Genomic DNA, 115,343 nt, shown 5'->3' with positions numbered 1-115,343 from the left:
CGGTTAACTATGCCCTTGCCAACGATGATGGTTCAAATGTTAAAGATTATCATGAGGCTGATATTATCTTGTGTGGGGTTTCTCGCTCAGGCAAAACCCCAACTAGCCTTTATCTAGCATTACAATACGGCATAAAAGCAGCAAATTATCCCTTCACTGAAGAAGATATGGGCGACGTACTAAAAATTCCCCCTGCCCTTAAGCGTTTCAAAAAGAAACTGTTTGGCCTGACCATCATGCCAGAAAGGTTACATCAAATTCGTTCTGAGCGTCGCCCAAACAGCCGCTACGCATCTATGCAACAATGCCGAATGGAACTAAGAGAAGTTGAAAACCTTTACCGAAAGGAAAAAATCCCCTTTCTCAACAGTACCAAGTTTTCAATTGAAGAAATGTCCGCCAAAATTTTAGCCGAAACGGGTTTACAACGAAGAAAATATTAAAGGCGGGTTCCCCTTCAAACTTGGGTTAACTGAAATAAAACAGTTAATCCTTAAGCAGGTAGATAACTCAAAACTTCGTCGGCCCATGCAAGGGCTTTACGATAACATCGATTGTAGCTGCATATTTCTTGATTGGATAACGTCTCGAAAATATGACTGTCGAAGCGTTCAATGCCAATGCTATTTTTAAGCATAATACCCAGATCATTGTTTTGCGATAATAGCGCCAATTTAATCTCTTGGTTTAGTTTCAAATGTTCAAGAATGTTCTCTAAGCTTGCCTCTAACACCGCATCAATACCGGAAAGTATGCCCACTAAGAAGCACTCAGAGGCATCCAATTTATGTTGTTGATCTGACTTTGTTTGGCTATATAACTCTAGGGTTTTTGCCCTAGTTAATAAGGTTCGAAACAATTCAAGTGGGCGATTAGATTCTGCTACTAGAGTCAAAATCATCGCCCATTGTTTAACCACTCTTAGGCCAAGAATGATAACTGCGTCTCTGACAGAATTGACATCTCTGACCAGCTGATAGAGTGGGCAGTTGATTAATGACAATATCTTCAAGGTTAGGATCGGATCTTGAGAGATCAGTTCAGCCACCTCTGCCACTTCAATATCCTGACGACTTAGCTCTGAGACCAAACGTAGCGCAGTCTGCTGACTTGCACCGATCTTTTTGCCTTCCACCTGTGTTGGGCGCTCTAGATAATAGCCTTGAAAGAGATCAAACCCTAAGGCTTTACACTCTTCATAAACTTCTAAACTTTCAACTTTTTCGGCCAGCAACATGCAACCTGTGCTTTTTAGCTTGGTCATTACCTTTTTCAGGGCTGGCATATTGACGGCTAAAATATCTACTTTGATTATTTTAAGATATTTGAAAAACGGTATCTTTGACGACTCTAGGACATAATCATCCAAGGCAAACTCAAACCCCTGTCTTCTTAACATTCTAATTTTATTCAATATTTCCTCGGTGGTTGGCACCGTTTCTAAAATCTCAAAGATAAGGTTCTGGGGGGCCACAGGAAAAAACTGGTCGCTTAACAAGAATTCTTCATCGATATTTATCAACATCGGTAAACCTAAATTGATGTTGTCATTTAACACGCTGGTACAGGCGTTAACCAACACCTCTCGGGTAGCTTGAGAATTACGATTCTTTTCGGGTGATTCCAACAAGGTCCCGCGATACAGAATTTCACAGGCAAACATGCGATTGTTAACATCAAAAACCGGCTGTCTTGCAAGTAAGACGGTTTGCTCCATGCTGTAAAACTCCTGATGATTTGGTCGACTAATTGTAGTCATGGACAAAGCTATATTGTGGCTATTGTATCGCATTAGAAAAATTATTAATAATCTATATTAGTTGTACAAGGGCATATTAACTAACCCATTATTATTCTAGTCTATACTGTTGTAAACGTCATATTCCCTAAATTATAAGTAGATACATGAGTACACAGAATGTAATTGACCAAGCTCAGGGACAATCACTAATTGACCTGTTTAAACATCCCGTAATGGTGGTTGATGAAATCGGTAATTTAGTTTCATTAAACAAGGCCTTTTGCCAAGACACGCTGTTAATGAATGAAACCGACTCATTGCTTAAACAAGCAAAACCCTTGCTATTTGGTGATCAAGAGCTGGTTTATTGGCATTTAGGCAGTTCCGAAAAATTACTTACCGCCATGCCAATGGCCCATGGCAGGAGTTTAATAAAGATCGCTTCGTCCAAACCCTCTGCACTTGCAAAACGTTACCATAACCTTGTGAGTGCCATAGATCAGATGTCAGATGCTATTATCATCTGTGATCATGACGGGATGATTGATTTAACCAATGAGCAATTTCAAACTATCTTTCCGATTGTGCGTGATGCAGTTGAAGAGGATATGAATGTGCTGGGGATTATTACCAAAATAGTTCAATACATTTTTCCCCAAGAGCTAAGGTTGCAACAAAAAGTATTTCGTTTATTGCGCAAGAAGCATAATTGCAAAGAGTCATTTTCTGCCTCCTTTACCTTACCCAACGGTCAATTTTATCAATATAGAGACAGCATTACCTTAAGTAGCGAAAGGATTGGACTGTTTATCAATGAATCCAAATTTAAAGAACTCAATGAACAACTGGAAAGCGCTTTTCAAGAAGCCACTGAGTTGAGCAAGGCCAAAAGTAATTTTATGGCGGCGATGAGTCATGAAGTGCGCACACCATTAAATGCCATTATTGGATTGGTCGACTTGTGTATGCTTGATCAGATATTCAGTTCACATGAATATATTAAACGCATGCGCCAAAGTGCCGCTTCGTTACTGCGACTAGTCAATGATGTGCTAGATTTCACCAAATTCGATGCTCAAAAAGTCGAACTCCTTACCACTAGAACAAACTTGCGCAAACTATGCGAATCCATCATTGAAAATTTCAGCGGACAGGCTAAAACCAGAGACATTGACTTGATGCTATTTTTGGATCCCAAGTTACCTAAAGAGGTGCGAGTTGATGATGTAAGATTAGATCAAGTACTCTCCAACTTAATCAGCAATGGACTGAAATTTAATCAAAACCCTCAGCCAACGCTAATGTTACAAGTTACCCAGAATGAGCTGACAGGCTACTGTGAATTTAGTGTCAAAGATAACGGAATAGGCATAGCAAAATCCGAACAGACGGCTATCTTTGCGCGATTTTCCCAAGCCAATCAATCCATTCACCGTTTATATGGCGGAACAGGCATAGGGCTAAGCATTTGTCATAAAATATGCCAACTCATGAAAGGAGATATTTATGTCAACAGTAACCTAGGAGAAGGGTCAGAGTTTATCGTGCAGTTACCTTTGGAAGCTTGCGGTCCCTGTGAGTTGACAGATTTAGTTATACCTAAAGCTGGTGATCGCATAGTCAGTAGTAACGATAGAGGATTTCATCAGGTTTTAACTATGTATGCTGAAATCCTTCAGTTTTCAACCCAATACTATGAGGCCCTTCCCCACACCCTAAAAGAACATGAAATATTCTGTATCAACCCCCAGATTTTGCAACAAAATGATGATTATCAACACCTTAGTCAATCCCAAATGGCACTTATCAAAGACACTATAGATGAGCATGATCAGACTAAATATATTGAGGTTCACCGAACCCCACTTCGTTTAGAAGAGTTGATGTTGCTATTAAACGGACGTCAAAAAGCACAACAAATTGAAGATGCCATTTTCATTGCACCGATCCAGCCTAGCTCAACCATCAGAGCCTTGGTAGTTGAAGACAATGAAGATAATATGTATGTGCTTAAACGCCAATTTGAAACCCTCAAAATTGAAGCAAATTTTGCAATGTCAGCTGAAGATGGAATGATATTTTTTGAACAACAACATTTTGACTTGGTCATTAGTGACTTTCAGATGCCTGGGGTTTCAGGCGCCGAATTAATTAGTATTTTGCGAGAGTGCGAGCAGGCTGAAAATAGAAGCCCAGCCACAATGATCATTCTGACAGCGGACAAAACCCAGCGCTGTAGAGACGAATGTTTAGCCGCTGGTGCAGATAAAATACTCATGAAGCCGCTGATACTTAAAGAGCTCTCAAGTTTAATTAAGCATTACTGCGAATCCATTAAAAAGTCCGATACAATTCCGGCCTCTGCCTCAACGACCAAGGTTACATCTACAACTGCTAATGCAGTGATTATTGATAGCGATTTCTTTATCGATGAATCTGAGTTTGAGGAGGATTTAACCGAGTATGATAATGACGCTGTTATTGACTTAAATTGCTTGTATGAAATTGCAGGAAAGCTTGATAAAAACGAAGAAACTCAATATCTTCGACAATTTGCCATAAATTTAAACAAGGTATTCGCCGAAATGAATATGGCGGCTAATACCCAAAACTGGCTTGTATTGGGGAAGCTTGCCCATAGCTTAAAGAGTAGCTCTATGATTGTTGGAGCCCGCCAACTCAGCCTATATTGTGAAAAACTTGAAGCACAATGCAATGCAGAATTAACATCCGAGGATATTCTAAGCCTATGGATAACAACGCGATCTTTAATTGACGAACTGATTAATTATTTAACAGAGCAGTATAAATAGCATGATTAAAAACAGCGAAAACTCTATTGTATTGTTCGTTACCGATGTTGAAAGTGATGAATTGGTAATACAAGTGCTCAAAAAGCATTTTGCCCATGTTAGCGTCTGTAAATTATTGAAAGAAGTTTGTCGGCACCTAGTCGATAAGACCTCAAAAATATTTTTAATGACTGGAGATACCCTAGAAAAGAGCCTGCAAAGCTATTATCGCTCTTTAGATGCTGTGGCCGACTATGATATTTGTGAGCATAGAGTCGTTAGTCTTATCCCAAGACAATGCGAACAAAGTGCCTATGAAGCCTATAAAGCAAGGATCATTGATGATTTCATGGTGTCTCGGCCTGTATACGAAATGCATCGCATTCTATTAATTTGCGAACATTTATTTATTGAGTTAGGCGTAAAACTCAGCGATTCACAAGCATCTAGCGCAAAGTATAAAGAACAAATAGATGGATTTGATGACAAACTGAAGAAATCTGTTTTAAAAGGATTGCAGCGTAAGACTGCAATTAAAAGTGAATTTGAACATAGTGTGATAGAGATAGAAAATGCCTTAGCCTCAGCCGCATTCAAAATCCAACAAAATCAGCCGGTAAAACTGGATATCAACAAACTAAAAGAAACCCTTTCGGTGATCCGTTCTGACTCCATACGGCCAGAGTTACTGCGCTTGCAAGACAAAGCTATCCAATTGCTTGAACAATCACTCAACATTGAACAGCAAAACCCGTCGAGTAAAGAGGAGGTTACTAGCCCGAGTGCCGCTGTATCTACTTCCGTCAAAGCTGAAAAAACCAAACAGTCCTACGAATTTAACCGCTTGTATCAACAAGATGTTGATCCTGAAGAATTATTAAAAGAAAAAAGTAGCCGTCCCTCTATCTTGTTGGTGGAAGATGATGTTATCAGCATGCAACTGACGCAAAAGCTGTTATCTAATTTTGCCATCACCATAGAAACTGCGAATACGGGAAGGCTTGCTTTTGCATGTCTAACCAGCAAAAAATATGATCTGGTGCTGATGGATGTCAACCTACCGGATACCAATGGTATCTACATCGTTGACCAATCAACGTCTGGCGATAGCTTGAACCAGGATACACCAATTATTATGCTCTCGGGGAATAAGAACAAATCAACAGTGGCAAATGCATTAGAAAGGGGCGCTAAAGGTTACATCATAAAACCGCTAAATAAAGCCACCGTCAGTAAGCTCTTTGCCAAGTTCTTTACCCATTTAGAACATTAGATATTGCTCAATCGGGTTACCAACGTCATGCTGGTTTACGTTTATTTAGATAAAGCAGTGCCATGATCAAACCAATCACGAAACTTAACACATGGCCAGGCTTGGCATAGCCTACGCTGTTAACATCTAAATATAGCGCAGGGATAATGGCGATAAAAACTGCCAATTTGAGCCATCTAGATGGCTCAAAACTGCTATAACTAAGCACCACTGCATACCCAGCAAACCCTAGCACAGCTTGAGATGCTCCGGTTCCAAGATCCCATGGAGCTGGTGTGAATACACTTGAAAATATTGTGCCTGCCACACCGGCTACAAACCAGATGGCAAACGTCTGCACTGCACCGACTTTTCGTTCGATTAAACTCGCTAGCATCAGCATGGTCAAAACGTTCAGCAACATATGGCTTTGATGAACATGAATTAATTGGCAACTGAAAAGCTTCCACAACGCTAAGCTGTGCAATGCTCCTAGGTTAATTCCACCGTAGTCGGCTAAATAGATAATCCTGGCTTTTCCCCACAAGGAACCACTGATTTGATAGGCCACGTAGCAGGAAAATATGAAGGTAGCAAGGGCAATAAAAATAGAAAAATAGGGGAAGTAGAATTTTTTCATTCAGATCTAACGCCTTGGTGGCTAACGCTCCATTGGAGGTCGACTATCTTGCATCAGGATATCTAATGCCTTTTGTGCTTTGGGAACATTAACCAAGTCACCGTCCTCAAGCATTTCACATTCATCATCAACCATTTGCGCAATGGTGACTGGGTAATATTTGCAATCATCGGGTCGGTCAAAGTAGATATCACAGGTATACAGTTTGCTTTTTGCATCGATGCGAAGCCAAGGACAAAGTGTGATGGCTTCTCCGGATTTGGGTTGATGCCAAATTTTGCCATTTTTGACATAATCGACGATATCAGGACGAAAGAGCACCCACATATCGATTTCTTGTTCCGTGACCGATAAACCACCGTCACTGTATTTTACACAACACTTGCCACACTGATTGCAGGATTTCACTATCTTCTGCGCTTTTTACGATTTGAACTACTACGTGGTTTGTCTTCTTTTAAATCCCGCTTTGTTGGGGTCTCTGAGCCTTCTCTAAAACGCTGCTTACGTTGTTCTTTCTCTGCTTCTTTGGCGGCATGTGCGTCGGCCACCTCGCGTTTTTCTTGTTCGACCATGGCCGGTGTTTCTAAAGTAATACGGCCTAGTTTGCCGGAGCGTAATTCATTGATCAGCACTTCACATATTTTATGTAAATTAACTCTTCCGCCTGCACGTAAGGCACCACGTTTACCCGCTGCAGCTTCTAGAAACTCTATTTCCGTCTCGGGAATATAATCTAAACTGAATCGCTCTTTCATCAGCTCTGGATAGGCTTTGATTAGATAGTCTGCAGCGTAAAAGCCTACATCTTCGTAATCCATTGCCGTATCTTTAATCGCCCCTGACGCTGCCAGCCGATAACTACTATTAGGATTCTCGATTTTTGGCCACAAGATTCCTGGGGTATCAAATAACACGATACCACTGCCTATATTAATTCTTTGCTGAGATTTCGTAACCGCAGGCACATTGCCGGTTTGAGCAATGATCCGATCAGCCAAGGTGTTTATCAAAGTCGACTTGCCAACATTCGGAATACCGACAATCATGGTATTGATTGATTTAATGCTGGCATCTTTTTCAGGTAACATCTTGCGGCACAAGTCGACAATTTGTTTGATTTTAGCGGGCTGCTCAGTGGTAGTTGGAAAGGTTTTAACGCCTTTTTCTTGTTCTAAGTATGCTTGCCATTGGCTGGTTAACTCAGGATCAGCCAAATCGGTTTTGCTCAACACCTTGATACAAGGCTTATCCCCGCGCAATTGTGCAATAGCGGGGTTTTCACTGGAATACGGGATCCGAGCATCGAGTACTTCTATCAATAAATCCACACTAGGAAGTACTTCTTTTATTTCTTTCTGGGCTTTATGCATATGCCCGGGATACCATTGAATGGCCATCAATTAACCTTCTTTATTAAATCATTTATTTACCAGACCAGTACCACTGGGCCTTTAATATTTTCTAACGGCACAAAACCAAAATACCGACTATCGAGACTATTATCTCTATTATCACCCATAACGAATACATGACCAGCGGGTACTATCCATTGATTCAGTTCAGTGCCAGCTTGGGGGAAATAAGCAGATATTTTGTCAACCTTTTTGGGGATGAATATTATCTCATAAGTACTCTTATCTAAGGACTCTTCAGCCTGTTGAAAATTAAATGTGTTAAATTCAAAATCATCCCTAGCGTGCTGTGTGGACAGGCTTGTTGTTTTATCTGTTGAGTTTGCGCCCAAGACCACTAATTCTTTGCCTACTAACCAAACTTCATCACCTTCTAAGCCGACAATTCGTTTGACATAATCCAATGATGTATCATGTGGGTATTCAAATACAATAATCTGACCACGCTGTAGTTTTTGCGTTTTTTCAGATTCGAATAAGCTCACCCCATAACTACCGTACTTGCCATACCCCCACTTTTTAACCAAAAGATAATCACCTGGCTTCAAGGTAGGCAACATTGACCCAGACGGAGCGACAAAGGATTCATACAAGAATGAGCGAAATAAAAATATGGTTATATAAAAAAGTAATACACTACAAACTATCCCCCACCATTTAGAATACCAGGGGCGTTTTATTTGTTGATAGTTTTTAGCGAGAATATAGCCAATTATTCCGAATGAAATTGCTATCGCAAACGTAATATATCTAAAAGCGTTAGCGTCAAAATAGCTAATAGCTACAACTAAACTTACGCTTAAGCTAAACAGACATACAAGAAACCATTTCCCTTTACCAACATATAGTAAAGCGACAGGTTGTAAAAACACACCTAAGATCACAGCAATCCAACGAGTTGGCTTCCATGGTGTGTTTTTATGTAACTGGTCATACATAATTAAAGTTACTTAAATTACTTCTAAGGCAGAATTTAACAACAAGGTGAGTTGCAAAGGATTTCACGATTTCACTCGTCCACCGGTTACTTTGTCGGCCCGCCCCTCTTCTTTGGCTTTTTCGGCGCGTTTACGGCGCACTTCTTTAGGGTCAGCGATTAGCGGCCGGTAAATCTCAATTCGATCTCCGTGTTTGGGGAAATCAGTTAATTTACAGGTACGATTCCAAATACCCACTTTATTGCTGGTTAAATCTATTTCTGGGAAACGACGCATTACACCTGACGCTTGAATGGCTTGCTCTACAGTTGTGCCCTGTTCTACCACAACTTTAAGCAAAGCTTGTTTAGTAGGTAGGCCGTAGGCAACTTCAATGGTTATTTGGCTATCTGTCATTGATACACCTCTTTGGCTCGCGCAGTAAATGCATTCACCATGTTAGTTGCAATGGCATTAAATACCTTGCCAAACGCCATTTCAGCCAACTTGCTTGAAAAACTAAAATCCAACTTGAGTTCAATTTTACAAGCATCATCTGACAACGCAGTAAACATCCAGCCGCCTTGTAAATGGGAAAAAGGCCCTTCAACTAGACTCATATTAATAAATTGGCCGCGGGCTAATTCATTGTGAGTGGTGAACCACTGCTTTACACCGGCTTTAGATATCAATAATGCCGCCTTCATCGAATTTTCGTCCTGCTCTAATACTTTTGTTTGCGCACAGCCAGGCAAAAACGCCGGATAAGCCTCAACGTCATTAACCAAATCAAACATCGACTCGGCGCTAAAGGCCACCAGAGCACTTCGATGAATACTCGCCATTCAATCTCCTAGGGGAAAGTATTTAAAATTGCTAAAAGTTTATCATAAAATGCCATAAGGTTTTCAATTTCAACTATTTTTATCAACAGGTGCAGACAAATTTATTACGCCTGATATAATCCCCCGCTATGAACAAAAAGAAGTCAAAATCTAATCAAAGCAACACTATTGCTTTGAACAAAAAAGTCCGCCATGAATTTCACCTGCAAGATAAAATCGAAGCAGGTATAGAATTGCAAGGCTGGGAAGTAAAAGGGATCCGCGCAGGCAAGGTAAACTTGACGGATAGTTATGTCTTTATCCAAAATGGTGAAGCCTATTTGCATGGCTGTAAAATAACACCATTAAATCAAGCTTCATCACACGTTGTGTGCAATCCAGACAGAAATAAAAAGCTGTTATTGCATCGCCGTGAATTGGATCGACTCATTGGTGCAAGAGAGCGCCAAGGCTACTCAATTGTGGCCACAGCGATGTATTGGAGCCAATGCTGGGTCAAAGTAGAAATCTACTTGGCTAAAGGTAAAGATGCCCATGATAAGCGTGACACAGTAAAAGACCGAGATTGGGCACGACAAAAAGAACGGATGATGAAAGTTAAAGCCTAATTAAGACATTAGGCTTTTGCTCTTTACTAGTTCACTTCTCCTTTGAAGTGATTGCGATAGCGCTTGGTTAATTTGGCTGCTCTTACCTGGTCGAAAATCAATGAAAATAACGGGGAAGCATCAAACTTCACCGCTTTACCACTTCCCAATCTTCTCAGTTGGCGCTTTACCATCGCCATGTTTGCCAAGCCACTTAGGGTTTTGTCTTTCCAGCTCACTGATGGAATAGTACCAACAATCCCCGGAACGGCCTGCCAATGATTGGGTAAATCAGGGGTATAGGCCATTGCTGATGCCAGCCCAACTAATTGAGCACCAGAATCGAGTACTTGTTGTGCAACAGGTAGGCGCTTGATACCACCGGTGGTCATGATAGGCATACTGGTTTGAGCAGCTATTTTCGCGGTGAACTCGATAAAATAGGCTTCGCGAGCCAAGGTTCTATCATCCGCCGTTCGCCCTTGCATGGCAGGCGCTTCGTAACTGCCGCCAGATAACTCGACAAAATCAACGGCCAAGGGCTCGAGCAGTTTCACCACCACTAGCGCATCATCGACATCAAAGCCACCGCGCTGAAAATCAGCGGAATTAAGTTTGACCGCAACGGTAAAATCCGCGCCGCATGCTTTTCGCACAGACTTAACCACTTCAAGCAGCAAACGAGCCCGATTTTCGATACTACCGCCCCACTCGTCTTCACGCTTGTTGCTAAGAGGTGATAAAAATTGTGCTAACAAATAACCATGGGCAGCGTGAATTTCAACTCCATCAAAACCGGCCTCTTGCGCCTTCACAGCTGTGGCTGTAAAACGTGCCTGCACATCTCTTATTTCATCTATTGTCATAGCTTTGGGATGGCCAAACAACCCTGAGTGCTTACCCATATTGAGTGCAACGTCAGATGGTGACAGCACTTTACCACCCATTTTTTTAAATACTTGCCGACCAGGATGATTAATCTGCATTAACACTTTAGTGTTATTTTGCTTGGCTACTTCAGCCAATTTGCTAAAAGGCTCAAGAGGCGTATCACATTCAAGGGCAAGACCGCCAGGACCGGTCATTGCTAGGTGATCTATCATTACGTTACCGGTTATTATTAACCCGACTCCGCCTAGCGCCCAAGCCTGATATAAGTTAAACAATGCTTGGTCTGGCTGTTGCTGCTCATTGGCTAAGTTCTCTTCCATTGCCGCTTTTACTAATCGATTTTTAACGGTTAAGCCACTTGGCAATGTATAGCTATCAAATATTTTGCTTGTCATTTTGTACCATTATAAAAACTTTAATAATGTAAGATTAACCTTTAAGTGAACTTTTAGTCCAATATAAGGTCTTACTTTCAGCTAATCGATGAACATATCGGTGGCATTAACGCCAACAACAGCTTGTAAATTTATGTTTTGATTTAGTAAGTGAAATTGGCAGAACTGACGGTATTTAGCTCTAACTGTTCTGAGCAATCTAGTATCACGGTTAATTTATCGAGATATTGCTCAACAAATCAACAAAACTGTTGTTTTAAAAGAATTTTATACGACCCATTGTATTTGCTAGTAACAGTTGTGGTATACTGCCAGAATACTAAATAGAAGGTTTGCATCTATTTAGGTTACACATTGGGGCTGATTTTGGATTCGACAGGATTCGGGATGCCTTAGGTGCATGCAGAGGTGCGGTTTGCCTCTTTAAACAGCCGCAAAAAAATAGTCGCAAACGACGAAAACTACGCACTAGCAGCTTAATAACCTGTATAGGCCCTTCCACTTCAGCCGTATTCTATTCGTGAAGGTTTGGAAGGTCATACTAATAGAATAGCGAGGGAAACTTGTCCGAGGTTGAACCGCGAAATAGTATCGGGAAAGCTATGAGAAATCCTGTTTGTCGGAGTTCGAATTAGTTAAATAAATGACAAAATAAGCATGTAGTACCAACGGTTGAAGCTTTCTGGACGCGGGTTCAAGTCCCGCCAGCTCCACCAATTATAGATTCGAATAGAATCGAAAAAACCCGCAAAACCTAATCAATAACGGTTTTCGCGGGTTTTTTATTGGCTGTTGTTTTACTAACCTAAGGGACACAACAGGCCTATATACTCCAAGCACTCTGTGTCTCAACTTACCTAGTATTTGAAAACTGTTCCATTATTTGTATCCAAATACTAGGAGCGAAATGAAAATCACCCAACCCCTTGGACATAACAAAGCTAGAATAAAACCTATACTTTTTCAAATACAAATGAAATTACGGACTTGAAAATCTACTACTGCCCTGTCCCCTCGCTAACTGGAGCGGCAATGTGAGCGCTCCCGCTGGTGTAATCAAGGGTTAAGACAAAGTGTTGTAGAAGATCAAAACCCAGTAAACCTTCTACTTTTTTCCCCTTTATACGTGATTCTGAACTCTCGTAACGGCTGCCTACTTGAGACCTTTGCCCTTCTGCTGGCACATTAATCAACACATTTTCCAGAGTATAGGGGCCAAATTGCACTTTAGGTATACGAAATGACTCGTTGAACCCCATACTATTGGCACCAAAAGCCACACTAGCACTGGTTGCGTACTTACCAATCCATCGCTTAGCAGCGTTTCGTTCGAGCATAACACCGCCACTATTACCAGTGTCGAGTATCAACCATGTTGATTTCTCGTTATTGATGTCGATCTTAACAATTGGCATACCAGACCCTTTTTGCTTGGTCATAGTGACATTTTTTATCTCACTCAGATCTATCGCATCTCTCGACATGTACCTAAGCCTACTGTTGGGATAATCAATTTGAACAATAAAGGCTGAGAAGAAGGGCGCGCCGAGCAAAATCGCGTTTTTATAATGCCCAAGTGATAGCTCTGTGAATGAGTCGAAGGGTAGATTTTGGCCAAACATTGATACTTCAACGGATGAGAAATTTTGTCGTCTCTCAACACCATAAATACCTTTCACTTTTACTTTTCGGCCTTTGTTGAACTCGAGTTTATGCTTAAAAATAAAACTCTTATTGATACCGTTAAGCTGTGCCCCACTATCTAGAATGGCGTAGCCACTGTTGCCACCAATTTCTACAGGAACTTTCACATGCCCACCAGATAATTCGAAATCAACCCAATTTGAAACTCCGGCTTTTGCATTTGAGATGAAAATAAAACAGGCACTGATAATTATCAGGGATAACTTTTTTGTAGTCATGAAATTCAAATGTATATCCTTATATCGCGTTAATACTTGATGTATTAATAATTCAGCTAAAAAGGTTAACATTTTACCCGCTCAAGTTTCAAGTTCTAGACTTGCCACCCATCACACAAAAATAGGATATGCTATTTCTAAGTTATTCAGCTCATACTAATCAGAAGCGTCTGTGCTATTAGTTTTAATATAATTCCACATCTGCTCCAGCGGCTCGCTAAATCCAGAATTCAACAATGGAAAGCGGTGAAAGGTCTTAGGATCTAAGGAAATTTGCTCAATATGGAAGCCAGCTCTGGTGCCATAACGCTTCCAGGGGTTGCGACAAAACAGTTTAAACCAGCGCTCGACAAAGCAGCCCAATTGCTTAACATCATATTTTTTGCCATAACCAGTAATAAGTAATTCAATTAGAATACTTTTCGGCCACATTTGTTTAACTAGATAACATTCCATTATAAAGTCACACACCTCATAAGGCATTAAATCTTCTTCGTCGGTTTGAGCATCTGGCCTCAATTCTGCCGTGGGTTGTTGTAGATTGATCCATTTGAGCTCATTCAATCGAACTCGCTGAAATCCTGCATCCGATTGGATGGGCATACCAACTTTCTCCAGCCACAGATTCATTTTACGGATCGTGCTTTTTGAAATGCCTGAGATGGCGGCAATGACACCCGAAGTATCACCATCCATAGTGGCGTAGCCTAATGCAGATTCAGATAAATTTGATGTTGCAATCAAAAGTTTGTTTTCTCGATTGGCAATCATCCATATGCCCGGGCTGCGGGCACGTGCCTGAATATTTTGCAGCGTAATGTCATCTTTTTCCCAACTTAGCGGATTGTTGGAGTATAAGCCATTGACTAAATTCGTAAATTTCTGCACCAATGGCTGAATATCCCAATGATCAAATCGGGCCCCTATTTCCTTCGAAACCTGCTGCGCTGCGTTTAATGTTGTCTGCGAACTGTTTTCAGTGCTTTGGTACAAACACCATAGTAGTAGCGGCATAATGTCTTGTTTAAGCCATTTCAGCTTATCCTGTCCTGCATGTCGTTGCGGAATTGAGCTAGAAAGACATTGCGCTATTCTGGAGGAGTAGACCTTACTACCAAGCTGTTGCAAAGCAAGGCGTTGAGACAAATATACTAATGTAGATACTAAGCCAGAATCTGCGCCACCAGACAAACTCACGACAAAGCCCGATGTCCGAGTTCTGATCATCCAATCCCAAAGACCATTGCTAATAGCATAGCTAATCTCAGTGAAAGCTAAATCGTCGCCGTGTAAACCATGCCAAAAGTTTGGCAAATTATCATTGGCACTTTGCGCTTGTTTGTGTAGCTTTAGAATTTTTAACGCTTCACTTTGCTGGCTTAAATTTATCGCGATGGTGACTGAATTGGTTTCATCATTTTTAATTGATTCACTATTTACAATGCGGCTCACCCGATTCGCACTGATATTCACTAAAGTATGGTTAAGTAGCACGTCTTTAACATTGAGTCGGTCACCTTTAGAGATAATTTGCCCTTCAGAAGCAATTAAGCATCCCGCGTCGTATATGCTGGTACCATTTTCAGTTCCGCTAAGATTCGCATAGGCATAGACTACACCAAATGCTCGGGAACCCTCTCTGACAAATTGTTCTCTTGTGGTATACTTCCCCACCGCAAAATGCGATGCGCTTGGGTTTAAAATTACGTCTACATTACGTTGGTAAAGATCTCTGCCAGGCCGATTGCTGATCCAGGAGTCTTCACAAGTTTCAAAGCCAATACGCAAACCATCGGCATCTACCACAATATCCCCCATAGGCACCTTGAATTTGGGATGAAGCACCACTTTCCCCCTCTCCCACCTTTCAAACCATCGCGGCTCGTAATGTAATCCACTTCGAGCTAAAAATTGTTTACACGAAAAACCATGCAAACCAGCCTGAGAAAATATTGCTATTGCGTTAAAAATCTGTCCGCCGGGGTACATAAGAGGCATACCCAATGCGACCAGCATAGAATGTTTAAAAGAATGATTTATCGTTGTAAATCGCTCAATAACCTTGTACAAGGCGACTTCTGATGCTTGATTAAATTCTTGAAAGGTGAAATTGTCTTCACAACCATATCCGGTTAAAGCTAGCTCAGGTAAGAGCAAAAGATTAACTTCTGCGTCTTGAGCCTTTTTAATAGCGATTAAAACACGCTCAACATTCCCTTTGAAATCAAAGGGTATTTGTCTTAAAGACGCTGTGCCAATCCTTGTATAGTTTGCCATAGTCTACCTTTATCTTAATGCGGGTGCGTAAACGGAGTATGCTCACATGGTCGGGCTTTATACTAGTTTTTCTGAACCAATTAAAACAGTGTTTGTAATAGCAAACAGTTAAACGATTTATTTCATGTAGTTTAATCAGTAAAGATTTAAATTACCGGTGGTATATTATGAAATTGAGTAGTTATGCGGTTTATTCCAGTGCTTAGTGTAACTGATTTAGCACTTGTGACTTAGCTGAAGAGATTAACGCTTCTAGCTCTCCACTGTCTTTCATGTTGCGGATAACCGCATCGATTTTCGGTAACAGGTTCTTATGTTTGTTGTTTAGGTAATGATAAAGTTTTAGTGTTCTTAAGGGGGGCTCAATTTGTTTGATATTTTCGTAACCTAGGCGCTCAATCACATTTTGACCGTCCATTGCACTGGTTAATACCACATCGACCATCCCAGAAGATAAATACTTCATCATTTGCTCAGTATCACTCATATCAAATACTTGTGAGAGCCCCTGTGTAATATTGTTAGTGTGCTTTACTCCTCTAACCCTAGCCACGCGGTAGGTAGCCAAGTCAGATTTGTCTAAGATAATAATATTCGAATCACGCTCAATAAACGCGGATGTTTCTACAAAATAGTAAGGCGTTGGCACTCTAAGCATATCAGGATTTTCAACTCCATAACTCCAAATGCGCATGATTTCGCCATCTTTTACTCCACTAACAGCTTCCCTTTGCGCTCGCTCTGCTGGCAAAGGTGTGATCAAAATATCGATTCCGAGCTTTTGATAAAATACAGGCACGATTGACCTGCCGATGTCCTGTTCGATCAATTTTTCAATCGAGGCAAAATTTAAAGGTTGTGCAACGCTATACTGGCAAATCAGCATCAAGAAAAAAACTTTGTATTGTAATCGCAATTTTGTCATTGGAAACCTCCAACACGATTAAAACCACACTTCGATAATATCCGTATCACACCTTATACATTGTAGGTGCTTAGAAGCTACTTTGAGCCTATTCGGAAGTGTTTTTTGTTTCCCGATTGCTTATAAACTAAGGATATAGCAGGCTGGTATAAATATAAAGGCTAAAGTTGATTAGATACGCAATCAACAGAATTGAAGAACATTATATATAAAACAAAGACTTACGGATTTTTCAAGTCATAAATCAAGTCTTGAATTGGTCATCAAAAATGACAATATCATCGACTTCGTTAATTAGTCTTTCCGCGGCGCAGCCGTCGCGCCGGCAAGTATTCCACCATCAATATTTAACTCGATACCTGTCACGTACTTTGATTCATCCGAGGCTAAATAAAGTGCGGCATAAGCCACATCTTCTGGTTGGCCCATTTTTTTTAAGGGAATGTCAGAGGAAATTGCATCGATTGCGGTTGCTCGTGCGTCTCCTTCACCGAGCATTTGGTCCCACATAGGAGTAAGAATAGCTCCTGGATGAATAGAATTACACCGAATTGGGTAGCCCTGCTCTGCACAATATAGAGCAACTGACTTAGTATGGTTTCTAACGGCGGCTTTACTGGCGGCATATGCCGCTGCAGCCGGGATGCCGACAATACCCGAACGAGACGAAATATTAATAATACTAGCTGATTTTGACGTTTTCATCATACGAATGGCATATTTACAACCCAACGCCACGCCGTCTAAATTTGTACGATGAACTTGATGCCAAGAATCCATATGCAAGTTTTCCGGGTCATGAGGACCTGTGGTTTGACCAAAGCCAGTTATCCCTGCATTATTTATTACTATATCTAAGCCAGCAAATTTAGCCAAAATAACGTCACAAACATCTTGCCACTGTTTCTCATTACTGACGTCGAGGGCAAGATAACTCGCCCCTGCAGCTAATCTCTCAGCGGCTCGCTGGCCTTTATCATGGTCAATATCCGTCAGTACCACGGTTGCAGCAGACTCTAAAAATAATTTGGCGATGGCTAGGCCAATTCCTTGCGCAGCACCAGTAACCAATACTCTCTTACCGGCTAACCGCACCATTTTTTCACCTCAAATTCATGTCACTTAGTATGAAAATACGCAGTGACATTGCCTATGTCTAGTCTGACGTTAAAATAACATCTATCATTTTCATTTCTTGTTCAGTCAATGGCGCTTGATGTTGGGTCGCGACCAGCTCTTCAATTTGACTGACTTTACTTGCTCCAATAATACATGAGGTAATTGATGGTTTAGCATGGATCCAACTAATCGCCAATTGCGGCAAAGACTGCCCCCGTTGTTGAGCAAGCTCATTCAGCAAAGTGACCTTGTTGAGTACTTCTTGGGTTATCTGCTCAGATTGCAGAAAACTATCGGGATTGCTAGCTCTTGAGTGCTTTGGAATTCCATTCAAATACTTATTTGATAATAATCCTTGCGCCAGCGGCGAAAATGGCACAGTACCAATCCCTGCCGACTTGGCAGCATCAAGCACCCCTTGCTGTTCTATTGTTCGATCCAGCATACTAAATTTAGGTTGGTTAACAATACACGGTGTACCGCTCTTACTAAGAATACTATTGGCTTCCAATAAATCTGCGGCATTGTAATTGGACAAACCAACATAGAGGGCTTTTCCATTACGCACGATATCACTCAGAGTTTGCATGGTCTCTTCTAAAGGCGTATCGGTATCCCGCCTGTGGTGATAAAAAATATCCACATAATCGAGTTGCATGCGTTGTAAGCTTTGGTCAAGGCTGGCAACCAGATACTTACGGGAACCCCAATCACCATATGGGCCAGGCCACATGCCGTAACCGGCTTTGGTGGAAACGATGAGTTCGTCACGATAAGGTTTTAATGGACCGCTAATCACTTCGCCAAAAAAAGATTCCGCGCTACCAGCCGGAGGCCCATAGTTGTTAGCCAAGTCGAAATGAGTAATACCCAGATCAAACGCCCTTAACAACATATCTAATGCAGTTTTTTGGTTATCTTGACCACCGAAGTTGTGCCACAAACCCAATGAGACATACGGCAGTTTTAGGCCGCTGTTCCCGCATTTTGAATAGCGACTTTGTTCATAACGATTGTGACTGGCTTGATAATTTGACATGCCGAAACTGGCTCCCTTGTGACCCATAGCTTGATTAATGAAACCTATGGCTTTTACATCATTTTGAATTCGGGCCTATTAAAGCGACCCGACTGCTAAGCGCCAAATGCCCAGTCAATCACGGGCATTTGGCGCTTGTTGTTTGCTGTTCCCCAGACCAAACACCACCTAGGCTAAATCTAGGTTTACTTAACTGGTTGGAAGTTACTTTGCTGTGTTCAGCTCCCTCACCCACATATTGCGAAAGCTAACCAAATTTCCATGGTCCTGCAGTTGCAGCGGTTCACAGCCATGAGCCTGGTAACTGGGGGCGCCAATCCATTCAGTTTTCCCTTGAATTTTCACATGATTCTGCACCAACACGCCATTGTGTAACACGGTTACATATCCGGGTTGGGATAATTCACTGCCACTAAAACGCGGGGCGGTGAAAATAATGTCGTAGTATTGCCATTCTCCTGCAGGTCTCATCGCATTCACTAATGGAATAGTTTGCTTATAAATGCTTGCCGCCTGACCATTCGGATAGGTTTTATTGTTGTATGAATCTAATATTTGCACTTCGTATCGTTGCTGCAAAAATACGCCACTGTTATTGCGTTGCTGCCCTTCCATATCGGTTACGTCAGTCGGGGTTTGCCACTCTAAATGCAATTGGATATCACAGAACTTCTGTTTAGTTTTGATATCACCGGTTCCGGGTTTTACGGTTACAACATTGTTTTGCAGGGACCAAGGCGCTTCTCCGCCTTCTAAGCCCTGCCAAGCATTTAGACCATTGCTTCCAATCAAAACTATCGCATCGGAGGGCGCCTGACCTTCAGTGGTGGAAACTGCAACGGGAACAGGCTCCCATACTTCGGTTTTTTCTGCTTGCTGCCACGGCTCTAAGGTTTCCTGCGCGGACACAGCATGGCTATTAATTAAACCGACCAATCCGGCGAGTAATAACCCTTTACTATATTTTGTTTTGCAATCTTTCACTTCTTTTCCCTTTTCGCAATTATTCTGGTTGAATATTAAACAGTGGTTCAAAGACTAAGTTGCCCAAGCTCGGTCGCCCTTCTTGTAGGGAAACTCGCCGTCATAACGACTTGGGATCGCAACATAACGAAGCACCTTATTGGCACCAATTTCAGAGGTGAAGAAACTAAATAACACCAACTGTTTCATCAAAGAAAAATAATGAGGCACTCGTTCAACAGACGACTCAGCTTCAGTTTTTTGCTCAGCTAACTCGTGCATTTTTTGATTATAAAGTTTTGCCTCTTCATCAAGTTCAGTCAAAAGTGTTAATTTCTGTTCACTGGTTAAAAGCAAAAAATCTTTACCAAAGGCATTAGTGGCAGCTTGTTTAAGCGTCACCATGCCTTGCTTAAATGCATCTCGTGCTGGCTGGCTATAACAATCTGCTACCATTATGGCCATAGTTAGGCCTACATTGGCATCTTTCGCGCCGGGAGTGTCCGTGCGAGGAATGATTGTTTCGCCTATCTCGTTTAAATAAGCCACGTCATCTTTTGAAAAACCAGTATCGGCCAACTTCACCTTGGGAACCATGTCGTAGGCTAGTGCATTGCTACCAACAAATGCTGTGCCGGTTGCAGCGGCAATCATTTTAAGTATTTCACGTCTATTCATGGCTACAGGTTTCCTTTTTTCAGCTCTTCAACCGCAAAGCTCGCTGCTCTGGCGGTTAACGCCATATAGGTTAAAGAAGGATTAACGCAAGAGGCAGACGTCATACAGGCGCCATCGGTAACAAATACATTCAACGCATCCCACACCTGATTATGACCATTCAATACTGAGCTTTTAGGATCACGACCCATTCGGGCAGTTCCCATCTCATGAATACCCATGCCGGGTGTATAGGATGCATCGAAACCGTGCACATTTTTTAAATTGGCGGCTTCAAACATATCAATCGCATCTTGCTGCATATCTTTACGCATACGCAGTTCGTTTTCCTTCAACTCAACATCCATTTCAAGCACCGGTAATCCCCACTTGTCTTTGACGTTGCGATTAAGGTAAATGCGATTGCTATGATCCGGTAACATTTCGCCAAAGGCTGTCATACCAATTTGCCAATTCCCTGGTTCACTGATGGCATTTTTCAAGCTTGCGCCCAAGCCCATTTCGGCCACATCTCGACGCCAACCTTGACGACTTGCACCGCCTTGATAGCCAAAGCCGCGTAAGTAATCTCGTTTATCATCATGCCAGTTTCTGAACCTTGGTACGTAAAAACCACTGGGCCGACGACCAAAGGTATATTTGTCATCAAAACCTTCAACTTGCGCTGAGGCCCCAATACGGAAATGGTGATCCATTACATTGTGTCCAAGTTCACCACTGCTGCTACCTAAACCATCTTCCCACACATCAGTGGCCGAATTCATTAGTAACCAACTTGAATTAAATGAGGATGCATTTACAAACACAATCTTACTTTTGTATTCGTAGGTCTGATTGGTTTCAGCATCGATAATGGCAACGCCAGTAGCGCGCTTTTTGTCTTTGTCATACAAAATTTCGGTTACAATAGAAAATGGCCGCACGGTCAAGTTGCCGGTCTTCATAGCCGCAGGCAATGTCGAGGACTGAGTACTGAAATAGCCACCAAAAGGACAGCCCAACCAACATTTGTTGCGGTATTGGCAACTTGTCCGACCTTCTTCGGGTTTAGCTTGGGTCATATTGGCGGTGCGCCCGGAAATCATATGGCGAGTGCCTTTGTAGGCTTTTTGAATACGAGCAGACACATCCTTTTCAACACAGTTGAGTATCATGGCAGGTTGGTATTGCCCATCAGGCAACACATCTAAGCCATCTCGATTACCACTGATACCTGCAAAACGTTCTACGTAATCGTACCAAGGCGCTACGTCTTCATAACGTATAGGCCAATCAACCGCGATACCTTCTTTGGCATTCGCCATGAAATCTTCTGGGTTCAATCTGTAACTTTGGCGGCCCCACAATAATGAACGTCCTCCAACGTGATAGCCGCGATACCAATCAAATCGCTTCTTTTCAACGTAGGGGGCATCTTTCTCATTCGCCCACATGCCGAAAGTAGATTCGTTTAAGGGGTAATCTCGTTTCAACACTGGATAATCTTGTTTCATTTGCTCAGTGGCGGTATCTCTGTGAGGATAGTCCCACGCCTCTTTATGCGCATTTTTGTAATCTTTTATGTGTTCAATGTTTTTGCCCCGCTCGAGCATCAACACTTTTAAGCCTTTTTCGGTCAACTCTTTAGCTGCCCAACCGCCGCTGATCCCAGAGCCAACGACTATTGCGTCATATTCATTATTTGCCACATGTATCCCCTTAACGCTTGTTTCCAAGCGCTTTCAATTCGTTTTTAGACATCACAAATTTGAATCGCATTGCGCAATGATTCAATTTTGCCTGACCGATCTTTAGGTGTTGGAATAAATTCCTGTGCAAGTACGCCTGTAAACCCTGTTGCGACTATTGCACGAGCAATTGCCGGGTAATACAGTTCTTGAGTGTCATCAATTTCATGCCGCCCCGGTACACCTGCAGTGTGGTAATGGCCAAAATATTGATGATTATTTTGGATCGTGCGAATAATATCGCCTTCATTAATTTGCATATGGTAAATGTCGTACAGCAGTTTAAAACTTTCCGTTCCTAGGGCTTTACACAGTGAAATTCCCCATTCAGAGTTATCTGCCATATAATCAGGATGATCCACTCGGCTATTGAAAAGCTCCATTTGTATCGTCACGCCTTTACGCTCAGCATGATGCAAAATACGTGATAAGCCATTCACCGCATTTTTCAAACCCTCTTCACGGCTCATGCCTCGTGCATTGCCGCTAAAACAGATCAGGTTTTTGTAACCAGCTTCAGCAACTAAATCGATATGACGTAGATACCTGCGAGTTAACTCATCATGAAATTGCGGGTGTATCCAGCCATCGACAAGATTTAACTCTGCGCCATTACACATTGAAGAATCAATAGCGTACTTTTTAAGCATTGGCCAATCTTCTGGTCCCACCAAATCGATAGCTGAAAAGCCCAGTGCCTTTACTGTCTGACACAATTCTTCGATGCTAAGATCACCATAGGTCCAGCGACTTACGGAATGATTAATATTACCTTTGAGTTTGCTTGTTTTTTCTGCTTTAGCATTGGCAATCCCACTTACTGACACATTCGTGGCCAGGGCTGCGCTGCTAATGGCTAGGCCTTTGAGCAACGTTCTGCGTGGATTATTCATCAGTTGATACCTTTTCACTTTTAAAGGTGAACATAAACAATATGAAAACAACGAAAGCAAAAGCAGCAGGAAATAACCAGATGTTAGTCCAGTTGTGGCCGCTCTCAAGGGTATAGCTGTCGGTTATTTTTCCAGCTACCCAAAAACCCACCAACATACCGATACCATAGGTCGCCAGCGTGATTAGGCCTTGAGCAGCATTTTTGACTCTTTCGCCCGCTTTAGCGTCAGTATAGATTTGCCCTGATACGAAGAAGAAATCATAACAAATACCATGTAACGCAATACCTGTTAGGAGTAAAACCATACTACCATCGGCATTTCCGTAGGCAAATAACACATAACGTAACACCCACGCCAACATACCAATTAGCAAAGTGATCTTGATCCCGAAGCGATTTAAAAATACTGGCAACGCTAACATAAACAACACTTCAGAGATCTGCCCCAAGGTCATTTTCCCGGTCGCATTTTCAACCCCTATTTCGGTTAAAAACGGATTGGCATTTTGATAGTAAAACGCCAGAGGAATACAAATTAATACCGAGGATATAAAGAACATCAAAAAATTTCGGTCTTTTAGCAGGGCCAAAGCGTCAAGCCCTAACATGTCTTTCAAACCTACTCGTTCTGAATTGGCTTTAGGTGGGGTTTTGGGTAAGGTGAAACTAAATAATCCCAGAATTAGTGAAGCCCCAGCACATAACAAGAAAGTGTTACGTAACATACCCTCTGCAATGGCTTGTTTTGCATCCCACGAAAATGCGTAGCTGATAGCCAATCCGGCTACTATCCAACCTACTGTGCCCCATACTCGAATTTTTCCAAACTGTTTAGAAGGATTATTCATTTGGGCAAATGACACTGAATTGACTAGTGCCAACGTCGGCATGTAAGCAATCATATAAGCCAAAACAAACGGATAAAATGCATCAAAATCTGCAGCCTGATATAAACAATACATCAACCCTGCGCCTACCAAGTGGAGTACCCCAAGTATGCGTTCAGCATTGAAATAACGATCAGCAATTAAACCTATAATGAACGGCGCTATAATTGCCCCCCATGATTGGGTTGAAAAGGCCATGCCTATTTGACCGCCTGAAGCTGATAAGTTGTTGGCTAAAAAGGTACCCAAGGTAACAAACCAGCCACCCCAGATGAAAAATTGCAGGAACATCATGACACTAAGGCGCAGTGTTATATTATTCATTCTTGTACACACTCCATTTGATAAAGCTTACTTAGACACTTGTAGTGCCGATGACTTAGTCATCCAATCCTAAAATTCGACGGTTTCGAGTTTCACTACTTTTTGCGCCAGCAAAATCATCAAATGCGCGACCAGCAGGAGTGATAATATGACTAGCGATAAACGGTGCTCCTTCAGCCGCACCTTGGGCTGAATCTTTTATGCAGCATTCCCATTCAAGCACAGCCCAACCTTTAAAATCATACTGGGTTAATTTGCTAAAAATACCCTTAAAGTCGACTTGTCCATCTCCTAACGAACGGAAACGGCCGGGACGATTAGCCCAATCTTGGTAACCACCATATACACCTGAGCGGCCATTAGGGTTAAATTCTGCATCCTTAACATGAAACATTTTAATTCGTTCATGATACAGGTCGATAAACGCCAGATAATCCAATTGCTGTAATACAAAATGGCTAGGATCAAATAAAATATTTGCCCGAGGATGATTATCAACCGCCGTTAAAAAGCGCTCGAATGAAGCCCCGTCATGCAAGTCTTCACCAGGATGGATTTCATAACACACATCCACTCCGACCTCATCGAAGGCATCCAGAATAGGTAACCAACGTTTGGCTAATTCCGCAAAGCCTTGTTCAACTAGACCGGCTGGACGCTGGGGCCAGGGATAAACCAAATGCCATAAAAATGCGCCAGAAAATGTCGCATGAGCGTTTAATCCTAGCCGCTGACTGGCTTTCGCCGCCAACTTCATCTGTTCAACGGCCCATTCAGTGCGTTCTGCGGGTTTGCCGTGTAAATGAGCAGGAGCAAAGTTATCAAATAGTTCATCATATGCAGGATGTACGGCGACCAACTGACCTTGTAAATGAGTAGACAACTCAGTGATCTGTAATCCGGCTTCGGCACAAATTGACATAACTTTATCGCAATACTCTTGGCTGCTTGCTGCCAATTCCAAATCAAAAATTCGCTTATCATTGGTGGGCACCTGAATACCTTTATAGCCTAACGAACCAGCCCATTTGGTGATGCCTTCCAAGCTATTAAAAGGAGCTTCATCACCCATAAACTGCGCCAGAAAAATAGCCGGCCCTTTAATCGCACTCATCGTTTTTCTCCTGTGTAGCAGCTAAATATCAGCTACCTTTTAATCTTAATCATTGTGTGGCACAGGGTGCCATTTGGTGTCACTGCTGCTACTCGACAACATAGCTTCTATGAAAGCCATACCACGCAGACCGGAGTCTATCCCGGGTACGCCAGGTGCTTTGCCTGCGAGCTCTTTTCTGACTGCTGCGGCAAAATCCACGTACAAATTGGCCATTGCTTCCAAATATCCTTCTGGATGTCCGCCTGGTGTACGACAACGGTTGAGCGCCTCTGTACATAAACCTGGCTGACCAAGACCAGCTCTAAGAACTTGATAAGGTTGACCAACCGGACGATACACTAGAGAATTAGGTGACATTTGCTCCCATTCGATTCCGCCTTTATCGCCGTAAACTTTAATTTTTAAGCCATTTTCCACACCGGCACAGACTTGGCTGGCGATTAACACCCCACTTGCGCCCTTTTCGGTGCGCAGAAAGGCGGCTCCATCATCATCTAAACGGCGTCCATCAATATGGGTGTTTAAGTCTGCACAAAGGGAAGTGACATTTTGCTGTAAAACAAATTCAACAAGTCCGAAGGCATGGGTACCAATATCCCCCATACAACCACTGCCTCCAGCCTGACTTGGATCAGTGCGCCATGATGCTTGTTTGTTGTGGCTTTCTTCATTAGCAGAAAGCCAACCCTGAGGATATTCAACATACACTTTACGTATGTCGCCTAACAGTCCCTCCGCTACCATATTTTGCGCTTGCCAAACCATCGGATAACCAAGATAAGTATGGGCTAATCCATAGAGTTTATTACTTTTGTCGACTCGAGATTTAAGTTCGATCGCCTGTTCAAGTGATACTGCTGCTGGCTTTTCACAAAATACGTGGAAGCCAGCTTCTATCGCAGCGATTGAAATAGGTACATGAAGATGATTGGGTGTGACAATTATTAACACTTCCATACGGTCTTGAGGCGCTAAGGCGGCCTCAGCGACGAGTAACGCTTGCCATGATGAATAGACCCGCTGCGCATCCAAACCTAGACTGTCACCAGTGCGCTGATTATTATCAGGATCGCGGCTAAACGCTCCACAAACTAATTCAATTTGTCCGTCCAGAGCTAGAGCGTGACGGTGTACAGCACCAATGAAAGCCCCCTCTCCTCCTCCTACCATTCCCATACGAACTTTTTTGATTGCTGTCACATTAGCCTCCTAACTCACTATCATTTGCTAACAATTATGTTACACAGATGTAATCATTTTATAAAATGTAACGGATTACATTTAATTGTGTCAATGGATTTCAGCCTGAAAATCCTGTTATTCGGCTAACTTGTTAAAATTTAGTTTAAAAAAACCGCTATCATTTGCCATAAATTTAATTTATTGGTGGATTTTTATCTAAACGAAGGTATTATTTTTATAATAATGATAACGGTTACATTGCATTTTTGTACAGCAGACACAGGTTAGGAAAAAGCACATATGCCAAATATACGTCAAGTAGCTGATATGGCAGGTGTCTCAGTCGCTACGGTATCGAGAACGCTTCAACAACCTGAACGGGTGTCTCCTAAAACTCGTGAGAGGGTGATGGCGGCAGTGACCGAAGTCGGTTACAAACCTAACCTCATGGCGGTCAAGTTTCGCTCCGGTAAAACCCATAATATAGTGGTGTTGGTACCTACCGTTGCCAATGTATTCTTTGCTCGTGTCATCAATGGTATGCAACAAGTGGCGGCTGAACGGGGCTACTCCATTTTGCTAGGAAACACATTAGGTGATGAAGCCATAGAGGCAAACTTTGCAAAAATGGTACAAACCTCCCAGGCGGATGGCTTGATCCAATTGCGCGCCTACAATCCCTTTGACGCTTCTATGGATAAAAGAGATACCATGTTGCCCATGGTTAATGTGTGTGAAGTGTTGGACGATATCAATTGTCCTGTAGTGACATTAGATAATCGAGCTGCGGCAAAGGCGATGACCCAGCATTTAATAGAATTAGGCCACACCAGAATAGCCTTGATAAAAGGCCCTCAATCGAGTCCGTTAACCTGCCAAAGATTAGCCGGATATCGCGATGCTTTAGCCGAAGCCGATTTAGCCTTCGACAAAACACTACTCTATCCAGGAGATTTCACTCTGCAGTCAGGTCACGATGCGGCAAGTATAATACTGAGCAGTAAAGACCGTCCTACTGCAGTGTTTTGCGAAAATGATGAAACCGCTATTGGTGCAATGCAATGCTTCAAACAGGCTGGCTTGCGGATCCCAAACGATATCTCTATTGCAGGCTTTGACGATATCTCTTTCTCCGCTTTTTGTGATCCGCCATTAACCACAATCGCACAGCCTGCTGAAGAGTTTGGTCAGACAGCTGTGTCTCTGCTCATTGATCTTCTCACCGGAAAAATTACCAAGGCCCCGAAAGTGATTATGCCGTTCGAACTCATAGTAAGAACTAGTACAGGTCCTGCGCCAGTCAATTAACTGGCTTCAAATATACTCAGCATATAACAGCAAATGGAGAACGATAATGACCGCCACATTGCCACCTAGTATTAATTTCACGACGCCCACGACAAAGCAACCTATAGATCGCCGTCGCTTTCTGAAAGTCAGTGCGGCAACCCTAGGGATGGCAGCGCTTCCTGGCAGTTTGGCATTCGCCTCTAACGCACCGACTAAAGTTGGATTGCAGCTGTACACCTTGCGCGACATGATGGCGGTGAGTGTGCCTGCGACCTTAAAATTAGTCGCCGCGGTGGGGTATAAAGAATTGGAATTTGCCGGTTATTTTGAGCATAAACCCAGTGAAATAAGAAAACTGCTGCAAGGGGAAGGCCTCACCGCACCTTCTGCCCATATTAGTTTAGAAACCTTTGACAATGGCGTAAACGGGGTAATTGATCACGCATTGGAGGTAGGTCATAAATTTGTTGTTCTGCCTTATTTGAGCGAAGAACAACGGGGTAAAGATATAGATACTTATAAGCGCCTTGCCGAGCGGTTGAATATCATTGGAACAGCGTGCAGCAAGGCTGGATTAACCCTGGCTTACCACAACCATGCGTTTGAATTTGAAATGCGCAATGGTCAACTACCCTTCGATGTATTGCTGAATGAAACAGATGCTAATCTGTTGGCTATGGAAATGGACTTATACTGGATGGTAAAAGCACAGCAAGACCCCTTAGTGTATTTTAAACAGTACCCAGGACGCTTTAAGTTATGGCATGTGAAAGATATGGATAAAGCAGGTAATTTTGCGGATGTAGGTACGGGAACAATAGATTTCAAAGTAATCTTTGCTCAATCCAAATTAGCCGGTGTCGAGCACTTCTTTGTTGAGCGCGATAAAACGGACAACAAGTTACAAACTATCCAGCAAGGTTATAAAGCACTCGCCGCTTTACGTGCTGGTTAAACAGCGTTGCATTGAGAAAAATCCTACCCACGGTGTGAGGGGGGTAGCAATTTTTGCTACCCCCCGTATTCATATTGTTAATGATGCCAACAAACCTCGGGGTTAATAACCCTTATTCAACTCATCAAGCTGAGATTGCGCTGGAACCACCTAAAACCGATAGTTCAACGAGAGCAAGCCCATCGTTTTTTGACGATCATCAATGATAGGTGAGTATTCAATATCTTTATCCAATTGTGTGTACTTAGCCATTGCTGATACTGACCAGTTTTTATCAATTTTGTAAGTCACCACTAAACCAATATAAGCATTGACCGTTGTACTAAGAGCATACTGGTCGAATACATCAGACTCACCTGCGGCCACACCATAATAGTAGTTTGACACATCTGCACTGTTATAGGATACGCCTATAGTGGGCACCACCATCACATTCTCGCCTAAATGAATGGGATAAGAATAATCAGCATCTATTATATAACCATCTCCGTTGCCCAATAGGTCATGGGAGGCCGCAGCACTTATACTGCCTAACTTACTCGAGTGTGACATCTTAACACCGGCATAGTATGAAAGATCTCGATCTGACAACGCTCGGATTGCTTCGTTATCAGAGTCCGAGCTATCTAAAAATCCATCACCGGGCTTCAAGATGATTGAAAATGTCAAGTCTTGGTACTGCATCACCTTATAATCAAATGCAAAGCCTCTAAAGGTTAGGTTTTCGCTTTTGTAGGTAACGAAAGGCAGTGCCATAATTCGACTGTCTACACCGATATAGGGGTTATCCACTGCAATTACACCAGCGCCAACTGTCCACTGCCCGTCTGTTGCTTGTGCCTGGTGCGACAGGGAAACACAAGCCATCACTAACCCTAAACTTACATAATTAAGTGTTTTCATAATATTCCTTTGTATTTTTGATCTGTGTTTGGACCTTCCAAAACAGTCTAATCAAAACTTACTGGCTAGACTGTTACAGTGTGTAATGTTTTGGTAGCCAGTTGTAACATTCTGTTAGGGTTAGGGTTAGGTTCGGTTAAACGCCACATAGATCTTCAGCCCCTCTCTTTTAACCATGTTTCTTGGTAGATTCAGCAGTGTTTAAGATTCGCAGAGGTGTAGTTGGCTGATGATAACCATGTAATAAAACTAGTAAGGGGCAAGTACGTTAGAAAGTCTGCTGTTGGATCATACTTTTAGCACAATAGAGGGCTATCTCCTGTGACAACGAGATAGCCTAAGACAGTAAAACGATCGCAGCTAGCTTTGGCTGGATAACAAGATTAACGGCAGCCCTTCACCGCGTCAATGCCTCCTATTTGATCAAGCATTGAATTGGCCTGTAGGTTAATTTGTTCAATGGTTAAAGGCCACGGATAGCGCGCAGAGGAAAACGGAAAGATCACATACAATATGATGCCAGTCGGCGCTCCTTGCCCGGTACGGGGATTAGGTGAGGTCCCCCCCAAGGTTTCAGCTAAGCGGATAGACATTTCGCCCAATTCAGCTTTTGACGGTCCTACATCCCCCACAACGAAGGCCGATGACTGGCCATTTGCTAAATTATAAGCCACGCCCAAGTCGCCCATTTTTCCACTGCCTTTGAGCTTGTAGAACTTCCCCGGGTACACCAAGTAAGGGATAGTAGTGGCATCAACATAGCGATTTGGGTCGCTAACATCCCTGATGTTTGCGTTGATCAAAGCGGTTTTGGAGACCATAAATCCAGCAAACTGTCCCTCTTTCTGAGTATAAGCCTCCGTCGGATCAGTTGGACTTTTAACCAGTACGTCTGGCCACCAAGTAGACTTGGGGTAGCCCGCGTTGGCAGGACAATCCAACCCTTTAAAGGGGCCAGAGCCTCCACAGGGCAAGCCTATATCATCAGGGTGATAAGCATTAGGTGCCCCATCAGCGTCCAAATGGATAATATTGGATGTAAATGCAATGGCAGTATTAGTCTGGTCTCGATATAAGGTACTACTTTTATATTCTTGCCAATGCTGAAACTCGCACTTCTCCTCAGCCAAAGCATTGATCATAGGTGTAAATAGTAGAACTGATAAAAGTAAAGGTTTCATAAAGGTACCTGTTGGAATGTGTCACTCCATACTGTTTAATTTTCATACAAAAGTCAAAAGGGTAATATTAGCCTCATCAAGACAACAACCGCCGAATTTCATTGTCGACATACCAGCTTGGAACTATTTGGTTAACCCTCGCATAATGTCCTCATAATGGCACTTTAAGGGCTTTTACTCGAAATAAGTTCCATATTTTGAACATTAAGCGAAGAATCATAATGTGACATATATCGAATATTAAGCTACAATATTGACTTAATGTTTAATTTATAGGACTTAGTGGGTGCAGCGTGAACAGTACAGATTCAGTTGAAGCCTTAGGTGAGCGTCTCAAACAGGCAAGACTCAACCTCGATCTCACTCAACAAGATGTGGCAACCCAAGCGGGCATATCTCGTAAAGCGGTGATTAACGCCGAAAAAGGTAAAACCCAACTGGATACCTTTGTTGCTATCCTATATGCATTGGGTTTACAGGGACATTTGGACCTCTTTCTGCCACCCCAACCACCGTCTCCCATTCAACTAGAGAAACGTCAAGGTAATAAAAGACGCAGAGCATCGGGGACCAAAACAAACGAACACCAGGATGAACCATCATGGTAATGGAGGTAGTTAAGGTTAGTTACCAAGGAAAAGAAGTCGGTGTGGTCAGTTACAATGAACAAACCCGACTTGGGGCTTTTGAATATTATCCTAGTTTTATTAAAACCGGTATTCAACTCTCGCCACTTAAAATGCCCTTATCAAAAACTATCTATAGCTTCCCAGAAGCCGATTTTGAGGCATTTAAAGGCTTACCTGGTTTAATTGCAGATTCCTTACCTGATGACTTCGGTAATGCCGTGATTAACGCTTGGGTTGCCGCCCAAGGGAAATCACCACAAGATATTACCCCCCTTCAGAGACTTAAATATACCGGTCCCCGTGGCATGGGAGCGCTAACCTATGCCCCTGCAACACGGCTCAAAAACCTAAATTCATCTCAGCTAATCGCTGTGGACACCTTAGTTGAAATCGCTCAGGAGATTATTAACCAACGAGCTGATTTTGAAGTTTCCCTGTCTGACTCAGGTCAAGAAGACAAACAAGCGATGATGGCATTAATGTCAGTCGGCATGAGTGCCGGTGGAGCAAGACCCAAAGCAGTGCTGGCCTTTAATCAAGATTTCACTCAAGTCCGCTCTGGTCAAACAGATGCACCTGAGGGCTTTACTCACTATTTAATGAAATTTGATGGTGTCAGTGAACACCATCAAAATCAACAAACCTTTGGCGATCCTATGGGCTACGGCGCGATGGAGTACGTGTATTACTTAATGGCAAAAAACTGCGGAATAGACATGATGCCCTGCTCTTTGCTAAACGAAGGGAATAGACGCCATTTTGTGACTCAGCGATATGATAGAATAGGCAATCAAAAAGTGCACGTTCAAACGCTTAACGCTATGGCCCACGTTAGCTATAAACAGGTTGGCAGTTTCTCCTATGCAGAGCTATTTCACGTGGCTCGGCAATTAAAGTTATCCGCTCAGGATGCAGAGCAAATTTTTCGCCGCATGATTTTCAATGTAGTAGCACGAAATCATGATGACCATGCGAAAAACGTGTCTTTCCTATTTGATAGTGATCAGCAATGGCAGCTAGCTCCTGCCTATGATTTGGCATATAGCTACAAACCCGGTAGCAAATGGGTAAATAGTCATTGGATGTCAATTAATGGTAAGCGGGATAATTTTAATCGTCAGGACTTTTACACCTTTAAATCTATAAGTGCTTTATTTACTAAACAAAAAGTAGATCACCTTATTGATCACACCATAGAACAGGTGTCTCAATGGCGTAAACTGGCCCTGCAGCACCATGTGCCAAAAACATTGGTAGATGAAATAAGGTTCAATTTACGGCTGAGTATTTAACCTAGCTTGATTAAAATTTGTCAAAGGTAAATCTGAATTTTTTATGGATAACACTTGGTTTTATAGGCACAAACTTGTAGTTTATGCTGCATGTTAAAGGCTCCACTCATACTTGGAATTCAATATGCGCCATGTTTTCTACCTCTTTTGCTTAATTACTTGGCCAACAGTGATTTTTTTCAGTTTTATACAGATGCAAACACTATGGTTGCTAGTACTGCTAATGCCGATCACTATTGTGGGCTTTTATGATATTTTTCAAACCAAGCATGCATTGCTTAGAAATTATCCAGTAGTTGGCCATGGCCGCTGGTTAATGGAAGATATCCGCCCCTTTGTAAGACAATACCTTTTCGAATCAGAGACCGACGGAACACCAGTGAATCGCATGTTCCGCTCAGTCATTTATCAGCGTGCAAAAGGCGCATTAGATACCCTACCTTACGGTACAAAACTGAATACTCAAGAAGTGGGGTACGAATGGATAAGCCACTCCATTGGTGCCATACATTACGATTCTGATAAAGCTGAACCAAGGGTAAAAGTCGGTGGCCCCGCCTGTCTGCAACCCTACGAAGCGAGTGTTTTCAATATTTCAGCCATGAGTTTTGGCTCTTTAAGCTCCAATGCTATTCGTGCCCTCAATAAAGGCGCTAAATTAGGCAATTTTTATCATAACACTGGCGAAGGTAGTGTCAGTCCCTATCATTTAGAGCATGGCGGGGATTTGGTATGGCAAATCGGCACCGGCTACTTTGGTTGCCGCACCCAGCAAGGGGCGTTTTGCCCTAATAGCTTTGCAAAAACGGCCATAGAGCCATCGATAAAAATGATCGAGATTAAGCTTTCCCAAGGTGCTAAGCCCGGTCATGGTGGTATTTTACCTGCGGATAAAAATACCGCTGAAATTGCTCGTATCAGATTGGTCGAACCTGGCACGCGAGTGGATTCGCCGCCAGGGCACAGTGCCTTTTCCACCCCGTTACAAATGATGGACTTCATTGAGCAGTTGCGAACTTTATCAAATGGCAAACCTATTGGTTTTAAACTTTGTATCGGTCAAAGGAGTGAATTCGTAGCGATCTGTAAAGCCATGGTGGAAACGGGTATTAAACCAGATTTCATTACCGTAGATGGCGGTGAAGGGGGCACGGGTGCAGCGCCATTGGAGTATTCCAACTCAGTAGGTATGCCCCTTCGTGAAGCCCTCGTTTATGTCTGTGATATTTTAAAAGGATTTGACCTTAAGAAAGACATAAAAGTGATTGCCAGTGGCAAAACGTTCACCGGATTCCATCTAGTCAAAAATATCGCGGTTGGAGCCGACATGTGTAACAGCGCTCGCGGCATGATGATGGCGATAGGCTGTGTTCAATCTTTGGTGTGCAATACCAATGAATGTCCTACCGGTGTAGCCACTCAAAAGCGTGCTTTGGCCAAAGGCTTGGTGGTGGAAGATAAAGCACAACGGGTCGCGCGCTATCATGCTGAGACAGTCAACGCCACTTTAGATATAGTCTCTTCCGCGGGATTGCGTGATCACAGTCAACTCAACCGCGGACATATTTTTCGCCGAACAAGTGAAACAGAGATCAAGCGCTACGATGAGATTTATCCCAGTCTAGCAGTAGGCTGTTTATTAACTGATGATTACCCCCAACAATTCAAAAAAGAAATGCAAGAATCTTCATCTGCATGCTTTATGCCAAAAGTTTATGTGGTAGAAAGTACTAGCGGACTTAAAACTATCAATGAGAAAACTGGTTAAAAACTAACAATAGACCAACAGAAAATTAAATGAGGTGAATGTGACTACTAACAATCAAGCAAAAAATATTGCTTTTATCGGCTTAGGCGTAATGGGTTATCCCATGGCGGGCTACCTTGCTAAAGCAGGTCACAACGTCACCGTATACAATCGTACCGTTGAGAAGGCCGAAAAGTGGGTGGCGCAATATGGCGGTAAGCTTGCTGCAACCCCAGCCCTTGCAGCACAGGATCAACAGGTCGTGTTTGCCTGCGTGGGTAATGATGATGATCTTCGCTCGGTGACAACCGCTGAAAATGGGGCATTTCAAACCATGCCAAAGGGAAGCACTTTCGTAGATCATACCACCACCTCTGCGACCGTGGCCATTGAACTTGCTGAGATTGCTGCCAAAACTCACATTGCTTTCATAGATGCACCCGTATCAGGTGGTCAAGCTGGCGCAGAGAATGGCCAACTCACGGTAATGGTAGGTGGTGAGCCACAAGACTACACCAAGGTTGAATCATTAATTGACTGTTATGCTAAGATGCAAAAGCGCTTAGGGCCTGTTGGCTACGGTCAACTTAGTAAGATGGTTAACCAAATATGCATCGCAGGGATTGTGCAAGGATTATCAGAAGCTATGCACTTTGCCACACAAAGCGGATTAGATCCCAACGCCGTAGTAGAGGTAATTTCTAAAGGGGCTGCTCAATCATGGCAAATGGAAAACCGCGCGCACACCATGGTAGATAATAAATTCGACTTTGGTTTCGCCGTAGATTGGATGCGTAAAGATCTTGGCATAGTGCTGGACCAAGCACGTATTGTCGGAGCACATCTGCCAGTTACGGCCTTGGTCGATCAATTCTATAGCCAAGTACAGGCTAATGGTGGGGGGAGATTTGATACCTCTAGCCTAATTACCCTACTGGCTAAAAATAACAAATAATAGAGTATAAATTATAATTATTGTTATCTATTTAACTTAACCGTTATGCTTGGATCTCAGTGTAAAATCAACTCGAGATCCAAGTTTTGAATCTTTCTCAATATCTCCAAGAAAATGAATATTTTAATTACTCTCATCCATCAATACAGTCTCTAATCTCAAGTATTGAAGAGCCTGATCCCTATCAAAAAATTATTGCCGCTTATTATTTAATTCGTGACAACATTGCCTACAATCCCTACACTTTTAGCGATGGCGTCGAGGCACTAAAAGCCAGTTATGCCGCGACACATGATAGCGCCTACTGCATACCTAAGTCCGCTTTATTGGTTGCCGTTAGTCGTGCACTAGGAATTCCCGCTCGGATAGGATTGGGGGATGTACGCAACCACCTTTCTAGCCCCAAATTGATCGATTGGTTAAAAACTGATTTGTTTGTTATGCATGGCTACGCGGAAATTTATATGCATGATAAATGGGTGAAATGCACACCTGTTTTTAATCACACACTCTGTGAAAAGTTCAACATTCAGCCACTGAATTTTGATGGAAAGTCTGATTCCTTGTTTCACTCTTTCACTCAATCGGGTGACAAGCATATGGAGTATGTGACCGATCATGGCAGCTTTGCTGAGATGCCGGTAGAGAAGATATTCGATGCCGTCAGTCAGGCTTACCCACACATTTCGTTGTTTAATCAAAGCTATTCTGACGCAACTAACAGACCAGCTAGTTTGGAGGCTGAAATAACCAAGATCTGAAGTCTAAATACCTAAAAGTTCGTTGGATTGACTAATTCAACTTTGTCACTTTGCCATGTGTCAACAATTTATCTATTTATTTCAATATGTTAAGAGTTGGCCCGAGTCCTGCTAAAGTGAAAGTATCTAAATTAAATTCAACAACACTTATCACGATTTGGGAACACAATGTCAACTTCATTCTTAATAAAATCAATCAGCAAAGCCGCCATCATCAGTGCCGCAGTTCTTTCTGTTTCTGCTTGTATTATCCATGTTGGTAATGATAGCGATGACACCCACGGAAACGGCGTAAGTAGTATTTTTGGTGGTCTTGATGTATCCCAAGGCAAACACGTTTCAAACGTAAGCTCAGTTAATGGCAGCATCAATTTAGCTGATTCAGTCAATGCTAGGAATGTAGACACAGTCAATGGTGATATTGACATGGGTCAATACGTTACCGTTAAAAGTGCCAAAACAGTTAATGGAGATATAGAAGCCCAGCAAGACTTTCACAGTCAAGGTCCGGTTGAAACGGTTAATGGCAGTATTCGGCTAACGAGTCATTCTCGGGTGGACGGTGACGTGGAGAATGTCAACGGCGTCATCGAATTATCAGGCGTTATCGTTTCAGGCAACACCACTACGTACAATGGCGATATTATTCTCAAAGATGGTTCACAAATTCAAGGTGACATAATCTTTTATACCCGAAATCAACGCAAAGCCCCTCGCACCCTGCCCGTTTTAAAAATTGAAAATGGCGTGATTATTGATGGTCAGATCATTTTAAGACAAGAAGTAGAATTACAAATTGACGATGCTCAATTGCTTAAAAAAGTCAGCATTGAATACGGTGAATAAGACGTCCCACGCACTACATTCTTAACGATTGCTAAGCCAAATTAGTGGTCTGAGTTATATCCCTGCCATTAGGCTGTCTATTCAACATTTATTGTTGTCTAAAGGCAGCCATTTTTTATTCACCAAACTGCACACATAATTAATCCTGCCCAAAGGTTAATGCTCAACCAAGCTTTACCATGATTTAAATATAGAATTCCTTTAAAAATGAATATGTTGTTCTACATTGAGGATAGTATTAGAGTAGCTGAATATGATCCATAATAAAGCCGATGGGTTACTACTAACATAACCATTGGTTTTATCTCATTGAGTTACTCAGGTTAACCCTGAATCAAACTAGCTATTTTACTAGATTAAGGAAAATTATGACCACAATTCTAATCTGCCTGGCAATAGCGACAATCATGCCGATATTATTCAAAGCACCACTTGCCGTTGCAATGAATCAACAAGGGGGCTACGACAACCGCCATCCGCGGGCCCAACAGAGTCAACTCAGCGGATTTGGTGGACGAGCAAAAGCGGTGCATGAAAACAGTTTTGAAGCGCTGATCATGTTCACCCCTGGGGCACTTGCTGCTATTGTAACCCATCAAGTGGGCGACATTGCCCAATATCTAGCCATCACGTTTATTATTGCCCGTACCATCTATGCATTTTGTTATTGGTTCAATATTCATGTACTCAGAAGTGTTGTTTGGCTAGTGGGTTTCATCTGCTCTATTGGCTTACTGGTTATTTCAATCTAGCCTTTGTGTTCCCCTACAATCAAAAAAATCCCGTCTACGACAGTGACGGGATTTTTATGTCTGGGATAATCAGTAGATAACTAGTCAGCTTTACGTTTGCTATTCACTTTGTGTTTTTTTACGGAACGGCGCATACGACTGATCCTCACATGATCTAATTTATTACGCTTTTCGTTGACCAGACTTTCAGTTTCATAGGGCAACTGGACTGATTTACGCAAGGTATTGAGTTCTGGCAGCTCTAATTCCATCCACCCGCCCTGTGGTAAGCGCTTATGCAACTCTAGGCCACCGTAATTGACTCGAATTAGGCGGCTCACCTGTACGCCTTGTGATTCCCATAAACGGCGCACTTCTCGGTTACGTCCTTCAGATAAGGTCACGTTGAACCAAGTATTCAGACTTTCGTCATCTCCAGGGCGACGAGCGATAGTGGTAAACTTAGCCATGCCATCTTCAAGCTCAACGCCTTTTTTAAGCTTATTTACCATACTGTTGTCGACTTCGCCAAATACACGAACGGCGTATTCCCGCTGCACTTCATGCTTAGGATGCATCAATCGATTGGCAAGCTCACCATCATTGGTAAACAATAATAATCCACTGGTGTTGATATCCAAACGGCCTACCGCAATCCAGCGGCCATGTTGTATTTTGGGTAGACGATCAAAAACCGTCGAACGACCTTCAGGATCTTTACGGCTACATAATTCACCTTCTGGCTTGTTATACATCAGCACTCGGCAGACCGGTTTTTCTTGCTGAATTGACAACAAGTGTCCATCGATCCGAATCTGATCGGTAACTTCCACTCGATCGCCCAAAGTGGCGAGGGTACCGTTAACCGAAATACGCCCTTGCTCTATCCATTTCTCCATCTCGCGACGAGAACCTTTACCGGCATTAGCCAGCACTTTTTGTAATTTTTCACTCATTAGTGTAAATGCTCTTTGTTTATGTCTGTCTCTGCTATCACAGCAGGTTGACTGGGATCTAAGTCCTGTATGATTGTAGCTTGCTCTGCTGGTAAAGACTGTTTTTCTGACTCTGTTTCGAGAGAGTCTGACAGCATTTCGAAGTTTTGCATCGGCGGCAAATCAGCTAGACTTTGTAATGAAAAGTAATCTAAAAACTCTTTAGTTGTAGCATATAAAGTTGGCCTTCCGGGTACCTCTTTATGCCCGACAGCTTTAATCCAGCTACGTTCTGTCAGGGTCTTAATAGTGTGACTACTAACCGCTACGCCACGCACATCTTCTATCTCGCCACGGGTAATGGGTTGTCGATAGGCAATCAGCGACAAGGTTTCTAACAAAGCGCGGGAATACCGTGGCGCCTGCTCATTCCGAAGTTTACTCAACCAAGGGCTCAAGCTGTCCATGGATTGAAATCGATAACCTGAGGCAACTTCTACCAACTGCACACCCCGAGGCGCGTAATCCAGCACCAATTCAGCTAAGGCGTCCGCTAGACGCTTTTTTGATATTTTGAGACCTTCAAGCACACTCTCCTGCAGTTTTTCTTTGGTCAGTGGCTCATCGGCAACAAAAATCGCCGCTTCAACTAACTGTTTTAATTGCACATCGGTTAACTTTGCCATAGAGCTTCACCTGTATCGTCACTGTCACTCATGCTGCGCAGTTTAAGGTGTATTTGACTCAGAGGGTGGGCCTGCACCAATTCCACCAGCTGTTCTTTAACTAACTCGAGAATGGCTAAAAAGGACACCACCACACCCGCTTTTCCTTCATCCACCGTAAACAACAATTCAAAATCGCTAAATCCATCACTGCTCAATTGCTGCAGAATTTTACTCATCCGCTCACGGGTCGACAACGCTTCTCGAGCGATTTGATGATGCTCGAAGGCTTTGACCTTTTTAAGCACGGACTGAAAAGCCAACACCACATCTTGTAGATTAACCTGCGGTTGGATCTTGATAGGTTCAACACTGTCACTGGGCACCCCATGGGCAACAAACACATCTCTTTCCAACCGAGGTAAGCCGTCCATCTCCTGCGCGGCTAGTTTAATCGCCTCATATTCTTGTAAACGTCTTATCAACTCTGCCCGAGGATCATCTTCTTCATCCTCAGCATCAGGTCGTTTAGGTAACAATAATCGCGATTTCACTTCAGCTAAAATAGCCGCCATCAATAAATATTCAGCTGCCAATTCTAGCTTTAAGTCTTTCATCACTTCTACATATTGCATATATTGCTGGGTAATTTGCAAAATCGGTAGATTAACAATATCAAACTTGTGCTTACGGATAAGATACAACAATAAATCCAATGGCCCCTCGAACGCTTCGAGAATAACTTCCAGTGCATCCGGCGGAATATATAGATCCTCCGGCTTGACCAACATAGCTTCGCCGTTGACGAACGCCAAAGGCAAAGGTTGCTGGATAGGCGCTTTAGGTGCTTGTGTATCTTTCATTAATAATTAACCAAACACGCTGCTATCACCACTTCCTTCACGAATAATCACCACATCACCTTCGGACATATCAATTACCGTAGTAGGTTGCTCGCCCAGATAACCACCATTGATGATAAGCTCAACCTGACGCTCTAATTTATCTCTAATATCATCAGGGTCGAATTCAGCTTGAGTTTCGCCGGGTAAAATCAACGTAGTTGACATTAATGGCTCGCCAAGCTCCTCTAACAATTGCAAGGCAATGGCATTGTTGGGCACCCGGATACCGATAGTTTTACGCTTTGGATTCTGTAATCGCTTAGGGACTTCTTTGGTCGCCTTCAAAATAAAGGTGTAAGGCCCTGGGGTATTATTTTTAATCAGCCTGAATGCAGTGTTATCTACCCGTGCATATATAGAAAGCTCTGACATGTCACGGCACATCAGAGTAAAGTTATGATCTTTGCCAATTTGACGAATTCGACACAACTGCTCAAGGGCGTTTTTATCATCCATCTGGCAGCCAATGGCATAACCTGAATCGGTGGGATATACCACTACACCGCCACTGCGAATAATTTCACACGCTTGACGTAACAAACGCTGCTGAGGATTATCTGGATGAATATAAAAATACTGACTCATAAAAACTTATTTAACCGTATGTGTGGCTGATATTCAGCACTAAAAACTATTCTAAATGTGATTTTTCTTACGCTGCAATGCTAGCCCAATTGTGCCAAATCGGTGTGAGCTTATCAGGAACTGATAAATTTTTGCCCAACTCAGTCCAACGACTTGGAAAATGAAAATCTGAGCCAGTGGAAGCAAGCAGCTTATGCTCCAATGTTAACTCCACCAGCAATTGGCGCTTAGTAGCAGCCAAATGGGGGTGATTGGCTTCTATGCCGTCGCCATTTGCCGCAGCAAACTCACCTACCAAGCGACGTAACCATTTAGCCGTCATATCATAATGACCAGGATGGGCTAATACGGCTTGCCCACCGGCTTCTTGAATCCATTGAATCGCTTCTTCAAAAGAGATCCATTCAGGCTTAACATGGGCTTTCTTTCCTTTACCTAAATACTTTTTAAAGGCCGACTCCATGTCGCTCACTGCTTGCTGCTTGATCAACGCTCTAGCGAAGTGAGCGCGTGTGATCTGGCCTTTTCCGGCCAGCGACTTAGCAATTTCATAAATACCAGGCACGCCAGCTTTATCTAATTTGTGAGCTATTTTTAATGCTCGATCTTCCCTACGTTTGGATTGGCAAGCTAATCTTTCTAACAAAAGACTGTCTTGATGATCGACGTTTAATCCCACTATATGAATATCAAAACCATGCCAAGAGGTGGAAATTTCCACGCCAGGAATTATGGTCAAATCCCGTTTGTACTCTTGCTGATATTCGAGCAACTCTGCAATACCTTGAACAGTGTCATGATCTGTCAGGGCCAACACATCTACTTGCATATTATGCGCACGCATCAGCAGTTCTTCAGGCGACAAATGCCCGTCTGAATAATGACTATGACTATGTAGGTCGATTTTTTTAGGTTCTATCATATAACGCATTGGTCCATTATTTTAACTTTTTTATAGCCTGATCTATTGACACAACAGCCCATTTGTTTTCTTCTATAGGGGCTCTGGTGCATTATATGTTAAACACCAAAAAATAATCAGATTAATTAACCGTTAATCTTTCGACTTTACGATAATTGAGCCCAAGTTAATAAATATGAACACAAACATCCAAACAGCAGAAAACAAAAATTGGTGGTGGCACATCCCTAACTAGCGGGCTGTGAGTGTTTGTATTTGTACAAATAGTTTTAAAAGGCCCGTTTAACGGGCCTTTTTCGTATCTGCCCGAAACGATTTCATTTGCAGTATATTTTGACCTTGAGAAAGATAATATGAGTTTAACGCAATTAAGCGATCAACCAGGTATCGCCGAGACACTCGTCCGACAAGGACCCTATGTTAAAGATCCACTCAATGCGTTTCAGCAATTATGTGCCAACAAAGCCAATTGCTTGTTACTCGAATCAGCTGAAATCGACAGTAAAGACAATTTAAAAAGTTTAATCTTACTCGATTCGGCATTAAAATTAGTCTGCAACGGTCAAATTGTGCAGATAACGGCATTGAACGACAATGGCGCATCTTTACTTCCTCTATTTCTGTTACACCGCCCCCCATCAGTCACGACTCAATCAGCTGCTGATGGTTTGAGTTTAACCTTAGTTTTCCCCCCTGCCAATGATGACTTAGACGAAGATGCGCGTCTCAAAGCACCTGCTGTATTTGATGCATTGCGTTTAATGGTCAAGCGGATTCGTTGTTTGCGGGAACATCCGCAGAATTTATTTTTAGGCGGTGCCTTTGCCTATGATTTGTTAGCTAGCTTCGAAAAATTACCTGACGTAGCAGAGAGTGAAAATAGCTGCCCAGATTTCGTATTTTACCTTGCTCAATCACTTTTGGTTATCGACCATCAAAAGCAAACAACCGAAGTGATTAATAGCGTCTTTAGCGGTGCAAATGTAGCCAATAGTTATTTTGCTGTTAGCCAGCAAATGGAACAGACCTTAGGCCAACTTGAATCGCTCACTGAGCTGCCTGCCCAGCAAATTGAAGCCATAGAGTGTGACCTTAAAGTCGACAAAGACGATGAGCACTTTAAACAAGATGTGCTGGATCTCAAGGAACACATTCTGGCAGGTGATATCTTTCAAGTGGTGCCGTCCCGCAGTTTCAGTCTGCCCTGCCCCCATCCCTATCTTGCCTATGCCAAACTAAAGAAACAAAATCCCAGCCCCTACATGTTTTACTTGCAAGATGAAGACTTTAGTATGTTCGGAGCCTCTCCCGAGTCAGCTTTAAAATATGAACATCAAACCAATCAAGTAGAAATCTATCCTATCGCCGGCACTCGACCAAGAGGAAAACATGCAGACGGCAGCATCAACCTTGACCTGGATAGTCGTATAGAGCTGAACCTGCGTGAAGACCAAAAAGAGAAAGCGGAACATATCATGTTAGTTGATTTGGCCCGTAATGATGTGGCGAAAGTGTCCAAACCCAGCACCCGTTATGTAAAAGATTTGCTCAAAGTAGATCGTTATTCCCACGTTATGCATCTCGTCTCCCGCGTGGTAGGTCAGCTTCGTGATGACTTGGACGCGTTACATGCTTATGCCGCTTGTATGAATATGGGAACCTTAGTCGGTGCCCCTAAAGTCAGTGCCGCCAGCCTAATTCGTCAAGTTGAGAAAAAGCGCCGAGGCAGTTATGGCGGTGCAGTCGGTTATATTAACGGTCATGGCGACATGGATACCTGTATCGTGATCCGCTCGGCGTTTGTTAAAAATGACGTTGCGTATATTCAAGCAGGTGCAGGGGTTGTATATGATTCGGATCCGCAGGCCGAAGCGGATGAAACTCGCGCCAAAGCACAAGCTGTTATCAGCGCCATTCTGGCTTCAGTTACTCCAACTCTATCTCAGGAGAATCAAGCATGAACAAGCCGATCAGTGTCTTCCTGTTAGATAATTTTGACTCTTTCACTTATAACCTAGTGGATGAGCTTAGAGGCTTAGGCCATGAGCTCACCATATATCGCAACTCTGTCTCGGCAGACAAGATATTCAAACGCATGCAGCAGCAATCTGATTCAAGCCAAGTCGTCTTGTTATTGTCACCTGGCCCAGGTACACCAAAAGACGCAGGCTGTTTGTTAACTCTACTGAATCTAGTTAAAGGTCATTTCCCGGTTTTGGGCATTTGCCTTGGTCATCAGGCCATAGTGCAGTCTTATGGTGGCGACGTGGTGCGCAGTGACGAAGTGATGCACGGCAAAGCATCCTATATTAATCATTCTGCTCAAGGCGTTTTTGCTAACTTGCCTAGCCCATTGCCTGTTGCTCGATACCATTCACTCATGGCCAGCAATATGCCACCTGAATTACCGGTGATCGCCCAGTACAATGATATCCCCATGGCTGTTAGTCACACCAAGGACATGATGTTAGGCTTCCAATTTCATCCCGAATCCATTTTAACCTCTCAAGGTAGCCAGTTGCTTGACCAAAGCATCCATTACCTGACGCAAAAGGCATAAGTATGAATCAAGACCTTCTTCGAACCCATCTTGAATCAGTCTACCAAGGGCATAACTTGTCTCAGCAAGACTGTCAGTCACTGTTTTCCTTAATCGTAAAGGGCGAATTAAATGACATTGTCATTTCATCTTTGCTCACCGCTTTAAAAATAAAGGGTGAAACACCAGATGAAATTGCCGGCGCAGCTGGCGCATTAATTGAAAATGCCAGCTCTTTTGAGCGCCCAGACTATGATTTTGCCGACATAGTAGGCACAGGCGGTGATGGTCACAACACCATTAATATCTCTTCAGCAGCAGCTATAGTAGCGGCAAGCTGTGGATTGAAAGTGGCCAAACACGGTAATCGCAGTGTATCGAGCAAATCGGGCTCTGCTGACTTGTTCCGTACTTTCGGAATGGATCTTGGCATGAGTGCGGCGACTGCCCGTGAATGTTTGGATCAGGCTAATCTGAGTTTTTTATTTGCACCTAATTATCATGCAGGGATCAAATATGCGATGCCTGTGCGCACAACTCTAAAAACCCGCACTTTGTTCAATTTACTGGGACCTTTAGCCAATCCGGCTAAGCCGACTCATATGATGATAGGTGTATATGCGCCAAAATTTGTGCTTCCTTTCGCGAAAACGTTACGCTTACTGGGCTACAAACACGCCTTGGTGGTTCATGGCAGTGGCTTGGACGAATTAGCCTTACATGGTCCATCACAGGTTGCAGAGCTAGCGGAGGATGAAATTACTCAATACACCCTGACCCCAGCTGAGTTTGGTTTACAGCAACATTCACTAAAAAGTATTGAAGGCGGTGAACCAGAACAGAACAAAGCACATATAGAGAGGGTGCTCTCTGGTCAAGGACAAGAAGCCCATCAGGCTGCCATTGCAATTAATGCAGGCGCACTACTAAAATTGACCGGTAAAGTAGATAGTTACCAACGTGGCGCAGATATGGCCATTGATGCGATGCAATCGGGTAGAGCTTTAGAAACTATACTATCTGCTGCAATCATCAGTCAGCAAGGAGTTAACTAAGTGGCAAATGTGTTAGAAAAAATTGTGGCTGACAAACATCAGGAGTTGTCCCAACGTAAAGAACAACTGCCGCTGGAGTCGTTTATCAGCACACTGACACCCTCGGACAGAAGCTTTTACGATGCTTTGGCACACCCTAACGCTGGCTTTATTTTTGAATGTAAAAAAGCCTCACCTTCCAAAGGGCTGATCCGCGAAGATTTCAATTTAGATGAAATTATTCAAGCATATTTACCCTACGCAGCCTGTATTTCGGTACTTACCGATGAAAAGTATTTCCAAGGTAAGTTCGAGTATCTGGAATATGTGCGTGATAGGGTTCATCAGCCAGTGCTCAATAAGGATTTTTTTGTCGCCCCCTATCAGATTTATCTGGCCAGATATCACCATGCTGACGCGGTTTTATTGATGCTATCGGTGCTAGATGATGAAAGCTATCAACAACTTGCTGAATTAGCTGCTCAATATCAACTCGACGTATTAACTGAGGTGAGTAACGAAACTGAAGTACACAGAGCAATTGCCTTGGGTGCAAAGATCATTGGTATTAATAACCGAGATCTTCGTGACCTAAGCACGGACCTTGCGACAACCGAAAAATTGGTTCCCTTGATAAAAGCCTCGTCACATCAATGCTTAATTATTTCTGAGTCGGGTATCTATACCAATAAAGATGTTCGAAGATTGGCATCGCTGGTTGATGGCTTTTTGGTTGGCAGCTCTGTCATGGCCGAACAGAATATTAGCCGTGCAGTGAAAAAACTGCTTTATGGAACAGTGAAAGTTTGCGGTATCACCTGTATAGAAGACGCGCAACACGTTAAAGATAGTGGTGCACTCTATGCGGGCTTAATATTTGCCGATGGCTCCCCTCGCAAGATAGCACTCCCAAAAGCCAAGCAGATTGTAAACGCGGTTCCTTTTGCTTATGTCGGTGTATTTGTCAATGCCACAATCCCTTTGATTGTTGAATATGCCAACACCTTGAAGTTATCTGCTGTGCAGTTGCACGGTAATGAACAACAAACCTTTATAGACGAACTGCGTGATCAACTCCCCCAACATTGCCAGATATGGAAAGCGCTAGCGGTAACTTTTGGAGATACAGAATTGTTGTCACCGACTGTTTTTCGAAACCTAGACTGCATTGTCTACGACTGTAAGGTAGGTAATCAATCAGGTGGCACAGGAAAACAATTCGATTGGCAATTGTTATCCCAACTACCGGCAACTAATTCGGTCTTCGTTGCTGGAGGCATTACCCCAGAGAATATTAGCCTAGCCGCCAACACGCCTGCCCAAGGCATAGATATTAACTCTGGGGTGGAAGTTGCGCCGGGAATTAAAGATCACAACAAAATTACTCAAGCGTTTAGCGCGCTTAGAACCTTTAAATGAACTTAATAATAAATTTAATTAAAAAGAGAATCAGATGAATAACTTATCAAGTAAATTTGGTGACTACGGGGGTATGTACGTACCTGAGCTTTTGATCCCAGCCTTGGATCAATTAGAACAAGCCTTTATTGATGCTCAACAAGACCCAGATTTTCAAGCAGAATTCATGGGATTGTTGAAAGATTATGCTGGCCGTCCAACGGCTATGACCTTAAGTCGCAATCTAGTTAATAACCCGAAGGTTAAATTGTACCTTAAACGTGAAGATCTGCTCCACGGTGGTGCGCACAAAACCAATCAAGTACTTGGACAGGCATTGCTAACCAAACGCATGGGTAAGACAGAAGTCATCGCCGAAACCGGCGCGGGCCAACACGGTGTAGCCACAGCACTTGCCTGTGCTTTGATGGGGTTAAAAGCCAGAATTTACATGGGTGCGAAAGATGTCGAACGACAAGCGCCAAATGTATTTAGAATGCGTTTGATGGGAGCTGAAGTAATTCCTGTCACCGCAGGCTCTGGCACATTGAAAGATGCAGTAAATGAAGCCATGCGCGATTGGTCAGCCAATTATGACAAAGCACATTATTTGTTGGGTACCGCTGCCGGTCCTCACCCTTTCCCAACTATTGTACGCGAATTTCATCGCATGATCGGTGAAGAAACCCGTGCACAGATAATGGAAAAAGAAGGCCGTTTGCCTGATGCAGTAGTGGCCTGTGTGGGTGGCGGCTCTAATGCTATCGGTATGTTTGCCGATTTTATTGACGAGCCCAGTGTGCGCTTAATCGGCGTAGAGCCGGCGGGTAAAGGTCTGCATACCGCCGAACATGGTGCAGCTATTTGTACCGGTAGCAAAGGTATATTACACGGTGCCTATAGTTATATCATGCAAGATGCTGACGGACAGATCGAAGAGTCTTACTCTGTTTCAGCTGGACTTGACTACCCTGCTGTAGGTCCCCAACATGCATACTTGCATGATATTGGCCGCGCAGAGTATGTCGCCGTTACAGATACGGAAGCATTAAATGCGTTTCAGTTATTAGCTCGCAAGGAAGGTATTATCCCTGCCCTAGAGTCAGCACATGGTTTAGCCTATGCCATTGATATGGCAGAAGAAGCAGAAGATGGCACAATTATCGTGCTAAATTTATCCGGTCGTGGAGACAAAGATCTTGCCCACGTACATAGCATTCTAGGAGATCAGCAATGAGCCGTTATGCCAACATGTTTGAAAAATTAAAGGCTGACAACCAAGGAGCTTTCGTCCCCTTTGTAATGTTAGGTGATCCGGATAAACAAACTTCGTTCAACATTATCAAAACGTTAGTTGAAAATGGCGCAGATGCGTTAGAGCTGGGTATTCCGTATTCTGATCCTATTGCGGATGGCACTACTATCCAAAATGCCAGTATCCGTGCCTTAGCAAACAAAATCACTCCTGCGGATTGTTTTGACGTGATCAAGCAAATTCGCCAACAGTTCGAAGATATACCAATTGGCCTCTTGTTATATAGCAATTTAGTCGTCAGAAAAGGCCTACCGAATTTTTATCACTTGGCAGCCGAGTCAGGTGTTGATTCAATCTTGATTGCTGATGTGCCTTTACGTGAAGCCGATCCGTTCATTGCGGCGGCCAAAGCAAATGGTATTCAACAAATCTTGATTGCACCGCCTAATGCAAGTGATGAAACTCTTGCCGAGATTGGTCAAAAATCCCAAGGATATACCTATTTACTTGGCCGTGCGGGTGTAACCGGCGCAGAAACTGCCGCCACGATACCTGCTGATGAGTTAATCAGTAAGTTAACCCGCTATGAAGTGGCTCCCCCACTGCTGGGGTTTGGTATATCTCAACCAGCGCAAGTTGCAGAGGCGATTAAAGCTGGTGCCGCAGGTGCTATATCAGGCTCGGCAACGGTTAATATCATTGCAGAGAACCTAGACCAACCCAGCAAAATGTTAAAAGAATTAGGCGAGTTTGTTCAGCAGATGAAAGCCGCTACGCATAAATAAGGACAGTTAATGCTATACATTATTTATTCAGAAGATGTACAGAATAGCCTACCGCTTCGCAAACAATCCCGTCCGGCTCATTTACAGCGTGTGGAAGCACTTAAGACCGCAGGTCGATTGGTGTTAGCCGGCCCTTGCCCAGCTATCGATAACGAAGATCCCGGTGAAGCGGGTTTCACCGGCTCATTAATAGTGGCAGAGTTTGACAGCTTAGCCGAAGCACAATTGTGGGCCGACACAGATCCGTACATCACTGCAGGCGTTTATGCTAAAGTCACAGTTAAACCCTACAAGAAGGTGCTACCTTAACTATGGCTAATCTAAGCATCACGCCTTATGTGAGTATTGCTGAAGACGAATTTGATATGACAGCCATCCGCGCCCAAGGTGCGGGTGGTCAGAATGTTAATAAAGTATCTAGTGCGATCCATTTACGCTTCGATATACAAGCTTCATCATTACCCGAACACTATAAAGAGGCTTTACTTAGCAGCCGTGATAGTCGCTTAACCAATGATGGCGTGTTGATTATCAAAGCCCAGAGTTACCGCACTCAGGAACAGAATAAAGAGGACGCGATTGCGCGATTATTAGAAATCATCCAAAAGGCCGGTGAAAAGCCCAAACCTCGGCGTGCCACCAAACCGACAAAATCGTCACAAATACGTCGGGTCGAAGGTAAAAAGAAACAAGCCAAAATAAAAACTATGCGCAGAAAAGTTGATTTAGAGTAACAACCGTTACTCTATCTATCTCACGTCTTGCAACTTAAAAAATATCGATAAATAACGCCGTTAGCTCTCAAGTTTTTGTAAATTCAGCCGATGCGTACTTACACAGGATTTGAAAGGCTTGAAAACGTGACAGGCATTCGACATGGTATATTCCGTTGGCGCAAACAACTCACTCTGCTGTGTGCTGCATTATTAGTATTGTCAGCCTGTTCTCAGGTGCTTAACCTCGACATAGTTCGATTTGCCGATACAGATACCTATATTGTTCCTAAGACAACCTTATCAACAGTAGATCGCACGTTCTATACTGCATTTAGCGTGGGGAGTTGGCACTATAAAGGTGCGGATGCCAAATTCGGTGAAGTGAATGCCTATATTCAAATTCCGGAAAAACTCGACTTGGCCTCAGATGTCCAGCAACGGTATTTACAACAGGTTATTTGTCCCAAAGCAGATAATATCGATTTATGGCACCAACTTAAGAATGTCGATTTACAAGTCCATATATATACAAGCAACAAAAACAAATCTATTTCTGCCACTTGCATCAACCCACTGCAAAAAAACCATATGCTCGCAGCTAACGCTTAAACCACCTTTTGATTAACGAACAATTCAGCTAAAGTTCAGATTCTCTCACCTAAGATGGCATCTAGTCTTAACAAGGAGAGATGTCATGCACAAACTTAAACTGATTAGCTTTGCTGTTATTGCCCTAGGATTATCAACTGGCAGTGCGATTGCTCAAAGCTACTATGATTACGCTAAAGTGGTAAAGGCAAAACCAGTCTACCATTATGTTTATGTGTCTCAGCCTCAGCAGCAATGTTATCCCATTGAACGTAGAAGCCGACATGCTAATAGACACTCTGGCCACCGGACCGGCTCGACTCTTACGGGCGCGGTAATTGGTGGTGCAATCGGCAATATCATTGGAGATAACCGTGCCAGTACAGTTGCTGGTGCCCTTGTCGGTGGAATAATCGGCAGCAGCGGCTACCATGACCATCACAATAGCCAAATAGTCGAACGTTGCGAGACAGTTTACCAGTCAAATAAAAAAGTAAGAAAAATCAAAGGATATGACGTAAAATACCGCTATCACGGTGAGGCTTATGAAACCTTTATGCAGCATCATCCTGGTGACAAAATTAAGGTACGTGTTAGAGTTCCACCTCTTGGGTAGAAATCATCAGATTTGATTACAAACGCCAATTTAATTTTTGGGACAGAATTTTGATTATGCAGGCTAAATGGGCTTTACATGTTTTCTTATTACTGCTGACATTGCTATTTGCAGGCCAGGTGTCTGCTCAAAATAACGGTAATGCAGAAATCGACAAAGCACAAGCCGTGCAAAAGGCCCAACAACAAGCCAAAGGTAGAGTGTTGAGGGTGGATCAAAGTAAAACAAAATACAAAGTTAAAGTGTTACAAAAGTCCGGACGGGTGGTCACTGTTGATGTTGATAAGCGTTCAGGGCAAGTAACCAAACAACGTAGTAAGGATAAATAATGCGTATTTTGGTGGTAGAGGATGACAGTCGCTTACTCACCCAACTAGATCAACTATTGCAGCATAATGGCTACAGTGTTGATTTAGCAGATGACGGAAAAAAGGCTAGCTATTTCCTCAATGAATACCCTTATGACTTGGCAATAATTGATATTGGCCTGCCCATTATGGACGGTTTTGAGGTGATTCAGCAAGCGCGAAAAAACAAGGTAACCTGCCCAATACTCATTCTTACCGCCCGCGATCGCTGGCAAGAAAAAGTTGAAGGATTAGAGGCAGGCGCTGACGATTACCTCACTAAACCCTTCCATAATGAAGAATTGCTGGCGCGGGCTAAAGCCCTTATTCGTCGAGCAGCAGGACAAGCCAATCCGTTGATTGAAAAAGGACCCATAGTATTAGATACCACAGCTGAAGAGGTAACTGTGTCGGGTAATCCGCTAGATCTCACCGCATACGAATATAAAGTGTTGGAGTATTTGCTGCTCAATCCGCAAAAAATCGTGTCAAAAACTGAATTAACCGAGCACATTTACGATCAAGATTTTGATTTAGATAGCAATGTTATTGAAGTCTTTGTTGGACGCTTACGCAAGAAGCTTGATCCTGATGGGCATTTCAAGCCCATCGAAACATTAAGGGGCCGAGGCTACCGAATTAATCGAGAACTATGATCAAGTTATCGCTACGCTTACGCAGTTTTGCCGCCACCCTAGTGGCACTTTTGCTTTTCATTCCTTTAACTGTCATTACCCTAGAACAGGCTTATACCAATAGTCTTAGTCAATCTATGCTTGAGCAACTTAGAGTGCAGAGTCTAACCCTGATAGCAGAGTTCGAAATGATCGATGGGCAACCTGACATGCCTGAACAATTATTCAACGACAGATTAAATATACCCGGCTCAGGCTTATATGCATTTATTAAAATCGATGGGGAAACCGTCTGGCAATCCTTGTCTACGTTAAATTGGATCCAACAGCCTGAGCTGAAGGTAGCAGATATTGGCCAAGAGGTGTTTATTCAAAATTACCATTTGGTGTCGGACTATTTTTTGTTTTCATATACCGCAGAATTTGAAAAAAAACACGACTTTGTCCCCGTCAGTTTCTTTATCATTCAAGATAAGCGTATGTTTGATAAAGAACGTCAAACTTTCGCTAATACATTATGGTACTGGTTGGGCTTCATAGGCTTATTATTGTTGATACTGTTATTGATCAGTATGAATATGGCGCTAAGCCCAATCAATACCTTGATTGAGCAAATCAAACAAGCCGAACAAGGCCAAATCGAGCGGATTACTAATCCCTACCCTCCAGAACTAGAAAAACTAAAAAGCAGTATTAATCACCTACTTAATACCGAGCAACAGCAACGAAGTCGCTACAAAAACAGTTTGAGTGATTTAGCTCATAGCCTAAAAACGCCATTAGCAGTATTGCTAGGCAATGAACAACTGCCCAAATCCACCCTAGAGCCGCTGAAGCAGATTGACAACATTATTCAACGGCAACTGAAACGGGCTGTAGCGGGCACTGGCAGCGGCTGGGAACAGGCTATTGAGGTCGCACCTATTGTAGCTAAACTACACAATGCGATGCTCAAGGTCCATGCGGCTAAGGCGTTACATTTATCCGTGGGTGTCGCTGAGGGCTGTGCATTTCACGGCGACAAGACAGACCTTATGGAGATGCTTGGAAACTTACTAGATAACGCCTGCAAAGCAGCTACCCATAAGGTTTCAATTAACGCTAGCCAGACAAATTTGCTTCTGCGCATCGTGATTGATGATGACGGTCCGGGCATAGCCCCAGAGCATCGAGAAGCCTTGTTACAACGAGGCACTCGCTTGGACAGTTACATTGAAGGCCAAGGTATAGGCTTGGCATTGGTGACAGATTTGGTCAGCGCCTACAACGGCAGCTTGACTATTGCCAACTCCCCCCTTGGCGGCGCTTCAATAGCACTCACCTTCCCGGTTCACCAAGGCTAATACTGAGGCGCTTCCCCTGAACGAGGCAAACGCTTGCTATTGTATTGCCCTTAGGCATCTTGACGGGCTTCGACGTTGTCTTCACTATCAAGTAGTAATGCGATCCATTGAGTATCTTGATTCGACTCCAAGGCAATTTTGACGATCATGGTAAGTGGTACCGACAGCAACATTCCCACTGTCCCCAACAACCATCCCCAAAAAATCAATGATAAAAACACGACTAAGGTCGACAGACCTAAACCACGGCCCATAAATCTAGGCTCTATCACATTACCCATAACAGTATTACTGACCACATAGCCTAATGCTACTAACCCAGCAATTCCAGGACCTAATTGTACAAAAGCCAATAAAACCGCAGGCACGGCAGCGATAATAGAACCAATATTGGGAATAAAATTGAGTAAAAAAGCTAAAACTGCCCACAATAGGAAATGATCAACACCAAGGAAATACAACCACAGCCCTATAACTCCCCCAGTGGCTATACTCACAACGGTTTTGATGACTAAATAATTTTTAACTGAAAGTAAAAACTTATCCACTTGGCGGATTTTCATCGACGGATCATCCAGCGCAATATGGATTTTTTTAGGCACGGATTCAGCCTCAAATAACATAAATACTACGGTTAATAATATCAGTAGAAAATTGGTTAAAACTCCACCAAGACTGGTAAGAAGATTAGTCGCCATATTCATTGCAATAGCCGGATCTAAATAGGAAACTAACAATTCACTGTTTACTTCAATGTTAAAAGTGCTTTCTAATTTTGTGGTCACCCAAACCAATTCTCCGCTTAATTGTTGCTTATAATTGGGCAGATTTTGGCGAAATTCAGCCATAGAGTTACCCACAAGACCTGCTAACATGAATCCAAATATTACAATTAACAGTATTACTGATATAACAGATAGCCAACGAGGGATTTTATAACGGCTGGCCCAATTTATAATCGGGTTGCATGCCATAGCGATAAAGACTGATAACAAGAAGGGAACAACGATAGCGCTAGCAGCTTTAATGCCCGCAAGCACTATAACCAAACTGGCTAAGACCAGTAAGGCTTTCACCGCAGTTGGTGACTTAATTTCCATATAGTATATTCACAAATTTGAACAACAACAAAGTGACAAATTAACAGAAATGTAAGCCAATGAAAACTAACCAACAACACAGTTTACTTACTAAAATTAAGGGAATGCTATAAATGAAGTTGAATTCAGCCACCATACGTATCAAAAACCTGCGATTGCGCACTTATATCGGCATAAATGAAGATGAAATACTTAATAAGCAAGACGTAGTGGTCAATGTGAAAATCACCTACAACGCAAGTCATGCAACCGACTCAGATGATATGCAAGATGCTCTAAATTACAAAACAATCACTAAGCGGATCATTAAATTAGTAGAAGATAATCGCTTTTCGCTACTTGAAAAACTTACCTCCGATGTGCTGGCAATTGCCGCTGAACATCCTTGGGTAACCTATGCAGAAGCCGAAGTTGATAAACCCCACGCACTGCGCTTTTCTGATTCAGTGTCCTTGTGTCTTTCTTGCTCAAAAGAGTAAATTAAAACATGTTGAACATACTTATTACCGGAGGAACCGGTTTAATCGGCTCTACATTAATTCCAAGATTGTTAACTCACAATCATACTATCACCGTCCTCACACGTTCGTTGGAATCGGCTAAGGCCCAATTGCCTGAAGGCATCGCACTTATCAAAGACTTGAGCCAGCTTGAGAACCTTGATGAATATCAGGCAGTGATCAATCTTGCCGGTGAGCCCATTGTCAATAAACGCTGGAGTGATTCACAAAAGCGCAAACTAGAGCAAAGTCGTTGGAGTATTACCGAAGAATTAGTGACTTTGATAAACGCCAGTGAAAGTCCTCCCGAGGTATTTATAAGCGGCTCCGCCGTTGGTTTTTACGGTAGACAAGATCAAACCCCTATTGATGAGACATTCTCTGCGCCTTATGACGAGTTTAGCCATAGGCTATGTAAGACTTGGGAAGATATCGCCCTAAGAGCTCAAGCCTCTAGCCGGGTATGTATATTGCGAACAGGGATAGTACTCGCCAGCAATGGCGGCGCTTTAAATAAGATGGTATTACCGTTTAAATTTGGCTTGGGCGGGCCTATCGGATCAGGAGAGCATTATATGTCTTGGATCCACATTGACGATATGGTGGATGGCATACTGTTTCTACTGGAACACCAAAAATGTAAAGGGGTGTATAACTTTACGGCTCCAGTCCCTGTAACCAACAAGCAATTTTCCTATGCATTGGCCAGTGCGATCAACCGCCCCAGCGTGATTTCTACTCCGCCAATAATATTGAAACTACTGATGGGTGAAATGGCCGACTTGTTGATTTACGGGCAGAATGTGTTGCCTACTCGATTAACCGAGGATGGTTTTACATTTATTTATAACGATATTGACGATGCATTAAATAGCCTAGCGCTTTGAGCTAGGCTATTAAGTTTTACATTTCCAACTAGCGTGCTTATACCATTTTACGTAGTAATTGACTGGTATTGAGAGTTAACAAACGCCAACACCCTGCCGCACCCAGTATGCCCACCACAGTGGCACCCACTAGCGGCGCTAGCAGCCAATATTCTAAGTGAATTTTGGCCTCCATCTGGAAGACTTGAGTCTGCAACAAATATAAGGTTAGTTCGTTAGCAAAAGCGGCCATGGCACCGGCTACCCCCCCTATAATAACAAACTCGTATATCACACTAGCTCGGATCATACTGCCCTTGGCGCCCAGTGTGCGAAGGATGGCCAACTCCTGTTGCCGCTCATCCATACTAGCTTGCACTTGTGCAATCAGTACCAGAGCTCCAGCGATCAGCACCAACACTAAGATAAACTCAACAGCTAAGGACACTTGATCGACAATTTCTCGTAATTGATTAATTCGTGCATCCACATCAAACAAGGTCACGCTGGCGAAAGGTCGCATCAATTCGGCAATCTGCGCTTTTTGTTCTGTGGGTAAATGAAAACTAGTGATATAGGTGGGTAGATACGATGCCATCACCTCTGGCTGCAACACGAAAAAGAAATTAGGTTGCATGCTTTGCCAATTTACCTCGCGCATACTGGTCACTTTTACATCGACTACCTCACTACCAATATTGAAGGTTAAAGTATCACCAAGCGCTATGCCTAAACGTTCGGCTAATCGCTCTTCCACAGACACGCCGTAAGGCTCAGCGGGAGGTCCGTCTTTAAACCATTCACCCTGAACAATACGATTCTCATTTTGAAGGGTATCGCTCCATGTGAGATTCGCTTCCCGACCTAGACCATTGCGCCCCTGATCTTGCTGATCTTCGTCTTCTTTACTTACCGCGGTGCGGATCTTGTCACTGTTTATCGCCACAAAGCGTGCCCGCACGACTGGGAAGAATGTTCCGGTCTCTACCCCATCTTCTTGGAAGTGACTAATTAAATCTGGTTTTTGTTGTTCAGTGATATTGGTTAGAAAATAATTAGGCGTGCCTTGGGGCAGTTGATCTCGCCATTGAGACACCATGTCATTGCGCATCACTAACACCACTAATAACAACATGATAGTGATGGAAAAGCTGATGAGCTGAACACTGTTATCCATGGCGCGACGTTTTATCCGCGCCCAAGCAAGCTGCCAAGCTCCCATTTTACCCTGACCTAACTTGCGCCCGACCCCAATCAGAAGGTAAGTTATTAGCAATAACGCGGCCACCAAGATGATCCCTGACACAAACAGGATCAAGCTTATTTTGAGATTCTGACTATACGCCCACATAAGTAATAAAATGGCCGATCCGGTTGCGCCAAATTGCACCAGGCGAGAACTCATATTCGCGCCTAAATCTCGTCGTAGCACCCTCAGAGGCGGGACGGAGAACAGTTTTAGTAAGGGATATAAGGAGAACAGCACAGCGCACACTACTCCCGTAAAAATGGCGATTAACAGTGGACGCCAATGCCAAACATCCATCGATACGGTCACTTGATCTGCTATTGCAGTTACCACCAGTTGTTGAATTATCAAGCCCGCTATCGTGCCAAGCACGATACCCAATAGGGTGATAAATGAAATTTGATAGAGATAAACTCGTTGCACCATTTGTTTACTCGCGCCCAAGGTTTTCATTATGGCAACAGGATCATAATGACGTTGGCTGTAGCGCTGAGCTGCAACCGCTATAGAAACAGCGGCGAGCACAATGGCAAGTAAACTAGCGAGTAAAAAATATTGTTCTGCTTTTCCCACAGAGCGCCCTATGGGTGAATCATCATCCTCGACAGACATCCACTTATGTAATTCCCTATCAAGTTTTGGTTGTAGCCAGTCATAATACTGGTTTAGTACACTAGTATCCCCGACGAAAAAGTAGGTATAGGTGACGCGGCTGCCTGGACCAGTAATATTGGTGGCAGCTAGATCTGCAAAATTTATAAGGACCTTAGGATTACCGCCAAATACGCTAAAGCCTGAGTCGGGTACGGAAGTGATCACCTTGGTGAGTTTAAATGCCTGGTCACCCACTTCAATTTCATCACCAATCGACAGACCCAGAGTTTGAAATAGCCGAGACTCCGCCCATGCTTCACCCCTTGCAGGTAATTCTTTACTAGCTTGACCTAAATCAAAGAGTTGTAAGGATACCTTCAACTCACCTTTAAGTGGATAACCTTGATCTGCTGCTCTAAGACTGGTCAGTGTCATTTGTTGGTTAGCAAACACCATTGAGCGAGCATAAACTTGCTGAGTGGTTTGTAATCCCATTTGTTGGGCTTTTTCAATCCAACTAGGATCAACGGGCTTGTCAGCATCAAGTAATCTGTCGGCAGCTATAAATTCAGCAGTTTGGTCAGTCAGCGCCCCTTGTAATCGTTCACTAAATAGTGAAAGAGATAGCACAGATGCAACCGACAGTATGATGGCGAACAAAATGATAGTTAACTCACCTCGTTTAGCCTCGTGTTTGAATAATCGCCAAGCAAGATTAAATGCATTATTCATCTTTAGCCAACCTGTTGTTTTGCTGGAGTCGTTTCATCGGTAAGATCATCCGAGGCTGTAATTTCCTGTAAACTCCCGGCCTGCATCTGTAACTGTCGCTGACATTTTTTAGCTAGATTAGCATCGTGAGTGACTAGAACTAATGTAGTGTCTGAGTCACGATTCAAGTCGAACAGCAGTTCTTCAACCTTATGGCTATTTGCCGCGTCTAAATTACCGGTAGGTTCATCGGCAAACAAAATCTTTGGTTTAGTGATAAAGGCGCGAGCAATCGCTACTCGTTGCTGCTCCCCACCAGACAATTGGTTGGGATAATGACTGCCGCGATGGCCTAAGCCAACTTGCTCAAGGATTTGCTGACCTAAAGCTTTAGCGTTGTCTAATCCAGCAATTTCTGCCGGAAGCATAATATTTTCTAAGGCGGTTAAACTCTGCACCAACATGAAACTTTGGAAAATGAAACCCACTTTTTCACCTCTCAAGCGAGCACGTTGTTCCTCATTCATGCCGTGTAAATTGGCACCATCAAGGTAGATTTCACCGCCGCTGACTTGGTCTAAGCCGGCCAACAAACTTAACAAAGTTGATTTGCCGGAGCCGGACGCACCCACAATGGCAACCGACTCACCCGCCTTGACTTTAAAGCTAATTGGTTGAAGGATCTGAAGTTCACCTTCATTCGTATTCACTATTTTGGTGATCTGTTTGGTTTCTATCATTATTTCAGGAGTCGTTGTCATAGTGTACTTATGGTTTAAAGAAGACGTTAGCCGTCTGTTAAAAGTAATCATGCTGTTTATACCGCTGTTGGTCTTTTCAGATCACTTAGCTGCGGAACAATCTGAGCAATCTGAGCAATCTGAGCCGACCAAAATGCTAGTGCTGGGTGATAGCCTAAGCGCTGCATACGGGTTAAAACAAGAACAAGGTTGGGTTAGTTTGTTACAAAATGCGTGGCAAGACCAGCGTATAATCGTTGTAAACGCCGCAATTAGCGGTGAAACCACCGATGGGGGCTTAGCCAGACTGCCACGGCTATTGGCTCAACACAGTCCCACTCACTTATATATTGAATTAGGCGGAAATGACGGACTTCAAGGCCACCCGGTAAATAAGATGCGAGAAAACCTTCAGGCGATGATAGACCTTGCAAAGCAACAAAACGTAGCGGTAATTGTGCAGCAAATGCAAATACCGACAAACTATGGTCGCCGATACAACCAAATGTTTACTGGTATGTATCAAGCGCTAGCGAGTGATAATCAACTGCCGTTGATTCCGTTTTTCATGCAAGATATTGCCTTGGACAACGCCTTAATGCAAAGGGATGGTATACACCCGAATCTGGATGCTCAACCAATCATTGCGAACTTTATGCAACAACAGTTGAGTAAAATTTTAATCGAATAATCGCATAGCGTATTTTTCTGTACTATGCTTAACAAACACGATTATTTATCAATAACATTCAACCAGAGGTTCAGTGAAATGGAAATAGGTTCTTCAACCAGCAGCGCTGCTGCACAAGCCGCACCTCAGCAGCAAGCCCGTCAAGTTGAAACACAACAGCGACAGGCTGAATTAGAGTCACCTAGCCAACAACAACCGGCAGCTGAAAATAATCCATCCGCAGATAGCCGAGTGGGCTCGCAGATCAATACGCAAGCGTAACTGGTTTATTAAGCGCCAAGGTTAATATAAAAAACCGAGCTGAAGCTCGGTTTTTTTGTTAGCCGGAGAGGGATCTAAGGATGGCGATATTGCACACTCTTACGGGCCTTAGCGTCTTTGTTGTTAGGTAAGTAACGGTCCCTTAGTTTTGTTTGCCTTGACGTCATCTCAATCGCTTCACCAGCAATAAAGACGTGCTCAGCTACCTCGGTCACCTCGAGTGGATCCCCTGACCAGATGACGATATCAGCTTGCATACCAGGCTCAATTTTTCCTATACGGTCATCCACTGCATAGATTTTTGCAGGATTAACCGTTAAAGCAGCCAAACCAGCCTCCCAAGGCAAGCCGTGAGACACTGCGTTTCCAGCATGCTGCTTCGCTAATCGAATATTGTGGGTATTCATGCCAATCGCCACAGTTACACCCGCTTTGTGTAAACGACCCGCATTTTGCAGGGTCGCTGCCAATTGATCGAATTCGTAAGGTAAATTCGACTCTGGATTGAGGATCACTGCGATACCCGCCTCAGCCAATTGGGCTGCAACTTGCCAGCCCTCTGTGGCTTTGAGTAGAACTACCTTTAAGTTCGGATGACGCTTGTTAAATTCTATTACCTGTAAGATATCCGCAGCGCGATGCGCTTCAATCATTAGCGGGACTTTCCCGGAGATGACCCCTTGCAAGGCTTTCACATCGGCAATAGTGCTGACGCCATGCCAGTCGCTTTGCGGCGTAAAGGTTTTACCTTGCGCAAATTCAGCCTCAGCTAAACTTTGCTCCAATGTGACCCATAGAGCTGCTCGGCTTCCACCAGTATCATCGGCTCCATCATTTCCAACCGAAGTGGAAATAAACGCAGCGCGCTTGAGGACCGGATCGGCTTGCTCGGCAAGAGATATGATGGCACCTTGACCTTGAAATAGGGTGTTCGTTCTAGCCATACTAGTCGCTGCAGAGGTAATGCCGTCGAGCCGCGATACACCCACCGCTGAGCTATGAATATTTACGGCATAAGAGACATCCAGTGCAGCACCTGTACTGGAAATGGCGGATAGTTCATAGCTACTATCCACGGTTCCAGCAGATGAGCTAACTTCCACTAAGCCTAAAGAAGTATATGCACCAATCAAACCAGGCGTCACTACCTTCCCTGCTCCATCAATCACCTCGTAATCAATCAACGGGGGAGCTTGGGTTAATACGCTCTGAATTTTTCCGTCACGAATTAGCACAGTCGCGTTTTCCAATGAGCCTTTATCACCCATGGTGTGAACGGTTGTGTTTACTATCGCAATGTTTTTAGCTAATAAAGTATGAGGTAGCAGCACGGCAAATGACAGCGTCACAACTCCTATAAAATTTTTCATTTGCTGTCTCCTTCACCGGGTTGGCCTAACTCAAAATCACTTATGGGTATACTACTAGGATCTTCACGATCATAGGCCAAAGCACCATCTATGTAGACCTTGAGTGCTTTTGAATAAGTTGAGAATGGATCAGCACTCCACAATACCACATCTGCATTTTTGCCGACTTCTAGGGAGCCGGTATGCTCAAAAATACCCAGTGACTTAGCCGGATTAGCCGATAACCATTGCCACGCATCAGCCTGAGAAATATCCAATCCAACACGCCTTCCGTCAGCCCATGCTTTGGCGGCTTCTTGATTTAAACGTTGAATGCCTTGATCACTGTCGGAATGGACAATTGCGCAAGCACCAGCGGTATGCACCATTGGAATGTTTTCTTTGATACCGTCATAAGCTTCCATTTTGAAGCCCCACCAGTCAGCCCACATAGAGGAACACACGTTATTCTGTGCTAATTTATCCGCAATCTTGTACGACTCGACAGCATGATGAAATGAGCCAATTTGATAGTTAAACTCTTTCATCACATCCATCATCGTGCCCATATCGTCAGCGCGATAACAATGCATATGAACAATGATTTCTCCGTCTAAAACACCTGCCAAGGTATCGAGCTTTAGATCCCGTTGCGGTATTTTGGGATCTTTCCCCGCATCATATTCACGATAATAGCGATCCCACTTATGTTTGTAATCTTGCGCATCAGCCCATGCTTGGCGATAGCCGGCAACATTACCCATTCGGGTACCTGGACCGCCTTTTTCTCCGTACACTCTTTTAGGATTTTCACCGCAGGCCATTTTCAGACCATAGGGTGCCCCTGGGAATTTCATATCTTGGACTGTACGATTCGGAACATTTTTAACCGTCACTCCTCGACCACCGACTAAATTCGCGGAGCCTGGCAGTATTTGCATACTGGTCACGCCGCCAGCCAAAGCACGGCTAAAACCGGGATCTTGCGGCCAAATCGAATGTTCTGCCCAGACTTGTGCGGTGACAGGGTTGGTCATCTCATTGCCATCAGAATGAGATGCGGTGTCTGGCGTAGCGTAAACGCCCAAATGACTATGGACATCTATAATTCCAGGCGTCAACCATTGATCTTGTCCGTCTACGACTACTGCATTCTCTGGTACATCTAATGATTTACCAATGGCCTTTATTTTACCATCGCTTAGCAATACAGCTCCGCCTTGGATAAAACCACCGATACCATCTAAAATATTTACATTAGTGATGAATGTGGGCTGACTTGCCATTGGTTGATAAGTGCTTGGAAATGGATTTTTTCCGATTTTAACTAGAGGTGCTTTTTCTGGCTGCTCTTCGTTGCCACAGCCTACCAAAAACAGTGCTCCTATCGCGCTCAGTAAAAGCGTCGCGTTGGTTGTGTTGAATTTCATTGTTCCCTGCCGTATTTGTTATATTTTTTTAGACGCAAGCTTGTTAGCTTAGTCTAATAGTGCAAAATTCAGCAAATAGTTGAAAGGATTTTACGATTAATTACCTGCTCACTCGATAGAATTCAAAAAGACTGTCACAAAACAGATGTGCAACACCTTAAACTATTATTTTTTTAACACAGCGACAATTTCATCTGCACTTTTCAGTCTACAAATTTTATCGAACATCTGATCGGCTTCTACATAGTGACGACGTAAATAACCAAACCACTGTTTAATTCTATTCGGATAATAACGACCTTTATCGCCGAATATTTCATAACCTGAATAGTCAACCAACAACAATTTTAATTGAGCCCACGTCATGGGGGACGCTTGCTCTTTGATCACTTGCGCTAAATTAGGCAGGGCTAATGCGCCACGGCCAAGCATAATGTCGTCGCATTGCGACTGTTGCTGACACAAGATGGCATCTTCGGCACTCCAAATTTCGCCGTTAGCAATGATTGGTATTTGTGTCTGTTGTTTGATTTTGGCTATCCAATCCCAATAAGCAGGCGGTTTATAACCTTCTACTTTGGTGCGAGCATGGATGACTAAACTATCTGCTCCAGCAGATTCAATAGCCAATGCGTTTTCAATTGCCAAGGATTTATCTTCGAAACCCAGACGCATTTTCGCGGTGACTTGATGCTGTTTTGGAACCGATTTTCTAACCGCAGACACTATACTGAATAAGGCATCCGGCTCTTTGAGTAACACCGCTCCACCTTTACTTTTGTTGACTGTTTTAGCCGGACATCCAAAATTCAGATCAACACCATGAGAGCCTAATTCAACGGCTCTAACGGCATTTTCAGCTAAACAATCTGGCTCTTGTCCTAATAACTGCACTTTTACCGGCACGCCAGAGGGGGTTAGCCCATTATGATGAAGCTCTGGGCATAAACGATAATAAACCTTTTCCGGTAACAACTGATCAACCACTCGGATAAATTCCGTCACACACAGATCAAAACCTCCTACGCGAGTAAGCATATCGCGCATCAAGTGATCAACAACACCTTCCATTGGGGCGAGGACAATTTTCATACTGTAGCAATGACCAATTTATCAGCTAAAAATACGGGGGCGAATTGTAGCAAACCTTATTGCTGTTGAGAGGACTTATTGCGGGTATTTTTACGTAATTCTGCAGCTTTCATAATTTGCTGTTGTTGATTAAAAGAAGCATTACTCCAACGTAATATTTCATCAATGGAACGAAAACAGCCAACGCATATATCCTGCCGATCAAGACAGCAATTGCGAATACACGGAGATGGAATTGATTTATCTATAGGTAAAACGCTCACTACGTATCCTCTTGCAAAACATTGACGTGCTCAACAAACTGTTGAATTCGTTTTTTGAATATCCAGTATTGACCCTTTCCTGTGATAAAGGACGGTGCTGCAGGCCCACACCTTCACGCAATGCGACCAAAGGTCTCACTGGTCGAAGCTCAAATCCGCCACCACAATTGGGACATATATTTTTTAAAAAATATATCCACACACGCCTAGCAAAATGTGCACTCATAGCTACAAATCATTGCCTCACAGCTCTTCGCAGCTAAATCTTTATCACACAACTCATAATTTGATGTAAGTAATAACATCGCCTGTCCTACCCACTTAGTATAGCGGCTAAACATCGCTTTCCTCATCATGCCAGGCAAACTTAAAAGGATTAAACTCGCGCTCAAGAGACGGCTTTATGATCTGAAAGTAAGGTGAAATATCAAAATCTCTAGGCACAAACAAGGTATGGTGACGGACCTGAAAAAACACTTCTATTTTTCCCGGTGCCTCAAGATCTGCACACATGGCCTCAGGCAATATGGGATATTTAATACGATGAAAAGCCTGTGCAACCAATGATGAACAAATAGCTCGAGTTGGGTCGCCACTACCGAGCGATAGCATGTTACGCCTCCACCTGACAGGTACAGGTGGGGTTTGGATTAAATACCGCGCTAGATCAAATACGTTCTTAGTATCATATTGATGACCTAATTGACTTTTGGCATGTTCAACGACGACATCGATGTCATCAGATTGCAACCCTACTGGGCGACAAATGCGGGTGTCCTGATTTGCATATTCACTTAATGGAATAATCCTGACACCTTCGACCACATCAGCTTCCAATAACAAGACTTTAGCCATATCAGGGGTTTCGCAACCATATTGATCTGCTATACATAACGCCGCATGTGACCATGTAGATTGGGTCAGGTATTTGATAGCTTGACTTACCCGACTCACTCCATCGACTAGCAGTACATCACCTTTTTTAATGGTATGCAGCAACGCATCAGGACTACAAGTTGAACGACTGCGATATCCACCGCTTGGTTTTTGTAGATACAGCGCTATTCGCTCTCCCAGCCAACTAAGGGGATTCATTGTTCAATTCCATACTATTTTATAATTACTGTATTACGAAAAAGCCCGCAATCACAATCAGTATTGTCAATTAGACCATGATCTTACTAATTCCCAAAACGTAAAAATCCCGTTGGTGTTTTCGTAAGACGTACCTGTCCCTGTATGTCATGAATATAAAGTGACACTGACCCTGAGGGATCCCCACGAATATTCAATCATTAAAATTGTCTGCTATCATAGTTCTGATATTTAATACCGCAGTTTCAAATTGCTCGCTGAGCAATTTGAAATGCTTATCTACGAAGCCTCTCAATCCTAAATAGTGAAACGATAATACTCGTCTAACCTTAACTGTGTTCGCTTGATAGCGACGGTGTAAACCAGCCGTGAACATTGCTAGACCTATAATGTTGGCCAGAATACTGGCAAGTGTAGCGATAAGGATGAGTACTGCAATGCGGTGTATACATCGGCTTTTATGGTGTTCAAAACCCAATCCAAATAAACTGCTTTTGATATCTCTAAACTCTTCTTCAATTTGCATACGCAGTCGATAAATAGCGACTATTTTTTTACCTAAACTTTTGGTGCGAGGAAGTGATGTGGCAATTAACCAAGGGTCTGTAGCACCTCTTGCATGGACCTTGGAACACTTAGATTGGCGGGCAATGTTATGTTGCGTTAAGCTATGTCGGCCTTTGCTTTTTCCTTTAAATAACACCAAGGTACATGCTAAAGGTTGGCTGCGGCAAATATGGCTAGTAAACCCTATAGGTTGACTGGTAGCTCGCTTATATAACTCAGAGGTATGCTCCCAGTCTTCTTTTTGATTAACATACATCATAGGCTTGCGGACTCTTCCTGCAAAGTCCCACCCCAGAGCAATGACCTCTTTAAACCAAGGGGTTTTATAGCCAGCATCTGTCACAATTATCGGTTTAGCATCGTCATCGATAATCGTCTTTAATTTTGCTAAAAACGCCTTGTGCGTGCACCGTTTTTCTTTCGTGCTCATATCATGAACTTCTTGATAAATAGCCACTCCTCGGCCATTAAAAGCTACCGAAGCCCTTAGCAAAAAACAGCCTTTATGCGTATCTAAGTCAGACCAGTCAATCAGAATAATAGGGCGTGATGAAGCATTCGTATATTGCGTATAGATGGCTTGATAGATAGGTAATTGTTCATTAATAATGTGTTTATTAGACAACAAGCGGTCCGCTTGTTTAATGCGATGTTTTTCATATGCTGAAGATGAAATACCGCGTCCCATGCTGGTAACACTGGCTTTAGCTCCATTTAGCAAACTGCTCACACAACTCGTTAATGACGCTCGTCTAACTTTATGCATTTTGGGCGTGACAGCTCTAAGGAACTTCTTCAAAATAACAACTTCATTCATGGTATTGGTCTTTAGTGATGTTTGGCGATTGATCTGATCACCAAGTACCGTGAATGTTCCAAATTATTTTAAATTACTTCTCTGTTTATTTCGTGGGGATACCTCAGACACTGACCCTTTCTATTTCTGTCTATTTTAAAATCCAATATATTGAAAAAACAGAGTTTCAAGCTAGTTATATTAGACACAATGCAATAATGCCTATAATTACATATACTCTATGTGAAGAAAATTGGGCAGGTTATTTCATGAGACTAATGACATCTATTCTAATTGTATTTTTTTTAGTTCTGCACTTAAAGCGCAAGAAATCACTACCGATAGCATGATAAAAATGCTGCAACAGGGCGGTTATATCCTATATGTTCGTCACGGTGCGACAGACCATAGCCAAGCCGATAGTGACTTATCTGATTTAAGAGATTGTAGCAAACAACGTAACTTATCAGCCCAAGGGATAGTGGAGTCGCGAAAACTAGGTGAAGCTATTAGGAAATATAATATTAAGGTTGCCAAGGTATTATCAAGCCCATATTGCAGATGTGTTGATACGGCAACGTATGCATTCGAAAAGGTGGAGATTGATAGTCAACTCAGAGCAACATTTAATGAAAATGCAAAACAAACAAGTCAATTAGTCGAGTACTTGTCGGCAAAATTAAAGGAACGTCCACCCACAGGCTCAAATATTGTATTAGTCGCACACACAGCGAATCTTCGTGAGGTAACTAAAGTATGGCCAAAACCTGAAGGAGTTGTTCACATTTTTAAGCCAACCGGCGACGCTTACCGACATATTGGTAGAATAACACCCAACCAATGGCAGCAATATTTAGAGCAAGATAAAAAATAAGGATATTGCATGTCTCTTAAGTGGAAGTTTATGATCGCGCCGCTCATAGCGCTACTTACCATCGCAATTCTCATTGGAATTTTTTATCGTATCAATGATAAACAAAACGAAATTCTTGAATTCTTACAAATAGAACAAAAACAAACTTCCTATAAATACACGTCTATTGCGAATCAGTTGGCCATTAACCATACGCAAATATTTTCACTCCTGCGGGACGCTCCCACTATTAATGACGAAGGCATATTCTATGATTTGGGAAGAGGCTATTTACTTAAAATTCATGCTATTGAATCGCAATTTGCTGATCCTAAGTTAACAACTCTTATTCCTCCGGGGATTAAAGAAAAACTAGTCGGGTACCGAGTAACAACAACCAATGTGATCCTGACCGCTTCGGTCGATTTAGAACTGGCGTTTGGTATCATGAACGATTCGACTTTCCTATTTAACGAGCTGAATAATCAACTACTCAGTTTAAACGAAACCACTCAAAAATCGATTCAATCCACTATTATACAAAAACGGAAAGAACTAAAAAAAGCAGCGAATATCTCCATTTTAATAGCCCTAATACTCATTGTTGTCTCAACCAGTATAACTATTTTATTTTCTTCGCGACTGTCGAAGAAGCTGCGATATCTTATCGGTTATCTGCGCGAGATAGTAATCAAAGGTAAGCCAAACGACGATAAACTTAGCATTGAAGCTGATGAAATAAAAACCTTAAATTTAGTCGCCGTACAAGTCACAGAAGCCATTAAACAGCTAGAGTCAGAAGTCAGCAGCCGTATAAAAGCTGAAGAAACGGCACGAAATCTAAATCGCGAATTAGAGGACCGAGTAGCAATTAGAACCCAAGACTTACAAAAGAGTAACGATGAACTTATTAGCACCTTGGAAAAGTTGCAGCAAACTCAGAAAAAACTCATTGAGAACGACAAAATGGCCGCGTTAGGTGGCTTGGTTGCCGGTATTGCACATGAACTCAATACCCCCATAGGCACGGCATTAACTGGCATCACTCTGATTCAAGACAAAATTAGGGATATAATTGACCATTTTGATCAGAACGTCTTGACCAAACGTGAGCTTAAAGAGGGTTTGAACACTATCGATAAAAGGTTTGGGATTTCACTCATTAGTGTTCAACGAGCTGCCCAACAGATCAAAAGTTTTAAATTGGTTGCGGTTGATACCACGGCTGATGAAATCAGAAATATTAATCTAAAATCCTATTTAGAAGACATTCTCATGTCTCTCAAGCCACGGATAAAAAAAGGTCACAGAATCAAGGTAGCTTGTCCAGAGAAAACCACTATCAACAGCTATCCCGGCGCGCTTGTTCAAATTTTCACTAATTTAATAATGAATAGTTTGATCCACGGCTTTAATCATGACCGCGACGGAACTATAAGTATTGCAGTAACGGAGTTAGCCGATCAGGTCAAGCTTCTATACTGTGACAACGGCAAAGGTATATCCAGTGAGGTTGAAAAAGTATTCTTCAATCCATTCTTCACTACCAATCGAGGGGCTGGAGGCACTGGCCTTGGAACTCATATCATCTATAATTTGGTGACCCAACAATTGAAAGGCGATATCACTATAGTCCAAAACCATGGGCCCGGTCTGTGCTTTTGCATTACCATTCCAAAACTAAATCAGCAAATGACTATCTAACAGAAATAGCCATCACACTAGCATCGAATACAAACTATTAACCTGCCTATCTTGCATATCCGAATTTATAGGGCTTAACCGGACATACTGGATAAGCGACTGCGGGTAATGCTGTTGCAACAATCAATTGTTCTATTAAGATGCCTGTCCATGTAATATTACAATTAATGTTCTATTACGATGGCTGTCCATGTAAAAATGGCTGACCTGTTGCGATGGCTGTCCACGTAAATGCAGTCCACATAAATATTATTCAAGAATTCACGTGAAGGTTACAGTGGAGAATCCCAACAATGCTATTACAGGCATAAAAAAACCGCACTAAAGTGCGGTTTTTTTATTTGGCGTCCCCTAGGGGATTCGAACCCCTGTTACCGCCGTGAAAGGGCGGTGTCCTAGGCCTCTAGACGAAGGGGACTAAACCTTCTCTGACTGGTATTCACAACTTAGTAGCTAAGTTGCTTGGTTTCATTGATAACTAGGCTTATCAACAACACCAATATGACTTGAAAAAAACCGCCCAATTAAGTGCGGTTATTTTAAATGGCGTCCCCTAGGGGATTCGAACCCCTGTTACCGCCGTGAAAGGGCGGTGTCCTAGGCCTCTAGACGAAGGGGACTTTAACCTTCGCAACTTACGTTGCTTGTGACACTAGGCCACAAATCTAATTATATCTTTGGATAACTAGGCTTACTCAAAGATAGTGTCAATTTTATATTCTGACACAAAATATGGCGTCCCCTAGGGGATTCGAACCCCTGTTACCGCCGTGAAAGGGCGGTGTCCTAGGCCTCTAGACGAAGGGGACTTTAACCTTCTGTGACTTTCGTCACAAATAATATGTAATCACTACACACTATTATCTATTTTGTTCTCTATTGGTTTACTAGCTAGGCCTAATAAAACATCCTTGAAATATGGTGGAGCTAGGCGGGATCGAACCGCCGACCTCTTGCATGCCATGCAAGCGCTCTCCCAGCTGAGCTATAGCCCCGTGCTTACGTCAACTGGTCTATGCTTTTCGCTAGATACCATTCCCTGACAGCGGGGCGCATTCTAGGCATCCAGCCTTTTCATGTCAACGATTTTTTTAGGAATTTTCTCTGTTTGCTATATAAATAAGCGCCTTGTCTATTCGTTGCGCAACTTGCTCTGGTTTTAACAGATTCAAAGTCACATCTAACGATGGTGAATTTCCAGAACCTGTCGCAGCCACTCGTAAAGGCATTCCGACTTTACCCATGCCTACGTCTAATTCAGTTGCCGTATCATTGATGGCTTGCTGAATTGTCTCAGGCCCCCACTGTTGAATAGCTTGTAACTTGTCTTTAACCAACAATAGGGCATCTTTAGCCACTGGGCGTAAGTGTTTTTTAGCCGCGTTAGCATCAAACTCTTGATACTCTTCGTAAAAGTAACGGCTAATTTCCGCCATCTCTTTAAGTGTTTTCACTCTATCAGCCTGAATAGCAATAACATCTTCTAGCGCAGGGCCAGCACTTAAGTCTATTGCCTGCTGGTCGAAGTGCCATTTAGCATGCTCAGCGACTTCCTGTGCTGGCATTGTTTTAATATAGTGCTGGTTCAACCAAATGAGTTTGTCAGTATTAAATGCGGATGCGGATTGGCCAATAGCATCGAGGTCAAACAGTTCAATCATTTCATCCACAGAGAAGATTTCCTGATCACCGTGGGACCACCCTAGCCTAACCAAATAATTTAATAATGCTTGTGGTAGGTAACCGTCATCTCGATACTGCATGACGCTAACAGCTCCATGGCGTTTAGACAACTTTTTACCGTCATCACCCAATATCATAGAAACATGAGCGTACTCTGGGATTGGAGCTCCCAGCGCTTGCAATATATTAATCTGTCGTGGAGTGTTGTTTATGTGATCTTCGCCGCGCACAACATGGGTAATACCCATATCCCAATCATCCACAACAACACAGAAGTTATAAGTGGGTGTGCCATCGCTGCGCTGAATAACTAAATCGTCGAGCTCAGTATTACTGATCTCAATTTTGCCGCGAATGTGATCATTAACGACTACTGTCCCGTTCAATGGATTTTTAAAACGAATAGCAAATGGCTGATTTTCAGGATGATCGGTGCGTTCACGCCAAGTGCCTGGATAACGCGGTTTTTCGCCATTTGCCATTTGTTTTTCACGAATACCGTCTAATTCTGCAGAAGACATAAAGCATTTGTATGCTTTACCTTCTTTTAGTAATTGTTGGATGAGTTCTTTGTAACGGTCAAAACGCTTAGTCTGATAATAAGGACCGTCATCGTGATGCAGGCCTAACCACTGCATACCTTCTAATATGGCATTTATCGCCGCTTGCGTAGAGCGTTCAATGTCGGTGTCCTCGATCCGCAAGATAAACTTGCCTCCTTTACTTTTTGCATACAGCCATGAATAAAGGGCAGTTCTTGCGCCGCCAACATGCAAGTATCCGGTTGGGCTTGGTGCAAATCGAGTAGTAATAGACATTAAATAATTCCTAAGCTAATAAAGCATGCAAGTTTAACAGCCATCCTCCAATATAAAAAATGTTTAAACGGCTAATTTGGTATTTTTTATGCGGTTTATCGCAGGTATGATGAATTCAATATATAGTCGAATGGTAGGCGCGTAAACCCGATACAACCGAATGGAGAAAGACGGGTAACAATCTTATGGTTAATAAACCTGCTTAGTTGTATTCTTATTAAGCAAAACGTGTAGTAAAACGCCATTAGCACAATAAATTTCATCTTTTGGGTTGACAGCTAAAGACGCATATCTATAATAGCGCTCCACTTGCCAAGCACGGCAAGAAAGTAAACAAGTTGGACGCTTAGCTCAGTTGGGAGAGCATCGCCCTTACAAGGCGAGGGTCACTGGTTCAAGCCCAGTAGCGTCCACCACTTCTTTACATTGTACAGCTTTATAAAAGATGGACGCTTAGCTCAGTTGGGAGAGCATCGCCCTTACAAGGCGAGGGTCACTGGTTCAAGCCCAGTAGCGTCCACCACTTCTTTATACTGTACAGCTTCAAAATAGATGGACGCTTAGCTCAGTTGGGAGAGCATCGCCCTTACAAGGCGAGGGTCACTGGTTCAAGCCCAGTAGCGTCCACCACTTCCCCCATGTTATATTTTTTCAGGCGAGGCTCACCGGCCAAGTCTTTCAGACCGAACCACAGTAGCGTCCACCACTTCCCCCATGTTATATATTTTCAGGCGAGGCTCACCGGCCAAGTCTTTCAGACCGAACCACAGCAGCGTCCACCACTTCCCCCATGTTATATTTTTTCAGGCGAGGGTCACCGGTCAAGTCTTTCAGACCGAACCACAGTAGCGTCCACCACTTCCCCCATGTTATATTTTTTCAGGCGAGGCTCACCGGCCAAGTCTTTCAGACCGAACCACAGTAGCGTCCACCACTTCCCCCATGTTATATATTTTCAGGCGAGGCTCACCGGCCAAGTCTTTCAGACCGAACCACAGCAGCGTCCACCACTTCCCCCATGTTATATTTTTTCAGTCGAGGCTCACCGGTCAAGTCTTTCAGACCGAACCGCAGTAGCGTCCACCACTTCCCCCATGTTATATTTTTTCAGGCGAGGGTCACCGGTCAAGTCTTTCAGACCGAACCACAGTAGCGTCCACCACTTCCCCCATGTTATATTTTTTCAGGCGAGGCTCACCGGCCAAGTCTTTCAGACCGAACCACAGTAGCGTCCACCACTTCCCCCAAATTTATCAATTAATTCAATTATCTAAAATATTTTAATTGTCGGTAAACTTTACACACACTTTCATCCTTACCTGAAAACTCTATATATTTCAGATGCTTAAATTAAGGTCTAATATTTGCTTTAAAAACTCGATTTTTGAAACGAGTTGTTTCAAAGCTGTTTATCAAAAAATGGAGTTGTACATGTGCAAATTAGTTCTCTCGTTATCCCTGTTACTTTTCTTATTAAATTCTCATGCAGGTGTAATAGATATCACTTATGAATACGATTTGAATAATGGTTCTATTCATCAATGTATTAGTGGATCCGACACCTCGACTGGCACAGCATCAAATTGCTGGACCAATAGTTTTAGTGCACCTATTCCAAACACTGTAATAACCGAAGACGATACCCTTAAAATAGATATCTCCTTTCTAGCCGGTCAAAGGCTTAGATGGTCAGATGATGGAAATACATTTTATGACGACAACAGTGAATGGTTACAAGTGACTGCATCTGGTAGCGAACGCTTTGATATTTTCCCTGCCCGCTATTCTTTTGCGTTTAAGGATGTAAGTGGCAACGCACTTGTTGAATCCCTCGAATGGTTCCCACTAGGCAGCGCAGGCGATGCGACCCTATTCTCTGGTTTTTCAGGAGAAACTAATTTTACTGATAGTTACTTTGAATTTTCTGGACTTGTAGTTGAGATGGATTTCAATAGTCTACTGACTGATTCATCAACCAACTTCACTACACTAAACCAACTATCTTTAAGCTTTGTGTCAGGTAATTTTAAAGTGTTCGAAAATGTTGAATCGACACCTGTACCTGCTCCTTCTTCTCTATATTTGATACTAATCGCTCTTTTTGGTTTAGTCATTAAAAACAGAGGGGCCCTTGCCCGATAAAGTATAAGCAGCAATCAGTATGTAAGGCTGTTTGTAGTGGTCAAATCGATTAGGCCTTACATATATTTGCTCGACTTAGTTTTTCTAAACAGACAGAAAGACTAGATGATGTGTTACAAGACTCGTGCTGTTTAGTCAAATTTTCGTACCAGTCATTAAGATATTTTCGAACATAGCTCAACTCCAATTTAAACTTTATAGCGTTTGCGGAAAATCAAGTAATACACATTTACCCTATTTAGTGGGAAATATTATAAAACTACTTATTAAATTTCCGTCAAGTACGATAACCTAACTACCTGTTTGCAAATTAATTGGCTTATGAATCCACAAATATCGAAAGATACCAAAGTATTGATTGTTGATGATCAAGTTCTGGCTAAAGGATATATGAAGTATTCGCTAGAAGAACTCGGCTTCAGTAATATTACCTATGTGGATAAAGCCCAACACGCTATCAATAAAATTCGGCATGAACATTTTGATTTGATCATTTGCTCTTATAACTTGAAAAAAGACCATGATGGCTATCATCTCTACGACCAGCTCAAACATAACGGTGAATTAGACCCTAGCACCGCATTTATCTTTATCAGTGCCGATACCACCTCAGATTTAGTCCACAGTATCGTTGAATTACAACCCGATGATTTTTTAGCAAAACCCTTTACTGTCAATGAGTTGGATAAACGCCTAAGCAAAGTATTATTGCGTAAAAGAGCCTTAAAGAAAGTTTATCGTTACTTAGGCAAAGGACAGCTTTCTAAAGCATTGGCCGAAGTCGAGCTGTTTTTAGCAGATCCTAAAAACTCTGAGTTTTTCCCGCTAGCATTAAAAACCAAAGGCGAACTTTTGTTGGCCTGCGGCCATCATCAACAAGCCAAAGAATTTTATCAGGCAATCATCAATGTTCAGCCATTTACCTGGGCACAGTTAGGTTTGGTCAACGCTCATATTTATTTGAATGAAGATGAAGATGCAGAAAAACTGGTGCTGGAATTAGCCTTTCAATCAGACTCACAATTAGCCGCTTACGATCTGCTCACCGCACTGCAAATAAAACAAAAAGATTTCGAGAACGCATTAGAATGCGTGGTTATGGCCACTGAAATTTCACCTCGGAATATCCGAAGACATAAAACAGCCCTAGATTTATCCCGGATCACCCATGATTATGAAACCCAATTTGACGCAGCTAAGAAAATTGTCAAATTCGCCAAAGATTCTATTCACGACAAACCTGAAAATTATCTGAATGTCGCGCGAGCAGGAATCGATTTTGCGATGACATCCGATGAGAGTGAAACATTCAAACTTCTTAAGCAGGCCAATGAATATGTAAAACAATTCAAAGCGGCATTTCCCAAAGCTGAATTGCATGATCAAATAAAGGTAATTGATGCTCGATTATTATACTTGCAGGACGAGAAAGAGAATGCAAAAGCATTATTAGAACAACTGGCAGAAGAGAATTGGGAAATGGAAAGTATGGATGCCCTGCTTGATAAGGCCAAAGCCTTCCACGAACTAGGCCTATACGAAAAATCTAGTAAGATCCTCGATGCTATCGAGCGACGATGCAAAAAAGACCAACAACAAGGTAGTTTGTTTTTGCATTACGTTCAGCAAGAGAAGCAAGAAAGAATAGCCATTAAACAAACCCCTAAAGAACTAAATAACTCAGCCGTGACGTATTATAAACGGGGTGATTTGGATGATGCACTACGGGTCTTTAGACAAGCATTTACCGTCATGCCCAAAAATGTATCTATTGCATTGAACTTATTGCAAGCAATAGCCATGAACGAGAACGCCGATAATTCGTCCAGCGCCAATTTAAAACTAATCGATAATTGCATTCGCGTGGTCGAAAACAGCCAACTCAATGACGAACAACTAGAGCGCTATCATAAGGTCAGAGAACTACTCCAACAAACCGGAGATGCCTAAGAATTATGGCAGATCAACCCGCTTTTTCCTGATAAACTAGCCCGACACTCATTTCCCCAGCAAGTAGTATGCGTTCAAGTCGAATCCCAGTAGATCCAAATAGACCATTAAATTGGAGCGTATTTAGACAGCTTCTTCCATTTTTAATGGAGTTTAAGCAACGTGTATTTTTTGCCTTGTTGTGCCTAGTAGCAGCTAAAGTAGCCAGTGTATGGTTACCCTTTGTGCTCAAACACACCGTCGATACGTTAAATATCTCCTCACCGGGTAGTCAATTGTTAGTCGTACCTATAGCGTTGATTATTGCTTACGGAGTGCTGCGTTTAATTAATGTATTGATGGGAGAAATTAGAGACACCTTGTTTGGCAGAGTAACCGAACGTGCGATGCGCAGAGTGGGACTGAGGGTGTTTGAGCATCTGCATCAATTGGACCTCAACTTTCATCTCAATCGTCAAACCGGCGGATTATCCAGAGATATTGAACGCGGTACCAGCGGCATCAGCTTTTTGATGCGTTTTATGGTGTTCAACATCGGCCCTACCCTGATTGAAATTGTTATGGTCGTGGGTCTACTATTTTATAACTACGGCCTTAGTTTTGCCCTTATTATTTTAACTGCGGTGATTGTTTATATCACCTTCTCAGTCAAAGCAACTGATTGGCGAACCAAGTATGTTCGTGAAGTTAATTTGGCTGATTCCAGCACCAATTCCCGGGCGATTGATAGCCTATTGAATTATGAAACCGTGAAATACTTCAATAATGAAAAATACGAAGCGAGTCGCTATGATACAGACTTAGCTGGGTGGGAAAGCGCTAGACGTAAAAATCGTCTGTCATTATTTGCCTTAAACGGCGGACAAGCCTTCATCATCGCAGCAGCCATGACTTCCATGATGGCCATGGCGGCATTTGGCGTAGTTGAAGGCAAAATGACCATAGGTGACTTTGTCTTGATCAATGCCTTCACCATGCAAATATTTATGCCCCTGAACTTTCTTGGTTTTGTATATCGCGAAATTCGTGGCTCCTTGGCCAACATTGAAAACCTATTCACTCTACTTGATCAGCAGCCCCAGATTTCCGATGTAAAAGATGCCAAGCCGTTAATTGTAAGCAGCGGAAAAATCATCTTTTCACAAGTGGCATTTCACTATCGACCTGACCGACCTATTTTAAAAAACATATCCTTTGAGATAGCCCCTGGAGAAAAAGTGGCTGTCGTGGGTGAAAGCGGTGCGGGTAAGTCTACCCTTATGAAATTGCTATTTCGCTTTTACGATGTCAGCGCAGGCAAAATCTGTATAGATGGGCAGGATATCAGCCAAGTTCCCCAGCAATCCTTGCGTGAAGCCATAGGTATAGTGCCTCAAGATACAGTGCTGTTTAATGATAGTATTTTTGAAAATGTCCGCTATGGCCGACCGGATGCCAGTGATGACGACGTCCAAAAAGCTATCGATCTCGCCCATCTTCGTGGGTTTGTCAACAGTTTGCCCGATGGTGATAAAACACAAGTGGGTGAGCGGGGATTAAAACTATCCGGTGGTGAAAAGCAGCGTGTCGCGATTGCTCGGACCATTTTAAAACGTCCACCGATTTTAATCTTCGACGAAGCAACATCATCACTCGATAGCCAGTCAGAAAAGTCTATTTTGGACGCGATCAAGGAAATATCGCAAGGTCACACTAGTTTAGTGATTGCCCATCGCCTATCTACCATAGTCGATGCCGATAGAATTGTGGTAATGGATCAGGGGCAAATCATCGAACAAGGCACTCATTCTCAACTTTTAGATATGCAAGGCGCCTACACTACCCTATGGAACACACAGCAGAATAAAACACCATGATGGATTCCCAACAACTGAAACTCGCTATAAATCAAGTTATGCCATTTGGAAAATACGCTGGCCGAAAATTGCTGCACCTGCCGGAGCCCTATCTTGTATGGTTTCACCAGCAAGGATTCCCAGCGGGTAAGTTGGGCGAACAACTGGCGCTAATCTACGAAGTCAAAGTCAATGGATTGGAAGGCATGCTTGAATCATTGATAGAGCGCAGCTGATGCGTCACACAGCCCATTTAGTCGATGCCAACCTATTGGCTATACACAAGCTAATTGCAAGTAAAATACAGGCACGACCAGAGCTAATTACGCAGGTCGAAACTAAACTTGAAGAGCGTTTTAAAGTTGGCCTAATTTACCGTGGCAATTATTTAAACTGGAGTGCCATTATAGACTTACAAAATGACATGCCAGCATTAGTTGCTCAGTTGTGTGAGGATAGCGATGAAATGAACAGATTACGTCGTCAATCCCCCTTTGTCGGGGTTCTATCTGAGCAAGAACGTGAAGATTTTTTAGCCAATAACAACGCACAGGCCGCTAAAACCTTGTAATAAGGCCATTAAATTAGCAAATGAATGTCTAGCCTTGTGTTCTTGTGTAAGCTGCCCAGATGGTTGACACCTTGGAAAGATATAAAGCACTGTCGTATCAAGCGTTAAAGCACCACCTGTTGCAGATCCCCTATTCTTCTGCGTACAATGGCAAACTTATCAAAAAAAATACAAAAAAGGCGCTGTAAACAGCGCCTTTCGTCAAATCTTAAATCGAATTAACGACGTAGACCTAAACGTTTGATCAAATCTTGGTAACGCTCAAGGTTTTTACCTTTAAGGTAATCAAGTAATTTACGACGTTGACTTACCATGCGTAACAAACCACGACGTGAGTGGTGATCTTTCTTATGATCAGCGAAGTGACCTTGTAACTTGTTGATGTTGTTGGTTAACAAAGCAACTTGTACTTCAGGTGAACCTGTATCGCCTTCTTTCACGCCAAAATCAGCAAGGATTTGAGCCGTTTCTTGAGTAGTTAGTGACATATATTTCTCCAAATTGAATGAAGACTCGCCGATCACTAATTCAGCCGAGTCAAAAGAGCGCGTATTATAGCGATGCACCCCGTAATTTCAAGGATTAAAGCTAAATAAAGCAAATCCTAGGGTGTATCGTCCAACCACAGGTGAAAGTCAAAACTTAGACCGTATTGTAAGTTTTTTATTTTACGCTAAGCTGGAATAAAAAAGTAATGGAAATACCGTGACCTCAACCACCCAACGTGCTTCGAGCATCATTAGTCTCATCCTTACCCTGATTATTATTGCCACTTTACTCTTATCATGGCAAAGTCAAATTCCTAGTCAGGATGCCAGCTTTAATATCGGTGGTAGTCAATTTTCCAGCGACAATGCCCAGCGTCACATCCAGACGACTGCTCAACATCCCCATTACAGTGGCTCGGCACAACATGAACAAGTACGTCAATATATAGTCGAACAGTTGACCAAGTTAGGACTAGACGTACAGATTCAATCCGCCTTATCCATCAACTCAAATTACCCCGTCGCAGCACAAGTATTGAATATTGTCGCTCGGATACCTGCTCAGCCGAACAGCAATTCTGAACACGCCCTAGCCCTAATCTCACACTATGATTCATCGCTAGCATCCTCTTTAGGTGCAAGTGATGCTGGTAGCGGTGTAGCAGTGATACTCGAAGGTGTAAGGACGTTTTTGGCTAGCAAGTTAGATCAGCAAAATGATATTTATATTGTCATTACCGATGCCGAGGAGATTGGACTGCTGGGTGCAGAAGCTTTTGTGAAATCCCATCCTTGGGCAAAAAACATTACTTTGGCACTCAACTTTGAAGCCCGTGGCAGCGGTGGGCCTAGCTACACATTGTTAGAAACGAACGGTGGCAACCGACAGTTAATTCAAGCCTACGCTGCGGCTGGTATCACTCACCCTAATGCCAATTCCTTGATGTACAGTATCTATAAGATGCTACCCAATGACACCGATTTAACTGTATTAAGAGAGCAAGGTAATATTAAAGGCTTTAATTTCGCCTTTATCGATGACCACTTTGACTATCATACGGCACAAGACAGTGCAGCACGGTTAGATAAAAACACCCTAAATCATCAGATAGACTATATCACCGCGCTACTCCCCTACTTTGCCAACGCTGATTTGAGTCAATTGGACAGCGATGATGACAATGTATATTTTAATTTCGGTAGTTTAGCGCTTTACGACTATCCGTTCTCATGGGTATTACCTATGGCACTGCTTGTCACATTGGTTTTTGTGATGATGTGCATCAATGGCATTAAAATGGGTAAGTTGACGGTTAATAGGATATTGACCGGCTATTTACCATTGTTTTTGAGTATCGGAGTGGCCACATTAATTGGTTTATTTGGCTGGCAAGGGCTTTTACTTCTCTATCCACAATTTCAAGATATCACCCAAGGATTCCCTTATACCGGACATTATATAATCGCCTGCGGAATATTGCTGACGATAACGGCCACGGCATTGATATACAGCTGGCTGATCAACAGATTTGATGGGATAACCAGCGCTCAATGGTACGTATCCATCATTAGTGTTTGGATAGTGATAAATCTATTGCTCAGCATATTTTTAACCGGTGCGGGTTTTTTTATCATTATGGCTATCGCACCTTTAGCGATATTTAGTAGCCTACTGCGAGACAATGAGAGTGCCAATCGCAACGCTATTATGATCACCTTATTTAGTCTACCTGGCTTAGTCATTATTACCCCACAAATACCCGTTTTTGTAATAGGTTTAGGTTTGTCTAACTTGGCAATTGCCACCATCATCAGCGTATTAGTGTTTGTGACCTTAATACCGTTATTTTTTGTGTTAAAAGGGATCCGCAGTATTCAACTGTTTATGTTAGCCGGTGCCATCATTAGCTTCGTGGGAATTAGCCTGCACGCAGATTATAGTGCAGAGCGTAAGAAGCCCAGTAGCGTAAATTATCTGTATGATGCTGATAAGCAGCAAGCCTATCTGTTTTCCTACAATAGGCAATTGGACAGCTTCACTGAACAATTTTTTAATGAACAAAACAGGGTTAACCTGCTTAATAAGGATGTGTTTCCGATTAGTCGTCGACGCCAAGCATATTTTACCACCGAAGTGGCCGCATTGCCGTTGCAAGGGTCTGGTTACATGGTCAAACGCACAAGCTTAGAAAATGGGATAAAAAGGCTCAGCATCACCATCGAGCCAAACAGACAACTGCATAACATTAAACTGATGGCCGATAGTCCGATTAAATTACGCAATATGAGCATAAATGAGCAAGACTATGTTGCCACTAATCCTATCGCCCGAAAATTTGTTTTCCAGCTGAATAGCATTCATAAACAGTCGATTAGCGTAACCTTTGATTACACTGATGCAATGGGTGCAAACCAATCGGCAGCACAGCCGATTTTTAACCTGATTGAGACAAGTTATGACTTGCCGCAACAATGGCCCGGATTCAAGCCACGAGAGGAACATTTAATGCCCTCGACATCTGGTACCAGTGACGCAACTATCATCAGTCAAAAAATAGCCTTTGATTAACCAGCAACAGATTAATGATTTGAGATGTGGTGTGTTACAAAATGTCATTTTCAAGAGAAATTGTCGGTTTAGTTACTATAAATTATATATAAAGTATAAAGTAGACACCCATTTTTATTAAGTTTTCGAATATTGATTTTTTTGGTAATACTGAAATGCTAAATGCCTTAGTTCTGGGTAGGTAAAATAATGCCTAACTGCAGATTTTGAATACGATATCGGTTATTCATTTGATAAGTCGGTCGATTTACCAAATCCTAAGCAGCCGAAATTACCCGCTTATTGTGGCATGCAGAGACTTGATGATTTGATGTTGTTATGCGTGTTTGAACAATATTTTTGCCTTACCCATGCCTCTTATGCGTTGATGTTTTGTGTGACGCTTGAACAGTATAAAGTAGACACCCATTTTTATTAAGTTTTCGAATATTGATTTTTTTGGTAATACTGAAATGCTAAATGCCTTAGTTCTGGGTAGGTAAAATAATGCCTAACTGCTATTATAAAGTAGACACCCATTTTTATTATTATAAAGTAGACAGCCATCTTTATCGGTTAATAAAGTAGACAGCCATCTTTATTAAGTTTTCGAATATTGATTTTTTTGGTAATACTGAAATGCTAAATGCCTTATTCTGGGTAGGTAAAATAATGCCTAACTGCAGATTTTGAATACGATATCGGTTATTCATTTGATAAGTCGGTCGATTTACCAAATCCTAAGCAGCCGAAATTACCCGCTTATTGTGGCATGCAGAGACTTGATGATTTGATGTTGTTATGCGTGTTTGAACAATATTTTTGCCTTACCCATGCCTCTTATGCGTTGATGTTTTGTGTGACGCTTGAACTGCTGAAGCATATGCTCACTGCCCACCGCGGTGGCAAAGTGCTTTTCGAATTCAGTGGTGAGTGCCAGCCATTGCTCTGTATTGATGTTTAGTCGTTGAAGAATATCGCTCTGGCTATGGTCAATATATCCGGCTTTGTCGTCTCGAAGACTTCTGCCAGTGCTATCAACTAGTACACAATAATCAATCAAGCTGAAGGCGATACCTTTGGGCATGTTTTGTCGATAATTACCTACAAAACACATCAGAGAAGCAGGTTGTTTGCCTTCTTTGAGGGCGTGAATACGTTGAAACACACTAGTATGCTTGGAGGTTTCTGGCGTACTTTCCATTTTGGAGCGAATTGGGTTTAAATCCACATAGGCCATACAGGCTAGCACCGCGCTTTCATCTAGCAAGGCCTGGCTTTTGAATCTTCCTTCCCAAAACCTGCCCGTGCAGCCATCTTCTGCATTGGCTTCACGAGCAATGTGTTCATTTAATTCACGCATAAACCAACTGATGTCGTATAAGCGATGACGGACAACCTCAACGGTTTCATCCACTGTCAGTTGCTCGCAAGTACTAAGCGCATCACCCCGTAAATACTTTTGTGTGAGTAACGTGCCCTTGTGTAATCGATGCCAACGGCTAAGGACCTCTTTGTCAGGCCAACTGCCCGCAAGGTCTTTATCCACACACAGCACCACATGGGTATGATTACTCATCACCGCATAGGCCGCGATATCAATGGCAAATACCGAACCTAAAAATAACAAACGAGATTCTACCCAGTCCCGGCGATGCTCGTAACTTTGTCCCGTGTATTTATCTTCGCCACACAAAAAAGAACGCCGTACACAGCGGGAAACACAATGATAATAAGGGGTATCGATTAAGCTGATTTGATTTTTTCGAGCTTGAGGCATACATCATCCATCCATGGTTGATTAACGTCCTTAAAGCCTAGTCGAAGATTGAAACTTTAACAGTCTAGGAATGGGTGTCTTAATAATATTAACAGTCTAGGAATGGGTGTCTTAATAATATTAATAATCAAGATTACGGATTAAAACAATGGGACTAAATAATACCTAGGGCTCGGCTCGATTATATGTACCGGAATTGTTGTCCCTGATGTTAAGAGTTTTCGTCTACTACACAAGAAGTAGAGACAGTCATTAAGCTAATGGCATACAACCTCAAAATAGGCGCTTAGCCGCCGTTCAAGCTCTCAAAATACCTTTTGAGAGCTTGAACGGCAATTCTTTCGGTTAGAATACAATTGAGGGTTTGATTATTAAACGTCAAGTCATTACCTAATAGGCACTTCGTCAATAGATTGTGATTCTGGCTCCATCAGCGGCTTTTGATGAACTGCAAGGGCCTGCTTGTCTCTCACATTTTTTTGTACCGTTACCGCCGCGAACAAACTTAAGGTATACGCCATGGCATAAAACCCCTTCTCGCTAAGTAACAAATCTGCATTGATTAAACCGATTACTAATAACCCAATGGCAAGGCCAGATGACGCCCATGATAAAATCGTGTAAATGTTTGAGGTACTCATACCTTCTGCTTTATCACGAATAGTTTTCTGCAAAGAGACCATGGAAAATAAGCCATATAGGATGGTTATCAGATAGTACCCTTTCTCATTCAATTCCATTTGCGCATTAATCAGTCCCAAAGCATAAGCTGAAACCCCAATGAAAAGTGCTGCAATAGAGGCCCATGTATAGGATTTTGTTGGGGCTTGAATAGTATTATGTTTAAAGTTTGATTTTGTTTTAATCGACATTATTCATCTCACTCTTAGTGAATAAGTAACTGAAAAATACAGCTTAACAGCAATTTTTATAGGTGAAAACTTTAGATCTGTAATCTGTCCTAAGGTTACTACTCAGTCTTTAAAGAGCCGTAACCTCACCGTTGGCTTGAAAGGTGACAAAATCATCGCTCAATTGATTCGACTGCAAATATCTACCTAAACTAGAAAACGTTGCGGTATACACTTTACCTTTATGATCTTTGGTGGTGACGTCATCCATTAACATAGAGCCAAACATCAATTTAAATCTGCTGGTGCTCAATTTTTGCGGCTTAAAATGTGCTTGGGCATTGACCTTTAATTGCTCCATATCAAGAGTTTGATAGATTGCCGCATTAATCAAATCTAAAGTATATTCAGTACAGTTTTGAAATTGATTATTGAAGGGGTTGGCGATAACCGAGTAGTTATTATTATGCAATAGCTTGTCATTCCCTGAGGCAATCAGCTCTATCAGTTTCTGTTGGAGTTCAATTGATGGAATCAGTACCCCGGCAGTTAATTCTTGCGCCCCCCAAAAGAAATCAATGGGATAATCCACAACTAATTCGCTTTTATCGGCTTGCCCGTTCAATTGGTATAAATTGTGGATGGCATATCCTTGCAATACTTCGCCATTGGTCAGCTCAATATTCGAGTATATCGCCAAGGCAGTATGGGTAAACTTGATCCCCTTAGGTAGATCCTTTTCAGGACGACCTACCCTAGCAATGATAAACGCCCTCGCCCCTTTACTGGCCGCATACTTTTCCACATCTTTGGCAAATTTGATGATTTTTTCAGGCTCATGCAGTGCTTCGGCTTGGCTTTGACTGCCCGCCCAAGCACTAGGTACGACTAACAAAAAAATTAAAAGCACATGACGTAAATGCATATCCCTATTTCCTTTATAAAATTAATAATCTCAAGGTTATCAACACAGCCTGATTTACTTTTCAGGCTGCTTGATTACTTGATTTGGCGCCGGATCCGCGGTGATCGTCCGCTCGGTAATAACTAAAGTAGTCTGCGACTGATGTTCATGCGCGTGGGATGCTTTGATACTCTTATCAAGCGAGTCCCCGGCAGCAACCACTGCGCTTCCTGCTACGGCACTGGTGCCGGCCACCACAATGACAGGGACAGCTACAGCTGCGCTTGCAACGACAGCTGTAGAAGCAAGACCTTCAGACGCTGCTAAAGCAGAATGTTTACTTGCTTGGCCACTATGCTGGCCTGAATCTTGTGCATTGGCGTTAATCGCGAAAACTGATAACAAACTGATAAGTACAACCGTTGATGATCTCATTGTTCTTCCTTTAATTGTTGTGAACGAGATAGACAATATATTCGAGTATAAAATATGTAAACATAAATAATTTATGTATAGTAGATATCAACGATTAGTTTATTAATAATATACCTTGGTGAATTATGAGTCAGATCACTAAAATCAGTCAAACCTTAAAGAAGCTGTTAAAGCAGCATCAACTTACTTATCGAGATATCGCGACCCATTTAAATATGAGTGAAGCCAATATTAAGCGTATTTTCTCTACCAACAGTTTTACCTTAGAGCGTTTGGAAGATATCTGCACCATGTTACAAATGAATCTGTCTGACTTATTTTATATTGTTCAGCAGCAAGCAGAACGATTGAGTCAGTTAACGGTTGAACAAGAAAATCATCTGCTTAGTGATCCCAAACTTTTATTGGTCGCGGTGTGTGTTAGAGATGGCTGGACATTTGAGGAAATCATCAGTCAATATCAAATTGATCAATTTGAGTGTACCCGTCTTTTAGCCAAACTCGACAAACTTAAAATTATAAATCTGCTGCCTAATAATCATTACAAATCATTAATTGCTCAGGATTTTCGGTGGATCCCAGGCGGACCGTTAGAAAAGTTCATGGAGCAAGAGGTGATGGTGAAATTTATGGCACCTAAAAAAGACGAGAAATGGAATTTCCGCATGTATATTCGTGGACGTTATTCCCAATCTTCGATTGAAATTATTCAACGCAAACTCAATCAACTGACCAAAGATGCGGCGAATCTAAATCAAGAGGATGCTTCCCTAACATTAGAAAAGCGTCAACATATAGGACTATTAATGGCCATGCGCCCCTGGGAGCCGTCTTTGTTCGAAAATATGCGACGCTCAAAACCCAAATAGTCATGCATACTAGTGCCAACAAAGTAATCGCGTTCTAACAGCACTGCTACAAAATAAGCTTAGCGGTGTTGATTACGATAAATTGTTAGTGCGGGCACAACACTTACCAGCATACCCGCTAAAATGATCATCAGACAAAACCACAGACTTTGCACAGTGAAGATATTACTATCAATAAAGAGCCCATAATGCTCACTGAGCAAAGGGCTAGCAACAGTAAAACTTAACCACGTCAACAACATTCCAATTGCCACCGCTAGACAGGTTATCAATAGTGCTTCAAGTTGTAATAAAAGACACAACGTAATAGGAGTTGCTCCGACAATTCGCAGAACTTTTAATTCAGGTTCGCGGGCTTTGAGGCTGGCCAGTAAAATAGCACATAAACCGAGCATAGATGAGCAAAGCACCAGCACACTGATAACACCCAGTACTTTTTCCACACCTCCCACTATGCTCCAAAGTTCAGTCAATGCCACACCCGGTAGTACTGCGCTCAATGCTTGTTGTTTAAACTGATTGATTTCACGTTGGACTGTCAATACTGCAATTCTAGATTGCAGTCCTAATAAAAAGGCGCTTATTTGGCTAGGGGGCGTCTGTTTCTCAGCATGCTCATGAGTATTAATTTCAGGGCTAGTATCAAGCTGGCCGTGATTATCCATCCCAGCCGTGCGGCGCCCACCAGCAAGGGATGGCGTGACTTGATGCAGACCGTCAATGTCAGTGATGTTTATGTGTAAGGTTTTATCAATTGGTGTGCCCGTAGCTTGTAAAATCCCAACCACTGTAAAGGGATGTTGCTTATGTTGACTAAAACTAATTTTAGCTACGCCATGGGACAATACCAATTCATCGCCAATGTGATAGTTTAATTCTTCGGCAACATCAGCACCTAATACAAGTTGTTGTGCTTTTTCAAATACTGCGCCTTGCTGGAGCACCAATGGTTGTTTATCGCCATATTGATAGTGACTAAAATAATCATGGTTAGTACCTAAAACCGGATAACCTTGGTGAGAATCTCCCAATGCCAGAGGAATGGCCCATTTCACTTGTGGATGCTCAGTGAAATGTTGGAAACTTTGCCAACTTACGGAGTTAGTGGCATAACCAATCCGAAATACTGAGTTAAGTAATAAACTTATTGAACTGGTGCGGGCTCCAACAATTAAATCAACACCGGAAACCGTGCGATTAAAGCTATTCTTTGTCTGACTTCGAATATGTTCAACGCTGATAAACAAAAATACGCTTAACACAATGGAGAATAATGTTAATAACACCGTAGCCTTACGATCTTGTAAGCTTTTAGTCGCAATCGTCAGCAGCATACTACTTAGTCCTAAGCTGATTGGCAGCAGTGAATTCGCTTATGTGAATAGTCTGATCAAAGTGTTTTTCTAAGCGCTGATCATGACTGACAAACAACAGCGCTGATTGATTCGCCTCACATAAGTCTACTAGGGTGTCGATAAATCCATCTGTGGCACTGCTGTCTAACGCAGACGTAGGCTCGTCAGTAATCAATAACTGAGGTGCGTTAATCATAGCCCGAGCGATGGCAACCCGTTGCTGTTGGCCAACGCTTAGTTGATCAGCCCGTTGATTAAACAGTGACTGGGACAGTTGCAGCCCTTCGAATAAAATGGCAGCGCGTTGATCCACATCGCCCTGTTCATTGTTTGCGAAATAATTGGCAAGTTTGACATTTTCCAAAACCGTCAAATAAGGAACCAGATTAAATTGCTGAAAGACCATACCTATGTGCAAGGCTCTAAACCGGTCTCGTTTACTGCTGGATAGGGTTGAAAATGCCTGTTCATTAATTCTAACCTCACCTGATTGGGGCTGGAGTACACCACAAATCAGTTGTAGCAATGTACTTTTCCCCGTTCCGGAATTGCCTTGTAAAAATACTTTCTGGCCCTTGTATAAACACCAACCGTCGACATCAATCAGCGGATGTGTGCGGCCTGAGTTTTGCTTATCTGCGGAATACGCAAATTTGAGCGAAGAAAGCTCTACCACAGGTTTAGGCGTAAAATGAACATCCTGGATAGGATCCAATGGAGGTAAATTCAAAGCTGCCACCCACACCTTGCTTGCATATTATTGCTCACTTTTTTCTAAGAGTAACTTATCGCGCTGTTGTTGAGTCAGCACCTGCAGATACTTTTCATCAATGATCCATTTCGGCATCGCTGTTCTTAGCAAAGTTAAATAGTCATAAATCGATAGTTGAATGCTAATAAGTTGTGTTGCCGACTCCGACAGGCCGGTTTTATCTTCAGTAGTAGCAGACAACGACGAATATTGCCCAAGCAAATTATCTAAGTAATCGGTATTTACCTCCATGCTTAGATCACTCTTTGAGGCGACCCTACTCCCGGTAACGTTAAGAGCTTCGATGTCTCCTAGATACTCACTGGTTTTTCCCTCTCGCCGTGCAGATGTGAGGCGATTCGCGTCGGTTGCACCTAAGCCGATATCAATGTTAATGTCTGCTTGCATATCCAAGCTCAAGGGCTCAACATTAATATCATCCAAGGCTTTCGCCGCAAGAGTGAGAGCTTCTTTTTCGGCATATTGTGATAACTCAGGTTTTTGAGTTTCCATCTCAGCTGAAATATTCATATCTGCTTGAACAAAAGATTGCGGAGCACTTTGACGCTGTTGAGAGGACTTTTGCCGTGTGGCTAACAGTGCCTTTTCAGCCGCACGTTGTTCATTTAGTGTGGCTTCATCCGCTATGGCATAGGGATCAACTGCAACACCATTGGGCGCAGATAAACTCGGTTCGAAGCGATCATATTGAATATAAACCATAAAACTAATGAAGATTACCGATGCCGCAATGGAGGTTGGCCATTGCAGTCTTCGCCAAGTGGATATAACGCCCTTAGTTGGTTTACGTACAGTAGACAAATGAGACGCTGCCATTGCAGTTATTTTGTTATCCAATTCAGTTGTTGGTGTGGCTTTTGGCATGGTTTGATACAATTGACTGAGTTTGGCATCAGTCAAAGTTTCAGGTTGATGGTTTGACGTACTGTTTTGATCACTCACCACTGTCATTCACTATATATCGATGGTTTAATTTAACGCTCAAACATTTTCGCAACTGGCGATAGGCATTCCTAGCCCGACTTTTGGTTGCTTCATGGTTAGCATTCACAATTTCTGCAATTTGCACTTGTGTCATGCCCCCTTCTTCTTTCAACAAAAATACATCGAGTAATAATACGGGTAGCCCCCTTATACACCTTTGTAAGGCATTTTGTTGTCGCTGCTGAGAAATCTGCTTTTCTAGTTGATTTTGTTGGCTTGTTGCCCCTTGCAAATCATCATCAATATTGCTCTGATTGGTATCGATAACCGCTTCAACAATCTTGTCATGTCGAACATGATCAATCAATTTATGTCTGGCGATGGTATACAGCCAAGTTGAAAACTTGGCGGAAGGTTGAAATGACGAAGCGTGCTGGATCACATTTCCCCAACTGTCTTGAAAGAGATCTTCTGCCAATTGGCGATCCTTTGTTTGGCGCAAAAGATAGCGATACACGCCCCCCTTATGCTTATCGTACAACAACGTAAAACTTGTCAAGTCTCCCTGCAGGTACCGTTGTAGCAACACTTCATCGCTCACATCGTTCACCTTAAATCCTGTTTACTTCTTTCTAACGAAAATATGCCTTGGGTTTAACAGCCCATGGTTTTATGGGCAGATAAATTGAGCTGTGATAAGCACCTATGGGTCTATTTTCCGGTAATTAAATTCAATTGGCAACTAGGTTTTTGCTTTAGCTTGCCGTCCAAGTTAGTTGTGTTGCAGCAACATAACCATACGGATTAAACCAATAAATTCAGCTCGATAACCAAATTCATCTTGTCCTTTGTTATTGATGGCAAGCTCTAAAATCTGCTGGTAGTTCATGTTCTCATTGTAATGACTATTTTTAAGTTGCTGCGCAAACCCTATTACAGCAGTAGCAAATTTAAAATCCACTGATTGCTGTTCATATGCCACGCTAGAATTTTTCTCTATGGGATATTGAAGTAGCACACTGGATTCGTTATCAAGGGGTTTATAACGCAATTTAACCAGGGCTAACTCATTGAGTAATCCACTCTCATTCGCCCCAGTCTGTGCATTTTGATAGCGTAATGGATCATGATATTTATCCCCATCTGCTAGCACCAACTCATAAAAAGCAGTCACTTGGTGGCCAGCACCTATCTCTCCAGCATCAACTTTATCATTATTGAAATCCTCTTGCTGCAGGACGCGATTTTCATAACCAATTAAGCGATATTCACTGACATTGGCAGGGTTGAACTCAACTTGAATTTTAACATCCCTGGCAACGGAATGGAGTGTCGCATCTAATTCATCGACTAATACTTTACGCGCTTCATTTAAAGTATCAATGTAAGCATAATTACCATTGCCTTTGTTCGCTAACTGTTCCATCAGGTGATCATTATAATTACCTTGGCCGAATCCCAAAGTAGTCAGGGCTATGCCCTGCTCCCGCTTACGTTCAATCAAATCTATCAATTGTTGATGATCAACCCTACCCACATTAAAATCGCCATCAGTGGCTAAAATCACCCGATTAACCCCATCTTTTTTAAATGACTGAGCGGCTAAGTCATAAGCCAATTCAATGCCTTGTCCGCCATTGGTTGACCCACCAGCCGAGAGTTTGGCTAAAGCTTGTTCAATCTTGACTTTATCGTTGCCTGCCGTTGGCTCAAGTACCACCCCAGATGCCCCTGCATAAACCACTATCGCAACACGGTCAGTACTAAGCAGTTGGCCGGTAAGCAGTGTTAGGGCTTTTTTAACCAATGGCAATTTGTTTGCTGAATTCATTGAACCAGACACATCCAATAAAAACACCAGATTCTTGTCTGCTCTAGCCATTTGGTTTTCTGCAGGCTGTTTAGCTTGCAATCCAATCCGCATAAGTAACCTACCTGGATTCCAAGGCGACACCGTTAGATAGGTAGCGACAGTAAATGGCTTCTCAGGGTCTTGATCCATTGGATAGTGATAGTCAAAGTAATTTATAAACTCCTCAACACGTATCGCATCACTTGGCGGCATATAGCCTTGATTGATCATGCGACGGGCGTTGCTATAACTTCCCGAGTCGACATCTATGGAAAAAGTCGATACGGGCTGCTCGGCAACCTTTTGGACTTTGTTCTGAGCATAGTGTTGATAATTCTCTAGATTCGGTCTTTGCTGCCCTACTGAATAGTCAGCCATTGCTGCATTTAAAGGCATAAATTCGACTGCGAGTCGATGATTCATTTTAGCCTTATCATGCATTACAGGTTGTGCCTGCATACGAGAACCGCCGGCTTGGATTTGATCTGCCTCTATGGCTTGTTTGGTGTGTGCCTGTTCGCTGCTTGTCTGACTAGCCGGTGAGGAACAGCCCCCTAATGCAAAACTAAAGATTGCAGCTAACGCAGCGGCTTGCCATCTGTCTGTAGTGTCCATCAGGGTTGATTTTTGCGGTGAATATATAGATAAGGGGTTACACATTATGATTACCTTTTTGTATTATTTTTCCTTACTAACGAGTGAGTCATCAAAAAGGGTTATTAATTTAACTATTGATTCATTAAGTGTTTTTAAAAACCGCTAACATTTAGTTATTTTCACTACATATGAAATACAAAATTCACTATCCCTGATTACAAATATTTACAAAACATTGATTTTTATAGTTTTTTACCTCTGGCACAATGCATGCACAAGTTAGTAAAAAACTAATACTTATCGGGGATATATCATGGACGCCATCGCAACGGGAACAACCAATACCATTCATTTTTTAAGTTTAAAGTCACTGGCCTTCGCAGGTGCCCTCTGTCTCGTATTGCCACTAACTGGCTGTGGACAAGCAGAAGCGACTAAAGATGATCAACAAGCGGAGGTAAAGGTCATCCCGATTCCCGTAGAAATAGAACAGCTTGGCCGTGGCGATATCTCTTCAAACTATTCGACTACCGCCGTTTTAGAGGCCAAAGAAGAAGCCTTTGTGGTTGCCCGTGCATCTGGCATTATCGACCATATTATGGTCGAAGAAGGTGATTATGTTGAAAAGGGCCAAGTGCTGGCGCAACTAGAACCCGAGCGCTATCAATTGAACCTCACCCGTGCCACAGCTGACTTACAAGGGGTAGAAAAGGAACTGGCTAAGATCAATAAGGTGTATAGCCAAAAGCTGGTCAGTGATGATACCTACGATAAGTTAACCGCTCAGTATGAATCGGCCAAAGCCACCTTAGCCCTTGCAAAATTGGATCTAAAAGAAGCCACCATAGTCGCCCCGATTAGTGGTTTCATTGCTGAGCGCAATGCCAAAGTCGGCAACCTTACGGAATCATTCCAACGTGAACGTATGTTTCATATAGTTCAACAGAAAGACCTTTACGGCATAGTCCACTTACCTGAAAAAGAACTTTCACGGGTTCATAAGAATCAACACGCTACACTAACCATAAGTGCACTGGGCAATACCAAAATCGTCGCTTTTGTGGAGCGGATCAGCCCAGTGATCGATTCTAAAACGGGCACTTTCAAAGTAACATTGCGGGTACCAAATGCGGATAATGCCCTGAAATCTGGTATGTTCACTCAGGTCGATCTTAATTATGACACCCATGCTAACGCCACCTTACTACCGCGCAGAGCACTACTTGCAATAGACGATAAAATCAATGTGTTCGTGGTTGATGATGACGGTATCGCCAAGAAAGTATCAATTAAAATAGGCTACCAAGAAGGTAACTTTGTAGAAGTATTAGAGGGATTGACGGGCAATGAGAAAGTCGTAATTACCGGCCATCAAAACCTCAAAGACAACGCGGTTGTTGAAGTCGTAAACAGTTAATTAGGGAACAGATTATGAATCTTATTGATGTCGCTGTTAAACGGCCGGTTACCGTGTGGATGTTTACCCTGGCAGTATTGCTTTTTGGGTTTGTCTCACTGTCTCGTTTGTCTTTAAACTTATTACCAGAGTTGTCTTATCCTACCCTAACAATTCGTACTGATTATGTTGGCGCGGCGCCGGGCGAAGTTGAACAACTTGTTACCAAACCTATTGAAGAAGCAGTGGGCGTAGTCAAAGGAGTTCGGAAAGTCGTGTCTGCCTCAAAAGCGGGCCAATCTGATGTGGTGCTTGAATTCGAATGGGGCACTGAAATGGATATGGCCAGTCTTGAGGTTAGAGAAAAGCTAGATGTGCTTTTTCTGCCACTGGATGTCAAACGGCCTCTGTTACTCAAATTTAATCCTAGTCTTGACCCTATTATGCGCTTCGGATTAGGTGGCGCGGCTAAACCCAACGAAGACAAACCTTCTGTATCCCAATCAATAACCGATGTAGACGTGGCATCCATGAAGCGCATCAGAACCTATGCCGAAGAAGACATCAAACGAAAGTTGGAATCAGTCGAAGGGGTTGCCTCAGTTAAAGTGGGAGGCGGTTTAGAAAATGAAATCCAAGTGCTGGTCAACCAACAACTTACCAGCCAATTGAATATTGCTCTTGCCGATATTATCAAAAGATTAAAAGAAGAAAATATTAATGCATCCGGCGGACGTGTTGAGGATGGTTCTCAAGAGTATTTGGTCCGTGCCTTAAACCAGTTTCAGTCTTTGGATGATATGAGAAACTTGTACATTGCCACCCGTGAGGGAAGACATATTCGTCTTAGTGATGTAGCTGAAGTCGTAGACACCTATAAAGAGCGTGATGCTATAACCCGATTCGGTGGTTTTGAGGGTGTGGAAATTGCTATTTACAAGGAAGGGGATGCAAATACCGTAGATGTGGCGCAAGCGGTCAACAAGCAACTGGAGCAGATCCAAAAAGCGCTCCCTCAACAATATCAATTACAGATGGTTTATGATCAATCCTTGTTCATTGCCAGCGCCATAGATGAAGTTAAAACCGCTGCTATTATTGGCGGTATCTTAGCCATGTTTGTTTTGTATTTTTTCTTACAGAACATATGGCCTACATTGATAATCTCGATTTCGATTCCAGTTTCCATCATAGCTACCTTTAACCTTATGTACAGCTATGACATTAGCCTAAACATCATGAGTTTAGGTGGTATTGCACTCGCTATAGGCTTATTGGTGGATAACAGCATCGTAGTGTTGGAAAATATCGACCGCCACAAAAAGATCAATTCCAATACACTACAAGCAGCCTCCGAAGGCACGGGTGAAGTATCCATGGCGATTGTGGCATCGACCCTGACCACTATGGCAGTATTTTTTCCACTGGTATTTGTTGAAGGTATCGCCGGTCAACTTTTTAGCGACCAAGCCTTGACCGTGACTTTTGCCCTAGCGGCTTCTTTGGTAGTGGCACTAACCCTTATCCCAATGTTGGCCGCCCGTGAGAAGAACAGCGCAAGTACAGAGCCACTAGATTTAGGTCCTCGTCCTGTTAGCAGCAAACCTACTGGTAAACTTCGCTTGCTTGGTTATTACTTGCGAATGCCTTTTGCTTGGTTGGTAAAAGGCGTGTTTTACTTATTGCCAGTGCTTATCACCACCCTAGTATTAGCTCTTTTTAGAATACTATCTTTCTTACTGGGTTGGTTATTCAAACCCTTCTTGTGGTTGTTCGACAAATTATATGACGTCTTATCTAAGTTATATTTTAGGACGTTGCACCTCGCAATATCAGCACGATTAATTGTCGCTGCCGTTATTTTATCTATCTCTGCGGTATCTTTGTTATTAATACCTAGACTTGGACTTGAGTTAATCCCTCCCCTCGCCCAAGGTGAATTTAATGTTGAAATTACCCTACCTACCGGGTCAAAACTTAATAGTACGGATATTGTGATTGCTGAGCTGGCTCGCTTTACCCAAACTCAAGCAAAAGTTGAACGCACCTACTCTTTAGCGGGAACGGGAAGTTTGATGAATGCCTCTCCTGCCCAGGGCGGGGATCACTGGGGTAAGCTCAATGTGGTTATGCAAGCCGATTCAAGCGCGGAAGATGAACAGAAGGTGATGAGTGCCATGCGCCAATACTTGGCTAAACAAGCGGGAGTTGAAAGTAAATTTGGTACGCCTGAACTATTTAGTTTCTCCACCCCGCTGCAAATTGAAGTCGCCGGTTATGATTTAACCATGCTCAAACGTTTTGGCGATAAACTTGCCACCGAATTAGGCGAAAATCCGCGCTTTGCCGACGTAAAAAGCTCACTACAAAATGGTAACCCCGAATTGAAAATCCAATTCAACCATTCAGTACTTGCACAGTTGGGACTCAATGCCCCAGATGTTTCAAAATTAATTGCGGCTAAAGTCGGTGGTGAAATTGCCGGTAAGTATAGTATCGATGACCGTAAAGTGGACATTTTAGTCCGTAATCAGCTCGCACAACGTGATTCTATTGCCGATATTGAGCAGATAGTGGTAAATCCTGGCTCATCACCGGCAATTGTATTGGCGACCGTTGCGGATATTTCCATGTCAGTGGGTCCAAGTGAAATATCACGTGTTGGCCAACAGCGGGTCGTACTGGTGAGTGCCAACCTCAATTACGGTGATCTAGGCGCTGCCGTTATCGATGCTCAACAAATTATCGACGGGGCTAAATTACCGATTAGTTTACAAGCTAAAATTGCCGGACAAAGTGAAGAGATGGATGCCAGTTTCAATTCGCTTTATATGGCGCTGGCTTTAGCGGTTTTTATGGTTTATCTGGTGATGGCATCTCAATTTGAGTCCTTGCTACATCCCTTTATTATTCTATTTACTGTACCTATGGCCTGCGCAGGCTCCATTTACGGGCTCTTTATTACCGATACTCGGGTGAGTGTCGTGGTGTTTATTGGTTTGATTATGCTGGCCGGTATAGTGGTCAATAACGCTATTGTGTTGATTGACCGAATTAATCAGCTTCGCCAAAAAGGAATGGAAAAAACCGCAGCCATAATCGAAGCAGCACAAAGTCGCCTTCGCCCAATTTTAATGACAACCCTAACCACGATTTTAGGTTTATTGCCGATGGCAATTGGGCTAGGTGAAGGGGCTGAAATACGCACTCCCATGGCAGTAACCGTCATATTTGGTTTGTTATTTGCAACTTTGCTAACGCTGTTTTTAATTCCGGTGTTGTACAGCTTATTTGACCGTAAAAAGTTCGAGCACGTTAGCGCGACACATGTTGCACCTTTAGCGACTCAGGAGATGGTCCATGGATAAGTTTGCTCACGCAGGGGCTGCCCTAGCAGCCTTTGCCATTCGGCGTCCAGTTACGATTTCGATGCTGTTCTTTTCGCTTTTGGTGATGGGCCTAGCAGCAAGTCGACTATTGCCATTGGAAAAGTTTCCCGGCATTGATTTTCCCGAGTTGTTCATCCAGGTGCCCTACAAAGACTCGACTCCAGCTGAAATTGAAAAAATGATCACCCGTCCCATTGAAGAAGCGCTGGCGACTATGTCAGGGATCAAACGTTTGCGCTCTCGTTCCAATGAAGATAATGCAGAAATTCAAATTCAATTTGATTGGGAAGCCAACATTAAAGCAAAAAGCATAGAGGCACGTGAAAAGATCGACGCTATCCGTCACTTGCTGCCCGACGATGTTGAACGGGTGATGGTATTTAAATTTAATTTAGCCGATATGCCTGTTTTCCAACTGCGACTCTCCAGCGAACGGGATATATCCAACTCTTACGATCTACTTGAGCGAAACTTGAAGATGCCGATAGAGCGGATCAAAGGGGTTTCTAAAGTTGAATTGTATGGGGTGCAAAAAAAGCAGATATCTATACGCTTAGATCCAGACCTTATCGCAGCGCTGCATATCGACTCTAATACCTTAACCAAAAGTCTACGAGACGCTAATTTTTCCATGACAGCGGGGCAATTTTTTGATTTAAACCAAAAAATTACGTTAAACCCAATCGGCGAATTTAGAAGCAAACGAGAAATCGAAGAATTAATCGTTCACCGTGGTGTGCGCCTTAGTGATATTGCGCAGGTTAAGTATGAAACACCCCGTGCAACTGAAGGACGCCACCTAGACAAAACCCATGCGATTGGACTCAATATTTTCCGCGAATCGGGCGCCAATTTAGTCGAGGTGTCTACTAATGTCATGGCGGAAATCGAAAAGGTCCGCAATAGTTCGGCATTCAGTGGCATCAGTGTGTATATCATGCAAGACGAAGCCGATAGTGTAACTACCTCACTGCAAGACTTGTTAATGTCCGGTTTAGTGGGTGCTTTATTATCAATCATAGTGTTGTATCTGTTTTTGCGTAACTTGGCGACGACTCTTGTGGTTGTGCTGTCGGTCCCTTTTGCAATTTGTATTACCCTAGCCTGTATGTACTTTCTGGACTACACCCTTAATATTTTATCCTTGATGGGGTTAATGCTGGCGGTGGGTATGCTGGTGGATAATGCGGTTGTGGTCACCGAAAGCATCTTTCAAGAGCGTGAGCATATTTCCGATCCCATTGAGGCGACCAAAAAAGGGGTGGCACTAGTTAGTATGGCTGTCATTGCAGGCACCACCACCACTGCCATCGTATTTTTACCCAATATTGTTGGAGTAAAAGCCGAGCTTACCGTGTTTCTTGAACATGTTGCGGTGTCAATTTGTATATCTTTATTTGCTTCACTGATACTAGCGCAAACCCTAATTCCACTGTTGACCACTAAACTAAAAATAAAACCTAAAGCCCCAAATGTTAAAGCTTCTAAACTGAAATCAACTTACGCAAGCTTGCTTAACTGGACACTGGCAAATCAAGGAAAAACCGCGCTGTGTGCGATATTGATTTTAGCCAGTACCGCTATTCCCATTAGTATGATGAAAAGTGATGAAGACAATAATGGCAATAACGGCAGAGTATGGCTGAACTACGATATTCAAGGTAATTACAATTTAAAAGAAGTAGAAAAGACCGTTAGCAAGATGGAAGACTATTTGTATAGCAATAAAGAGCGTTTCTACATCAAGCAGGTCTACAGTTATTTTACCGCTGGACATGCCGTCTCAGGGATCTCCATCCAAGAGGATATACCCATCAAGATGGCTGACTTGAAAAAAATGATCAAGGATGACTTCCCTACTTTCGTTCGGGCTAAACCGTCATTTCAGTGGGATCAAGGCTCAGATGGCGGAGTAAAAGTGACACTGTTCGGCCAATCATCTGAAACCCTGACTAAAATATCCAGTGAGATTTTGCCGGTGTTACAAAGTATTGAAGGACTGACGGATGTCAAAGCAGACACTGATGGAAACAAGTACGAATTACAGGTTCGAATCGATAAGCAAAAGGCTTTTCGCTTCGGTCTAAACAGCACCGATATTGCCAATGTATTAAGTACCGCCTTAAGAGGCTCAAATTTGCGCACCTTTCGCAACGATGCCGAAGGCGAAGTCGCTATACAGTTACTTTACGATCAGTCTTTGCAACACTCAGTAGAGAAACTAAAAAACCTGACCATCTACCGCAATGCGGATCAAAATGTGACATTGGATATGGTAGCAGATATGACCGTTAAGCCTCGCTTAAGTCAGATCCAACGTAGCTCCCGGCAAACTTCTTTAACTATTGGTGCAAATTTGGAAAATGATATAACCATTGATGACGCCAGAGAGCGGATTGAAAACATCCTGCAGAATATTCAATTACCCACGGGGTACAGCTGGTCCTTAGACGGTAGTTTTCAACGCCAAGACGAAGATGAAGCAATAATGGTTACCAATATGCTGTTGGCAATTTGCATGATATACATCGTTATGGCCGCTCTATTTGAGTCATTGTTGTTACCCACCGCAGTGCTTACTTCGCTAATATTTTCATTTACCGGTGTGTATTGGGCATTTTTACTTACGGGCAATTCTATGACGGTGATGGGCATGATTGGAATGTTGATCTTGATGGGTATAGTCGTGAATAACGGCATTGTGTTGGTTGACCGCATTAATCAGCTAGTTAATAACGGATTATCAGTACATGATGCAATAATTGAAGGCTGTTTAACCCGAGTTCGGCCTATTTTAATGACCGTCCTGACAACCGTGTTAGGCTTAGTGCCATTAGCTTTTGGTGATGTCAATATTGGTGGCGATGGACCTCCCTACTCTCCCATGGCTATAGCTATCATTGGAGGCTTGCTGTTTAGTACCCTCACCAGTTTATTGCTAGTGCCATTGTCGTATTTGTTGCTATTAAAATTGCGTCGTAATACCAATGAGATGATTGCAGATAGTAAAGTTTTAATCCTGCGAATATTTAGACAGCAACAGGTATAACCAAGATTCAAAACGACTCCTAACTTTGGAAAATCCCCTTAGTTAGGATGCCCTTGACAGCCATGTGAAAGAATAAATGGACGGGTTGAATTACCACCATGTGCCTGTCCATGTTATTACTGGGTTAACCGATGAATGTCTAGTGCCCCTGCTTGCAATAAGGAATTTGAAAAAGCAGGCTGCGATGAGATCGCATAACAGAGCCGGTGACCGGTACAACTCTATATGTGTTTGCTGTAGGCGATATCCTAACAGTCACAATGACAGATGAAGTAACCGGCTTAGCCCAAAGATTTGGATTGATCTGAAAAACAGATCAAAAGCACACTAATACCTATTGACTAACCAGAGGCTCATATGTGTTATACGGCACTACTCGTTGTCTCCTGATGATAAATCATTCATTTCGTTTCTTGCTATCCATGTGTCGTCTTTAGTTGCGCGATTTTGCCAAAACATATCATGCCCTACGAAAAGCATCGCAATAGTAATTAGTGAGCCCAACACAGGAGTAACAATGATCAATACTGACAGGAAAAACTTAGCTGAAGATTTAAGCTTTCTTGCCTTAACGATACTAAAAGCACTGAATACTAGTAGTACCAACTATGAAATGATTAATAGAACCTGTAAACCTGTCATATCAATGCCGTAATCGTGGTAGAGCGGCCCATTACTGAGCCGACCCCACACAGATCCGGACGTGCGGAATTACCGCATCCGGCTCTTCAGTTATATATTCACCCGTGTAAATCACGCGCACCTTAATACCAGTCAACATCGATCACTCTTTTGCTAACTCGTAGCTTCTGTATTTGGAAATACTCTAACATCTTCTTAAAATCACGCCAATTGTAACTTCGACGGCCACTGCGTCGGTTCAGCCATTTGTATAAACTATGCAGTACATAGTTATACAGCTTACTCACGCTGCGGCTGTTGTCGGGTAATCCGAAGTAATTTCTAAACCCTGTGAGTTTGCGTTTCAATTGAGGCAGCCAAATTGCTAGCTTCTGCGAGCGTTTGGCTTTAATGAAATGGTAAAACTCGCTTAGACTGGTTTGCTGCTTCTTACTTGCAGTTCGCCGCCGCAATCTCGGTTTACCTTTCACATCCACTCCCCAGTAAAACGCAAAACCCAAGAACACAAACTGGCGCTTACGACTGGGATGGAATCGACTGAACCTTATCAGGCTCGTCTTTTCTGGTGCCGTGTCCAGTTTGAACTTCTTTAGTCGTTTTGGCAGCACGCGGTAAAATCGCTCGGCATCATTGGCATACTGAAACGCACACACAAAATCATCTGCGTAGCGGATAAGCATAGCTCTGCCTCTCATCTGAGGTTTTACCTTCTTCTCAAACCATAAATCCAATGCATAGTGCAGATAGATATTGGCTAACACAGGGCTAATGATACCGCCTTGTGGGGTGCCACTTTTTGGTTTGAGATATTCTCCTTGCGGGGTGTGTATCCGTGCTTTTAACCATTGCCCTATTAAGCTCAAGAGCGCGTTATCATCAATGCGTTGTTTAAGCATCCCCATCAGCCAGTCGTGGTCAATATTGTCGAAGAAGCCTTTAATGTCAGCCTCAACAATATAACCATAACCTTTGAACTGAAGATTCAAACTCAAACTATGCACCGCTTGATGCGCACTCTTATTTGGCCGATAACCATAGCTGTTAGGCAAGAAATTCGCTTCCCAGATACCTTGCAGTATCTGGCTCACGCTTTGCTGTACCAGCTTGTCATCCACCGTGGGTAAACCTAATGGACGTTGTTTGCCATGACTTTTGGGAATGAAGACACGCTTAATATCATCAGCCCGATAGCGCTTGGCTTCCAAGGCTGAACTTAAACGTGTGACGTTTTCCACAAGCGATGTCTGGTATTTCGGCATAGTGATACCATCAATACCTGGCGCCGCTCGTTTATTCAGTTGCCCCCAACTTTGATACAGTAAATCATCTCCTAGTAATCCATATAGGTTCTGAAATCTGTGATTAGGGTGTGTCTGTGATTTAATTGTGATGGTATTTAGTGCGGTTGTCATAGTGAATCCAGCCCTACTTTGTCCGGCCTATGTATCTGCTAAATACCTGATATAACTGCTTGCCCCTTCGCCACGTGATTGGCTTTCCCAACCTCAAACTACTATGAGCAAGTCTGACTGCCAGAGGGTCATCGTTGGCCTCGCTTGTGGCTTAGCGTCACTACCATTTTCCTTATGGAACACCTTTGGCTCTCTCAAGTTCTCAATACATCTCTTTATACATGCCACGGCTTAATAACTCCGCTGACTCGCCACAACCTTGCCATCTCAAATCCATTGAATAATGGTTGCTTTGCATGGACTTCGACGGCGTTACAAGCCTCGTCAGTCAGAACTTAATTTATTATCGGAGCGATAACAGCACTTCAGGAACACGTATTCCCTATGGCCTATATAATTCTCTGTGTACGCTTCACCTATATTGTTCATCTAGTCACGAATACATCGCTGATAAGTATTTCACCAATCCTAGACTCCGCCATAGGCGCAACACTCGATACAGGTGGCTGGCTAAACCTTACCTGACAGGGACTTACACCCTGCAAGATGCATCAAGCTTCGCTTGACGCACTAACGCCCCTATTAAACGGCCCAGACTTGCTGGCTATAATTGCGAGGCACGAGCCAAAGCCAGCGAGTTTGGGTCCGGTTGAATGGATTGTTAGCTGCCATTCACAGACTTTATTAATTTGAAGCTAATGTTGCCAGCTGTCATCTTTTTGCCATTTACATAAAGATCCACTGTAAACAGCATTTTCTCGTTTGTTAACTCAGTGATCGTTAGCACTTCCTTTTTTGTAGGGTGAGTGACAACAATTTTATTCTCCTCGACTGTGTATGTCGCTGATGATACTTCCCCCATCGCTGAAGATGTAAAATTGCCGTTTTCAAACAAAAAATAGTCGCCTTCTCCAGCAGGCAATTCACCAAGTGTACCCATTATTACAGCCACAACATCCCATTTACCAGAAACGCTAGACTCAGAGACTTCAGATGCTTGGGCTGAGAAAGACAATAAAAACAAAGATAAAAAAAAGATTCTGTACATAAGTTTTCCTAGAAGTTACTTTGGCAGCTAACGCCCCAATATGCCGACGAAACGAGCGCAGCGAGTTGAGGTCGGAATAATTGGTTTGTTATGTTGCATTACTACGACGCACCTTGTAGAAATTAAATGCTTCATATACCAATAAAAATGCCATGCCGCCCGCTAATATCTGGAAAGCCAGAACTATTTCCGGCATACCACATGAACCAGAATATGCATGACCCCAGTGCCAAATATACGCTGGCCAATATGTAAATGTAGTGACAAATAATAGAGGAACCCAAACTTTTTTGTAGTTTGATAATAAGCGAAGAGTAATTGACAAGACACAAAGTGCGATAGCTAATGAAAAATATATTTTAGCTTGGAATTCATGTTGCTCATATAAACCTTCCGGTGCTGAAAAACACGCATAAGAACTAGCCGAAAATAGACAAGATAATAAAAATATAGAAATTTTCACTTACACTTCCCTTGCAACATAACGTCCGAATTTGCTGCACAAACTTGTGGCCTACACTTTGTGAGGCACGAACAATGGCCGCGAGTTTGGGTCAGCAACATACGTTTGTTATGTTACGGTACATTATTTACCTACTCTGTCTATTACCGCTATTAGATATAGGTGCTAGAAGTAAATAAAATATCCATGCTAACCAAGAAATAAAAACAATTGCTAAAACCCAAGCCAACTTTTCGCCACCAGTAGTTTTGGTAGATTTAACTATTAATATAATTGGCAAACACCAAATAATAAAGACTAATAATATTTGGGTTATTCCAATAGATCCCATTTAAAAATTCCTCTTTCTGAAGTGACATAACAATATTATTAGATAGATAAAATCCGTAAAACCAACATGGAATTTATCCTTAATTTAACGTAGGTCTTTTTTAGCATAAGATGCAACTGTCTGTACAGGTTAAAATAATTGCCTTGTTTTATTTTTTTGTATTGTTTAAATACTGCCTTTATCCGGATTTCCGCTGTTATACGGAAATTAAAAGGTGGCTGTATTTATATACAGCTGCCTTTTGATTTCGTAATTGGTTAATTCGGTGATTGAATAATTATTAGTGGGTTTGATCATTCAAGCCAAGAATTGCGCGATGCAACTAGCTCGTCAAAAAAATTGATACCTTAGAGTTGGTACATTATGAATGCTGTTCCGTGGTTAAATACGGCTTCTGGCCTCTGCCCATTGAAAATTAAGCATTGAGCATTGGCCAATGACAACTGCTGGATTAATCTATCGCGATTATTGTGTTTCGATTTTTTTCATCATCTGGCTAATGGCTGATAAATCACACTGTTGGTCTGCACACATCGAGATTATGTCTTGTACTTTTGTGTTTTTCGCTTTTGCTAGTGCCCATAGGTGCAATGCTCGAGTACCTGTGCGGCAGAAGCCGTGGGCTTTGTCATTTCCCGTTGGAAGTGCGCTATGAAACTGATCAATATCCTGTTGCGAATAATTTAATGGCTTTACCGGGATATGAAAATACTTCATACCCAATGATTCTACCAAGCATTTAATCTCGTCTGAGTCGGTTTGTCCTGACTCTTCGTCATCATATCGAGCGTTAATTATCGTTGTCACACCTTTTTGTTTTAGTTCGCGCAACGTGCCTTCATCCAAATGCCCAGAACAGGAAAAATTTTCAGCTATTTCTTTCATAAATAAAGTCCTTCAAAGGGTAAAATGTGTATAAAGTGACGAGACCAACATGTAGCTGCCTAATACAATTAGTAAATAAGCAAAAATGCGCTTTAAGGTTAATTGTGGCAACCGATCCATCAGTCGTACGCCTGCCATCGCGCCTGCGATGCCAATCAGGATCATCACCCCTACCAACGACCAATTTATAAAAATATCATTGCTAGCTAACACCCCTTGGTATTTGATAAAGCCACTTATCGATTGCATTACAATGATGACCAAACTGGTTCCCACTGCGCGATGCAAGGGGATCTTGCCTAACAAGTGCAGAGCGGGCACAATCAAAAAGCCCCCCCCTACCCCCACAAACCCAGCCAGTGCCCCCACTCCAAATCCAATTATGCTAAGCGTCGTGCGAGGAGGTTGAACTGATAGGGGATCATGCCCAACCATAGGTTTGAGCATAAAACGGCTAGCAATTAGCATCACGGCAGCAAAACTAATTAACTGGATGATGCCTAACACAAACTGTGAAGACCATGCGCCAACATAAGTACCCAACATGCTAGGTAAACCGAATAAGACTACCAGTGGCCAATCAATCAGTTTTCTGCGGATATAACCGATGCTACTGAAAGAAGAAATGCATCCCACAATAAGTAGCGATTCGGCTATGGCTAATTTGGTCGGCTCACCGACTACATATATAAGTAGCGGCACCGTAATGATTGAGCCGCCCGAGCCGAGCAGGCCTAGACTTAAACCGATGAAAATTGCCCCAATAATCGTCAATATGTTCAATCTAAATGGCCTTAAATGACATTAAGTGGGATTTTCAAATAACTATGTCCATTTGATTCGACCGCTGGAAGTTGCCCAGCGCGTATGTTGATTTGAATTGAAGGCAAAATTAGTCTGGGCACCGCTAAGGTAGCATCTCGCTTTTCACGCATTTTAACAAACGCCTCTTGGGATGTTCCTTTGCCAATATGAATATTATTGTGCCGTTGTTCTAATACTGTAGTTTCCCAAGCATAGTTTTCGCGATTTTCGGCTTTATAGTCATGCCCTACAAACACGCGCGTCGTATCCGGTAAGGTTAGAATACGCTGAATCGATTGATAAAGTGTTTTGGCACTACCGTTAGGAAAATCTGCTCGAGCCGTACCATAATCAGGCATAAACATAGTGTCCCCAACAAACACCGCATCTTCGACAAAATAAGAAACGCAGGCAGGTGTATGACCAGGGGTGTGTAACACATGAATATCAATGTGACCTAGGGTGATAACCTCTTTGTCACAAAACAAATTATCAAACTGGCTTCCATCCACTTTAAAATCTTCAGGCAAATTAAATATTTGTTTAAATGTACTTTGTACCCGAGCTATTTTTTCACCTATACCTATACTTCCGCCAATCTGGCTTTGAATATAATGGGCAGCGGTCACATGATCTGCATGGGCATGGGTTTCCAAAATCCATTCCAAATGATAGCCATGCTCATCAACGAACTTAATAACCTCATCAGCGCTGGTTGTCGAGGTTCGGCCTGAGGCAGGATCGTAATCCAACACCGCATCAATAATGGCGCAGTGCTTGGTTGCTAAATCAATCAGCACGTAGGTAACCGTATTGGTTACTTGATGAAAAAATGGCACAATCTCAATCTTGCTCATAATTGTCTTTTCCACATTTGTAATGACTTTACAATCAAATATAACTGCCAATGCTGGGTCTTATTGTCTACTGGTCTCTTTGTACTGCTTCACTAATATCCCAAAGGACAAACGGTGAGGTTGTCAAATTTGTTAGGGTTTCAGTCCAGTGCCTTGGTTAATGAAAACGCGCCGCGAATATCCCCTAATTTAAAACCAGTGGCCCGATCTTGTGGATATTGCTGTGCTAACTGCTCTGTTACTTCGCCACTAATGTTTTCACCATGACAAGACAGGCACACTGGTTGTATCGGGATTGCGCGCATATAACGGTAAATTGGTTTACTACTTTGCAAATCCACTAAACTTGCGCGCAGAGTATCTATCCCCTTACCTGAATCATGACTCCCATTAAACTGCTCCAACACAGAGGTCTCCCAAGTATCTGCCGCATTAATGGGGTTGCGAACCCGCAAGCTAGTGCGCTTAAGCAGCCACCCTTCGGTGGAATACTCTTGACTTATATTTGGGGCTACGCTTTTACAGACCTCAATAGCGTTGGTTAATCCACCCTGCTTTATGGCTAGTTGCAGTTGAAGCTTGAGTGCATCAGAGAACGCCGTTATTCGCTGAGCAGCTTGCTGCTCTAGTTGCGAATAATCTGGACTAGATGGATTAGGATCCGCTGCATTTGCCTGGCAACTGAGCATCACTAACAATGATGCGGACCCTATCTTCAGGAAGGTAGTCACTCTTTATCCTCGGGCTCTAAGCGCTCTATGCCTAGCGCTTTGAGTACATATTTTTCATATATAGGCTCGCTCGTACCGGTTTTCATTTTGCGTAAAAAGTACTTTTCAAAGGCAACCTTGGCATAGTGAACCCATTTACCTTGTTTAAACCAAGTAACATTGCGCGGCGGAATTTGTGGAATAGCGACAAAAGCTGCACCTGTGTCGCCCATATCGGCTAAACAAATTGCGTTCCACGTACCTTTTGAATGGGGAGGCTGATTATCAATAATGATGGCTTTCAAATTATGCGCAATGGCCGTCATCATACTCTCAATCATATAACCGGTTTTAGGTGTTCCGGTGGGCACTGGTGTCACTTCAACCGGTGGAATAGCCACACACACGCCGCCAGAAAAAATATTTGGGAAAGTAGGTGAGCGCTGATGTTCATCGGTAATAACGAACCCTTTGGGATTGCACAGGCCCTCTACATTTTTAACCGCATCCACACCACTAAACGGTGGGATCAACATGGCGTGACTAAAATCTAGTTGATGAGATAAGTCTAACTCACCTTTGCGATTTAGTTCAGAAATTAGCATTTTACCTTGCTGCACTTCGTCAACATTGGCATTGCAAATCCACTTAATATTGCGGTGACGCAATTCAGACTCAAGCATAGATTTTGAATCGCCTACCCCGCCTAAACCAAGATGCCCGATATAGGGCTCACTGGTTACATAGTGCATTGGCACCTTGTGGCGAATTTTGGCATCCCGTAGGGCTTTATCTAATATAAAGGCATATTCATAGGCCGGGCCAAAACAACTTGCCCCTTGAAACGCCCCTACTATTACCGGGCCAGGATTTTTCTTTAATTTCTCCACATCGGCTTGGCAAGTCAAGGCATGGTCCAAAGTGCATACCGATTGAGTAAAACCTTGTGGACCGGCCCCTTTAATGTTTTCAAAGGCTAACTTGGGTCCGGTTGCAATCACTAGGTAGTCATAATCAATTATTTGGTTGTCATGGGTGATCAATTGATTCTGCTTGGCGTTGATTTGATCAACCCGAGCACAAACGAAACCTATATGTTTTTTAGATAAGTATTTTTCGATGGGAAGGGTAATCGCTTCTGGCGCTCGCCACCCTACCGCTATCCAAGGATTAGATGGCACAAAACAGAAATTTTCGCGCTCATTAACCATTAAAACTTCGTGATCTGTGCCTAGCGCTTCTTTAATTTCATATGCAGCAGGCATACCGCCTGTTCCTGCACCTAACACCACTACTTTAGCCATTGTTGTAGTCCTGATTGATTAGAGAGTCTTAAAGATTGCAAATATGTAAACAACAGTATCAATAACTGTGCCAGCTAAAGCAGTATAATTAATGATATACATTACAGTAGGTTAAGAATATTTGGCAGGAATAAAATTGATATCAACCAGGATGTGTGTCATTTTTGGCAAATTGAAAATTTATTTTGTCAAATATGGCAGTGAAAGACCATGAATAATACAACCGTGATCAAATCAATGATCAACGCCATCGATAAACCGACCATTTATATTACCCCTGATTATGTCATCCAAGCGGTCAACCAAGCTTATATGGAAACCTACGACATTGAAGTAAAGGTTGGCAGTAGTAAATGTCACGAAATTTCCCACGATAACCCCAAACCCTGCGATCAGTATGGTGAAGAATGCCCGCTGCTACAGTGCGTAAAAACCAAGCTTGCTACTAGTGCGGTACATATTCATTCTACAGGGCATGGTAAGTCCTACTGTGATATTTTGATGAAGCCAATCAAAGATGACACTGGTATGACTGTCGGTTTCTTAGAAATACTCGACAACATCACTTATGCATCCAGCGAGTCACAGAAAAATAAAATGATCGGAAGATCTGACTCATTTAAATCTATGCTGAATAAAATCAATCGGGCTGCACAATCAAATATTGCAGTTTTGCTGCAAGGTGAAACCGGCTCAGGTAAAGAGCTCGTGGCTCAAGCAGTGCATGATTCAAGCAAGCGAAAAGACAAGCCTTTTGTAGTGATAGAATGTACCGGCTTAAGTGAAAACCTATTTGAAAGTGAGTTATTTGGCTATGAAAAAGGCGCATTTACCGGCGCAACAACAGGTAAAAAAGGCCTGATTGAAGTCGCTGACGGTGGCACGGTGTTTTTCGATGAAATCGGCGATGTGCCACTCAATATGCAAGTCAAACTATTACGATTGCTCGAAACCCAGTGTTTTAGGGCTGTAGGTGGTCTCAAACAAAAATGCTCCGACTTTAGATTAGTCTGCGCCACCCACAAAAATTTATTAGAATTGGTCGAAAAAGGCGAGTTCAGACAAGATCTATATTATCGAATTGCAGGCTTTCCTATACACCTCCCTTCACTGCGCGAGCGTCAAGATGATATCCCAGAGCTAGTCAACCACATATTAGTGCAACTGGATTATCAACATAAGAAGTTTTCGGCCGAGGCGCTAGCTGTACTGACAAGCTATGCGTTTCCGGGCAACATACGTGAGTTAAAAAGTGTTGTCGAACAATCGGTATTATTGGCCAACGATGACACTATTCACAGTAGCGATCTACCTGAAATGCTGCGAAATAACGCCCGTTCACCGCATACAGCTAAACAATTATTAAGTTTGGATGAGGCAGAAGCCATTTATCTCAAAAAGATCTGTGCAGAATATATTGGCTCACCCGATGATTTGGCTAAGCAGTTAAACATAAGCACTCGCACGCTATATCGCAAGTTGCAACGCTACGGACTTAAATTAAATCAATAGCCAGGTAGCCAATGTAGCGTGCGTAATGGACTAGGCTTAAATATTAGTGTTGAGCCAACTCTCTCTCGGTTTTGAAGTGGAATACTTTCTTCAATACGATAGTTGCCGGGCAAAATCCGGTGAAACTTTGTTGAAACAAGTTTGCACCGATAAACACCGTAAACCACACAAAATTAGCGTGTACAAAATAGGTTAAGGCCACTGAAATTAAAATCATCGCGCCAGCAAAAGCGGTTAATGCTCGTTCTACAGACATATATTATCCTCACGTTTTAGACTAAAAATACTAATAAAAGTAGCGATAAGTTGCATACACATTAGTTGCGTCTTTAAATTGAGCAAAAAAAGTATCCTTCTGATCGCCATAAAACCAATTTAATCCCGCCGACACACTCCAGCTATCTACCGGGCTATACGAAGCCTTTACACGCATGTAGCCATCATCATCAGAAGGAGAGTAAAAATTAAACCAGCGTAATGTCATGGTCTGCTGCAAGCCCCGATAAACCAATTGGGTGGTCAGTACTCGTCGATATTCATCTGCCATTTCACGGGCTAGATTATTCGCTTGTTGAGCAGCTTCATATTGGTGAATTTTCTCCATATACCACTGCAGTGAGCCCGTTAAGTTCGCCACCAACTCCTGTTCATAGCCCAGTAATAATCGAGACTGTGAATTAGGAATATTGGCATCAGTGCCACTGTGATCCTGAAGTGAATTTTGATAAACATATTCTGCTTTGAATAGACCTGCACTTAAAGGTGTGACTACGCTCGCACCATAGGCGTTAAGCGGGTAAAACCGCGGCGCCCCTTGCAAATCTGCTGCCGAAGGAGACTTGCTATGACCACTGTAACCATAAATAGCAATTTCGGTCGAGCCAATACTTTTGTAGGCCCGCAGCGCATACTCTGCATCATCGGGTTCATTTTCCCCAGACACACTGAATTCAGGTGCAATATTTTGGCCTAGAACCGGACTGTAAAAGGAGAAATACTCACCGTTGATGTAGGTGTCGGGAGTGAAGCGAGGCGTCACCACTAGATCAAGGTTAAACCAATCTAAGTAACCCGATAGTTTAGCTGACAACGAAGGTGCCTTAAGATACTCATCATCTCGGCCTGAGAAAAAAGATTGAAAATCTTTTGGGAAAAGATCATTTAGAAATAAGTAATCCCCGACTCCCCAGGTTAATACCTGTTGACCAATTTTAGCATCCCAGCGTTTTGCCCACTCTCCCAAGCCTGCCAAGGAACCTTGCCAAGCTAATTCTCTCAGTTGTAATTCAAAATTACCTTTCACACCATCGTAATAGATGTCAGTGCGGGTTTTAATCGTCGAATTATCTAAGCTCAAATCCCATTGGGCTTGCAGCCTGAAATCTGCAAGGGTGGTATCAGACCCAAGGACGGGATCCGTTTGCAAACGTCTGCCCGCACCTAGCTCTATAAAACCGCTGACAAGGGACGATTGCTCGGCGGGCTCATCATCCCAGTCATCCCATTCGTCAGCTTGCTGGCTATAGGCAGAACCCGCAAAGGTCATGCCCAAGCCCAACAAAAATAGACGGCAATGTCTCATACTACTCATAGTTTTACTCTAACCAAGCACGAGGCGGTGTGCGTAAACTGCGTTCAGAGAACACATCATCAGGCAGATTAATATTATATTTAATGTTTCTAAATTCCATTAGCGTATAACCATTGTTTTCCAAATCGGTTACTTTGGAGCGCAGCACCGTTGGATAACCATCAACGGTTTCGATAGTTACCGCTTCGACTTGGCGATAAAGTTTCTCGCCTTTGTAAAAGTCGATTTTGACTGGTAAATAGTTGCTCTTGTCTATCTCCACAACATAGTGGCTGAACTCAACAGAAGCAGGCACTTTTGGCTCAGCTTTTAACACGAAGTTTGGCCCTTCTTCCGAGACTAGACTAAAGGTATCTTCTGCAACGGCGCGGCCTGATACATCCTCATAAAAGAAGTGAGAGCCGACAAATGAGGTGCGTTTATCCCCAGCAGAGATGCGTTTAACTAAATCCAGCGCCGGTAGGTACAACCAACGGTCGTCATCAATTCCACTATTAGCATGCTTTTCAACTCGAAATACGGTGTCTTTGACATCGGTGGGACGGGTAAAGAACACCATCATTTGTTGATCACCATTATCTTGCAGATCTTTACGTAAAATAGTGAACTGCCTGACCTGCTTGCGGCCTTGATTATCAACAATCATCATTCGCGCATCTGATTTACCATCATCGCCGGCATAATAGGAGGCTTTCTCTGCGCGAATAATGATGTCATTAACATCACTTTGAGCCAATACGGGAGCGCACATAGCAGCCCCGAACATGAGTGCAGCAACAGGTGTAGTAATACTAAATTTCATCTTTATTTCCTGTTTGATTGAGGTAATTTAAATACAAATTTTTTCCCCACCGTCATCACTGCTGGCAATAGAAGAAGCGTGACCAGGGCTGATATGGCCATGATACTGGCAAGAAATACACCCACCGTAATATAAGGCACTAGAGGAGCAAATAACAAAGGCGTGAAGCCTAATGCTATGACTAACGCATTACGCGTAATGGCACTGGCAGGTTCGTCAAACATCAGTTCAAAGGTGCGTTTTATATCCCCTGTTTGGGCAAAGACACTGCGCGCTCGTTCTAAAAAGTGAATCGCAAAATCCACTGACAAGCCTAGGGTTAACGCCGACAGCACGGCTATAGGCATATCATAATCTTTACCTATAAAGCCAATAAGACCATATATAGCGCTAATCGTTATAGTTAGCGGCAACATGGCTAGCACCCCAAAGACAAAGGATCTAAATAACAAGATCATCATGATAAATACAATCACAAATGCGCTGATCAAGCTGTCTAGCATTCCGGCCACCATGTTTTCTTGCCAGACTACATTCAAATACGCTTTACCCGCCCAATCTACCGTAATACCCGCTGGCAATGGATGAGTTTTAATGTATTGATTCAGTAGCTCTACTACCTTGGTCATATCCTGATTATCACCACTGGTGAGTTGTAACCACATCAGACTTGCTCGAAAATCTGGGGTCACGAAGTGCCAGAGATCATTAGGTCGATGAGACGACTGATATTGCAACAGGGTCTGTGCCACACCATTGTTCGAGTCCGGCAGGGTATAATCTTGCGCATCCCCAGAGCGTAATTCGCGGTTTACCACTTTAACCACATCAGCCAAAGAATTAGATTTACCGACTAAACCCGATTGCTGAAAGAAAACTTGTAACTCGGACATATAACTCAGTACCGCAGGGGTTTGAAAACGCTTGCTGTTGTGCAAGCTTTGCTCGTTTAATTGTTGATATTGTTCGAGCCAAGTCGCACTGTCTTCATCAACATCACTAAACAGTTTGTCATCAATATTAGACAGCATGCCTTGCAACTGCTCTGGTACAGAAAGCGTTTGTAATTGGCTAAAGGAGTCCACTAACCAATCATTAAGTGCTTGGGGCGGCGCAGGCAATTCCTGACTCAACAATTCAGGCCCTTTTACCTGTTGCTCATCAGTAAACACCAGATACGCATTATAAGTACCGGCAAAGTTTTCATTCAGCACTTTGTCTGCCACGCGTATTTCGTGATCCTGTTTAAACCAGCGAACAGGGTTATCATTAATTTGAATTTTGGTAACGCCCCACACCGATACCACAAAAAGTATCGCGAAAAAGGATAGTAGAACTCGCTGATTACCACTGGCAAACTTACCCAATCCACGGGCAAATTTAGCAATCCTAGAGCCTCCCTCATCTTTGTGTAATGAATCCTGCAGTTTCTGTAATGACTCATCACTCATCCGTGACAAATAAGCGGGCATGAACACTATAGTGATAATAAATGCCAATAATATACCTGAGCCTACAAAGGCACCGAAAATTTGCACAGGCGGAATAGGCGTCAACATTAATGAGTAGAAACCTACGGAGGAGGTAATGGAAGTATACAACATAGGCACAAACAAGTGCCCAATCACCTGACGTACGGTGGCTTTCAACGATTCACCAGGCTTATATCGATCGGAAAATTCCGACAATATATGCACCGAATCCACCACCGCTATCGGCATCAGAAAAATAGCTATCATCGACGACATGATATGTACGGTATACCCCATGCCAATCAGCAGACCCATGGTAATAATAACCGTCGCCATAGCGACAATCATCGGCGCTATAATAAGGGGGATATTGCGGAAAAACACAAATAGCAAAATGAAAATCATCAGCCCTGCAAGTGGTGCCGATATGCCCATTTGCACAAACATCTCGTAGCCAAATTGGTCTTCAGCCACAGGTAAACCGGTAATGTGCCAATCGTCATTGGAATCCAGCTTGGCTATTTCACTGCGTATTTGCTGGGCAATATTGAAACTTTGATTTTTGTCTAATATAGGTACATAGATCGCAGCAGCTTTGCCATTGGCCGATACTAATGTGTTATATAAAAGCGGCAAACGCTCGATTTTGTCACGAATGGCTAAAGCTGCTGGCTCAGAAACCGGCGCTTCACGCATCATCCATTCAAAGCGAATACCACCACCGGTCTGTTGGGAGATGTTGTCCACAGCAGAAATTGCCATCAAATCTGGCTTAATTACCCCTTCAATTTGCATGATTGCATCAGTAAGTTGATGCATAGCCGTTAAGGACTGTTGGTTGTAAACACCGTTTTCATTTTTAGTGTTGATGGCGCCAACCACAATAGCGTCATGCATGGCAAATTTGGTTTTAGTTTCATTGTGAAAAACCCTAGCTGGATGCTCAGCAGACAACATATTTTCCGGATCGGTATCAATTTGAATCCGTGGAATTTGACTGCCAATCAAAACAGTCAATATCAACAACAGGATATAAATTAATTTTGGCTTTTCCGTGCAGAAACTGACCAAACTATCGGCTAATCGATTCATAATGATTGAAAACTCTTAATGCTAAGTAATTATTTACAACATAGCAAAATTTAAGCCAAATTAATCAAAAACACCTATATGCTTGATATTATTGGCTTTATTAAGATTTTAAATTACCTAACGTGCAGTATGATGCTGACCTGATGACAAATATGACAGTCGCATTATAAACAATCAGTTCAAGCATGATATTTTTTATTCGAACTAACTTCTTCTCGATCGAATTGTTGGATCACGTTTGCGGCACGTAACCTCGGTGGATTAGCTCGACTAGCAATACCGATATCAGGCAGCCGACGGGGCTCTTCAGACAGTTTGTCCAGCATCCTTTGCGTTACCAACACAACGCCAGCTTGAGTGACCCTAAACCCTCTATTGATGTCATCTTTTACATTTACCCCAACCTGAAATCCTGCTGGGATCTGACAATGGCGGTCGATAATTGCGCGCTTAATGATAGCGCCCTCGCCGACTTTCGTATCGGGCAGGAGGATAGATTCTTGTATTACACAACTATATTCTATGCAGACTTTTGGAAATAATACCGACTTTTCGATTTGACTTGCTGTGACAACACACCCATTTGAAATCAAGCTATCAGTGACCGCTCCTTGTATACCTGTTTTACCCGCGATAAATTTAACCGGCGGCATGGATTGTTGGTAACTCCAAATTGGCCATTCTGGCTCATGTAAATCAAATTCTGGCGACTCGCTGAGCAGGGCCATATTGGCATTCCAGTATGAGTCAAGCGTGCCTACATCTCTCCAATAAGGCGCCGTTTCTTTGCGTGAGTCACGAAACCTGTGTGCATGCACCTGATACTGTGCAATAACACTAGGAATTATATCTTTTCCAAAATCATGGGCCGAATCGCCAATTTGAGCGTCTCTACTTAGCTGTTCAAGCAAAAAGTCGGTGTTAAATACATAATTTCCCATTGAGGCCAACACGAAATCGGGTGAATCACACAACCCCTTCGGCCGCTGAGGTTTTTCTTCGAAAGCAATAATCCGGTCGTTGCAGTCAACTTCCATTACACCAAATTGTCCTGCCGCTGCTTTGATCGGCACTTCGATGCAAGAGACCGTTAAATCAGCCCCTGTTGATACATGTTCACTTAAAATACCGGCATAATTCATTTTGTAAATATGATCTCCTGATAACACCAAAACATACTTAGGCGCGACAGAGCGGATGAATTCAATATTTTGATACAAGGCATCAGCGGTACCTTGATACCAGTTTTCTGATTTTTGTT

The 115,343-nt window shown here is 42.8% G+C and carries 105 protein-coding genes, 7 tRNA genes and 1 other RNA gene (2 of these 113 only partly in view); 47 read left to right on the top strand and 66 right to left on the bottom strand.

Annotated elements, in window-relative coordinates; all coding sequences use genetic code 11:
- Window positions 1-443: the 3' portion of a posphoenolpyruvate synthetase regulatory kinase/phosphorylase PpsR gene (gene ppsR, locus QR722_RS07620; RefSeq protein WP_286286787.1), read on the top strand. 370 nt of this gene lie to the left of the window's left edge; only the last 443 of its 813 coding nucleotides appear in the window; its start codon lies beyond the left edge, outside the window; its stop codon occupies window positions 441-443.
- A gap of 50 nt (window positions 444-493) precedes the next feature.
- Here ppsR and QR722_RS07615 read toward each other — a convergent pair whose 3' ends face one another.
- The gene (locus QR722_RS07615) at window positions 494-1,717 is read right to left on the bottom strand and encodes an EAL and HDOD domain-containing protein (RefSeq protein ID WP_286286784.1); all 1,224 of its coding nucleotides are present in this window, start codon (window positions 1,715-1,717) and stop codon (window positions 494-496) included.
- A 188-nt stretch (window positions 1,718-1,905) separates the two neighbouring features.
- On the opposite strand from QR722_RS07615, the gene QR722_RS07610 reads away from it, so the two are divergent.
- Window positions 1,906-4,554, top strand: coding sequence for a hybrid sensor histidine kinase/response regulator (locus tag QR722_RS07610; RefSeq protein ID WP_286286782.1), 2,649 nt, complete (start codon window positions 1,906-1,908; stop codon window positions 4,552-4,554).
- Between the two features lies 1 nt (window position 4,555).
- Window positions 4,556-5,806, top strand: a complete 1,251-nt coding sequence (locus QR722_RS07605) for a response regulator (RefSeq protein ID WP_286286781.1) — start codon at window positions 4,556-4,558, stop codon at window positions 5,804-5,806.
- A gap of 25 nt (window positions 5,807-5,831) precedes the next feature.
- Here the strand turns inward: QR722_RS07605 and QR722_RS07600 are convergent, their stop codons facing one another.
- The 6 genes from QR722_RS07600 to QR722_RS07575 all read right to left on the bottom strand — a co-directional run bounded on the left by QR722_RS07600 (window position 5,832) and on the right by QR722_RS07575 (window position 9,602).
- Window positions 5,832-6,425, bottom strand: coding sequence for a rhomboid family intramembrane serine protease (locus tag QR722_RS07600; protein ID WP_286286779.1), 594 nt, complete (start codon window positions 6,423-6,425; stop codon window positions 5,832-5,834).
- Between the two features lie 21 nt (window positions 6,426-6,446).
- Window positions 6,447-6,833 carry a YkgJ family cysteine cluster protein gene (locus QR722_RS07595; protein WP_286286778.1) on the bottom strand — a complete coding sequence of 129 codons (387 nt, stop codon included), beginning with the start codon at window positions 6,831-6,833 and terminating at the stop codon, window positions 6,447-6,449.
- Window positions 6,833-7,825, bottom strand: a complete 993-nt coding sequence (gene ylqF / locus QR722_RS07590; RefSeq protein ID WP_286286776.1) for a ribosome biogenesis GTPase YlqF — start codon at window positions 7,823-7,825, stop codon at window positions 6,833-6,835. The genes QR722_RS07595 and ylqF overlap by 1 nt, the downstream gene beginning before the upstream one ends.
- A 29-nt stretch (window positions 7,826-7,854) precedes the next feature.
- Window positions 7,855-8,778, bottom strand: a complete 924-nt coding sequence (gene lepB / locus QR722_RS07585) for a signal peptidase I (protein WP_286286775.1) — start codon at window positions 8,776-8,778, stop codon at window positions 7,855-7,857.
- A 63-nt stretch (window positions 8,779-8,841) separates the two neighbouring features.
- Entirely contained in the window at window positions 8,842-9,174 is a 333-nt protein-coding gene (locus QR722_RS07580) for an RnfH family protein (RefSeq protein ID WP_286286773.1), read from the bottom strand.
- The gene (locus QR722_RS07575; protein WP_286286772.1) at window positions 9,171-9,602 is read right to left on the bottom strand and encodes a type II toxin-antitoxin system RatA family toxin; all 432 of its coding nucleotides are present in this window, start codon (window positions 9,600-9,602) and stop codon (window positions 9,171-9,173) included. The genes QR722_RS07580 and QR722_RS07575 overlap by 4 nt, the downstream gene beginning before the upstream one ends.
- 128 nt (window positions 9,603-9,730) lie before the next feature.
- Between QR722_RS07575 and smpB the strand changes: the two genes are divergently transcribed.
- Window positions 9,731-10,210: an SsrA-binding protein SmpB gene (gene smpB / locus QR722_RS07570; protein WP_286286770.1), complete on the top strand. Its 480-nt coding sequence runs from the start codon at window positions 9,731-9,733 to the stop codon at window positions 10,208-10,210.
- A gap of 26 nt (window positions 10,211-10,236) precedes the next feature.
- Here the strand turns inward: smpB and QR722_RS07565 are convergent, their stop codons facing one another.
- Entirely contained in the window at window positions 10,237-11,475 is a 1,239-nt protein-coding gene (locus QR722_RS07565; protein ID WP_286286768.1) for an NADH:flavin oxidoreductase/NADH oxidase family protein, read from the bottom strand.
- A gap of 356 nt (window positions 11,476-11,831) precedes the next feature.
- Between QR722_RS07565 and ssrA the strand changes: the two genes are divergently transcribed.
- Window positions 11,832-12,191, top strand: a transfer-messenger RNA (tmRNA) gene (ssrA, locus tag QR722_RS07560).
- Between the two features lie 282 nt (window positions 12,192-12,473).
- Here ssrA and QR722_RS07555 read toward each other — a convergent pair.
- The 12 genes from QR722_RS07555 to QR722_RS07500 all read right to left on the bottom strand — a co-directional run bounded on the left by QR722_RS07555 (window position 12,474) and on the right by QR722_RS07500 (window position 26,539).
- A complete protein-coding gene (locus tag QR722_RS07555) occupies window positions 12,474-13,397 on the bottom strand; it encodes an aspartyl protease family protein (RefSeq protein ID WP_286287608.1) in 924 nt (307 codons plus the stop codon).
- Between the two features lie 156 nt (window positions 13,398-13,553).
- The gene (gene nadE, locus QR722_RS07550; RefSeq protein WP_286286766.1) at window positions 13,554-15,674 is read right to left on the bottom strand and encodes an NAD(+) synthase; all 2,121 of its coding nucleotides are present in this window, start codon (window positions 15,672-15,674) and stop codon (window positions 13,554-13,556) included.
- A 202-nt stretch (window positions 15,675-15,876) separates the two neighbouring features.
- Window positions 15,877-16,599, bottom strand: coding sequence for a substrate-binding periplasmic protein (locus QR722_RS07545; protein ID WP_286286765.1), 723 nt, complete (start codon window positions 16,597-16,599; stop codon window positions 15,877-15,879).
- Window positions 16,600-16,893: 294 nt separating this feature from the next.
- Window positions 16,894-17,697 carry an SDR family oxidoreductase gene (locus tag QR722_RS07540; protein WP_286286763.1) on the bottom strand — a complete coding sequence of 268 codons (804 nt, stop codon included), beginning with the start codon at window positions 17,695-17,697 and terminating at the stop codon, window positions 16,894-16,896.
- Window positions 17,698-17,755: 58 nt separating this feature from the next.
- Window positions 17,756-18,757, bottom strand: a complete 1,002-nt coding sequence (locus QR722_RS07535) for an aldo/keto reductase (RefSeq protein ID WP_286286761.1) — start codon at window positions 18,755-18,757, stop codon at window positions 17,756-17,758.
- 204 nt (window positions 18,758-18,961) lie between these two features.
- On the bottom strand, window positions 18,962-19,681 hold the full coding sequence (locus QR722_RS07530) for a 3-keto-disaccharide hydrolase (RefSeq protein ID WP_353506909.1): 720 nt from the start codon (window positions 19,679-19,681) through the stop codon (window positions 18,962-18,964).
- Between the two features lie 114 nt (window positions 19,682-19,795).
- Window positions 19,796-20,398 carry a gluconate 2-dehydrogenase subunit 3 family protein gene (locus tag QR722_RS07525; RefSeq protein WP_286286759.1) on the bottom strand — a complete coding sequence of 201 codons (603 nt, stop codon included), beginning with the start codon at window positions 20,396-20,398 and terminating at the stop codon, window positions 19,796-19,798.
- Between the two features lie 2 nt (window positions 20,399-20,400).
- Window positions 20,401-22,086 carry a GMC oxidoreductase gene (locus tag QR722_RS07520; protein WP_286286757.1) on the bottom strand — a complete coding sequence of 562 codons (1,686 nt, stop codon included), beginning with the start codon at window positions 22,084-22,086 and terminating at the stop codon, window positions 20,401-20,403.
- 44 nt (window positions 22,087-22,130) lie between these two features.
- Window positions 22,131-23,018 (bottom strand): hydroxypyruvate isomerase family protein, encoded by an 888-nt coding sequence (locus tag QR722_RS07515; protein ID WP_286286755.1) that lies wholly within the window; start codon window positions 23,016-23,018, stop codon window positions 22,131-22,133.
- Window positions 23,011-24,231: a nucleoside permease gene (locus tag QR722_RS07510; RefSeq protein ID WP_286286752.1), complete on the bottom strand. Its 1,221-nt coding sequence runs from the start codon at window positions 24,229-24,231 to the stop codon at window positions 23,011-23,013. Before QR722_RS07510 ends, QR722_RS07515 begins: the two co-directional genes overlap by 8 nt.
- Before the next feature lie 55 nt (window positions 24,232-24,286).
- Entirely contained in the window at window positions 24,287-25,345 is a 1,059-nt protein-coding gene (locus QR722_RS07505) for a sugar phosphate isomerase/epimerase family protein (RefSeq protein ID WP_286286750.1), read from the bottom strand.
- Window positions 25,346-25,390: 45 nt separating this feature from the next.
- The gene (locus QR722_RS07500) at window positions 25,391-26,539 is read right to left on the bottom strand and encodes a Gfo/Idh/MocA family protein (RefSeq protein ID WP_286287604.1); all 1,149 of its coding nucleotides are present in this window, start codon (window positions 26,537-26,539) and stop codon (window positions 25,391-25,393) included.
- A gap of 291 nt (window positions 26,540-26,830) precedes the next feature.
- On the opposite strand from QR722_RS07500, the gene QR722_RS07495 reads away from it, so the two are divergent.
- Window positions 26,831-27,838 carry a LacI family DNA-binding transcriptional regulator gene (locus QR722_RS07495; protein ID WP_286286748.1) on the top strand — a complete coding sequence of 336 codons (1,008 nt, stop codon included), beginning with the start codon at window positions 26,831-26,833 and terminating at the stop codon, window positions 27,836-27,838.
- A gap of 46 nt (window positions 27,839-27,884) precedes the next feature.
- Window positions 27,885-28,775 carry a TIM barrel protein gene (locus tag QR722_RS07490; protein WP_286286744.1) on the top strand — a complete coding sequence of 297 codons (891 nt, stop codon included), beginning with the start codon at window positions 27,885-27,887 and terminating at the stop codon, window positions 28,773-28,775.
- A 150-nt stretch (window positions 28,776-28,925) separates the two neighbouring features.
- Here QR722_RS07490 and QR722_RS07485 read toward each other — a convergent pair whose 3' ends face one another.
- Together QR722_RS07485 and QR722_RS07480 are read right to left on the bottom strand one after the other, a co-directional pair.
- Window positions 28,926-29,678, bottom strand: a complete 753-nt coding sequence (locus QR722_RS07485; protein ID WP_286286742.1) for a MipA/OmpV family protein — start codon at window positions 29,676-29,678, stop codon at window positions 28,926-28,928.
- 383 nt (window positions 29,679-30,061) lie between these two features.
- Window positions 30,062-30,859 carry a glycoside hydrolase family 75 protein gene (locus tag QR722_RS07480; RefSeq protein WP_286286740.1) on the bottom strand — a complete coding sequence of 266 codons (798 nt, stop codon included), beginning with the start codon at window positions 30,857-30,859 and terminating at the stop codon, window positions 30,062-30,064.
- A gap of 293 nt (window positions 30,860-31,152) precedes the next feature.
- On the opposite strand from QR722_RS07480, the gene QR722_RS07475 reads away from it, so the two are divergent.
- The 7 genes from QR722_RS07475 (at window position 31,153) to QR722_RS07445 (ending at window position 37,841) form a co-directional block, all read left to right on the top strand.
- Window positions 31,153-31,467 carry a helix-turn-helix transcriptional regulator gene (locus QR722_RS07475; protein WP_286286738.1) on the top strand — a complete coding sequence of 105 codons (315 nt, stop codon included), beginning with the start codon at window positions 31,153-31,155 and terminating at the stop codon, window positions 31,465-31,467.
- A complete protein-coding gene (locus tag QR722_RS07470) occupies window positions 31,461-32,780 on the top strand; it encodes a type II toxin-antitoxin system HipA family toxin (RefSeq protein ID WP_286286736.1) in 1,320 nt (439 codons plus the stop codon). The genes QR722_RS07475 and QR722_RS07470 overlap by 7 nt, the downstream gene beginning before the upstream one ends.
- 193 nt (window positions 32,781-32,973) lie before the next feature.
- Window positions 32,974-34,548: an FMN-binding glutamate synthase family protein gene (locus tag QR722_RS07465; RefSeq protein ID WP_286286734.1), complete on the top strand. Its 1,575-nt coding sequence runs from the start codon at window positions 32,974-32,976 to the stop codon at window positions 34,546-34,548.
- A 40-nt stretch (window positions 34,549-34,588) separates the two neighbouring features.
- Window positions 34,589-35,482, top strand: coding sequence for an NAD(P)-dependent oxidoreductase (locus QR722_RS07460; RefSeq protein ID WP_286286732.1), 894 nt, complete (start codon window positions 34,589-34,591; stop codon window positions 35,480-35,482).
- An 86-nt stretch (window positions 35,483-35,568) separates the two neighbouring features.
- Entirely contained in the window at window positions 35,569-36,243 is a 675-nt protein-coding gene (locus tag QR722_RS07455) for a transglutaminase-like domain-containing protein (protein ID WP_286286729.1), read from the top strand.
- A gap of 168 nt (window positions 36,244-36,411) precedes the next feature.
- The gene (locus QR722_RS07450; protein ID WP_286286727.1) at window positions 36,412-37,089 is read left to right on the top strand and encodes a DUF4097 family beta strand repeat-containing protein; all 678 of its coding nucleotides are present in this window, start codon (window positions 36,412-36,414) and stop codon (window positions 37,087-37,089) included.
- Between the two features lie 368 nt (window positions 37,090-37,457).
- Window positions 37,458-37,841, top strand: a complete 384-nt coding sequence (locus QR722_RS07445; RefSeq protein ID WP_286286725.1) for an MAPEG family protein — start codon at window positions 37,458-37,460, stop codon at window positions 37,839-37,841.
- Between the two features lie 80 nt (window positions 37,842-37,921).
- Here the strand turns inward: QR722_RS07445 and rluB are convergent, their stop codons facing one another.
- The 5 genes from rluB to QR722_RS07420 all read right to left on the bottom strand — a co-directional run bounded on the left by rluB (window position 37,922) and on the right by QR722_RS07420 (window position 41,832).
- The gene (gene rluB, locus QR722_RS07440) at window positions 37,922-38,776 is read right to left on the bottom strand and encodes a 23S rRNA pseudouridine(2605) synthase RluB (RefSeq protein ID WP_286286723.1); all 855 of its coding nucleotides are present in this window, start codon (window positions 38,774-38,776) and stop codon (window positions 37,922-37,924) included.
- A complete protein-coding gene (scpB, locus tag QR722_RS07435; protein ID WP_286286718.1) occupies window positions 38,776-39,441 on the bottom strand; it encodes an SMC-Scp complex subunit ScpB in 666 nt (221 codons plus the stop codon). Before scpB ends, rluB begins: the two co-directional genes overlap by 1 nt.
- A complete protein-coding gene (locus tag QR722_RS07430) occupies window positions 39,429-40,283 on the bottom strand; it encodes a segregation and condensation protein A (RefSeq protein ID WP_286286715.1) in 855 nt (284 codons plus the stop codon). The genes scpB and QR722_RS07430 overlap by 13 nt, the downstream gene beginning before the upstream one ends.
- Before the next feature lie 6 nt (window positions 40,284-40,289).
- A complete protein-coding gene (locus QR722_RS07425) occupies window positions 40,290-40,910 on the bottom strand; it encodes an L-threonylcarbamoyladenylate synthase (protein WP_286286713.1) in 621 nt (206 codons plus the stop codon).
- 67 nt (window positions 40,911-40,977) lie between these two features.
- A complete protein-coding gene (locus QR722_RS07420) occupies window positions 40,978-41,832 on the bottom strand; it encodes a PHP domain-containing protein (protein ID WP_286286711.1) in 855 nt (284 codons plus the stop codon).
- A 353-nt stretch (window positions 41,833-42,185) separates the two neighbouring features.
- Here QR722_RS07420 and QR722_RS07415 point away from each other — a divergent pair, with 353 nt between their 5' ends.
- The 13 genes from QR722_RS07415 to QR722_RS07355 all read left to right on the top strand — a co-directional run bounded on the left by QR722_RS07415 (window position 42,186) and on the right by QR722_RS07355 (window position 53,088).
- The gene (locus tag QR722_RS07415) at window positions 42,186-43,793 is read left to right on the top strand and encodes an anthranilate synthase component 1 (protein WP_286286709.1); all 1,608 of its coding nucleotides are present in this window, start codon (window positions 42,186-42,188) and stop codon (window positions 43,791-43,793) included.
- Complete coding sequence (locus QR722_RS07410; RefSeq protein WP_286286707.1) at window positions 43,790-44,392, top strand: aminodeoxychorismate/anthranilate synthase component II; 603 nt, start codon at window positions 43,790-43,792, stop codon at window positions 44,390-44,392. The genes QR722_RS07415 and QR722_RS07410 overlap by 4 nt, the downstream gene beginning before the upstream one ends.
- A 2-nt stretch (window positions 44,393-44,394) precedes the next feature.
- On the top strand, window positions 44,395-45,426 hold the full coding sequence (gene trpD, locus QR722_RS07405; RefSeq protein ID WP_286286706.1) for an anthranilate phosphoribosyltransferase: 1,032 nt from the start codon (window positions 44,395-44,397) through the stop codon (window positions 45,424-45,426).
- A complete protein-coding gene (trpCF, locus tag QR722_RS07400; protein ID WP_286286704.1) occupies window positions 45,427-46,824 on the top strand; it encodes a bifunctional indole-3-glycerol-phosphate synthase TrpC/phosphoribosylanthranilate isomerase TrpF in 1,398 nt (465 codons plus the stop codon). It abuts the gene before it with no gap.
- Between the two features lie 34 nt (window positions 46,825-46,858).
- On the top strand, window positions 46,859-48,040 hold the full coding sequence (trpB, locus tag QR722_RS07395; protein ID WP_286286702.1) for a tryptophan synthase subunit beta: 1,182 nt from the start codon (window positions 46,859-46,861) through the stop codon (window positions 48,038-48,040).
- Entirely contained in the window at window positions 48,037-48,843 is an 807-nt protein-coding gene (gene trpA / locus QR722_RS07390) for a tryptophan synthase subunit alpha (protein WP_286286699.1), read from the top strand. Before trpB ends, trpA begins: the two co-directional genes overlap by 4 nt.
- A gap of 9 nt (window positions 48,844-48,852) precedes the next feature.
- Window positions 48,853-49,152: a YciI family protein gene (locus QR722_RS07385; RefSeq protein ID WP_286286696.1), complete on the top strand. Its 300-nt coding sequence runs from the start codon at window positions 48,853-48,855 to the stop codon at window positions 49,150-49,152.
- 2 nt (window positions 49,153-49,154) lie between these two features.
- Entirely contained in the window at window positions 49,155-49,577 is a 423-nt protein-coding gene (gene arfB / locus QR722_RS07380; RefSeq protein ID WP_286286694.1) for an alternative ribosome rescue aminoacyl-tRNA hydrolase ArfB, read from the top strand.
- 90 nt (window positions 49,578-49,667) lie between these two features.
- Window positions 49,668-50,168, top strand: coding sequence for a hypothetical protein (locus QR722_RS07375; RefSeq protein WP_286286692.1), 501 nt, complete (start codon window positions 49,668-49,670; stop codon window positions 50,166-50,168).
- A gap of 85 nt (window positions 50,169-50,253) precedes the next feature.
- Entirely contained in the window at window positions 50,254-50,763 is a 510-nt protein-coding gene (locus QR722_RS07370; protein ID WP_286286689.1) for a glycine zipper 2TM domain-containing protein, read from the top strand.
- Window positions 50,764-50,819: 56 nt separating this feature from the next.
- Window positions 50,820-51,092, top strand: coding sequence for a PepSY domain-containing protein (locus QR722_RS07365; protein ID WP_286286687.1), 273 nt, complete (start codon window positions 50,820-50,822; stop codon window positions 51,090-51,092).
- Window positions 51,092-51,766: a response regulator transcription factor gene (locus QR722_RS07360; RefSeq protein ID WP_286286686.1), complete on the top strand. Its 675-nt coding sequence runs from the start codon at window positions 51,092-51,094 to the stop codon at window positions 51,764-51,766. The genes QR722_RS07365 and QR722_RS07360 overlap by 1 nt, the downstream gene beginning before the upstream one ends.
- Complete coding sequence (locus QR722_RS07355; protein ID WP_286286684.1) at window positions 51,763-53,088, top strand: ATP-binding protein; 1,326 nt, start codon at window positions 51,763-51,765, stop codon at window positions 53,086-53,088. The genes QR722_RS07360 and QR722_RS07355 overlap by 4 nt, the downstream gene beginning before the upstream one ends.
- Window positions 53,089-53,138: 50 nt before the next feature.
- Here the strand turns inward: QR722_RS07355 and QR722_RS07350 are convergent, their stop codons facing one another.
- Window positions 53,139-54,188: an AI-2E family transporter gene (locus QR722_RS07350; protein WP_286286682.1), complete on the bottom strand. Its 1,050-nt coding sequence runs from the start codon at window positions 54,186-54,188 to the stop codon at window positions 53,139-53,141.
- Window positions 54,189-54,301: 113 nt separating this feature from the next.
- On the opposite strand from QR722_RS07350, the gene folX reads away from it, so the two are divergent.
- Entirely contained in the window at window positions 54,302-54,667 is a 366-nt protein-coding gene (folX, locus tag QR722_RS07345; protein WP_286286680.1) for a dihydroneopterin triphosphate 2'-epimerase, read from the top strand.
- A gap of 11 nt (window positions 54,668-54,678) precedes the next feature.
- Window positions 54,679-55,575 carry a TIGR01777 family oxidoreductase gene (locus QR722_RS07340; RefSeq protein ID WP_286287602.1) on the top strand — a complete coding sequence of 299 codons (897 nt, stop codon included), beginning with the start codon at window positions 54,679-54,681 and terminating at the stop codon, window positions 55,573-55,575.
- A gap of 37 nt (window positions 55,576-55,612) precedes the next feature.
- Here QR722_RS07340 and QR722_RS07335 read toward each other — a convergent pair whose 3' ends face one another.
- Window positions 55,613-58,129, bottom strand: a complete 2,517-nt coding sequence (locus tag QR722_RS07335; protein ID WP_286286678.1) for an ABC transporter permease — start codon at window positions 58,127-58,129, stop codon at window positions 55,613-55,615.
- A 2-nt stretch (window positions 58,130-58,131) separates the two neighbouring features.
- Window positions 58,132-58,848, bottom strand: coding sequence for an ABC transporter ATP-binding protein (locus tag QR722_RS07330; RefSeq protein WP_286287600.1), 717 nt, complete (start codon window positions 58,846-58,848; stop codon window positions 58,132-58,134).
- A 70-nt stretch (window positions 58,849-58,918) separates the two neighbouring features.
- Between QR722_RS07330 and QR722_RS07325 the strand changes: the two genes are divergently transcribed.
- Together QR722_RS07325 and QR722_RS07320 are read left to right on the top strand one after the other, a co-directional pair.
- Window positions 58,919-59,539 carry an arylesterase gene (locus QR722_RS07325; RefSeq protein WP_286287598.1) on the top strand — a complete coding sequence of 207 codons (621 nt, stop codon included), beginning with the start codon at window positions 58,919-58,921 and terminating at the stop codon, window positions 59,537-59,539.
- Window positions 59,540-59,617: 78 nt separating this feature from the next.
- The gene (locus tag QR722_RS07320) at window positions 59,618-59,800 is read left to right on the top strand and encodes a hypothetical protein (protein WP_286286676.1); all 183 of its coding nucleotides are present in this window, start codon (window positions 59,618-59,620) and stop codon (window positions 59,798-59,800) included.
- Window positions 59,801-59,874: 74 nt separating this feature from the next.
- On the opposite strand, the gene QR722_RS07315 is transcribed toward QR722_RS07320, so the two are convergent.
- From QR722_RS07315 to QR722_RS07285, 7 genes are all read right to left on the bottom strand, one after another.
- On the bottom strand, window positions 59,875-61,170 hold the full coding sequence (locus QR722_RS07315) for an amidohydrolase family protein (protein WP_286286674.1): 1,296 nt from the start codon (window positions 61,168-61,170) through the stop codon (window positions 59,875-59,877).
- Window positions 61,167-62,579, bottom strand: coding sequence for an amidohydrolase (locus QR722_RS07310; protein ID WP_286286672.1), 1,413 nt, complete (start codon window positions 62,577-62,579; stop codon window positions 61,167-61,169). The genes QR722_RS07315 and QR722_RS07310 overlap by 4 nt, the downstream gene beginning before the upstream one ends.
- A 165-nt stretch (window positions 62,580-62,744) precedes the next feature.
- Window positions 62,745-63,671, bottom strand: coding sequence for a tRNA-dihydrouridine synthase (locus QR722_RS07305; protein ID WP_286286670.1), 927 nt, complete (start codon window positions 63,669-63,671; stop codon window positions 62,745-62,747).
- 56 nt (window positions 63,672-63,727) lie between these two features.
- Window positions 63,728-63,934: a DUF1289 domain-containing protein gene (locus QR722_RS07300; RefSeq protein ID WP_286286667.1), complete on the bottom strand. Its 207-nt coding sequence runs from the start codon at window positions 63,932-63,934 to the stop codon at window positions 63,728-63,730.
- Window positions 63,935-64,140: 206 nt separating this feature from the next.
- On the bottom strand, window positions 64,141-64,239 hold the full coding sequence (locus tag QR722_RS07295) for a DUF1272 domain-containing protein (RefSeq protein WP_286286665.1): 99 nt from the start codon (window positions 64,237-64,239) through the stop codon (window positions 64,141-64,143).
- Between the two features lie 28 nt (window positions 64,240-64,267).
- Window positions 64,268-65,029, bottom strand: a complete 762-nt coding sequence (locus QR722_RS07290) for a YiiX/YebB-like N1pC/P60 family cysteine hydrolase (RefSeq protein WP_286286663.1) — start codon at window positions 65,027-65,029, stop codon at window positions 64,268-64,270.
- A 193-nt stretch (window positions 65,030-65,222) separates the two neighbouring features.
- Window positions 65,223-66,413 carry an IS4 family transposase gene (locus QR722_RS07285; protein WP_286284030.1) on the bottom strand — a complete coding sequence of 397 codons (1,191 nt, stop codon included), beginning with the start codon at window positions 66,411-66,413 and terminating at the stop codon, window positions 65,223-65,225.
- A gap of 232 nt (window positions 66,414-66,645) precedes the next feature.
- On the opposite strand from QR722_RS07285, the gene QR722_RS07280 reads away from it, so the two are divergent.
- Together QR722_RS07280 and QR722_RS07275 are read left to right on the top strand one after the other, a co-directional pair.
- Window positions 66,646-67,266 (top strand): histidine phosphatase family protein, encoded by a 621-nt coding sequence (locus QR722_RS07280; RefSeq protein ID WP_286286661.1) that lies wholly within the window; start codon window positions 66,646-66,648, stop codon window positions 67,264-67,266.
- A 9-nt stretch (window positions 67,267-67,275) separates the two neighbouring features.
- Window positions 67,276-68,949 (top strand): sensor histidine kinase, encoded by a 1,674-nt coding sequence (locus QR722_RS07275; protein WP_286286659.1) that lies wholly within the window; start codon window positions 67,276-67,278, stop codon window positions 68,947-68,949.
- Between the two features lie 342 nt (window positions 68,950-69,291).
- Here QR722_RS07275 and QR722_RS07270 read toward each other — a convergent pair.
- From QR722_RS07270 to gltX, 5 genes are all read right to left on the bottom strand, one after another.
- Window positions 69,292-69,367, bottom strand: a tRNA-Glu gene (locus tag QR722_RS07270).
- A gap of 126 nt (window positions 69,368-69,493) precedes the next feature.
- Window positions 69,494-69,569, bottom strand: a tRNA-Glu gene (locus QR722_RS07265).
- Window positions 69,570-69,682: 113 nt separating this feature from the next.
- A tRNA-Glu gene (locus tag QR722_RS07260) sits at window positions 69,683-69,758 on the bottom strand.
- A 110-nt stretch (window positions 69,759-69,868) separates the two neighbouring features.
- Window positions 69,869-69,944 (bottom strand) — tRNA-Ala (locus QR722_RS07255).
- A gap of 96 nt (window positions 69,945-70,040) precedes the next feature.
- A complete protein-coding gene (gene gltX, locus QR722_RS07250; protein WP_286286657.1) occupies window positions 70,041-71,450 on the bottom strand; it encodes a glutamate--tRNA ligase in 1,410 nt (469 codons plus the stop codon).
- A gap of 340 nt (window positions 71,451-71,790) precedes the next feature.
- Between gltX and QR722_RS07245 the strand changes: the two genes are divergently transcribed.
- From QR722_RS07245 to QR722_RS07210, 8 genes are all read left to right on the top strand, one after another.
- A tRNA-Val gene (locus tag QR722_RS07245) sits at window positions 71,791-71,866 on the top strand.
- 31 nt (window positions 71,867-71,897) lie between these two features.
- A tRNA-Val gene (locus QR722_RS07240) sits at window positions 71,898-71,973 on the top strand.
- Window positions 71,974-72,004: 31 nt separating this feature from the next.
- Window positions 72,005-72,080 (top strand) — tRNA-Val (locus QR722_RS07235).
- 801 nt (window positions 72,081-72,881) lie between these two features.
- Entirely contained in the window at window positions 72,882-73,592 is a 711-nt protein-coding gene (locus tag QR722_RS07230) for a hypothetical protein (protein WP_286286655.1), read from the top strand.
- 321 nt (window positions 73,593-73,913) lie between these two features.
- Entirely contained in the window at window positions 73,914-75,542 is a 1,629-nt protein-coding gene (locus tag QR722_RS07225; RefSeq protein ID WP_286286652.1) for a tetratricopeptide repeat-containing response regulator, read from the top strand.
- A 68-nt stretch (window positions 75,543-75,610) separates the two neighbouring features.
- Complete coding sequence (locus tag QR722_RS07220) at window positions 75,611-77,398, top strand: ABCB family ABC transporter ATP-binding protein/permease (RefSeq protein ID WP_286286650.1); 1,788 nt, start codon at window positions 75,611-75,613, stop codon at window positions 77,396-77,398.
- Window positions 77,398-77,613: a DUF3820 family protein gene (locus QR722_RS07215; protein ID WP_286287597.1), complete on the top strand. Its 216-nt coding sequence runs from the start codon at window positions 77,398-77,400 to the stop codon at window positions 77,611-77,613. The genes QR722_RS07220 and QR722_RS07215 overlap by 1 nt, the downstream gene beginning before the upstream one ends.
- The gene (locus tag QR722_RS07210) at window positions 77,613-77,948 is read left to right on the top strand and encodes a hypothetical protein (protein WP_286286648.1); all 336 of its coding nucleotides are present in this window, start codon (window positions 77,613-77,615) and stop codon (window positions 77,946-77,948) included. The genes QR722_RS07215 and QR722_RS07210 overlap by 1 nt, the downstream gene beginning before the upstream one ends.
- 218 nt (window positions 77,949-78,166) lie before the next feature.
- Here the strand turns inward: QR722_RS07210 and rpsO are convergent, their stop codons facing one another.
- Entirely contained in the window at window positions 78,167-78,436 is a 270-nt protein-coding gene (gene rpsO, locus QR722_RS07205; protein ID WP_286286646.1) for a 30S ribosomal protein S15, read from the bottom strand.
- A 217-nt stretch (window positions 78,437-78,653) separates the two neighbouring features.
- Here rpsO and QR722_RS07200 point away from each other — a divergent pair, with 217 nt between their 5' ends.
- Window positions 78,654-81,005: a M20/M25/M40 family metallo-hydrolase gene (locus QR722_RS07200; RefSeq protein ID WP_286286644.1), complete on the top strand. Its 2,352-nt coding sequence runs from the start codon at window positions 78,654-78,656 to the stop codon at window positions 81,003-81,005.
- A 778-nt stretch (window positions 81,006-81,783) separates the two neighbouring features.
- Here the strand turns inward: QR722_RS07200 and QR722_RS07195 are convergent.
- From QR722_RS07195 to QR722_RS07180, 4 genes are all read right to left on the bottom strand, one after another.
- Window positions 81,784-82,764, bottom strand: a complete 981-nt coding sequence (locus QR722_RS07195) for a transposase (RefSeq protein WP_286282834.1) — start codon at window positions 82,762-82,764, stop codon at window positions 81,784-81,786.
- Between the two features lie 386 nt (window positions 82,765-83,150).
- Window positions 83,151-83,636: an inner membrane protein YiaA gene (gene yiaA, locus QR722_RS07190; protein WP_286286641.1), complete on the bottom strand. Its 486-nt coding sequence runs from the start codon at window positions 83,634-83,636 to the stop codon at window positions 83,151-83,153.
- A 109-nt stretch (window positions 83,637-83,745) separates the two neighbouring features.
- Window positions 83,746-84,540, bottom strand: coding sequence for a DUF2145 domain-containing protein (locus QR722_RS07185; protein ID WP_286286637.1), 795 nt, complete (start codon window positions 84,538-84,540; stop codon window positions 83,746-83,748).
- 54 nt (window positions 84,541-84,594) lie between these two features.
- Window positions 84,595-84,954 carry a hypothetical protein gene (locus QR722_RS07180; RefSeq protein ID WP_286286635.1) on the bottom strand — a complete coding sequence of 120 codons (360 nt, stop codon included), beginning with the start codon at window positions 84,952-84,954 and terminating at the stop codon, window positions 84,595-84,597.
- Window positions 84,955-85,079: 125 nt separating this feature from the next.
- Between QR722_RS07180 and QR722_RS07175 the strand changes: the two genes are divergently transcribed.
- Window positions 85,080-85,823, top strand: a complete 744-nt coding sequence (locus QR722_RS07175) for a helix-turn-helix domain-containing protein (protein WP_286286633.1) — start codon at window positions 85,080-85,082, stop codon at window positions 85,821-85,823.
- A 59-nt stretch (window positions 85,824-85,882) separates the two neighbouring features.
- On the opposite strand, the gene QR722_RS07170 is transcribed toward QR722_RS07175, so the two are convergent.
- The 5 genes from QR722_RS07170 to QR722_RS07150 form a co-directional block, all read right to left on the bottom strand.
- On the bottom strand, window positions 85,883-87,157 hold the full coding sequence (locus tag QR722_RS07170; RefSeq protein ID WP_286286631.1) for an ABC transporter permease: 1,275 nt from the start codon (window positions 87,155-87,157) through the stop codon (window positions 85,883-85,885).
- Between the two features lies 1 nt (window position 87,158).
- Window positions 87,159-87,908 carry an ABC transporter ATP-binding protein gene (locus QR722_RS07165; RefSeq protein ID WP_286286629.1) on the bottom strand — a complete coding sequence of 250 codons (750 nt, stop codon included), beginning with the start codon at window positions 87,906-87,908 and terminating at the stop codon, window positions 87,159-87,161.
- 27 nt (window positions 87,909-87,935) lie between these two features.
- The gene (locus tag QR722_RS07160) at window positions 87,936-88,892 is read right to left on the bottom strand and encodes a hypothetical protein (protein ID WP_286286627.1); all 957 of its coding nucleotides are present in this window, start codon (window positions 88,890-88,892) and stop codon (window positions 87,936-87,938) included.
- Window positions 88,885-89,484, bottom strand: coding sequence for a sigma-70 family RNA polymerase sigma factor (locus tag QR722_RS07155; protein WP_286286623.1), 600 nt, complete (start codon window positions 89,482-89,484; stop codon window positions 88,885-88,887). Before QR722_RS07155 ends, QR722_RS07160 begins: the two co-directional genes overlap by 8 nt.
- A gap of 162 nt (window positions 89,485-89,646) precedes the next feature.
- A complete protein-coding gene (locus QR722_RS07150) occupies window positions 89,647-91,386 on the bottom strand; it encodes a vWA domain-containing protein (protein WP_286286621.1) in 1,740 nt (579 codons plus the stop codon).
- Between the two features lie 250 nt (window positions 91,387-91,636).
- Here QR722_RS07150 and QR722_RS07145 point away from each other — a divergent pair, with 250 nt between their 5' ends.
- From QR722_RS07145 to QR722_RS07135, 3 genes are read left to right on the top strand one after another with little or no spacing between them, the layout of a single operon-like run.
- Window positions 91,637-92,740: an efflux RND transporter periplasmic adaptor subunit gene (locus tag QR722_RS07145; protein WP_286286618.1), complete on the top strand. Its 1,104-nt coding sequence runs from the start codon at window positions 91,637-91,639 to the stop codon at window positions 92,738-92,740.
- 14 nt (window positions 92,741-92,754) lie between these two features.
- Window positions 92,755-96,087: an efflux RND transporter permease subunit gene (locus QR722_RS07140; RefSeq protein ID WP_286286616.1), complete on the top strand. Its 3,333-nt coding sequence runs from the start codon at window positions 92,755-92,757 to the stop codon at window positions 96,085-96,087.
- Window positions 96,080-99,157 (top strand): efflux RND transporter permease subunit, encoded by a 3,078-nt coding sequence (locus QR722_RS07135; RefSeq protein ID WP_286286614.1) that lies wholly within the window; start codon window positions 96,080-96,082, stop codon window positions 99,155-99,157. The genes QR722_RS07140 and QR722_RS07135 overlap by 8 nt, the downstream gene beginning before the upstream one ends.
- A gap of 764 nt (window positions 99,158-99,921) precedes the next feature.
- Here QR722_RS07135 and ltrA read toward each other — a convergent pair.
- The 9 genes from ltrA to QR722_RS07090 all read right to left on the bottom strand — a co-directional run bounded on the left by ltrA (window position 99,922) and on the right by QR722_RS07090 (window position 107,613).
- Window positions 99,922-101,211, bottom strand: coding sequence for a group II intron reverse transcriptase/maturase (ltrA, locus tag QR722_RS07130; protein WP_286286612.1), 1,290 nt, complete (start codon window positions 101,209-101,211; stop codon window positions 99,922-99,924).
- Between the two features lie 661 nt (window positions 101,212-101,872).
- Window positions 101,873-102,259 carry a lipocalin family protein gene (locus tag QR722_RS07125; protein WP_286286610.1) on the bottom strand — a complete coding sequence of 129 codons (387 nt, stop codon included), beginning with the start codon at window positions 102,257-102,259 and terminating at the stop codon, window positions 101,873-101,875.
- An 88-nt stretch (window positions 102,260-102,347) separates the two neighbouring features.
- Window positions 102,348-102,722, bottom strand: a complete 375-nt coding sequence (locus QR722_RS07120) for a hypothetical protein (protein WP_286286608.1) — start codon at window positions 102,720-102,722, stop codon at window positions 102,348-102,350.
- Between the two features lie 127 nt (window positions 102,723-102,849).
- Window positions 102,850-103,053 carry a PLDc N-terminal domain-containing protein gene (locus QR722_RS07115; protein WP_286286606.1) on the bottom strand — a complete coding sequence of 68 codons (204 nt, stop codon included), beginning with the start codon at window positions 103,051-103,053 and terminating at the stop codon, window positions 102,850-102,852.
- Between the two features lie 465 nt (window positions 103,054-103,518).
- Complete coding sequence (locus tag QR722_RS07110; RefSeq protein ID WP_286286604.1) at window positions 103,519-103,938, bottom strand: protein tyrosine phosphatase family protein; 420 nt, start codon at window positions 103,936-103,938, stop codon at window positions 103,519-103,521.
- A 12-nt stretch (window positions 103,939-103,950) separates the two neighbouring features.
- On the bottom strand, window positions 103,951-104,721 hold the full coding sequence (locus QR722_RS07105; protein WP_286286602.1) for a sulfite exporter TauE/SafE family protein: 771 nt from the start codon (window positions 104,719-104,721) through the stop codon (window positions 103,951-103,953).
- Between the two features lie 11 nt (window positions 104,722-104,732).
- A complete protein-coding gene (locus QR722_RS07100) occupies window positions 104,733-105,599 on the bottom strand; it encodes an MBL fold metallo-hydrolase (RefSeq protein WP_286286600.1) in 867 nt (288 codons plus the stop codon).
- A 140-nt stretch (window positions 105,600-105,739) separates the two neighbouring features.
- Complete coding sequence (locus tag QR722_RS07095) at window positions 105,740-106,330, bottom strand: Tll0287-like domain-containing protein (protein ID WP_286286598.1); 591 nt, start codon at window positions 106,328-106,330, stop codon at window positions 105,740-105,742.
- On the bottom strand, window positions 106,327-107,613 hold the full coding sequence (locus tag QR722_RS07090) for an NAD(P)/FAD-dependent oxidoreductase (protein WP_286286596.1): 1,287 nt from the start codon (window positions 107,611-107,613) through the stop codon (window positions 106,327-106,329). Before QR722_RS07090 ends, QR722_RS07095 begins: the two co-directional genes overlap by 4 nt.
- 210 nt (window positions 107,614-107,823) lie before the next feature.
- On the opposite strand from QR722_RS07090, the gene QR722_RS07085 reads away from it, so the two are divergent.
- Complete coding sequence (locus QR722_RS07085; RefSeq protein WP_286286594.1) at window positions 107,824-109,125, top strand: sigma-54 interaction domain-containing protein; 1,302 nt, start codon at window positions 107,824-107,826, stop codon at window positions 109,123-109,125.
- 43 nt (window positions 109,126-109,168) lie between these two features.
- On the opposite strand, the gene QR722_RS07080 is transcribed toward QR722_RS07085, so the two are convergent.
- The 5 genes from QR722_RS07080 to glgC all read right to left on the bottom strand — a co-directional run.
- A complete protein-coding gene (locus tag QR722_RS07080; protein ID WP_286286592.1) occupies window positions 109,169-109,381 on the bottom strand; it encodes a YgaP family membrane protein in 213 nt (70 codons plus the stop codon).
- Between the two features lie 30 nt (window positions 109,382-109,411).
- Window positions 109,412-110,716 (bottom strand): hypothetical protein, encoded by a 1,305-nt coding sequence (locus QR722_RS07075; RefSeq protein WP_286286590.1) that lies wholly within the window; start codon window positions 110,714-110,716, stop codon window positions 109,412-109,414.
- Window positions 110,717-110,720: 4 nt separating this feature from the next.
- Complete coding sequence (locus QR722_RS07070) at window positions 110,721-111,518, bottom strand: outer membrane lipoprotein-sorting protein (RefSeq protein WP_286286588.1); 798 nt, start codon at window positions 111,516-111,518, stop codon at window positions 110,721-110,723.
- A 2-nt stretch (window positions 111,519-111,520) separates the two neighbouring features.
- A complete protein-coding gene (locus tag QR722_RS07065; protein WP_286286585.1) occupies window positions 111,521-114,082 on the bottom strand; it encodes an efflux RND transporter permease subunit in 2,562 nt (853 codons plus the stop codon).
- 179 nt (window positions 114,083-114,261) lie between these two features.
- Window positions 114,262-115,343 carry the 3' portion of a glucose-1-phosphate adenylyltransferase gene (gene glgC / locus QR722_RS07060; RefSeq protein WP_502872457.1) on the bottom strand. 304 nt of this gene lie beyond the right edge of the window, so 1,082 of the gene's 1,386 nt are visible here — the last part of the coding sequence; its start codon lies off the right edge, out of view; it ends in the stop codon at window positions 114,262-114,264.

The sequence above is a fragment of the Aliiglaciecola sp. LCG003 genome, assembly GCF_030316135.1.
Lineage (GTDB): Bacteria > Pseudomonadota > Gammaproteobacteria > Enterobacterales > Alteromonadaceae > Aliiglaciecola.
Note: the sequence above shows the minus strand (reverse complement) of the source record. Positions and strands in the feature narration are given on the sequence as shown.

Excerpts from the sequence above, each read along its gene's own strand:
- QR722_RS07615 (WP_286286784.1), bottom strand. The coding sequence starts at position 1,717 with ATGGAGCAAACCGTCTTACTTGCAAGACAGCCGGTTTTTGATGTTAAC.
- QR722_RS07610 (WP_286286782.1), top strand. The coding sequence starts at position 1,906 with ATGAGTACACAGAATGTAATTGACCAAGCTCAGGGACAATCACTAATT.
- QR722_RS07605 (WP_286286781.1), top strand. The coding sequence starts at position 4,556 with ATGATTAAAAACAGCGAAAACTCTATTGTATTGTTCGTTACCGATGTT.
- QR722_RS07600 (WP_286286779.1), bottom strand. The coding sequence starts at position 6,425 with ATGAAAAAATTCTACTTCCCCTATTTTTCTATTTTTATTGCCCTTGCT.
- ylqF (WP_286286776.1), bottom strand. The coding sequence starts at position 7,825 with ATGGCCATTCAATGGTATCCCGGGCATATGCATAAAGCCCAGAAAGAA.
- lepB (WP_286286775.1), bottom strand. The coding sequence starts at position 8,778 with ATGTATGACCAGTTACATAAAAACACACCATGGAAGCCAACTCGTTGG.
- QR722_RS07580 (WP_286286773.1), bottom strand. The coding sequence starts at position 9,174 with ATGACAGATAGCCAAATAACCATTGAAGTTGCCTACGGCCTACCTACT.
- QR722_RS07575 (WP_286286772.1), bottom strand. The coding sequence starts at position 9,602 with ATGGCGAGTATTCATCGAAGTGCTCTGGTGGCCTTTAGCGCCGAGTCG.
- smpB (WP_286286770.1), top strand. The coding sequence starts at position 9,731 with ATGAACAAAAAGAAGTCAAAATCTAATCAAAGCAACACTATTGCTTTG.
- QR722_RS07565 (WP_286286768.1), bottom strand. The coding sequence starts at position 11,475 with ATGACAAGCAAAATATTTGATAGCTATACATTGCCAAGTGGCTTAACC.
- QR722_RS07555 (WP_286287608.1), bottom strand. The coding sequence starts at position 13,397 with ATGACTACAAAAAAGTTATCCCTGATAATTATCAGTGCCTGTTTTATT.
- nadE (WP_286286766.1), bottom strand. The coding sequence starts at position 15,674 with ATGGCAAACTATACAAGGATTGGCACAGCGTCTTTAAGACAAATACCC.
- QR722_RS07545 (WP_286286765.1), bottom strand. The coding sequence starts at position 16,599 with ATGACAAAATTGCGATTACAATACAAAGTTTTTTTCTTGATGCTGATT.
- QR722_RS07540 (WP_286286763.1), bottom strand. The coding sequence starts at position 17,697 with ATGGTGCGGTTAGCCGGTAAGAGAGTATTGGTTACTGGTGCTGCGCAA.
- QR722_RS07535 (WP_286286761.1), bottom strand. The coding sequence starts at position 18,757 with ATGTCAAATTATCAAGCCAGTCACAATCGTTATGAACAAAGTCGCTAT.
- QR722_RS07525 (WP_286286759.1), bottom strand. The coding sequence starts at position 20,398 with ATGAATAGACGTGAAATACTTAAAATGATTGCCGCTGCAACCGGCACA.
- QR722_RS07515 (WP_286286755.1), bottom strand. The coding sequence starts at position 23,018 with ATGAATAATCCACGCAGAACGTTGCTCAAAGGCCTAGCCATTAGCAGC.
- QR722_RS07510 (WP_286286752.1), bottom strand. The coding sequence starts at position 24,231 with ATGAATAATATAACACTGCGCCTTAGTGTCATGATGTTCCTGCAATTT.
- QR722_RS07505 (WP_286286750.1), bottom strand. The coding sequence starts at position 25,345 with ATGAGTGCGATTAAAGGGCCGGCTATTTTTCTGGCGCAGTTTATGGGT.
- QR722_RS07495 (WP_286286748.1), top strand. The coding sequence starts at position 26,831 with ATGCCAAATATACGTCAAGTAGCTGATATGGCAGGTGTCTCAGTCGCT.
- QR722_RS07490 (WP_286286744.1), top strand. The coding sequence starts at position 27,885 with ATGACCGCCACATTGCCACCTAGTATTAATTTCACGACGCCCACGACA.
- QR722_RS07485 (WP_286286742.1), bottom strand. The coding sequence starts at position 29,678 with ATGAAAACACTTAATTATGTAAGTTTAGGGTTAGTGATGGCTTGTGTT.
- QR722_RS07480 (WP_286286740.1), bottom strand. The coding sequence starts at position 30,859 with ATGAAACCTTTACTTTTATCAGTTCTACTATTTACACCTATGATCAAT.
- QR722_RS07470 (WP_286286736.1), top strand. The coding sequence starts at position 31,461 with ATGGTAATGGAGGTAGTTAAGGTTAGTTACCAAGGAAAAGAAGTCGGT.
- QR722_RS07465 (WP_286286734.1), top strand. The coding sequence starts at position 32,974 with ATGCAAACACTATGGTTGCTAGTACTGCTAATGCCGATCACTATTGTG.
- QR722_RS07450 (WP_286286727.1), top strand. The coding sequence starts at position 36,412 with ATGTCAACTTCATTCTTAATAAAATCAATCAGCAAAGCCGCCATCATC.
- QR722_RS07445 (WP_286286725.1), top strand. The coding sequence starts at position 37,458 with ATGACCACAATTCTAATCTGCCTGGCAATAGCGACAATCATGCCGATA.
- rluB (WP_286286723.1), bottom strand. The coding sequence starts at position 38,776 with ATGAGTGAAAAATTACAAAAAGTGCTGGCTAATGCCGGTAAAGGTTCT.
- scpB (WP_286286718.1), bottom strand. The coding sequence starts at position 39,441 with ATGGCAAAGTTAACCGATGTGCAATTAAAACAGTTAGTTGAAGCGGCG.
- QR722_RS07430 (WP_286286715.1), bottom strand. The coding sequence starts at position 40,283 with ATGAAAGATACACAAGCACCTAAAGCGCCTATCCAGCAACCTTTGCCT.
- QR722_RS07425 (WP_286286713.1), bottom strand. The coding sequence starts at position 40,910 with ATGAGTCAGTATTTTTATATTCATCCAGATAATCCTCAGCAGCGTTTG.
- QR722_RS07420 (WP_286286711.1), bottom strand. The coding sequence starts at position 41,832 with ATGATAGAACCTAAAAAAATCGACCTACATAGTCATAGTCATTATTCA.
- QR722_RS07415 (WP_286286709.1), top strand. The coding sequence starts at position 42,186 with ATGAGTTTAACGCAATTAAGCGATCAACCAGGTATCGCCGAGACACTC.
- QR722_RS07410 (WP_286286707.1), top strand. The coding sequence starts at position 43,790 with ATGAACAAGCCGATCAGTGTCTTCCTGTTAGATAATTTTGACTCTTTC.
- trpD (WP_286286706.1), top strand. The coding sequence starts at position 44,395 with ATGAATCAAGACCTTCTTCGAACCCATCTTGAATCAGTCTACCAAGGG.
- trpB (WP_286286702.1), top strand. The coding sequence starts at position 46,859 with ATGAATAACTTATCAAGTAAATTTGGTGACTACGGGGGTATGTACGTA.
- trpA (WP_286286699.1), top strand. The coding sequence starts at position 48,037 with ATGAGCCGTTATGCCAACATGTTTGAAAAATTAAAGGCTGACAACCAA.
- QR722_RS07385 (WP_286286696.1), top strand. The coding sequence starts at position 48,853 with ATGCTATACATTATTTATTCAGAAGATGTACAGAATAGCCTACCGCTT.
- arfB (WP_286286694.1), top strand. The coding sequence starts at position 49,155 with ATGGCTAATCTAAGCATCACGCCTTATGTGAGTATTGCTGAAGACGAA.
- QR722_RS07375 (WP_286286692.1), top strand. The coding sequence starts at position 49,668 with ATGCGTACTTACACAGGATTTGAAAGGCTTGAAAACGTGACAGGCATT.
- QR722_RS07370 (WP_286286689.1), top strand. The coding sequence starts at position 50,254 with ATGCACAAACTTAAACTGATTAGCTTTGCTGTTATTGCCCTAGGATTA.
- QR722_RS07365 (WP_286286687.1), top strand. The coding sequence starts at position 50,820 with ATGCAGGCTAAATGGGCTTTACATGTTTTCTTATTACTGCTGACATTG.
- QR722_RS07360 (WP_286286686.1), top strand. The coding sequence starts at position 51,092 with ATGCGTATTTTGGTGGTAGAGGATGACAGTCGCTTACTCACCCAACTA.
- QR722_RS07355 (WP_286286684.1), top strand. The coding sequence starts at position 51,763 with ATGATCAAGTTATCGCTACGCTTACGCAGTTTTGCCGCCACCCTAGTG.
- QR722_RS07350 (WP_286286682.1), bottom strand. The coding sequence starts at position 54,188 with ATGGAAATTAAGTCACCAACTGCGGTGAAAGCCTTACTGGTCTTAGCC.
- folX (WP_286286680.1), top strand. The coding sequence starts at position 54,302 with ATGAAGTTGAATTCAGCCACCATACGTATCAAAAACCTGCGATTGCGC.
- QR722_RS07335 (WP_286286678.1), bottom strand. The coding sequence starts at position 58,129 with ATGAATAATGCATTTAATCTTGCTTGGCGATTATTCAAACACGAGGCT.
- QR722_RS07330 (WP_286287600.1), bottom strand. The coding sequence starts at position 58,848 with ATGATAGAAACCAAACAGATCACCAAAATAGTGAATACGAATGAAGGT.
- QR722_RS07325 (WP_286287598.1), top strand. The coding sequence starts at position 58,919 with ATGCTGTTTATACCGCTGTTGGTCTTTTCAGATCACTTAGCTGCGGAA.
- QR722_RS07320 (WP_286286676.1), top strand. The coding sequence starts at position 59,618 with ATGGAAATAGGTTCTTCAACCAGCAGCGCTGCTGCACAAGCCGCACCT.
- QR722_RS07315 (WP_286286674.1), bottom strand. The coding sequence starts at position 61,170 with ATGAAAAATTTTATAGGAGTTGTGACGCTGTCATTTGCCGTGCTGCTA.
- QR722_RS07310 (WP_286286672.1), bottom strand. The coding sequence starts at position 62,579 with ATGAAATTCAACACAACCAACGCGACGCTTTTACTGAGCGCGATAGGA.
- QR722_RS07305 (WP_286286670.1), bottom strand. The coding sequence starts at position 63,671 with ATGAAAATTGTCCTCGCCCCAATGGAAGGTGTTGTTGATCACTTGATG.
- QR722_RS07295 (WP_286286665.1), bottom strand. The coding sequence starts at position 64,239 with ATGTTATTACTTACATCAAATTATGAGTTGTGTGATAAAGATTTAGCT.
- QR722_RS07290 (WP_286286663.1), bottom strand. The coding sequence starts at position 65,029 with ATGAATCCCCTTAGTTGGCTGGGAGAGCGAATAGCGCTGTATCTACAA.
- QR722_RS07285 (WP_286284030.1), bottom strand. The coding sequence starts at position 66,413 with ATGAATGAAGTTGTTATTTTGAAGAAGTTCCTTAGAGCTGTCACGCCC.
- QR722_RS07275 (WP_286286659.1), top strand. The coding sequence starts at position 67,276 with ATGTCTCTTAAGTGGAAGTTTATGATCGCGCCGCTCATAGCGCTACTT.
- gltX (WP_286286657.1), bottom strand. The coding sequence starts at position 71,450 with ATGTCTATTACTACTCGATTTGCACCAAGCCCAACCGGATACTTGCAT.
- QR722_RS07230 (WP_286286655.1), top strand. The coding sequence starts at position 72,882 with ATGTGCAAATTAGTTCTCTCGTTATCCCTGTTACTTTTCTTATTAAAT.
- QR722_RS07225 (WP_286286652.1), top strand. The coding sequence starts at position 73,914 with ATGAATCCACAAATATCGAAAGATACCAAAGTATTGATTGTTGATGAT.
- QR722_RS07220 (WP_286286650.1), top strand. The coding sequence starts at position 75,611 with ATGCGTTCAAGTCGAATCCCAGTAGATCCAAATAGACCATTAAATTGG.
- QR722_RS07215 (WP_286287597.1), top strand. The coding sequence starts at position 77,398 with ATGGATTCCCAACAACTGAAACTCGCTATAAATCAAGTTATGCCATTT.
- QR722_RS07210 (WP_286286648.1), top strand. The coding sequence starts at position 77,613 with ATGCGTCACACAGCCCATTTAGTCGATGCCAACCTATTGGCTATACAC.
- rpsO (WP_286286646.1), bottom strand. The coding sequence starts at position 78,436 with ATGTCACTAACTACTCAAGAAACGGCTCAAATCCTTGCTGATTTTGGC.
- QR722_RS07195 (WP_286282834.1), bottom strand. The coding sequence starts at position 82,764 with ATGCCTCAAGCTCGAAAAAATCAAATCAGCTTAATCGATACCCCTTAT.
- yiaA (WP_286286641.1), bottom strand. The coding sequence starts at position 83,636 with ATGTCGATTAAAACAAAATCAAACTTTAAACATAATACTATTCAAGCC.
- QR722_RS07185 (WP_286286637.1), bottom strand. The coding sequence starts at position 84,540 with ATGCATTTACGTCATGTGCTTTTAATTTTTTTGTTAGTCGTACCTAGT.
- QR722_RS07180 (WP_286286635.1), bottom strand. The coding sequence starts at position 84,954 with ATGAGATCATCAACGGTTGTACTTATCAGTTTGTTATCAGTTTTCGCG.
- QR722_RS07175 (WP_286286633.1), top strand. The coding sequence starts at position 85,080 with ATGAGTCAGATCACTAAAATCAGTCAAACCTTAAAGAAGCTGTTAAAG.
- QR722_RS07170 (WP_286286631.1), bottom strand. The coding sequence starts at position 87,157 with ATGCTGCTGACGATTGCGACTAAAAGCTTACAAGATCGTAAGGCTACG.
- QR722_RS07150 (WP_286286621.1), bottom strand. The coding sequence starts at position 91,386 with ATGTGTAACCCCTTATCTATATATTCACCGCAAAAATCAACCCTGATG.
- QR722_RS07145 (WP_286286618.1), top strand. The coding sequence starts at position 91,637 with ATGGACGCCATCGCAACGGGAACAACCAATACCATTCATTTTTTAAGT.
- QR722_RS07140 (WP_286286616.1), top strand. The coding sequence starts at position 92,755 with ATGAATCTTATTGATGTCGCTGTTAAACGGCCGGTTACCGTGTGGATG.
- QR722_RS07135 (WP_286286614.1), top strand. The coding sequence starts at position 96,080 with ATGGATAAGTTTGCTCACGCAGGGGCTGCCCTAGCAGCCTTTGCCATT.
- ltrA (WP_286286612.1), bottom strand. The coding sequence starts at position 101,211 with ATGACAACCGCACTAAATACCATCACAATTAAATCACAGACACACCCT.
- QR722_RS07125 (WP_286286610.1), bottom strand. The coding sequence starts at position 102,259 with ATGTACAGAATCTTTTTTTTATCTTTGTTTTTATTGTCTTTCTCAGCC.
- QR722_RS07115 (WP_286286606.1), bottom strand. The coding sequence starts at position 103,053 with ATGGGATCTATTGGAATAACCCAAATATTATTAGTCTTTATTATTTGG.
- QR722_RS07110 (WP_286286604.1), bottom strand. The coding sequence starts at position 103,938 with ATGAAAGAAATAGCTGAAAATTTTTCCTGTTCTGGGCATTTGGATGAA.
- QR722_RS07100 (WP_286286600.1), bottom strand. The coding sequence starts at position 105,599 with ATGAGCAAGATTGAGATTGTGCCATTTTTTCATCAAGTAACCAATACG.
- QR722_RS07090 (WP_286286596.1), bottom strand. The coding sequence starts at position 107,613 with ATGGCTAAAGTAGTGGTGTTAGGTGCAGGAACAGGCGGTATGCCTGCT.
- QR722_RS07085 (WP_286286594.1), top strand. The coding sequence starts at position 107,824 with ATGAATAATACAACCGTGATCAAATCAATGATCAACGCCATCGATAAA.
- QR722_RS07080 (WP_286286592.1), bottom strand. The coding sequence starts at position 109,381 with ATGTCTGTAGAACGAGCATTAACCGCTTTTGCTGGCGCGATGATTTTA.
- QR722_RS07075 (WP_286286590.1), bottom strand. The coding sequence starts at position 110,716 with ATGAGTAGTATGAGACATTGCCGTCTATTTTTGTTGGGCTTGGGCATG.
- QR722_RS07070 (WP_286286588.1), bottom strand. The coding sequence starts at position 111,518 with ATGAAATTTAGTATTACTACACCTGTTGCTGCACTCATGTTCGGGGCT.
- QR722_RS07065 (WP_286286585.1), bottom strand. The coding sequence starts at position 114,082 with ATGAATCGATTAGCCGATAGTTTGGTCAGTTTCTGCACGGAAAAGCCA.